The sequence below is a fragment of the Acinetobacter higginsii genome (assembly GCF_000369845.1).
GTDB lineage: Bacteria > Pseudomonadota > Gammaproteobacteria > Pseudomonadales > Moraxellaceae > Acinetobacter > Acinetobacter higginsii.
The window spans coordinates 452,785-568,127 of record NZ_KB850222.1 but is presented as its reverse complement, the minus strand read 5'-3'; the positions used below and the strand labels follow the sequence as shown (position 1 = coordinate 568,127).

Annotated in this window: 118 protein-coding genes and 2 tRNA genes (1 of these 120 running past the window's edge); 67 read left to right on the top strand and 53 right to left on the bottom strand. The window is 40.7% G+C overall.

Annotation, left to right across the window (positions count from 1 at the left end):
* Nucleotides 1-627, bottom strand: partial view of a DNA mismatch repair endonuclease MutL gene (gene mutL, locus F885_RS02860; protein WP_005322209.1) — the 5' portion only. 1,311 nt of this gene lie to the left of the window's left edge; 627 of the gene's 1,938 nt are visible here — the first part of the coding sequence; its start codon is at nucleotides 625-627; its stop codon lies beyond the left edge, outside the window.
* The gene (gene tsaE / locus F885_RS02865; RefSeq protein WP_005322207.1) at nucleotides 617-1,093 is read right to left on the bottom strand and encodes a tRNA (adenosine(37)-N6)-threonylcarbamoyltransferase complex ATPase subunit type 1 TsaE; all 477 of its coding nucleotides are present in this window, start codon (nucleotides 1,091-1,093) and stop codon (nucleotides 617-619) included. The genes mutL and tsaE overlap by 11 nt, the downstream gene beginning before the upstream one ends.
* Nucleotides 1,094-1,215: 122 nt before the next feature.
* On the opposite strand from tsaE, the gene imm48 reads away from it, so the two are divergent.
* The 4 genes from imm48 to F885_RS02885 all read left to right on the top strand — a co-directional run bounded on the left by imm48 (nucleotide 1,216) and on the right by F885_RS02885 (nucleotide 3,521).
* Nucleotides 1,216-1,608, top strand: coding sequence for an Imm48 family immunity protein (gene imm48, locus F885_RS02870; protein WP_005204691.1), 393 nt, complete (start codon nucleotides 1,216-1,218; stop codon nucleotides 1,606-1,608).
* 38 nt (nucleotides 1,609-1,646) lie between these two features.
* Nucleotides 1,647-2,561, top strand: coding sequence for a pseudouridine synthase (locus F885_RS02875; RefSeq protein ID WP_017402163.1), 915 nt, complete (start codon nucleotides 1,647-1,649; stop codon nucleotides 2,559-2,561).
* Between the two features lie 109 nt (nucleotides 2,562-2,670).
* On the top strand, nucleotides 2,671-2,979 hold the full coding sequence (locus tag F885_RS02880) for a type II toxin-antitoxin system RelB/DinJ family antitoxin (RefSeq protein WP_005322205.1): 309 nt from the start codon (nucleotides 2,671-2,673) through the stop codon (nucleotides 2,977-2,979).
* Nucleotides 2,980-3,077: 98 nt separating this feature from the next.
* Entirely contained in the window at nucleotides 3,078-3,521 is a 444-nt protein-coding gene (locus F885_RS02885; RefSeq protein ID WP_005204693.1) for a GNAT family N-acetyltransferase, read from the top strand.
* Here F885_RS02885 and F885_RS02890 read toward each other — a convergent pair whose 3' ends face one another.
* Nucleotides 3,522-4,235, bottom strand: coding sequence for a pseudouridine synthase (locus F885_RS02890; protein ID WP_005322203.1), 714 nt, complete (start codon nucleotides 4,233-4,235; stop codon nucleotides 3,522-3,524). It lies immediately after the preceding gene.
* A gap of 246 nt (nucleotides 4,236-4,481) precedes the next feature.
* Here F885_RS02890 and F885_RS02895 point away from each other — a divergent pair, with 246 nt between their 5' ends.
* Entirely contained in the window at nucleotides 4,482-4,994 is a 513-nt protein-coding gene (locus F885_RS02895) for a glycine zipper 2TM domain-containing protein (protein WP_004806031.1), read from the top strand.
* Nucleotides 4,995-5,130: 136 nt separating this feature from the next.
* Complete coding sequence (locus F885_RS02900) at nucleotides 5,131-6,132, top strand: LLM class flavin-dependent oxidoreductase (protein WP_171068236.1); 1,002 nt, start codon at nucleotides 5,131-5,133, stop codon at nucleotides 6,130-6,132.
* Between the two features lie 60 nt (nucleotides 6,133-6,192).
* Here F885_RS02900 and F885_RS02905 read toward each other — a convergent pair whose 3' ends face one another.
* A complete protein-coding gene (locus F885_RS02905; RefSeq protein ID WP_005322200.1) occupies nucleotides 6,193-8,271 on the bottom strand; it encodes a sensor domain-containing protein in 2,079 nt (692 codons plus the stop codon).
* 275 nt (nucleotides 8,272-8,546) lie between these two features.
* On the bottom strand, nucleotides 8,547-9,383 hold the full coding sequence (gene ppsR / locus F885_RS02910; RefSeq protein WP_004806023.1) for a posphoenolpyruvate synthetase regulatory kinase/phosphorylase PpsR: 837 nt from the start codon (nucleotides 9,381-9,383) through the stop codon (nucleotides 8,547-8,549).
* A gap of 158 nt (nucleotides 9,384-9,541) precedes the next feature.
* On the opposite strand from ppsR, the gene ppsA reads away from it, so the two are divergent.
* The 7 genes from ppsA to cyoE all read left to right on the top strand — a co-directional run bounded on the left by ppsA (nucleotide 9,542) and on the right by cyoE (nucleotide 17,943).
* Entirely contained in the window at nucleotides 9,542-11,920 is a 2,379-nt protein-coding gene (gene ppsA, locus F885_RS02915; protein ID WP_004806022.1) for a phosphoenolpyruvate synthase, read from the top strand.
* Between the two features lie 68 nt (nucleotides 11,921-11,988).
* Nucleotides 11,989-12,750: an RDD family protein gene (locus tag F885_RS02920; protein ID WP_005322199.1), complete on the top strand. Its 762-nt coding sequence runs from the start codon at nucleotides 11,989-11,991 to the stop codon at nucleotides 12,748-12,750.
* Nucleotides 12,751-13,049: 299 nt separating this feature from the next.
* Entirely contained in the window at nucleotides 13,050-14,105 is a 1,056-nt protein-coding gene (cyoA, locus tag F885_RS02925) for a ubiquinol oxidase subunit II (protein WP_004654397.1), read from the top strand.
* A 3-nt stretch (nucleotides 14,106-14,108) separates the two neighbouring features.
* A complete protein-coding gene (gene cyoB / locus F885_RS02930) occupies nucleotides 14,109-16,100 on the top strand; it encodes a cytochrome o ubiquinol oxidase subunit I (RefSeq protein WP_004806017.1) in 1,992 nt (663 codons plus the stop codon).
* Between the two features lie 4 nt (nucleotides 16,101-16,104).
* Nucleotides 16,105-16,725, top strand: a complete 621-nt coding sequence (gene cyoC / locus F885_RS02935) for a cytochrome o ubiquinol oxidase subunit III (RefSeq protein ID WP_004806016.1) — start codon at nucleotides 16,105-16,107, stop codon at nucleotides 16,723-16,725.
* Nucleotides 16,725-17,054 (top strand): cytochrome o ubiquinol oxidase subunit IV, encoded by a 330-nt coding sequence (locus F885_RS02940; RefSeq protein ID WP_004806013.1) that lies wholly within the window; start codon nucleotides 16,725-16,727, stop codon nucleotides 17,052-17,054. Before cyoC ends, F885_RS02940 begins: the two co-directional genes overlap by 1 nt.
* Before the next feature lie 10 nt (nucleotides 17,055-17,064).
* Nucleotides 17,065-17,943, top strand: coding sequence for a heme o synthase (gene cyoE / locus F885_RS02945; protein WP_005204706.1), 879 nt, complete (start codon nucleotides 17,065-17,067; stop codon nucleotides 17,941-17,943).
* A 158-nt stretch (nucleotides 17,944-18,101) separates the two neighbouring features.
* Here the strand turns inward: cyoE and F885_RS02950 are convergent, their stop codons facing one another.
* Complete coding sequence (locus tag F885_RS02950) at nucleotides 18,102-18,596, bottom strand: hypothetical protein (RefSeq protein WP_005204710.1); 495 nt, start codon at nucleotides 18,594-18,596, stop codon at nucleotides 18,102-18,104.
* A gap of 173 nt (nucleotides 18,597-18,769) precedes the next feature.
* On the opposite strand from F885_RS02950, the gene rpsF reads away from it, so the two are divergent.
* The 3 genes from rpsF to rplI are packed head-to-tail and all read left to right on the top strand — an operon-like array spanning nucleotide 18,770 to nucleotide 19,851.
* Nucleotides 18,770-19,153: a 30S ribosomal protein S6 gene (gene rpsF, locus F885_RS02955; protein WP_004806006.1), complete on the top strand. Its 384-nt coding sequence runs from the start codon at nucleotides 18,770-18,772 to the stop codon at nucleotides 19,151-19,153.
* 11 nt (nucleotides 19,154-19,164) lie between these two features.
* Nucleotides 19,165-19,392 (top strand): 30S ribosomal protein S18, encoded by a 228-nt coding sequence (gene rpsR / locus F885_RS02960; RefSeq protein ID WP_000090661.1) that lies wholly within the window; start codon nucleotides 19,165-19,167, stop codon nucleotides 19,390-19,392.
* A gap of 12 nt (nucleotides 19,393-19,404) precedes the next feature.
* Nucleotides 19,405-19,851 (top strand): 50S ribosomal protein L9, encoded by a 447-nt coding sequence (gene rplI, locus F885_RS02965; protein WP_004654410.1) that lies wholly within the window; start codon nucleotides 19,405-19,407, stop codon nucleotides 19,849-19,851.
* A 92-nt stretch (nucleotides 19,852-19,943) separates the two neighbouring features.
* On the opposite strand, the gene F885_RS02970 is transcribed toward rplI, so the two are convergent.
* Entirely contained in the window at nucleotides 19,944-20,498 is a 555-nt protein-coding gene (locus F885_RS02970; RefSeq protein WP_005322198.1) for an NAD(P)H-dependent oxidoreductase, read from the bottom strand.
* Nucleotides 20,499-20,630: 132 nt separating this feature from the next.
* Between F885_RS02970 and F885_RS02975 the strand changes: the two genes are divergently transcribed.
* From F885_RS02975 to F885_RS02990, 4 genes are all read left to right on the top strand, one after another.
* The gene (locus F885_RS02975) at nucleotides 20,631-20,966 is read left to right on the top strand and encodes a winged helix-turn-helix transcriptional regulator (protein WP_005322197.1); all 336 of its coding nucleotides are present in this window, start codon (nucleotides 20,631-20,633) and stop codon (nucleotides 20,964-20,966) included.
* 120 nt (nucleotides 20,967-21,086) lie between these two features.
* Nucleotides 21,087-22,532, top strand: coding sequence for a replicative DNA helicase (gene dnaB / locus F885_RS02980; RefSeq protein ID WP_004806002.1), 1,446 nt, complete (start codon nucleotides 21,087-21,089; stop codon nucleotides 22,530-22,532).
* A gap of 57 nt (nucleotides 22,533-22,589) precedes the next feature.
* Complete coding sequence (gene alr / locus F885_RS02985; protein WP_005322188.1) at nucleotides 22,590-23,663, top strand: alanine racemase; 1,074 nt, start codon at nucleotides 22,590-22,592, stop codon at nucleotides 23,661-23,663.
* 61 nt (nucleotides 23,664-23,724) lie between these two features.
* The gene (locus F885_RS02990; RefSeq protein WP_005322186.1) at nucleotides 23,725-24,195 is read left to right on the top strand and encodes a DoxX family protein; all 471 of its coding nucleotides are present in this window, start codon (nucleotides 23,725-23,727) and stop codon (nucleotides 24,193-24,195) included.
* A 49-nt stretch (nucleotides 24,196-24,244) separates the two neighbouring features.
* On the opposite strand, the gene F885_RS02995 is transcribed toward F885_RS02990, so the two are convergent.
* The 4 genes from F885_RS02995 to F885_RS03010 all read right to left on the bottom strand — a co-directional run bounded on the left by F885_RS02995 (nucleotide 24,245) and on the right by F885_RS03010 (nucleotide 27,997).
* On the bottom strand, nucleotides 24,245-24,979 hold the full coding sequence (locus F885_RS02995) for a proteasome-type protease (RefSeq protein WP_005189775.1): 735 nt from the start codon (nucleotides 24,977-24,979) through the stop codon (nucleotides 24,245-24,247).
* 16 nt (nucleotides 24,980-24,995) lie between these two features.
* Nucleotides 24,996-25,775, bottom strand: a complete 780-nt coding sequence (locus F885_RS03000) for a transglutaminase family protein (protein WP_005322184.1) — start codon at nucleotides 25,773-25,775, stop codon at nucleotides 24,996-24,998.
* Entirely contained in the window at nucleotides 25,772-26,374 is a 603-nt protein-coding gene (locus F885_RS03005) for an alpha-E domain-containing protein (RefSeq protein ID WP_005322179.1), read from the bottom strand. The genes F885_RS03000 and F885_RS03005 overlap by 4 nt, the downstream gene beginning before the upstream one ends.
* Before the next feature lie 72 nt (nucleotides 26,375-26,446).
* Nucleotides 26,447-27,997 carry a circularly permuted type 2 ATP-grasp protein gene (locus F885_RS03010; protein WP_005322168.1) on the bottom strand — a complete coding sequence of 517 codons (1,551 nt, stop codon included), beginning with the start codon at nucleotides 27,995-27,997 and terminating at the stop codon, nucleotides 26,447-26,449.
* A gap of 212 nt (nucleotides 27,998-28,209) precedes the next feature.
* On the opposite strand from F885_RS03010, the gene F885_RS21140 reads away from it, so the two are divergent.
* Entirely contained in the window at nucleotides 28,210-29,220 is a 1,011-nt protein-coding gene (locus F885_RS21140) for a helix-turn-helix transcriptional regulator (protein ID WP_026057503.1), read from the top strand.
* Between the two features lie 325 nt (nucleotides 29,221-29,545).
* On the opposite strand, the gene F885_RS03020 is transcribed toward F885_RS21140, so the two are convergent.
* The 6 genes from F885_RS03020 to F885_RS03045 all read right to left on the bottom strand — a co-directional run bounded on the left by F885_RS03020 (nucleotide 29,546) and on the right by F885_RS03045 (nucleotide 34,849).
* Nucleotides 29,546-29,866: a putative quinol monooxygenase gene (locus F885_RS03020; protein WP_005322166.1), complete on the bottom strand. Its 321-nt coding sequence runs from the start codon at nucleotides 29,864-29,866 to the stop codon at nucleotides 29,546-29,548.
* A gap of 76 nt (nucleotides 29,867-29,942) precedes the next feature.
* A complete protein-coding gene (locus F885_RS03025) occupies nucleotides 29,943-31,262 on the bottom strand; it encodes an adenylosuccinate synthase (RefSeq protein ID WP_004805984.1) in 1,320 nt (439 codons plus the stop codon).
* Nucleotides 31,263-31,319: 57 nt separating this feature from the next.
* A complete protein-coding gene (locus F885_RS03030) occupies nucleotides 31,320-32,486 on the bottom strand; it encodes an ATP phosphoribosyltransferase regulatory subunit (protein WP_005204730.1) in 1,167 nt (388 codons plus the stop codon).
* A 417-nt stretch (nucleotides 32,487-32,903) separates the two neighbouring features.
* Nucleotides 32,904-33,407, bottom strand: a complete 504-nt coding sequence (locus F885_RS03035; protein ID WP_004805979.1) for a GNAT family N-acetyltransferase — start codon at nucleotides 33,405-33,407, stop codon at nucleotides 32,904-32,906.
* A gap of 64 nt (nucleotides 33,408-33,471) precedes the next feature.
* Complete coding sequence (locus tag F885_RS03040; RefSeq protein ID WP_005322161.1) at nucleotides 33,472-33,786, bottom strand: hypothetical protein; 315 nt, start codon at nucleotides 33,784-33,786, stop codon at nucleotides 33,472-33,474.
* 37 nt (nucleotides 33,787-33,823) lie between these two features.
* Entirely contained in the window at nucleotides 33,824-34,849 is a 1,026-nt protein-coding gene (locus F885_RS03045) for a type I glyceraldehyde-3-phosphate dehydrogenase (RefSeq protein ID WP_004805974.1), read from the bottom strand.
* Between the two features lie 257 nt (nucleotides 34,850-35,106).
* On the opposite strand from F885_RS03045, the gene alaS reads away from it, so the two are divergent.
* The 3 genes from alaS (at nucleotide 35,107) to csrA (ending at nucleotide 39,645) form a co-directional block, all read left to right on the top strand.
* A complete protein-coding gene (gene alaS / locus F885_RS03050) occupies nucleotides 35,107-37,797 on the top strand; it encodes an alanine--tRNA ligase (RefSeq protein WP_171068224.1) in 2,691 nt (896 codons plus the stop codon).
* 66 nt (nucleotides 37,798-37,863) lie between these two features.
* Entirely contained in the window at nucleotides 37,864-39,144 is a 1,281-nt protein-coding gene (locus F885_RS03055; RefSeq protein ID WP_004805971.1) for an aspartate kinase, read from the top strand.
* A 237-nt stretch (nucleotides 39,145-39,381) separates the two neighbouring features.
* On the top strand, nucleotides 39,382-39,645 hold the full coding sequence (gene csrA / locus F885_RS03060; RefSeq protein ID WP_004805969.1) for a carbon storage regulator CsrA: 264 nt from the start codon (nucleotides 39,382-39,384) through the stop codon (nucleotides 39,643-39,645).
* A 57-nt stretch (nucleotides 39,646-39,702) separates the two neighbouring features.
* Here the strand turns inward: csrA and rnhB are convergent, their stop codons facing one another.
* Both rnhB and F885_RS03070 read right to left on the bottom strand, forming a co-directional pair.
* Nucleotides 39,703-40,269, bottom strand: a complete 567-nt coding sequence (gene rnhB / locus F885_RS03065) for a ribonuclease HII (protein WP_005204735.1) — start codon at nucleotides 40,267-40,269, stop codon at nucleotides 39,703-39,705.
* A 38-nt stretch (nucleotides 40,270-40,307) separates the two neighbouring features.
* Nucleotides 40,308-40,691: a hypothetical protein gene (locus tag F885_RS03070; protein WP_005322155.1), complete on the bottom strand. Its 384-nt coding sequence runs from the start codon at nucleotides 40,689-40,691 to the stop codon at nucleotides 40,308-40,310.
* A 224-nt stretch (nucleotides 40,692-40,915) separates the two neighbouring features.
* On the opposite strand from F885_RS03070, the gene F885_RS03075 reads away from it, so the two are divergent.
* Entirely contained in the window at nucleotides 40,916-41,470 is a 555-nt protein-coding gene (locus F885_RS03075; protein ID WP_005322154.1) for a cytochrome b, read from the top strand.
* A gap of 41 nt (nucleotides 41,471-41,511) precedes the next feature.
* Here F885_RS03075 and F885_RS03080 read toward each other — a convergent pair whose 3' ends face one another.
* The 4 genes from F885_RS03080 to F885_RS03095 form a co-directional block, all read right to left on the bottom strand.
* A complete protein-coding gene (locus F885_RS03080; RefSeq protein WP_005322150.1) occupies nucleotides 41,512-42,510 on the bottom strand; it encodes an adenosine deaminase in 999 nt (332 codons plus the stop codon).
* 115 nt (nucleotides 42,511-42,625) lie between these two features.
* Complete coding sequence (locus F885_RS03085; protein ID WP_004805960.1) at nucleotides 42,626-43,945, bottom strand: NCS2 family permease; 1,320 nt, start codon at nucleotides 43,943-43,945, stop codon at nucleotides 42,626-42,628.
* Between the two features lie 326 nt (nucleotides 43,946-44,271).
* A complete protein-coding gene (locus F885_RS03090) occupies nucleotides 44,272-44,457 on the bottom strand; it encodes a hypothetical protein (protein WP_005322149.1) in 186 nt (61 codons plus the stop codon).
* Between the two features lie 317 nt (nucleotides 44,458-44,774).
* Nucleotides 44,775-46,973, bottom strand: coding sequence for a TonB-dependent receptor (locus tag F885_RS03095; protein WP_005322148.1), 2,199 nt, complete (start codon nucleotides 46,971-46,973; stop codon nucleotides 44,775-44,777).
* A gap of 284 nt (nucleotides 46,974-47,257) precedes the next feature.
* Between F885_RS03095 and F885_RS03100 the strand changes: the two genes are divergently transcribed.
* Complete coding sequence (locus tag F885_RS03100) at nucleotides 47,258-49,330, top strand: TonB-dependent receptor plug domain-containing protein (RefSeq protein WP_005322147.1); 2,073 nt, start codon at nucleotides 47,258-47,260, stop codon at nucleotides 49,328-49,330.
* A gap of 158 nt (nucleotides 49,331-49,488) precedes the next feature.
* A complete protein-coding gene (locus tag F885_RS03105) occupies nucleotides 49,489-49,710 on the top strand; it encodes a DUF6500 family protein (RefSeq protein WP_005322146.1) in 222 nt (73 codons plus the stop codon).
* Here the strand turns inward: F885_RS03105 and F885_RS03110 are convergent.
* From F885_RS03110 to F885_RS03120, 3 genes are read right to left on the bottom strand one after another with little or no spacing between them, the layout of a single operon-like run.
* Nucleotides 49,707-51,176: a sulfite reductase subunit alpha gene (locus F885_RS03110; protein ID WP_005322143.1), complete on the bottom strand. Its 1,470-nt coding sequence runs from the start codon at nucleotides 51,174-51,176 to the stop codon at nucleotides 49,707-49,709. The two genes, F885_RS03105 and F885_RS03110, sit on opposite strands and share 4 nt — an antisense overlap.
* 9 nt (nucleotides 51,177-51,185) lie before the next feature.
* Nucleotides 51,186-51,776, bottom strand: a complete 591-nt coding sequence (locus tag F885_RS03115) for a PepSY-associated TM helix domain-containing protein (RefSeq protein ID WP_005322142.1) — start codon at nucleotides 51,774-51,776, stop codon at nucleotides 51,186-51,188.
* A gap of 33 nt (nucleotides 51,777-51,809) precedes the next feature.
* Nucleotides 51,810-53,381, bottom strand: a complete 1,572-nt coding sequence (locus tag F885_RS03120) for a DUF2271 domain-containing protein (protein WP_005322139.1) — start codon at nucleotides 53,379-53,381, stop codon at nucleotides 51,810-51,812.
* Nucleotides 53,382-53,696: 315 nt separating this feature from the next.
* Here F885_RS03120 and F885_RS03125 point away from each other — a divergent pair, with 315 nt between their 5' ends.
* The 3 genes from F885_RS03125 (at nucleotide 53,697) to F885_RS03135 (ending at nucleotide 56,429) form a co-directional block, all read left to right on the top strand.
* Nucleotides 53,697-54,584, top strand: a complete 888-nt coding sequence (locus F885_RS03125) for a DUF4198 domain-containing protein (protein ID WP_005322137.1) — start codon at nucleotides 53,697-53,699, stop codon at nucleotides 54,582-54,584.
* Between the two features lie 122 nt (nucleotides 54,585-54,706).
* Nucleotides 54,707-55,708 (top strand): AraC family transcriptional regulator, encoded by a 1,002-nt coding sequence (locus tag F885_RS03130; RefSeq protein ID WP_005322136.1) that lies wholly within the window; start codon nucleotides 54,707-54,709, stop codon nucleotides 55,706-55,708.
* Between the two features lie 97 nt (nucleotides 55,709-55,805).
* The gene (locus F885_RS03135; RefSeq protein WP_005322135.1) at nucleotides 55,806-56,429 is read left to right on the top strand and encodes a sterol desaturase family protein; all 624 of its coding nucleotides are present in this window, start codon (nucleotides 55,806-55,808) and stop codon (nucleotides 56,427-56,429) included.
* Between the two features lie 64 nt (nucleotides 56,430-56,493).
* On the opposite strand, the gene F885_RS03140 is transcribed toward F885_RS03135, so the two are convergent.
* Complete coding sequence (locus F885_RS03140; RefSeq protein ID WP_005322134.1) at nucleotides 56,494-56,826, bottom strand: DMT family transporter; 333 nt, start codon at nucleotides 56,824-56,826, stop codon at nucleotides 56,494-56,496.
* A 100-nt stretch (nucleotides 56,827-56,926) separates the two neighbouring features.
* Nucleotides 56,927-58,807, bottom strand: coding sequence for a tRNA uridine-5-carboxymethylaminomethyl(34) synthesis enzyme MnmG (mnmG, locus tag F885_RS03145; RefSeq protein WP_005322131.1), 1,881 nt, complete (start codon nucleotides 58,805-58,807; stop codon nucleotides 56,927-56,929).
* Nucleotides 58,808-59,059: 252 nt separating this feature from the next.
* Here mnmG and F885_RS03150 point away from each other — a divergent pair, with 252 nt between their 5' ends.
* The 9 genes from F885_RS03150 (at nucleotide 59,060) to F885_RS03190 (ending at nucleotide 68,459) form a co-directional block, all read left to right on the top strand.
* Nucleotides 59,060-59,452, top strand: a complete 393-nt coding sequence (locus F885_RS03150) for a hypothetical protein (protein WP_005322129.1) — start codon at nucleotides 59,060-59,062, stop codon at nucleotides 59,450-59,452.
* 176 nt (nucleotides 59,453-59,628) lie between these two features.
* On the top strand, nucleotides 59,629-60,534 hold the full coding sequence (gene prmA / locus F885_RS03155) for a 50S ribosomal protein L11 methyltransferase (RefSeq protein WP_005204784.1): 906 nt from the start codon (nucleotides 59,629-59,631) through the stop codon (nucleotides 60,532-60,534).
* 14 nt (nucleotides 60,535-60,548) lie between these two features.
* A complete protein-coding gene (locus F885_RS03160; protein ID WP_005204788.1) occupies nucleotides 60,549-61,409 on the top strand; it encodes a DUF3426 domain-containing protein in 861 nt (286 codons plus the stop codon).
* Between the two features lie 373 nt (nucleotides 61,410-61,782).
* Complete coding sequence (gene fis, locus F885_RS03165) at nucleotides 61,783-62,052, top strand: DNA-binding transcriptional regulator Fis (protein ID WP_001086304.1); 270 nt, start codon at nucleotides 61,783-61,785, stop codon at nucleotides 62,050-62,052.
* Between the two features lie 82 nt (nucleotides 62,053-62,134).
* On the top strand, nucleotides 62,135-63,709 hold the full coding sequence (purH, locus tag F885_RS03170) for a bifunctional phosphoribosylaminoimidazolecarboxamide formyltransferase/IMP cyclohydrolase (RefSeq protein WP_005322125.1): 1,575 nt from the start codon (nucleotides 62,135-62,137) through the stop codon (nucleotides 63,707-63,709).
* Between the two features lie 185 nt (nucleotides 63,710-63,894).
* On the top strand, nucleotides 63,895-65,181 hold the full coding sequence (gene purD / locus F885_RS03175; RefSeq protein ID WP_005204793.1) for a phosphoribosylamine--glycine ligase: 1,287 nt from the start codon (nucleotides 63,895-63,897) through the stop codon (nucleotides 65,179-65,181).
* Nucleotides 65,182-65,790: 609 nt separating this feature from the next.
* Nucleotides 65,791-66,666, top strand: coding sequence for a MetQ/NlpA family ABC transporter substrate-binding protein (locus F885_RS03180; protein ID WP_005322121.1), 876 nt, complete (start codon nucleotides 65,791-65,793; stop codon nucleotides 66,664-66,666).
* 72 nt (nucleotides 66,667-66,738) lie between these two features.
* Nucleotides 66,739-67,767 carry a methionine ABC transporter ATP-binding protein gene (locus F885_RS03185; protein WP_005322119.1) on the top strand — a complete coding sequence of 343 codons (1,029 nt, stop codon included), beginning with the start codon at nucleotides 66,739-66,741 and terminating at the stop codon, nucleotides 67,765-67,767.
* Nucleotides 67,764-68,459 (top strand): methionine ABC transporter permease, encoded by a 696-nt coding sequence (locus F885_RS03190; protein ID WP_005204797.1) that lies wholly within the window; start codon nucleotides 67,764-67,766, stop codon nucleotides 68,457-68,459. The genes F885_RS03185 and F885_RS03190 overlap by 4 nt, the downstream gene beginning before the upstream one ends.
* 53 nt (nucleotides 68,460-68,512) lie before the next feature.
* Here F885_RS03190 and F885_RS03195 read toward each other — a convergent pair whose 3' ends face one another.
* Both F885_RS03195 and F885_RS03200 read right to left on the bottom strand, forming a co-directional pair.
* The gene (locus F885_RS03195) at nucleotides 68,513-69,379 is read right to left on the bottom strand and encodes an arginase family protein (RefSeq protein ID WP_005322117.1); all 867 of its coding nucleotides are present in this window, start codon (nucleotides 69,377-69,379) and stop codon (nucleotides 68,513-68,515) included.
* A complete protein-coding gene (locus F885_RS03200; protein ID WP_005322115.1) occupies nucleotides 69,373-70,359 on the bottom strand; it encodes a hypothetical protein in 987 nt (328 codons plus the stop codon). The genes F885_RS03195 and F885_RS03200 overlap by 7 nt, the downstream gene beginning before the upstream one ends.
* 360 nt (nucleotides 70,360-70,719) lie before the next feature.
* Between F885_RS03200 and gloB the strand changes: the two genes are divergently transcribed.
* The 10 genes from gloB (at nucleotide 70,720) to F885_RS03250 (ending at nucleotide 82,368) form a co-directional block, all read left to right on the top strand.
* On the top strand, nucleotides 70,720-71,451 hold the full coding sequence (gloB, locus tag F885_RS03205) for a hydroxyacylglutathione hydrolase (RefSeq protein WP_005322112.1): 732 nt from the start codon (nucleotides 70,720-70,722) through the stop codon (nucleotides 71,449-71,451).
* 298 nt (nucleotides 71,452-71,749) lie between these two features.
* A complete protein-coding gene (locus F885_RS03210) occupies nucleotides 71,750-71,956 on the top strand; it encodes a hypothetical protein (protein ID WP_004771531.1) in 207 nt (68 codons plus the stop codon).
* A gap of 297 nt (nucleotides 71,957-72,253) precedes the next feature.
* The gene (ahcY, locus tag F885_RS03215; RefSeq protein ID WP_005189859.1) at nucleotides 72,254-73,636 is read left to right on the top strand and encodes an adenosylhomocysteinase; all 1,383 of its coding nucleotides are present in this window, start codon (nucleotides 72,254-72,256) and stop codon (nucleotides 73,634-73,636) included.
* A gap of 72 nt (nucleotides 73,637-73,708) precedes the next feature.
* Nucleotides 73,709-74,545 carry a methylenetetrahydrofolate reductase [NAD(P)H] gene (gene metF / locus F885_RS03220; protein WP_004805906.1) on the top strand — a complete coding sequence of 279 codons (837 nt, stop codon included), beginning with the start codon at nucleotides 73,709-73,711 and terminating at the stop codon, nucleotides 74,543-74,545.
* Between the two features lie 22 nt (nucleotides 74,546-74,567).
* Nucleotides 74,568-75,281, top strand: coding sequence for a 16S rRNA (uracil(1498)-N(3))-methyltransferase (locus F885_RS03225; protein ID WP_005322108.1), 714 nt, complete (start codon nucleotides 74,568-74,570; stop codon nucleotides 75,279-75,281).
* A 122-nt stretch (nucleotides 75,282-75,403) separates the two neighbouring features.
* Nucleotides 75,404-78,280, top strand: coding sequence for a bifunctional diguanylate cyclase/phosphodiesterase (locus tag F885_RS03230; RefSeq protein ID WP_005322106.1), 2,877 nt, complete (start codon nucleotides 75,404-75,406; stop codon nucleotides 78,278-78,280).
* 191 nt (nucleotides 78,281-78,471) lie between these two features.
* A complete protein-coding gene (locus tag F885_RS03235) occupies nucleotides 78,472-80,742 on the top strand; it encodes an NADP-dependent malic enzyme (protein ID WP_005204811.1) in 2,271 nt (756 codons plus the stop codon).
* Nucleotides 80,743-80,838: 96 nt separating this feature from the next.
* Nucleotides 80,839-82,065, top strand: a complete 1,227-nt coding sequence (locus F885_RS03240) for a multifunctional CCA addition/repair protein (RefSeq protein WP_005204813.1) — start codon at nucleotides 80,839-80,841, stop codon at nucleotides 82,063-82,065.
* A 142-nt stretch (nucleotides 82,066-82,207) separates the two neighbouring features.
* A tRNA-Asn gene (locus F885_RS03245) sits at nucleotides 82,208-82,283 on the top strand.
* 9 nt (nucleotides 82,284-82,292) lie between these two features.
* Nucleotides 82,293-82,368 (top strand) — tRNA-Asn (locus tag F885_RS03250).
* 112 nt (nucleotides 82,369-82,480) lie between these two features.
* On the opposite strand, the gene miaE is transcribed toward F885_RS03250, so the two are convergent.
* The 12 genes from miaE to F885_RS03310 all read right to left on the bottom strand — a co-directional run bounded on the left by miaE (nucleotide 82,481) and on the right by F885_RS03310 (nucleotide 92,397).
* Nucleotides 82,481-83,137 (bottom strand): MiaE family protein, encoded by a 657-nt coding sequence (gene miaE / locus F885_RS03255; RefSeq protein WP_005204817.1) that lies wholly within the window; start codon nucleotides 83,135-83,137, stop codon nucleotides 82,481-82,483.
* A 4-nt stretch (nucleotides 83,138-83,141) separates the two neighbouring features.
* A complete protein-coding gene (gene pdxJ, locus F885_RS03260; RefSeq protein WP_005204818.1) occupies nucleotides 83,142-83,870 on the bottom strand; it encodes a pyridoxine 5'-phosphate synthase in 729 nt (242 codons plus the stop codon).
* Nucleotides 83,871-83,924: 54 nt separating this feature from the next.
* The gene (recO, locus tag F885_RS03265) at nucleotides 83,925-84,632 is read right to left on the bottom strand and encodes a DNA repair protein RecO (protein WP_005204819.1); all 708 of its coding nucleotides are present in this window, start codon (nucleotides 84,630-84,632) and stop codon (nucleotides 83,925-83,927) included.
* 9 nt (nucleotides 84,633-84,641) lie between these two features.
* The gene (locus tag F885_RS03270; RefSeq protein ID WP_005322103.1) at nucleotides 84,642-84,839 is read right to left on the bottom strand and encodes an NF038104 family lipoprotein; all 198 of its coding nucleotides are present in this window, start codon (nucleotides 84,837-84,839) and stop codon (nucleotides 84,642-84,644) included.
* A gap of 26 nt (nucleotides 84,840-84,865) precedes the next feature.
* Nucleotides 84,866-85,891: a GTPase Era gene (gene era, locus F885_RS03275; RefSeq protein WP_005189893.1), complete on the bottom strand. Its 1,026-nt coding sequence runs from the start codon at nucleotides 85,889-85,891 to the stop codon at nucleotides 84,866-84,868.
* 4 nt (nucleotides 85,892-85,895) lie between these two features.
* A complete protein-coding gene (gene rnc, locus F885_RS03280) occupies nucleotides 85,896-86,591 on the bottom strand; it encodes a ribonuclease III (protein WP_004805889.1) in 696 nt (231 codons plus the stop codon).
* On the bottom strand, nucleotides 86,560-86,937 hold the full coding sequence (locus F885_RS03285; protein ID WP_004654518.1) for a DUF4845 domain-containing protein: 378 nt from the start codon (nucleotides 86,935-86,937) through the stop codon (nucleotides 86,560-86,562). Before F885_RS03285 ends, rnc begins: the two co-directional genes overlap by 32 nt.
* Nucleotides 86,938-86,961: 24 nt before the next feature.
* Complete coding sequence (gene lepB, locus F885_RS03290) at nucleotides 86,962-87,825, bottom strand: signal peptidase I (RefSeq protein ID WP_005322098.1); 864 nt, start codon at nucleotides 87,823-87,825, stop codon at nucleotides 86,962-86,964.
* 73 nt (nucleotides 87,826-87,898) lie between these two features.
* Nucleotides 87,899-89,716: a translation elongation factor 4 gene (gene lepA / locus F885_RS03295; RefSeq protein WP_005189899.1), complete on the bottom strand. Its 1,818-nt coding sequence runs from the start codon at nucleotides 89,714-89,716 to the stop codon at nucleotides 87,899-87,901.
* Nucleotides 89,717-89,879: 163 nt separating this feature from the next.
* A complete protein-coding gene (locus F885_RS03300; protein WP_005322095.1) occupies nucleotides 89,880-90,410 on the bottom strand; it encodes a GNAT family N-acetyltransferase in 531 nt (176 codons plus the stop codon).
* A 36-nt stretch (nucleotides 90,411-90,446) separates the two neighbouring features.
* Nucleotides 90,447-90,899: an acyl-CoA thioesterase gene (locus F885_RS03305; RefSeq protein WP_005204830.1), complete on the bottom strand. Its 453-nt coding sequence runs from the start codon at nucleotides 90,897-90,899 to the stop codon at nucleotides 90,447-90,449.
* A gap of 121 nt (nucleotides 90,900-91,020) precedes the next feature.
* A complete protein-coding gene (locus tag F885_RS03310) occupies nucleotides 91,021-92,397 on the bottom strand; it encodes a Do family serine endopeptidase (protein WP_004805748.1) in 1,377 nt (458 codons plus the stop codon).
* A 371-nt stretch (nucleotides 92,398-92,768) separates the two neighbouring features.
* Here F885_RS03310 and nadB point away from each other — a divergent pair, with 371 nt between their 5' ends.
* Nucleotides 92,769-94,406, top strand: coding sequence for an L-aspartate oxidase (nadB, locus tag F885_RS03315; RefSeq protein WP_171067759.1), 1,638 nt, complete (start codon nucleotides 92,769-92,771; stop codon nucleotides 94,404-94,406).
* A gap of 205 nt (nucleotides 94,407-94,611) precedes the next feature.
* Here the strand turns inward: nadB and tmk are convergent, their stop codons facing one another.
* The 3 genes from tmk to pabC are packed head-to-tail and all read right to left on the bottom strand — an operon-like array spanning nucleotide 94,612 to nucleotide 97,104.
* Entirely contained in the window at nucleotides 94,612-95,211 is a 600-nt protein-coding gene (tmk, locus tag F885_RS03320; protein WP_005322093.1) for a dTMP kinase, read from the bottom strand.
* Nucleotides 95,211-96,290, bottom strand: a complete 1,080-nt coding sequence (gene mltG / locus F885_RS03325; RefSeq protein WP_005322091.1) for an endolytic transglycosylase MltG — start codon at nucleotides 96,288-96,290, stop codon at nucleotides 95,211-95,213. Before mltG ends, tmk begins: the two co-directional genes overlap by 1 nt.
* Nucleotide 96,291: 1 nt before the next feature.
* A complete protein-coding gene (gene pabC, locus F885_RS03330) occupies nucleotides 96,292-97,104 on the bottom strand; it encodes an aminodeoxychorismate lyase (RefSeq protein WP_005322086.1) in 813 nt (270 codons plus the stop codon).
* A 251-nt stretch (nucleotides 97,105-97,355) separates the two neighbouring features.
* Here pabC and F885_RS03335 point away from each other — a divergent pair, with 251 nt between their 5' ends.
* From F885_RS03335 to F885_RS03360, 6 genes are all read left to right on the top strand, one after another.
* Nucleotides 97,356-98,363, top strand: a complete 1,008-nt coding sequence (locus F885_RS03335) for a sulfate ABC transporter substrate-binding protein (RefSeq protein ID WP_004805737.1) — start codon at nucleotides 97,356-97,358, stop codon at nucleotides 98,361-98,363.
* Between the two features lie 31 nt (nucleotides 98,364-98,394).
* Nucleotides 98,395-98,997: an RBBP9/YdeN family alpha/beta hydrolase gene (locus F885_RS03340; RefSeq protein ID WP_005322084.1), complete on the top strand. Its 603-nt coding sequence runs from the start codon at nucleotides 98,395-98,397 to the stop codon at nucleotides 98,995-98,997.
* Between the two features lie 77 nt (nucleotides 98,998-99,074).
* Complete coding sequence (gene cysT, locus F885_RS03345; protein WP_005322081.1) at nucleotides 99,075-99,908, top strand: sulfate ABC transporter permease subunit CysT; 834 nt, start codon at nucleotides 99,075-99,077, stop codon at nucleotides 99,906-99,908.
* Nucleotides 99,905-100,789 carry a sulfate ABC transporter permease subunit CysW gene (gene cysW, locus F885_RS03350; RefSeq protein WP_005322080.1) on the top strand — a complete coding sequence of 295 codons (885 nt, stop codon included), beginning with the start codon at nucleotides 99,905-99,907 and terminating at the stop codon, nucleotides 100,787-100,789. Before cysT ends, cysW begins: the two co-directional genes overlap by 4 nt.
* An 11-nt stretch (nucleotides 100,790-100,800) precedes the next feature.
* Entirely contained in the window at nucleotides 100,801-101,871 is a 1,071-nt protein-coding gene (locus F885_RS03355) for a sulfate/molybdate ABC transporter ATP-binding protein (protein WP_005322077.1), read from the top strand.
* Nucleotides 101,872-101,924: 53 nt separating this feature from the next.
* Nucleotides 101,925-102,848 carry a CysB family HTH-type transcriptional regulator gene (locus F885_RS03360; protein WP_005189937.1) on the top strand — a complete coding sequence of 308 codons (924 nt, stop codon included), beginning with the start codon at nucleotides 101,925-101,927 and terminating at the stop codon, nucleotides 102,846-102,848.
* A gap of 103 nt (nucleotides 102,849-102,951) precedes the next feature.
* On the opposite strand, the gene carO is transcribed toward F885_RS03360, so the two are convergent.
* Nucleotides 102,952-103,701, bottom strand: a complete 750-nt coding sequence (gene carO, locus F885_RS03365) for an ornithine uptake porin CarO (RefSeq protein WP_005204856.1) — start codon at nucleotides 103,699-103,701, stop codon at nucleotides 102,952-102,954.
* A 297-nt stretch (nucleotides 103,702-103,998) separates the two neighbouring features.
* Here carO and dapD point away from each other — a divergent pair, with 297 nt between their 5' ends.
* From dapD to F885_RS03405, 8 genes are all read left to right on the top strand, one after another.
* Nucleotides 103,999-104,820: a 2,3,4,5-tetrahydropyridine-2,6-dicarboxylate N-succinyltransferase gene (dapD, locus tag F885_RS03370; protein ID WP_004805724.1), complete on the top strand. Its 822-nt coding sequence runs from the start codon at nucleotides 103,999-104,001 to the stop codon at nucleotides 104,818-104,820.
* 119 nt (nucleotides 104,821-104,939) lie between these two features.
* The gene (gene queE / locus F885_RS03375; RefSeq protein WP_005322072.1) at nucleotides 104,940-105,650 is read left to right on the top strand and encodes a 7-carboxy-7-deazaguanine synthase QueE; all 711 of its coding nucleotides are present in this window, start codon (nucleotides 104,940-104,942) and stop codon (nucleotides 105,648-105,650) included.
* Nucleotides 105,651-105,727: 77 nt separating this feature from the next.
* On the top strand, nucleotides 105,728-106,396 hold the full coding sequence (queC, locus tag F885_RS03380) for a 7-cyano-7-deazaguanine synthase QueC (RefSeq protein WP_212749842.1): 669 nt from the start codon (nucleotides 105,728-105,730) through the stop codon (nucleotides 106,394-106,396).
* Nucleotides 106,397-106,427: 31 nt separating this feature from the next.
* The gene (locus tag F885_RS03385) at nucleotides 106,428-106,853 is read left to right on the top strand and encodes a hypothetical protein (RefSeq protein WP_005322066.1); all 426 of its coding nucleotides are present in this window, start codon (nucleotides 106,428-106,430) and stop codon (nucleotides 106,851-106,853) included.
* Nucleotides 106,854-106,947: 94 nt separating this feature from the next.
* A complete protein-coding gene (locus F885_RS03390) occupies nucleotides 106,948-107,634 on the top strand; it encodes a Dph6-related ATP pyrophosphatase (RefSeq protein ID WP_032859763.1) in 687 nt (228 codons plus the stop codon).
* 19 nt (nucleotides 107,635-107,653) lie between these two features.
* Nucleotides 107,654-108,115 carry a peroxiredoxin gene (locus tag F885_RS03395; RefSeq protein WP_005322062.1) on the top strand — a complete coding sequence of 154 codons (462 nt, stop codon included), beginning with the start codon at nucleotides 107,654-107,656 and terminating at the stop codon, nucleotides 108,113-108,115.
* A gap of 121 nt (nucleotides 108,116-108,236) precedes the next feature.
* Entirely contained in the window at nucleotides 108,237-108,806 is a 570-nt protein-coding gene (locus F885_RS03400) for a CAP domain-containing protein (RefSeq protein WP_005322060.1), read from the top strand.
* A gap of 11 nt (nucleotides 108,807-108,817) precedes the next feature.
* The gene (locus F885_RS03405) at nucleotides 108,818-109,180 is read left to right on the top strand and encodes a glyoxalase superfamily protein (protein WP_005322058.1); all 363 of its coding nucleotides are present in this window, start codon (nucleotides 108,818-108,820) and stop codon (nucleotides 109,178-109,180) included.
* A 13-nt stretch (nucleotides 109,181-109,193) separates the two neighbouring features.
* Here the strand turns inward: F885_RS03405 and F885_RS03410 are convergent, their stop codons facing one another.
* Nucleotides 109,194-109,766 carry a nicotinate-nicotinamide nucleotide adenylyltransferase gene (locus tag F885_RS03410; protein WP_171068234.1) on the bottom strand — a complete coding sequence of 191 codons (573 nt, stop codon included), beginning with the start codon at nucleotides 109,764-109,766 and terminating at the stop codon, nucleotides 109,194-109,196.
* Between the two features lie 107 nt (nucleotides 109,767-109,873).
* Between F885_RS03410 and F885_RS03415 the strand changes: the two genes are divergently transcribed.
* On the top strand, nucleotides 109,874-110,674 hold the full coding sequence (locus F885_RS03415) for an enoyl-CoA hydratase-related protein (protein WP_005322055.1): 801 nt from the start codon (nucleotides 109,874-109,876) through the stop codon (nucleotides 110,672-110,674).
* Between the two features lie 134 nt (nucleotides 110,675-110,808).
* Entirely contained in the window at nucleotides 110,809-111,954 is a 1,146-nt protein-coding gene (locus tag F885_RS03420) for a glycerate kinase (protein WP_005322053.1), read from the top strand.
* A 3-nt stretch (nucleotides 111,955-111,957) separates the two neighbouring features.
* Here the strand turns inward: F885_RS03420 and F885_RS03425 are convergent, their stop codons facing one another.
* Both F885_RS03425 and F885_RS21365 read right to left on the bottom strand, forming a co-directional pair.
* Nucleotides 111,958-112,272: a YqfO family protein gene (locus F885_RS03425; RefSeq protein ID WP_005322052.1), complete on the bottom strand. Its 315-nt coding sequence runs from the start codon at nucleotides 112,270-112,272 to the stop codon at nucleotides 111,958-111,960.
* A gap of 64 nt (nucleotides 112,273-112,336) precedes the next feature.
* A complete protein-coding gene (locus F885_RS21365; protein ID WP_251118196.1) occupies nucleotides 112,337-112,468 on the bottom strand; it encodes a KGW motif small protein in 132 nt (43 codons plus the stop codon).
* Between the two features lie 168 nt (nucleotides 112,469-112,636).
* Between F885_RS21365 and F885_RS03430 the strand changes: the two genes are divergently transcribed.
* Nucleotides 112,637-113,230, top strand: a complete 594-nt coding sequence (locus F885_RS03430; RefSeq protein ID WP_005322050.1) for a DUF3885 domain-containing protein — start codon at nucleotides 112,637-112,639, stop codon at nucleotides 113,228-113,230.
* Here F885_RS03430 and F885_RS03435 read toward each other — a convergent pair.
* The 4 genes from F885_RS03435 to F885_RS20365 all read right to left on the bottom strand — a co-directional run.
* Nucleotides 113,225-113,644 (bottom strand): NUDIX hydrolase, encoded by a 420-nt coding sequence (locus F885_RS03435; protein ID WP_005322049.1) that lies wholly within the window; start codon nucleotides 113,642-113,644, stop codon nucleotides 113,225-113,227. The genes F885_RS03430 and F885_RS03435 overlap by 6 nt on opposite strands.
* A 52-nt stretch (nucleotides 113,645-113,696) precedes the next feature.
* Nucleotides 113,697-114,257, bottom strand: coding sequence for an SMI1/KNR4 family protein (locus F885_RS21135; RefSeq protein WP_005322048.1), 561 nt, complete (start codon nucleotides 114,255-114,257; stop codon nucleotides 113,697-113,699).
* A gap of 133 nt (nucleotides 114,258-114,390) precedes the next feature.
* Nucleotides 114,391-114,906 (bottom strand): DUF4189 domain-containing protein, encoded by a 516-nt coding sequence (locus F885_RS03445; protein WP_005322046.1) that lies wholly within the window; start codon nucleotides 114,904-114,906, stop codon nucleotides 114,391-114,393.
* 38 nt (nucleotides 114,907-114,944) lie between these two features.
* Nucleotides 114,945-115,343, bottom strand: a 399-nt coding sequence (locus tag F885_RS20365) for a DUF4189 domain-containing protein (RefSeq protein WP_005322043.1), incomplete at its 5' end; no start/stop codon positions are given.

Here is a 115,343-nt window from a genome sequence, read left to right as displayed (position 1 = left end):
AGCGACAGGCAGGTTTAAACGAATATTATCGTTATGTTCTAGCACAAAACGAATATCGAAATGGGTTAAAGCCAGACGGCGAACAATTTCTTCAATATGATTAAATTCAGTGGTTGGTTTTTTTAAGAATTTACGGCGTGCAGGCACATTAAAAAATAAATCTTGTACGCGAATATGCGTGCCTTTTTGTGCAGCGACTGCCTGAATTTGTTGATGATCAAAAGCCGTACCATTCACTTCAACTTGATAGCCGACACCTTGCTCATCTTGACTACTGGTCAGAGTTAAGCGTGATACGGCTGCAATTGACGCTAAAGCCTCTCCACGAAATCCCAGACTCACAATTGCATGTAAGTCATCAGCAGTTTGAATTTTACTGGTGGCATGACGCATCACCGCTAAAGGTAAATCTTCTGCATGAATACCATTACCATTATCAATGATTTCAATTAACGTTGCCCCCCCCTGTGCAACTCGAATAATCAGTTCAGTTGCACCCGCATCAATTGAGTTTTCTAATAATTCTTTGACCACAGATGATGGACGTTCAATTACCTCACCCGCCGCAATCTGGTTGGCTAAGGCAGCATCAAGGGTATGAATACGACGAGTTGAATCATGCGCCATTCAATTGTTCCTGCAAAATTTGAGATAAAGCTTCAGACGCTGTGGTTAAAGTCACGAATCGAGTCAGTTCATCTTCCGATTTTTGAATATCAATCACAATATCTGGTTTTGGAATTTCATCACCACCTTTCGATGGCCATTCAAATAAAAATAAAGCATCGGGTGTTTCCAGATAATCACGGATGCCCATTAACTCAAGTTCATAAGGATCATTCAAACGATACAGGTCAAAATGGAAGATCTCTTTACCTTGAATGGTATAAGGTTCAACCAAGGTATAAGTCGGACTTTTGACCGAACCTTGATGCCCTAACTTTTGTAGAAAGTAACGGGTAAATGTGGTTTTTCCTGCGCCCAAATCACCAATTAAATAAATAATGCCAGCATGCACATGTTGTGATAGCACCTGTGCAAAACGTTGAGTGTCTTGTTCATGATTTAAAGTAAATTTCACTGAAGATGACATGGCAAATAAAACAAAATTGGGATGGCAGCTATGATAACATTGCCCTGCTTTAAAGCCTAATCCATAGAAAGAAGTTGATTCTTTTTAAAACAACTCCTAAATTATTTTCTGAGGAAACTGTTGTGGACGAACATCGGAAACTCATTTCGAAATTTACGCATCAGCTTTTTTTATCCATCGAAAAACCTTTTGAGACAACAACTGAGCTAGAACGGCAAATTCTTGCAAGTTTTAGTTTTGGTACAATTCATGCCCAATGTTTTTTAAACCAACTCCCGGCTTTAGAGATTCATAAACTTGCAATTTTTATTTTTACTGCAGAATTTAAATATGCACCTCAACAAGCACAAGATTTTGTAGAACATCTCATTGAAGTTGCAAGTGATAAAGAGCTTCATCCGACCACGCATGCAATCATTCATAGAGGAATTGATGGGCACAGGCAATTCATCAACTCGGATTATGTTAATCTAAGCAAAAACATCAACGAGATACTTAATCTCATTTGTTCTTAAAATGCCGGACCTTAATTTTAGTGGCATCATTTATCTCTATGAATCAATTCTCAAATAAAGATTTTACTCCTCCACTCATAAATGGTGTCAGTGCCAGTAAAGTCTTTTTACCTCACGATGTTTCTGCACTTACTATTTTTGATTATCTCTGCCAACACTTCCCACATATTCAGATCAGCGAATGGCAACAGCGTTTTGCCGATGAGCTGATTTATGCAGCAGATGGCAGCAAACTCACATTGGATAGCCCCTATACACCCAATACCCATATTTTTTATTATCGTTTCCTTGCGCATGAAGTGCATGTTCCGTTTCAGCATGAAATTCTATTTGAAAATGATGATCTGCTTGTCGTCGATAAACCACACTTTTTGACCATGACACCAACGGGGCAATATGTACAAGAAACCCTCTTGGTCAGACTGAAAAAACAAACAGGCTACGAAGATCTCACCCCCATCCATCGACTTGATCGAGAAACAGCCGGTGTGGTTTTATTCTGTAAAAAAGCCACCTCAAGAGGTGCGTATCAGCAGCTTTTTGCCGAACGAAAAGTGCAAAAAACCTATCATGCCATTGCAAAATATCGACCTGAACTGGATTTTCCGCAAATTTTGCAACTACATTTAGAAAAAGGTCAGCCTTTTTATACGATGCAAATTAATCCTGAAAAACCGAATAATACTGAGACTTTAATTGAACTGTTAATGCATGATCAGCAGCATGCCAAATATAAACTCAGTCCTAAAACAGGAAAACAGCACCAATTACGCGTGCATTTAAATTATCTGAATATTCCGATACTTAACGATTCTTTTTACCCTCATATTGAGCATAAAGCAGAGGATGATTTTAGTCAGCCATTGCAGCTACTTGCCAAAGAAATTTGGTTTATTGATCCGATTCTAAATCAAGAAATGCAGTTTAGCTCTAAGCTTGAACTCACATTGTAAATACACCGTAATGACAAAAATTCTATTTTTTCACTTCAAAAATATTGAAATTACATTGCAATGGTTTAAAATACATGACGATAACTAAAAATATTTGGTCTCATTCTTCATGCGAAAAACAGAAGTTTATCAGGTTCGCCTCGATTCACATGAAAAGAAGCAAGCTTTTGCCGTGTTTAAACAGTTGGGTATCTCCCCTGCTCAAGCCGTTCGCCTTTTCTTTAAACAAGTGGTACTCACCAAGTCGATTCCATTTGCAATTGAAAACCAGAACATCAACATGGAACAGTTATTAAAACTGCGTAAATCAAAAGCAGCCGCCAGTACTGAAAACCCATCTTCTGTCGAAATTGAAGATGATCATGAAGACCTGTTTGAAGAGTTAAACGCCCTTCTTGGTGAAAGTGACAAAACTTAACAATGTTGCATTTATAAACAAGTTTTTATTTTTTAAGCTGAATTTTTTTCGCTATTCTGACAGTCCTAATAAAATTATAAGTGTAAGGATGGGCAGGAATGATTGTTAAGCGAGCAACAAAGGAAGATCTTCATCAACTTGCTGTCTTGTTTGACGAATACCGTCAGTTCTACGGTGCATCATCAAATATTGATCAATCTTATCAATTTTTAAAACATCGCTTTGACAACAAAGACAGTGTCATTTTCATTCATGTTAAAGATGACGTATTTACAGGCTTTGTACTACTCTACCTTGCTTTTTCTTCTGTGGCTTGCGAAACCTACTATATTCTCGATGATGTCTATGTCACTCCCTCTTATCGAAAACAAGGTTCCGCTAAACAACTGATTGATACAGCGATCTTATTCGCACGGCATGAAAATGCACAACGTATCAGCCTAGAAACGCAAAAAAATAATTATCAATCTCACCGTCTATACGAACAAATGGGCTTTATTCAAGACAGTGAGTTCAAAACCTTTCATTGTTTTTTAAAGTAATCATTCATCTAAAGCAATATTCTGACTTAGCTGCTTCTGCGAAGGAGTTAAATAGGTCCATTCACCTTCCTCCAACTCAGGAAGTTCAAGTAAACCCACTTGATGTCGATGTAAGACCTCAACTTTATTTCCAACAGCTGCCAGCATACGTTTGACTTGATGGTAAACACCTTGGTGAATGGTCATTGAAATTTGATGTTCTGAGAATAATTGTACATCGGTGGCTGCATAGGTGCCTTTCTCATTACGCAGTTCGACACCTTGCTCTAAGCCATGTTGCTGTTCAGCTGTAACTGGATCTGCTGTGGTCACATGATAAACTTTGGGTACATGTTTACGTGGATGCGTCAATGCTTGTAGATATTGCCCATCATCGGTCAGCAATAATAGACCTGTTGTATCTTGGTCTAGACGCCCCACACATTGAATCCCACGATGCAGCAAAATTTCAGGAAAAAGACTAAATACACTTTTATGATGTGTCGCCTGATGCGAACATTCATAGCCTTGCGGTTTATTTAAAACAATATAGACGTGCTCTCGATATTGGTATTCTTCACCAAATACTTCAAAGACCAGTTGATCGGTATTGATATTCTGTTTCGGGTTATCACAGACTTGATTATCAATCTGAACAGAACCATTTTTAATTAACTGCTGACAATACTTACGTGAACCAAAGCCTTGTGATTGCAAAATTTTTTCCAGCAGCATAAATAAATCCTAAGCTAAACTACGGCCATTGTACTCGATTACAACGCTAGCTGTTGCTCGTTGCCTATTCATTCTTTATTTTTATAATTTATTCACAATCTCTTCATTTGTTATAGAACACCAACAAAACCCTCGTCAAACACTCTCAATCTAGATATTGCGCTCCATATTTTCAGCCACAACTCTTGTTACATTTGTCACAAGCAAAAAGAATATTGTCCAAAAGAATGGATAAGGAGTTTCACCATGAAATCGAATATGTGGTTATGTAGCGTTATCTTAGCAGCATCTTCAATGATGACCGTTGCACATGCAGATAATACCACTCGTGTTGCCGCAACCTCTGCCCTAGGAAGTGTAGTTGGTACCGCCTTGGGAAAACAACTTGGTGGTGACACTGGTGCAATGATTGGCTCTGCAATCGGTGGTGCTGGCGGTGCAGCTGCATCGAGTAATCGACGCGACCGTACTGAAGCTGCCATTGGTGGTGGTTTAGGTGGTGTGGGTGGTTATACCGTTGGCCGTAATATGGGCGGAAGCAATGGTGGTTATATTGGTGCGGCACTCGGTGCAGCTGGTGGTTCGGCATTAGGTCAAAAGGTTGGTCAAGACCGTGATGCGGATCGACGTTATGATGATCGTCGCTATGACCGCCGTTATGATAACCGTCGTTCTTACGATGACCGTCGCTATTACAATTCTCGTGAAAGCTACCGTCATGACAATGGCCGCCATCGTGGCTGGTACAAACACCGTTAATCAGATCAAAACGTTTTACCCCTTTAGCGCCCTCGGGCGCTTTTTTTGTTTGATCAAAACTATATATCGATCTAAAACGATATACAAAACCAAACTTATATCGTATTATTTCGATATATAGTTTTGAGACACCATGATGAAATCACTACAAGATATAAAATTCTCTATCCTAGAACTCGCTCCTGTTCGAGATGACAAGAGTATCGAGTTTTCTCTCCGTCATGCATTAGAACTCGCGCAACATGCGGAAAAATTAGGTTATGAGCGTTTTTGGTTGGCTGAACATCATAATATGGACGGGATTGCCAGTTCAGCAACAGCAGTTTTATTAGGATTTATTGCCGCAAATACGCAGCACATCCGTTTGGGTTCTGGCGGTATCATGCTGCCAAACCATGCACCATTGGTGGTTGCAGAGCAGTTTGGAACACTAGCCACACTCTATCCAGACCGTTTTGAACTCGGCTTGGGTCGTGCACCAGGCACAGATCAAATGACCATGCGCGCCTTACGTCGTGGCCGTCAGGAAACTGAAGATCAATTCCCTCAAGATGTGATAGAGATTCTGCAATATTTTAAAGCACCGCAACCGAATCAGAGAATTATCGCCACACCAGGTCAAAATACCCATGTGCCTGTTTGGTTACTCGGCTCAAGTTTATTTAGCGCACAATTGGCCGCAAAACTTGGACTGCCTTATTCTTTTGCGTCTCATTTTGCACCAAGAATGTTAGGTCAAGCTATTGAGATCTATCGTGATAACTTCCAAGCTTCGGAATACCTCGATAAACCTTATGTTTCAATGGGTGTCCCAACAGTCGTTGCTGCAACAGATGAGGAAGCTCAATATCTGGCGACCAGTTCATATCAACGTATTTTGAATCTGATCCGCGGTCATAGCTTAAAGCTTAAACCACCGATTGATTCAACTGAAGGTCTTGCATCTAGCGCTGAACAAGTGGCAATTCAGAATTTTTATGCCATGGCACAAATTGGTTCTCAAGAAACTGTTAAAGCTGGATTAAATAAAATTGCAGCGCAATATGATGTCGATGAATTCATCTTTACTTGTGATATCTACGATACGCAAAAACGCTTAGATAATTTTAGTTTATTGATGGATATTAAAAACAGCTAAATCTTTGGCTTAAGTCTACAAGGTTCATTTCCCAATCAGCCTTGTAGATTCACCATCCATTTAAATTCCAGCTTGGAGCATCTCTGTTGCTTGTTCTACATTCACAGCTCGGCTAAATAAATAGCCCTGTCCGATTGAGCATCCAGAAGATTTTAAGAGTTCTAATTGTTCGGTGTTCTCAATACCTTCTGCAACAATATCCAATGATAGTTTTGGTCCCAAAGCGATGATCGCCTGTACAATGGCTAAAATCGCCTCATCATCATTCATTTGACGAATAAAATCGCAGTCAATTTTTAAACAATCTACTGGGTAGTCCCGTAAACGGGTTAAAGAGGAATGTCCCGTACCGAAGTCATCCAATGATATTTTAACGCCTTGTTGTTTCAATAAATTTAATGCTCGAATCACATAGTCAGAACCACGATCATCCAAGATATGTTCAGTAATTTCTATTTCTACTAAATGATGTGGAATGTTGTAGGCGTTTAAACGGTGGAGTAAACGCTCAGCATAATTGTCTTTCAGAAACTCGACTGGTGCTGCATTGATTGAAACAGGAACAACATCCAATCCTTGTGCTATCCAGGCTGCAATATTTTTAAAAACTTTATTCTGCATTGCATCACTAATTTTTGTCGCCAGAATATAGTCTTGAAATGCTTGTTCAATATTACAAGGTGAATGGATATGCTGATCTTCCGTCTGCCAACGTAATAATGCCTCGAAACCAACCACCTTCGCATCTGCTAAACGCACTTTCGGCTGGTAAAATGGGACGATAAGATCATCACGAATAATATGGCGCGCATCATTTAATTGAATTGCAATGTTTTGAGCCGCAACTTGCATCTGCTGGTTAAACATACGAAAACCACCACGTCCCGTCGCTTTCAAATCATTGAGCGCAGTATCTGCGCATTTCATTAAATTAGCTGAGTCTTTTGCATCTCGTGGATAAATCGCACAACCGATACTCATACTGCCATTAATCAAATTGCCAGCATAAGTAATCGGGGCTTCTAACTGTCGACTCACATCCACAGCTATTTTTTCAAGCTCTACTTGTGTCTCAATTCCATTGACGACAATAGCAAACTCATCACCGCCTAAACGAGCGACAAAAGTGTTTTCAGGCAAAATGTTTTCTATTCGCTTAGACAGAACACGGAGTAGATGATCTCCAGCTGCATGGCCAAGCGTATCATTGACATGTTTAAAGTAATCTAAATCCAGCAACATCAAGCCGAGTAACTTCTTGCCTTTTTTATGTCGATGTAATGCACGCTTAAGTTGTAATTTGAAGAAACGACGGTTATATAACCCTGTTAAGTCGTCTAACTCACTCGAAAGCTGTAATTGGATTTCAGTTTGGCGTTGTGTGGTCACATCGCGAGACAGACACAAAACCTGCACGATCTGGCCCTTATCATTTAATATCGGCGTGAGTAAATTATCCCAATATTGTCTTTCAGCCCCTTCTCCACTCATCCCACGGAAACGCGCAGCCTTCCCTTTAAGTGCCGTTTTTAAGGCATAACTTGCCTTGGTTCTTATTTCCACAGGTAACAGCTCGGCCCACTTCATGCCAAAGCTATTTTGGCTTTGAGGAAGATTAAGTGCGATACATCCCGTTTTATTGACATGCAGTAAAGAGCCATCTGCTTCTAATAATTTTATGCAATCAATACTATTATCCAGCATGTTGGTTTGGGCATTAATACACTGAACTAAGTTTTGTTGATACTGCTTGGTTTCATGGATATCAACGCTATTGATAAACCAATGTGCTTTTTCTTCTGAATTCGCCGCTATAAATTTTGCTGACAATAAAAACCAGCGATATGCACCAGACTGATGTTTTAATCGGCATTCAATTTGAAATGGGGACTTATAGATAAATGCCTGCTGCCACTCACTTTGGAAGATTGCTCTATCCTCAGAATGGATTAAATCGACCCAGTCTTTTGCAAAATGTTCTAGGTCGTTAAAACCAATATACTCTTGGCTTAAACTATTAAAAAAATACGCATCTCCATACTCAGAGAGCAGCCAGACCAGACTCGGAATACGGTTAAAAATATTTTGTTGGGCCTCACTCAGTTGATGGTTAGAGTGAAAAGGAATAGCCAAGTTCACAGACTTCTGTTCCAAACAGAACTCTCTCTATCAAGATATTCAGTTGCAATAAAAGCCATAGACCACCAACAATAAAAAGTGAGATTTAAATCACAGTATTGTAGCAGAAATGCAATAAAATTATCACCAATTGCAGACTGATCAGTTAGATTTACTTTATTATTTAATATCAATTATTTACTTTAAATTCACGATATTTGTCAAACTTTCTTTAAGAAAATGATCTAAAAAATTACAGACTACCCCATCCAGATGACTGAGGTAGTCAGGCCTGATTAGCCAATACGACGTTTTAAACCCGTCATTTGTAAGACACGTGTTGAGATTTCCTCAATCGACATTTCCGTGACATTTAAATATTTAATCCCTTCAGAAATATAGATCCCTTCAATCGCACGTAATTCCATCTGACACTGGCTGAAACTTGAATAGCGGCTATTCGCTTTACGTTCGTTACGGATTGCCACCAAACGTTCAGCATCAATCATCAAACCAAATAGCTTGTTTTTATGTTCACGCAGTACTTTAGGCAAGCGATTGTCATCCAAATCTTCTTCAGTCAATGGATAGTTCGCCACACGAATACCGAATTGTAATGACAAATAAATTGAGGTCGGGGTTTTCCCTGAACGTGATACGCCAATTAAAATAATGTCAGCTTTGTCATAATGGCGTGTTCTTGCCCCATCATCATTGTCCAGTGCGAAATGTACGGCATCGATACGCGCTTTATAATATTCAGAATCAGTTACCGCATGAGTTTGTCCAACCAAAGTGGTCGGTGGCGTACCTAATTCTTGTTCTAATTTACTAATCAAGCCTTCAAAAACGTCTAAGTTGACCGCCTTAGCAGTATTGATAATTTCACGGACATGCGGATCAACCAAGGTATCAAAAACTAGCGGCAAAGAACCATCACGACTTTGACATGCATTGATCTCTACAGCGACATTCATAGCCGCCTCTTCAGTCGTAATATAAGGTATAATATGGATGTCAAAATCAACGTTTGGAAATTGCGCAAGTAGTGAATGTCCAAGGGTTTCTGCGGTAATTGCGGTACCATCTGAAATAAAAAAAACGCTCCGTTTAATTTCTTTACTTACGGGCATCAAAATTCTCCTTAAACATTTGTCTTAGTGCTCTATAATCTTTATAGTAAACTCATCTAACATGACTGTCGCTTAGTAAAACACTAAATCTAAGCACTTTTGTATAATTTCATACCAATGATGGTCATTCATACTGCAAAAAAAGTGGAGTAAATACTTTGGAAGCGCGCGTAATCGGTCTGGAAAAATTAGGAAAACACGATGTCGAACTCGTAGGTGGGAAAAACTCATCTTTGGGTGAAATGATCAGCCATTTATCCAATGCTGGTGTATCGGTACCTGGTGGCTTTGCAACTACTGCTGCTGCCTATCGTGAGTTCTTGGATCAAAGCGGCTTAAACGCTCGTATTCAGGCTGAACTTGTTCAGCTAAATGTAGAAGATGTAAATGCACTTGCTGAAACTGGTGCAAAAATCCGTAACTGGATTGTTGAAACTCCGCTTACTGCGACATTAGAACAAGAAATTCGTGAAGCTTTTGCTGCACTTTCAAACGGCAACCCAGACATTGCTGTTGCGGTACGTTCTTCTGCAACGGCTGAAGACTTACCTGATGCGTCTTTCGCAGGTCAACAAGAAACATTCCTCAACATTCGCGGTATTGATAATATTCTTATCGCGATTAAAGAAGTTTTTGCATCACTTTATAATGACCGTGCGATTGCTTACCGTGTACACCAAGGCTTTGAACATAGTGTTGTTGCCCTTTCTGCTGGTGTACAACGTATGGTTCGCTCTGAAACTGGTGCTGCGGGCGTTATGTTTACGCTTGATACAGAATCAGGTTTCCGTGATGTTGTGTTTATTACTGCATCTTACGGTTTAGGCGAAATGGTCGTTCAAGGTGCTGTAAACCCAGATGAATTCTATTTATCTAAACCACTTTTAAATGCAGGTAAACACTCTGTTTTACGTCGTAACCTCGGTTCTAAACACCAGAAAATGATTTATGGTGAAGAAGGTTCTGCGGGTAAATCAGTGGTTGTGGTTGACGTTGAAAAACCAGAACGCCAACAATTCGCATTAAATGATCACGAATTACACGAATTAGCAAAGCAAGCTTTAATCATCGAACAACACTACGGCTCGCCGATGGATATCGAATGGGCAAAAGATGGCGATGATGGTCAAATCTATATTGTTCAAGCACGTCCTGAAACAGTAAAAAGCCGTCAAAATGTCGGTACCATGGAACGGTATTTGTTAAAACAACGCGGTACTGTTATCTGTGAAGGTCGTTCAATCGGTCAACGCATTGGTTCAGGTAAAGTGCGTGTTGTAACGTCGATTAAAGAAATGGATAAGGTTCAGGACGGTGACGTACTTGTATCTGACATGACTGACCCAGATTGGGAACCAGTGATGAAGCGTGCTGCTGCAATCGTGACCAACCGTGGTGGTCGTACTTGTCACGCAGCAATTATTGCACGTGAATTAGGTGTTCCAGCAATCGTGGGTTGTGGTAATGCAACAGAAGTACTGACTGATGGTCAAGAAGTAACAGTTTCATGTGCTGAAGGTGATACTGGCTTCATCTATGAAGGTGCATTAGATTTCGAAGTACAACGTAATTCGATTAATTCAATGCCTTCATTACCATTCAAAATCATGATGAACGTTGGTAACCCTGACCGTGCTTTTGACTTCGCTCAAATCCCGAATGAAGGTATTGGTCTTGCACGTCTTGAGTTCATCATTAACCGTATGATCGGTGTGCATCCTAAAGCATTGTTAAACATTGACAGCTTGCCACGCGAAACACGTGCTGCCGTTATGGCGCGTACTTCTGGCTACTCTTCTCCAATCGAATTTTATGTCGAGAAGTTAGTTGAAGGTATTTCAACACTTGCTGCTGCATTTGCAGAAAAGCCAGTGATTGTTCGTATGTCTGATTTTAAATCGAATGAATATGCAAACTTGATCGGCGGTAAGCTATACGAGCCAGAAGAAGAAAACCCAATGTTGGGCTTCCGTGGTGCGAGTCGTTATGTATCTGATAACTTCCGTGACTGTTTTGAACTTGAATGTCGTGCCTTGAAAAAAGCACGTGATGAAATGGGTTTAACCAATATCCAAATCATGATCCCATTCGTGCGTACAGTTTCTGAAGCGAAACGTGTGATCGAACTTCTTGCTCAGAATGGTTTAAAACGTGGTGAGAATGGCCTCAAAGTCATCATGATGTGTGAATTACCAACCAATGCCCTATTGGCTGAGCAATTCCTTGAGCACTTCGATGGTTTCTCTATCGGTTCAAACGACTTAACACAATTAACACTCGGTCTTGACCGTGACTCTGGTATCGTATCTCACTTATTCGATGAGCGTGATCCAGCAGTTAAAGCGCTCCTTTCTATGGCAATTCATGCTTGCCGCAAAGCAGGAAAATACGTTGGTATTTGTGGTCAAGGTCCTTCGGATCACCCTGACCTTGCGAAGTGGCTCATGGAACAAGGTATTGAATCTGTGTCACTTAACCCTGACTCAGTACTTGATACTTGGTTCTTCCTTGCTGAAGAACAAATCAAGAAAGCCTAGTCTTTTTTAGAAAAAGACCCTCTTTCGCAGGGTCTTTTTTCATCTTTCGTAATTGAGATTTTTAAATTATGCAAATTTACTTGGCTCGTAATAATCAACAAGCAGGACCTTACAGTTTAGAACAAGTAAACCAAATGCTTGCCAGTCAACAAGTTTTATTGACCGATTTAGCTTGGCATGAAGGTATGGCTGAATGGAAAACACTTGGTGAACTGACACAAGGTAAACTTGTCTACGAACCTGTAGGTTACTCTCCTTTTAGTGCTCAAATTAAAACTGAAACGAACGAACCAACTTACAAAATCAAAGTCGAACAAAAAGCACCTGAACTCGCACCTTTCCATTCACGTGCGCTAGCGAAAGTTTTTGATCTCATCCTTTGGCTACCGATGGCTTCTATCCCATCTTTCTTTTTTAATGAAAGCCAATACCAAGAGTTGTTTGAAATTCAAAAACAGATGCAAGCCACCCAAATTGCATCTGATAAAGCAGTAGAATTACAGCATCAATTGATGCAGCTAATTCCAAATGAAGCATGGATAATGATCTTTGCTTACCTCATTATCATGCTCATGATTCAGGCGTTCTTTATTGCAAAATCAGGCCAGAGTATTGGTAAAAAAATCACCAAGATTAAAATTGTGGATGTCGAAACATCAGAAAAAGTCAGCACAATTCGGGCCTTTTGGTTGAGAAGCGTGTTCTTTATCATTCTCAATTTGATCCTTGTCCCAATCATTACCGTGATTGATTATGCTTTATTCGCATTTACCAAAAATCGTCAAACTTTGCACGATAAAATGGCAAAAACTAAGGTCATTAAGCAGTAATCACAAATCGATAAACAAAAGAGGATTTATTCCTCTTTTTTTATGTATTAAGCTGATATCTATATAAAAAACACAGATGCAAATAACAATCCCTACAAAATAAATCGGGTTTTAAAACAAGTATTTCACACGACTTTATGAGTAGCTTAGTTTTTCAATATAAGGCATAATGCCCAACAACGTTGCGGTGTCGCGTGATTGCTAAGCATTTTTTAACCAATCCTTATCAATCACGCGACACTTTAATCGCTATCCCATAATTTTAATTAGGGAATGGGACTCTTCACCGAGGTTGTAAAATGAGACAAACGATTTTAGCTGTATTGTCTTTATCAACGATGGCTGCGCTCTTGACTGGGTGTGGCGGTGATATGGTACTTCTAAACAATAAAGGTCCAGTTGGTCAAGGTCAAAGTAACCTGATGATGACTGCGATCTATTTAATGCTATTGGTGGTGATTCCATCAATCATTATGGCATTATGGTTTGGTTGGAAATATCGCGCATCGAATAAAGATGCAGACTATAAACCTACTTGGGCACACTCAACGACAATTGAGATCGTTGTATGGGGTGTACCTGTCATTATTATTGGTATTTTAGCTTGGTTAACTTGGTGGGGTTCCCACAAGTACGACCCTTACCGTCCGTTAGAATCAGATAAAGCACCATTGACTATTCAAGCTGTCGCTGAACAGTTCAAGTGGATTTTTATCTATCCTGAGCAAAACATTGCAACGGTAAACGAAGTACGCTTCCCAGAACAAACACCAGTAAGCTTTAAGATCACTTCTAACTTCACGATGAACTCGTTCTTCATCCCACAGTTAGGCGGTCAGATTTACGCAATGGCTGGTATGCAAACTCACCTTCACCTATTAGCCGACGAACCAGGTATCTTCCGTGGTTTCTCAGCAAACTATTCAGGTTACGGTTTCTCACAAATGCGCTTTAAAGCGCATAGCGTGACTGAGCCAGAATTTGCACAATGGGTAGAAGCAGTTAAAGCTGGTAATGGTACAAGTATTAACCCTGAAGCAATTCAAAAAGGCACACTTGACCAAGCTGAGTTAGCAACGCTTAAAGATGGCGATCGTTCTAAGCATCAGATCGAGCATTTAGTGAATCGTGCTAAAGCTGCTGGTGATGAAGAAGCACTTGCAAAAGCTGAAGCGATGAAACCGTTCCCGACTAAGCCACACCCAGTGACTTATTACTCATCAGTTGAGCCAAAATTGTTTGAAACAATCATCAACCACTACATGAGTAACTATCACGGTGCTGACCATTCTGCTGGACATGATGCAACAGCAGAAACTCATGCTGCAGCAGAACACGCTGCTCAAGGGGAATAAGACATGGATATGATTTTTGGTAAATTGGGGTGGGATTCTATCCCGACTGAACCCCTTGTACTTGTCACCATGGTCTTTATGGCACTTGGTGCAATTGCTGTATTAGGTGGTATTACCTATTTCAAGAAATGGGGATATTTGTGGAACGAATGGTTTATCACTGTAGACCATAAAAAGATTGGTATCATGTATATCATCGTATCTGTAGTCATGCTGTTGCGTGGCTTCGCCGATGCAATCATGATGCGTCTACAACTTTTCCTCGCGAAAGGCGGCGGCGAAGGTTACTTACATCCTGACCACTACGACCAGATCTTCACCGCACACGGTGTAATCATGATCTTCTTCGTAGCAATGGGTCTCGTTGTTGGTATGATGAACATCTCTGTACCTTTACAGATTGGTGCTCGTGACGTTGCCTTCCCATTATTGAACTCTTTAAGCTTCTGGTTATTCGCTGGTGCTGCTGGTTTAATGATGCTTTCACTTGTATTAGGTGAATTTGCTGCGACTGGTTGGATGGCTTACCCTCCTCTATCTGGCATTCAATATTCTCCTGGTGTTGGTGTTGACTACTATATCTGGGCACTTCAAGTTTCTGGTCTAGGTACGCTTTTATCTGGTGTTAACTTCTTTGTTACCATCATCAAAATGCGTGCACCTGGCATGAAATTAATGGACATGCCTATTTTCACGTGGACTTCACTTTGTACGGCTGTATTAATCATTGCATCATTCCCTGTATTAACAGGTACGCTTGCAATGCTGACGCTTGACCGTTACTTCGGCTTCCATTTCTTCACAAATGAGCTTGGCGGTAGCCCAATGCTTTATGTGAACTTGATTTGGACATGGGGTCACCCTGAAGTATATATCTTAGTATTACCAGCATTTGGTTTATACTCAGAAATCGTTGCAACCTTCTCTCGTAAAGCGTTGTTCGGTTATAAGTCTATGGTGTATGCGACGATTGCGATTACTGTACTTGCGTTCGTTGTATGGCTTCACCACTTCTTCACCATGGGTGCTGGTGCGAACGTTAACGCGTTCTTCGGTATCATGACCATGGTTATTGCGATTCCTACAGGTGTGAAAATCTTCTCTTGGTTATTCACAATGTATAAAGGTCGCATCACCTATACTACTCCTATGTTATGGACGCTTGGCTTCCTTGTAACATTCGGTATCGGTGGTTTAACTGGTGTACTTATGGCTGTTCCACCTGCGGACTTCCTTGTACACAACTCATTATTCTTGATCGCTCACTTCCATAACGTAATTATCGGTGGTGTGGTGTTTGGTATGTTTGCCGGCATCATCTTCTACTGGCCGAAAATGTTTGGTTGGAAGCTCAACGAAGCATGGGGTAAAGCTGCGTTCTGGTTCTGGTTCATTGGTTTCTATTTTGCATTCATGCCACTTTATATCCTTGGTTTCATGGGTATGACGCGTCGTTTGAATACATATGACAACCCTGAGTGGGATCCATACTTAGCAATTGCATTGTTTGGTGCTGTTCTTATCGCGATCGGTATTGCATGTTTCTTAATGCAAATCATCGTTGGTTTCTTACAACGTAAGGACAACATGGACCATACAGGCGATCCATGGGATAGCCGTACCCTTGAATGGGCAACGTCATCTCCTGCTCCGTTCTATAACTTTGCGCATGAACCAGATGCTAGCGGTGTAGACCGTTTCTGGACTGACAAAGAAAATGGTGTAGCATACGCACGTAACACTAAATATGAAGACATCCACATGCCGACTGATCGTGCTGCTGGTTTTGTCATTGCAATGTTCATTACAATTCTTGGCTTTGCACTCATCTGGCATATTTGGTGGCTCGCTGTTGTTTCATTCGTTTCAGCTATTGTTAGCTTGATCGTAAGCTCATTCACGAAGAATGTTGATTACTACGTTCCTGCTGCTGAAGTTGAGCGTATTGAAAACGAACGCTATGCTTTACTTGAAAAACACTTGAAGAAGGACTAAGGAAATGGCTGAAGTACTTCATCACGACAACCACGGCCACGATGGTCATCATGAACATGATGATACTGACTTAACGGTCTTTGGTTTCTGGACATACTTGATGAGTGACTTGATTCTTTTCGGATCACTCTTCATTGCGTTCGCTGTATTAAGCAGTCATATCCCGCCAGGAACCCCAAGTGCATATGACCTATTCCATGATTCATTAGGCTTCGTGTTAACTGAAACATTTGCCTTATTGATTTCATCGGTAACATTTGGTTTTGCTGTACTTGCATCTTATAAAAAGAATGTAAATCAAGTGATCACTTGGTTGTTTGTTACATTCCTTTTTGGTGCATCGTTCATTGGTATGGAAATCTATGAGTTCCATCACCTTGTACACGAAGGCCATGGTCCAACTCACAGTGCATTCTTATCTGCATTCTTTACTTTGGTTGGTACACACGGTATCCACGTAACTTCTGGTTTAGTGTGGATGCTGGTATTAATCTACCAAATTAAAAAGAATGGTTTGACTTTACCGAATACACGTCGTCTTGCTTGCTTAAGCTTGTTCTGGCACTTCCTTGACATCGTTTGGATCTGTGTATTCAGCGTCGTTTACTTACTGGGAGTTCTCTAATGAGTAGTCATGACCATAATGCGGCAGGTGCGTCACACGGTAACTTTAAACAATACACGATTGGATTTATCCTTTCTGTCATCCTTACCATCATCCCTTTCGGGATGGTGATGGCTGGCGGTTTTAGTCGTGGCATTTTAGTTACAGTAATTGCAATCACTGCTGTTGCTCAGGTACTTGTACAACTTGTGTATTTCTTGCACATGAATACATCATCTGACCAACGTTGGAACCTTATTGCATTTATCTACACAATCTTATGTATCGCTGTACTTTTAGTCGGCTCTGTGTGGATTATGAATTACCTACACTACAACATGATGATCTAAACTGATCGTCATGTGGAAAAAGTACTTATTCCTGACTAAACCAGGAATTCTCTTCGGTAATTTTATTACCACCTTGGGCGGCTTCTTCTTAGCCGCCCAAGGCTCTATAGACTGCCTCTTATTATTACTTACTCTTCTCGGAACAACATTAGTGGTTGCTTCTGGTTGTGTAGTTAATAACGTAATTGATCAAGACATCGATCAGAAAATGCAACGCACCATGAACCGTGCACTTGTGACCAAAACCATTTCCCCTACTGTTGCCATGTGCTATGCGCTGGTTTTAGGTGTGATTGGCTTTAGCATGCTCTGGTTTTATGTTAATGCTTATGCTTTTTTATTCGCTGTCATTGGTTTTGTCGTCTATGTCGGTTTTTATAGTTTGTGGAGCAAACGCACCACAATCCATCAAACCGTGATCGGTAGTATTTCTGGAGCGAGTCCACCTGTTATTGGTTATGTGGCTGTAAGTCATCAGTTCGATATAGCGGCCCTATTGATCTTTGTTGCATATGCTTTATGGCAAATGCCGCATTCATGGGCGATCGCAATTTATCGTTTTGACGACTATAAAAATGCAGGCGTTCCTATTTTACCTGTAGCCCGTTCAATCCTTAGAACAAAAATCGAATCACTGATTTATGTGGTTTTATTTACTCTAGCGATGAATGCATTATATGTATATGGATACACCAATATCGTGTTCTTGGTCATCTGTAATATACTTTGCATTTACTGGTTCTACATTGCTATTTTAGGATTCAAGGCCGAAGATGATCAGCTTTGGGCCAAACGCTTTTTCCTTTTCTCAGTAATCCTCATTACTGTTATCAGTTTAAGCTTCAGCTTCACCTTTAAAAGCCCTGCACCATTCTTTCCTATTTTTTAAAAAGATAGAGAATGCTCTATCTTTTTATGCTCTCCCAATTTTTATCATTTCGTGCAATAAAAACATTTCGTTCTTTATTGCCTAAATGAAACAAGCCTAGACTAAATTCCAAACCAGTCGTTACATACAACCTTTAAAGATTAACCTGCAACACGACTCTAGCCAAAAAACTCACTGTCTGGCTCAAAACGTCTAAAAAATTGATTAATATTATGGGGATATTTTTGATCTAATTTTTGCCATACCTCTTGAGGTAACGGAATGAACTCCAAGGTATCGGACCCATCGGAAGCCACACAAAAACGGATTTCATAATCAGGCTGCAAAATTTGATTGAGTGCTTTTAAGGTGGTATCTCGATCTGCACCCTCACCTTGATAAGGAATAATCAAAGTTTGATTCTGATAATAAACAGTAATGGTAAATCCTTGCAGGTTATCCGCATTTTGTATCTCAGCCCGCAAACTCCCCGTTTGTAAAATATTTTCGCAATACTCAATAATCGCCTCGTCCTCTTCACGCCAATCGACAATCATCAAGATTTGGTAAATGTTACCTTGGTATTGCTCAAAAGCATCTAAATATGCCTCCTCAGTATTCAACTGCAAAATCGACTCAAGTAGGGCGACTGTCTTTATAAATTGTGGTTCCATTTTTATTGCCTATTTTTATTTAAAAAATATATCACAAAGACTATGGCAAATTTGCTTTATAGCGTCAATTTGCATATAATCCCCGCTTCGCAATTTGCGACATAACTTTTTAGTTATGACTCCTTGCTTCTAATTTTTTAATTAGGGGCTGCTTAAACCGTAAGGAGCTGACAATGCGTCACTACGAAATCGTACTATTGGTACATCCAGACCAAAGCGATCAAGTTGTAGGTATGGTTGAACGCTATATCTCTCAGATCAAAGAAGCTGAAGGTCAAATTCACCGTTTAGAAGATTGGGGCCGCCGCCAATTGGCTTACCCGATTAACAAAATTCACAAAGCACACTACATTCTTATGAATGTTGAATGTGGTCAAACGACTCTTGATGAGTTAGAAGAATTGTTCCGTTATAACGATGCAATTATTCGTAACATCATTATCCGTCGTGAAAACGCAATTACTGAAGAATCTTTGCTTGCTAAAAGTGCTGAAGAAAAACGTGCGCGTAAAGCTCAACGTGAAGAAGCACAACAAGCAGTTCCAGAAGCTGAATAAGGAGAACATCAATGGCACGTTTTTACCGTCGTCGCAAGTTCTGCCGCTTTACAGCTGAGAATGTTGCGTACATCGACTACAAAGATATCGACACATTAAAACAGTACATCACTGAAAACGGCAAGATTGTTCCTAGCCGTATTACAGGTACTAAAGCTCGTTATCAACGTCAATTAGCGTTAGCTATTAAACAAGCTCGCTATTTGTCTTTGATTCCGTACACTGACAACCATAAGTAAGTGAGGTGAGCTGTGGACGTTATCTTATTACAACGCATTAAAAACCTTGGTAAATTAGGCGACAAAGTATCAGTTAAAGCTGGTTACGGTCGTAACTTCTTGATCCCTCAAGGTAAAGCTGTAGCTGCAACAGAAGCAAACACTGCTGCTTTTGAAGCTCGTCGTGCTGAACTTGAGAAGCAAGAAGCTGAAGTATTAGCTGCTGCGAATGCACGTGCTGAACAATTGAACGAAGTTAACATCGTAATCACTGCGAAAGCTGGTGACGAAGGTAAACTATTCGGTTCTATCGGTACTCGTGACATCGCTGATGCTTTAACTAATGCTGGTCTTGTTGTAGACCGTGCAGAAGTTCGTTTACCAAACGGTGCGCTTCGTCACACTGGTGAATTCAACATCGCAATCCAATTGCACCATGATGTTGTTGCTGAAGTTCTCGTTACTATCGTATCTGAGTAATTTCTGCAAAGAAAAAGAGCATGTTTTACATGCTCTTTTTTTATGTCTATTGTTTTTGTTTTCTTAAATACTCCTATTCATTGAAAATGCAGTTAGCGCATCTCTAATAAATATTTCACATAATTCACTGCACTCTGATTGATTTCATTCCCCGTAGGTTGAGCCTCTCCTTGTTCTGGATTGGTATCCATTCCATAAAAAGCATACATTGGTTGGTAATCTGCCTTTACATAACGGGCTGTCAATTCAAATGGTAAACACAATTCTTTTAAACTAAATTGATATCGTCCATCAGTTGAATAGTCTTTCTCTTTGATCCCCGCCGAGACCGCAAGCGTAATTTTCTTGTCTCTTAATTGATTTCCTGCTGAACCATAGGCCCAACCATAAGTCAGCACATCATCTAACCATTGCTTTAATAACGGTGGGCAGTTAAACCAATAGATCGGGAATTGAAAGACCAGATTTTGATGTGCTTCTACCAAAGCTTGTTCTCTTGTGACATCAATAACACCATCTGGGTAGTGCTGATAAAGTTGATGAATCGTGAATTCATCTGGATATTGACTCAATTCCTCAATCCACTGTTTATTAATAACAGCATTATCAATATCTGGGTGAGCAACAATCACGAGTGTTTTCTTCATTTCAAAGCATCCCATCGGACATCTGTGTCTTTCTGCAATCAATATGAAATAGATTATAGAAGTATGCTAGAAAAAATATAAGTACGGTCATTATGGTTATATACTAGACTAAAAGTTAGTGTCGGAAAAATTATGGAAACTTGTGCCCCACCCCAGATTGACTTAGAGCAAACAGATTTTGGATATACGCTTTCCCTAATCAATGGCAAATACAAAATGATTATCATGTATTGGCTTTATCAGCATAAATCCATCATGCGATTCAATGAGTTAAAACGCTCCATCGGTAATGTTTCTTTTAAAACCTTAAGTCTGACTTTAAAAGAAATGGAACGAGACCAATTAATTATTCGTAAGGAATATCCACAAATTCCACCCAAAGTCGAATACAGTTTATCTGAACGTGGGCTGTCCTTAATTCCATTATTAGACATGATGTGCCAATGGGGTGCATCCAATCGGCTCTAACTGCTAAACCACACTTTTTCGCCACTTACACAATTTTCACTGAATTAAATTGTGCCGATGCGCTCCATTTGGATTAAGATAGTCACTCGGTATCGTTTCATCTTTTTATTAGGTCTTGTTATGTCACAGGCGAATGCCAATTTTACAAAAAATTCTCCAAACACAGAGAGTAAAGTGAGTGACTCAGGTCAGCTAAAAGAATTCCGTACCCCACCGCACAATCTTGCAATTGAGCAAGCGGTATTGGCAGCGTTAATGACGGTTGCTGAATCATTTGAACAAGTCAGCGACTTGCTTAAAGAAAATGATTTTTATGCGACACGTCACAAATATATTTATCGTGCCATTGAAAAACTGGCACAGGAAAACTCACCGTATGACGCTGTTTTGGTCAATGACTGGTTGCTCAAACAAAACCTGTTAGATGCAATTGGTGGTGAAGAATATCTGATGCAATTGATGGCAGATTCACCTTCAAGCTTCTACAATCTTGAAATTTATGCAAATAAAATCAAGGAGTTCTCAACTCTGCGTAACATGATCAAGATCAGCAGTGATATTTTACAAAATGCCTATGACACCAAAGGTCGTCCAGTCAGCGAAATTCTTGATTTAGCAGAAACCAGTATTTTCTCTTTGGCAGAACAGCACAACAACAATAAAAAAGATTCTGGGCCAAAATCAATCAGCTCTGTGACTGCTGACGTTATCACCAAATTAGATGAACTGTCTAAACTAGATGGCAACATTACTGGTTTAACCACAGGCTTCTTAGAGCTTGATAATAAAACATCAGGGATGCAGGCGGGAGATTTGATTATTGTTGCAGCACGTCCATCGATGGGTAAAACCACGTTCGCCATGAACTTGGTTGAAAGTGTACTGCAATACAACCGCCTACCGGCTCTCGTATTCTCGATGGAGATGCCAGCCGACTCGATTGCCATGCGTTTGATTTCAGCAATGGGTAAAGTCCATCAGGGTCATCTACGTTCAGGTAATCTCGATGCAGACGAATGGACCAAAGTCACTGGGACCATTCTTCAGCTACAAGAAATGCATCTCTATATCGATGACTCATCTGCCCTGCCGCCAACCGAACTACGTGCACGTGCGCGCCGTGTGGCTAAAATGCATGACGGTAAAATCGGCTGTATCATGGTCGATTACTTACAGTTGATGAAAGTCCCTGGTATGGGCGATAACCGTGTCGGCGAGATCTCGGAAATTTCACGAAGCTTAAAAGCTTTGGCCAAAGAAATGCAATGCCCTGTAATTGCACTGTCTCAGCTTAACCGTAGTTTGGAGAACCGACCAAACAAACGCCCAGTAATGTCAGACTTACGTGAATCGGGTGCGATCGAGCAGGATGCCGACTTGATCATGTTTATTTACCGTGATGAAGTCTATAACAAAGAATCTAAAGAAGCTGGTACTGCTGAAATCATTATCGGTAAGCAACGTAACGGTCCAATTGGTAGCGTACGTCTCGCATTTGAAGGTCAATATACGCGTTTTAGTAATCTCTCACCTGAGTTCTATGCTCAGTATGAAGATGACGAATAACATTCAAACTATTTCTATTTTATATACAATCCAAGTCGACCCAAAGGAGAACTCAGGGTGCGCCAAGCAACAGTTTATATTGACAGTGAAGCGCTGCAATATAATTTAAACCGTGTTAAACAACTTGCTCCACATTCAAAAATCGTCAGTATGGTCAAAGCCAATGCTTATGGACATGGAGTCAAAAACTGTTTAACCGCCCTAGAGGCCACGGACGCTTTTGGTGTCGCCTGTTTAGAAGAAGCACTGGAGATCAGGCAACTTGGATACACTCAGCCGATTACATTGATTGAAGGTGTATTTTCTGAAGATGAAATGACGCAAGTCATCGAGCAGAAACTTGAATGCATCGTACATCACAAACAACAAGTAGAATGGTTGATTCAACATAAAGCTGCTTATAATGCGTTGAGTTTAAAGGTTTGGGTTAAACTAAATAGCGGCATGAACCGTTTAGGTTTCAAAGTCGATGAAATCATTAACGTGATTCAACGTTTAAAAACTGAAGGTTTTACCTGTGTACTTGCCATGCATTTTGCCAATGCTGACGTAGACCACCCCTTAAATGAGCAACAAAAGCAACAATTCTTACAGGTAAAACAAGCCTGTGAACCGATCTTGGTATCTTGCTGTAATTCTGCTGCGATTTATAAATACCCTGAACTGCATTTTGATTTTGTTCGTCCGGGCATCATGCTTTACGGCGCATCACCCTTCGCGGATCGCAATGTACATGAACTCGATCTAAAGCCAGTAATGACTTTTAGTGCCGAAATTATTGCCCTCAATCAGATTCAACAAGGTGAGTTTGTCGGTTATGGCTCGACCTACTCAGCGTCATGTACGTCACAAATTGCCATTGTTTCGATTGGCTATGGTGACGGCTATCCACGCGCGTATATCGAGCAAAACTTTGTTGCCATTGATCAGCAACTTGTTCCTGTAGTCGGCCGTGTCAGCATGGATATGATCGCCATTGATATCAGCAATGTTAAAGCAGAAATTGGCACAAAAGTTGAGCTTTGGGGCCAATCTCGCCTAGTTGATGATGTTGCAGCAGCAAACGGAACTATCGGCTACGAGCTACTTTGCCGCCTCACCCAACGCCCAATACGTCAATTAGATAACTAAACATTACTTGATCAATTTTTGTGTTTTATCTCTAATAAGGTTTTAACCATTCAGATCCAGAATGCTCAAACTGATTTATGATAATCCGCTGTATAAAATGCCGATCCAGCAATTCGTGCTCTTTTTGATCCGAATTTCGATCGGCATTTTTTTCTTCACCACAGGCTTCAATAAACTTTTCGTTGAAAAAAATAAACTAATTATGCTGGAAACAATCATCGATGCAGGCATTCCATTTCCAGCAATCATGAGTAGCTTTGTGTCAGTCACTGAAATGCTTGCAGGTTTATTTCTGATTTTGGGCTTATTTACTCAGATCAGCAGTATTTTCTTGTTTATGATCTGCCTGACAGCACTATACACGGTTGGGATTCATACGATTCCAAGCGGCTTAGATCCGATAAGCTGGCTCAGTTGGTTCTTCTACATCCATGACCTATTGTATATGTTCATTCTTGCGATATTGATTACATCTCGGCCAAGCATACTGTCGCTAGATCGTATTCTAAGCAAAAATATAACAACATCTTAGGATGATTCTCCCTCAAAAGGATCTATGCTTTTGAGGGAGTTTACGGAAGTTATAAACCATAGTCCGCCGTTGGCTTGGGTAACTCTTGTAAACCACGGCGCAAGGTCTCAGACCACTGTCGACTTATCTGAGTAAAATAAGGATCATCCTCACCAATCCGCTTACCTTCTGGAATTTTAAAGCTGTCTTTATGGTAAACCAGCGCATCTAAAGGCAAGCCCACTGAAACATTCGAGCGCAAAGTCGAATCAAAAGAAATGAGTGAACAGCGCAGTGCATCATCCAAAGGCATATCGTAGTGTAAAGCACGATCTAAAATAGGTTTGCCGTATTTGCTTTCACCAATTTGGAAATACGGCGTATCGGTCGTTGCACAAATAAAGTTCCCTTGTGGGTAAACATTATAAAGCTGCATCTCTTCGCCTTGAATTTGCCCACCGACCAATATGCTACACGAATAATTCATCTGTTCTTGGGTGTCACTGGTAATATCTTCAAGCACTTTGCGTAGAGTTTTTCCAACCAATTCAGCCACTTCAAACATGGTATTGGCACTATACAAATTCGGCTCTTGATGCAAAGCCAGAGCATTCTGCAAATGCCCAATCACGGCTTGAGTCGTCGCCAAATTACCTGCTGTTTGCAAAGCAATAAAACGTTCACCTTCAACACCAAAGGTATGCAACTTACGAAATACAGAAATATGATCGACCCCTGCATTGGTTCGGGTATCACTAATCAATACCAAACCTTGCTCTAATCTTAATGCGCAACAATAGGTCATCTTTCTCTCTTTACATTCAACACGCTAAAACCTGCACCACAGACATCATACTTTCTACCCCGCCTTGCTCACGAATACCACGAACAGGCGCCACATCTAAATAATCACGTCCAACTGCAACGTATATATGGTTTTGGGGTGTAAATATCTGGTTACTTACATCGAAACAATACCACTCATTATCCACAAAAACTTCTGCCCATGCATGACTGGCGAGGTGTGGCTGATTTTCATCGTAGATATAGCCCGAAACGTAACGTGCAGGTAATTGTAACGCACGACACATGGCAATTAATATATGTGCGTGGTCTTGGCACACTCCTTGACCCGCATAAAAGGCATCAATAGCTGAGGTCGTAACCGAGGTGCTTTCAGGTTGATATGGCACTTGTTGTAAGATTTTTCCTGATAAAACAATCAAATGGTGGCGGTCTTTTACAGTAACAATCGAATGCGCAAAATCCGTCATGGTCAGGTCACAGCAGGTCATTGCCGTGCGTTGTAAAAACAGTAATGCTGAAACATCTGTCTCAAAATAACCCAACTCAGTCGCATGCAAATCCACTACACCCTGTGCCATGATGGTCAAATAACGATAATCATGGCGTTGCGTTGCTGTAATCCATAGGTTATTAAATGTATCACGTTGACACGAGTACTGTCCTGGCACACTAATATGCCAATTCTCTACACTCTGATGCCGTGAACTTTGTGGCATCATTTTGATGGATTGGACACTGTTCCGCGCAATCTCAGTATATTGATAATGCGTTTGGTGATTCACCATGAGTTTCATGAGGATACCTCAAATTGATTTTCCAATTTATAGGTAAATGCATAAAACTGATTTAAATATGGCTGTTCTTTTAATGTCTCCCAACACGGTTGTAAGTCTTGCCATCCCAAATGATATAACCGCTCAATGGTTGGATCAATCGCATCAAAAACAGCATGGGTATTGTGTTGAAATCTGAAATAGGTATCAATTTGCTCAATACATTGCCCAATATGAAAAAATAGAAAAATATCTTCTTGTTCAGCTTTCAGAATGTCGCAACAGCTTTGCACCACATCTTGAATGGCCAATCCATCTGCTGCCACATTTTTGATCAGATAATTGAGTTCGGCATACGCCTGTGCGGTTAATAATCCCCTCAACTCCTGAATATTATCCCGCGCAATCTCAAGCTGACTCAATAAAGAATAAGGCTGCTGACGATCTAACATAAATTGATTCAAGTTTTCGGCATCATCAATATGTAAACAAAGTGCCTGTGCAAATTCTGATGCCTGAAAATTATCAACAAAAGGTAAATGACCCGCCACATGACCAATACGGAATAAATAACGTCCTAACCAATAAATATGTTGAGCGCTTGAGCTAAGTAAAAGCATAAATCTCCTCCCTTTTCTTAATATTCAGTCACACAGCCCGCGTTGTTATCATCTTCGGGCTGTGGATATGGTTCAGGAACGTAATGTTTCAACCACCCATGTATCTTTAATTCCACCACCTTGAGAAGAGTTCACCACGAGAGAGCCTGCTTGCATGGCAACACGTGTTAAGCCACCCGGCACAATTTCAGTGCGATAAGGTGAGCTGAGTACAAAAGGTCTTAAATCAATATGTCGTTCAGCAACGCCTTCTGCTGTCATTGTTGGGGCGACTGAAAGAGCTAAAGTTGGTTGTGCAATGTATAAATGTGGCGTCTCAATCAGTTTCTGTCTGAAACAATCAATCTGTTGTTGATCTGCTTGAGGACCAATCAACATGCCGTAACCACCTGAACCTTGTGCTTCTTTCACCACTAATTTTTCTAAATTACAGAGCACATAATCCAGCTGTTCCGCCTCTCGACATTGATAAGTTGGCACATTATTCAAAATAGGTACTTCACCTAAATAGAACTGAATCATCTGATCGACATATGGATAAATCGACTTGTCATCTGCCACCCCTGTTCCCGGTGCATTGGCAATCACAACATTATGCTGTAGATAGGCAGACATCAGTCCGGGTACACCCAAAGTGCTGTCAGGTCTAAAACTGAGTGGATCTAAGAATTCATCATCAACACGGCGATAGATGACGTCTACCTGCTGCCGACCACGAATAGTTTTGACGAAAACCTTATCATCTTCTACATAGAGATCTCGGCTGGTCACCAACGGTACATCCATTTCACGCGCTAGAAATGAATGTTCATAATAAGCACTGTTAAAACGCCCAGGTGTTAGCACCACAATTAATGGTTGATCGACATAAGCATTTTCTTCGAGAATTGCTCTTAACAGGCTTGGATATTGCTCAATCCCCTGTAAATTATTACTACTACACAGATCTGGCATCAATTTCTGGCTAATTTTGCGACTTTCCAACATATAAGACACACCTGATGGTGTGCGTAGGTTATCTTCCAACACAAAGAAATCACCTTGCCCGTCACGGATGATATCGATACCACTAATTTGTGAATAAACCTTGCCTTTCAACTGGTGCTTTAGCATATGCGGCTGGAACGCTTCGTGCGCAATCACCTGTTCTGCAGGAATCAAACCTTCTTTTAAAATATGCTGTCCATGATAAATATCATCTAGAAATAAATTTAATGCTTTGACTCGTTGTGCGCAGCCCGTCGCGATCTTTTCCCATTGCTTCTTTTCAATCACACGCGGTATCAAATCATAAGGAATGGTACGCTCAGCACCCTCCTGATCACCATAAACATTAAAAGTAATGCCTTGATATAAGAAATGCTGTTTTGCTTGTGCTTCTAGTGTTTTTAAATCATCAAGACTACGAATACTCAACCATTGCTCAATTTTTTTGGATGCTTCACCGTTAAAACTTTTGTCATCTAACATTTCATTAAAAAATTGCGATTTAAGTTGCTCAAATAAATTGGTGGTCACATTGAGCTGTGAAATAAATGTAGAGGTATCAACGGACGCCGCTGGATTGGGCTCTGGTGCGTAATAATCTGTGCTGATATGTAGGTTGTGTTCTTGTTCTGACATAGAAACCTCGTCCCATCATTTATTTATATCTAAAGGAAGCAATTTCAATGCCACTTATATAAAATGATCAATTTTCAACCAGACTTAGAATATTTAAGCAAAACTAGGGTCATTTCAGTCGTAAATACGTAATCTAGATAGGATGGACTTGATAATTAAGTATAGTTTTTTTATTGTGTCTGCTTTAGACCATTGAATTACGTATTTCGCTTATGTCATCCATACAAGAAAAAGAAACATCCAATAGCCTTTATCGCCAATGGCAAATTTTATCCCGCCTTTCTACTGGGAAATGGATGGGCACACGCGAATTACAAGAAATATTAGAACGCGAAGGCATTGATATCAGTCTGCGTACCATTCAGCGTGATTTAAATCAAATTGCTCAGCGTTTCCCAATCGAGAGCAATAAAACCGTACCACAAGGTTGGCGTTGGCGTTCAGATGCACCAATTCAAAGCTTGCCCCACATGACCAGCTCGCAAGCGGTTACGTTTATGATGGTCGAAGAGCATTTACGTCACTTGCTTCCACCAAGTTTATTAGAAGAAATGACACCTTGGTTTGATTTGGCCAAACGTAGCCTATCGACACAAAATAATGTTCGACAATGGATCAACCGTGTTCGTATTGTACCGGCGACACAACCCTTGATTCCGCCTGTTGTCGACAAACATGCACAACAAGCGATTTATGAAGGTTTATTACAAGACAAACAGATCGAATGTATTTATCGCGCCCGTACCCATCAAGGCGAAGATAAGACCTATATCCTCAATCCGCTGGCTTTGGTTCAAAAAGGTGCAGTGATTTATTTAATCTGTACCCGAAATGATAAAACTGAAGTACAAACCTTCGCCTTGCACCGCTTTAAAGCAGCAACGGTATTGGAAAGTCGCGCCTTACATCCTGTGAACTTTGAAATTGATAATTATATTGAATCAGGTGCATTGGGTTTCCGTGTTGACTACAGCAAGCCAACCGAACAAATTCATTTAAAACTGACCATGACCGAGAGTACAGCCAAGAGTTTCTACGAAAGCCAGCTGAGTAAGGATCAAATCATCCAACATCTAGAAGAAAACATTGTCGAAGTCTCTGCAACTGTTCCATTTACCTCACAACTGGTGTGGTGGCTCAGAAGTTTTGGTAAGAAAATGCTGAATATTGAACCCGCTGCCGTTTATAACGCAGTGAAAGAGATTGAAGAGCAAGCCCAATAAAAAAGAGAACCTTTCGGTTCTCTTCGATTTTTTATAAATTTTATTATCAAACACTCAGTATTATTTTTATTGTTTAAATGTTCAAACCAACCTCTCTCCCCGCCTTGATCAAAATTGGTTTGTACCTTTTTAAGCGCTTAGATTTAAATTAACATCGGCACGCTAATTCATAGCCATTGTAGCGGATTCTCTTTTTGGTCATGGTTAAACCCTCTTTGTTTGAACGTAGAATCACTATAACGAGGATTTTTTAGACTGTGAAATAACAAAGATTGGAATCAAAATCTAATTTTTTGCTATCGCTGATCTTTGCGTCAAAATCAACTTATTCATCTTCTTTTTTATCAGATAATAAAACTTCGAAGCGATGCAAATGGGTAAAATGCCCAGCCTGTATTTGATATTGATCAATCTGAGGCACTAATTTCCGGAAATGCTCCGACTGTACATGTAAATCTAGTGCTTCACGATCAACCCATTCTTCGATAAAAACAAAATGCCCTTTTTGTTTATGGTCATGATAAAGATCATAAGCAATGCATCCTGCCTCGGCTTTAGTTTTCTCTACCAACTCTTGATAAAGCGCTAACACCTCATCAATTTTGTCTGGCTGGATATAGTCTTCAGCAATCAGTTTTAAGGTCATTTACCTCGCTCTCCCTAAATATTTCCCATAAAAAAAGCTCTCAAATTCATGAGAGCTTTTTTGTCATCAATTCAGCTTATGCTGAAAATGGATGACGCAATACGATTGTTTCTGCACGGTCAGGACCTGTTGAAACGATATCAATTGGGCAACCAATTAAAGTTTCAATACGACGTACATAGGCCAATGCATTTGCAGGAAGTTGATCAATTTGAGTCAAACCAACAGTAGACTCGCTCCAACCCGGCATGGTTTCATAGATCGGTTTCAAGCTTTCAAATGAAATCGCATCAGAAGAACCTGCACAGCCAGAATCTACATCTTCATAACCGACACAGATTTTTACTTCTTCTAAACCATCTAATACATCAAGCTTAGTTAGGCAAATACCAGATAATGAGTTCACGTCAACCGAACGACGTAAAATCTCAGCATCGAACCAACCACAACGACGTTGACGGCCAGTAGACGCACCAAACTCATGACCAACTGTACCCAAGTGACGACCAATCGCATCACCTGTATCTGTTGCTGCATCATAATGCAACTCAGTTGGGAACGGACCTGCACCTACACGTGTTGTATATGCTTTGGTAATACCCAATACATAGTCTAAATGCAATGGACCCATACCTGAACCAGAGCTTACGCCACCAGCAGTAGTATTCGAGCTTGTTACAAATGGATAAGTACCATGATCGATGTCAAGCAATGAACCTTGCGCACCTTCGAACATGATTGCCTTACCTTCTTTGCGGTAATTATGTAATACAGTCGTTACATCAATCACTAATGGAGCAAGAACTTCGCGCCATGCATCACAAAGTGCAAGTACGTCTTCAAACTTAACTTCTTCAACGCCATAGAATTGAGAAAGTTGGAAGTTATGAAGCTCAAGCATTTCCTTGAGTTTTTCTTCAAGTAAAGCACCGCCACGAATCAAATCTGCTACGCGTACAGCACGACGTGCAACTTTGTCTTCGTAAGCTGGGCCAATACCGCGACCAGTTGTACCAATTTTTGCGTTACCACGTTTTTTCTCACGTGCTTGGTCAAGCGCGATGTGGTTTGGCAAAATAAGTGGACAGTTTGGAGAAATACGTAAACGCTCTTTAACAGGTACGCCTTCTTGTTCCAAAATCGCCATTTCTTTAATCAAGGCTTCAGGAGAAAGAACAACACCATTCCCGATTAAGCACAATACGTTTTCACGTAAAATACCTGATGGAATGAGGTGTAATACAGTCTTCTTACCACCTACCACAAGCGTATGGCCTGCGTTGTGTCCGCCTTGATAGCGAACTACCGCAGCCGCTTGATCTGTGAGCAGGTCGACGATTTTACCTTTTCCTTCGTCGCCCCATTGGGTACCAAGTACCACAACATTTTTGCCCATAATAGCCTCATTACATCATGCTGTTAAAATTGGAAACCAAGTCTTAAAACTTGGCAATTAAATTTTTTCAATCACCCACTGCCCGTTTTGAGACACCAACTGATGGGTCGCATAAGGCACTGAGCTTAAATCATCATTACCCAACAACTGCACCACACGTGAACCTTTGCCACGTACATCTGCAATTGCATTTAATAAATCTTGATCATGGCCTTTAGGTGCAACCACAGTTTCAATTTCTACAAACTGAGTCGCGCCTAAAGCATATAAGTCACAACTAAATCCAGTTGCTGGACGCGCACGCCCAAAATGCTCACCAATACCATCATAACGACCACCTTGAGCCAGTGGTGCGGCACGATTCGGTGCATAAATGGCATACATCAAACCTGTATGATAGTGATAGCTGCGTAACTCAACCACATCTATCCCAATGTTCAGATTCGACCAACGTGACTGAATTTGAGCTAATGTAGATTTCAATGCAGCTAATGCATTTTTGAAATCCGCATCATTTAAAATATCTTGGCTTAAATGCGTTTCTAGTGCATCAAGGTCGCTTGCATAACGCCCTAAAGCATAAAAGTCCGCACCCATCGCTAAATCTTGCGTGAATTCTTCTAACTCTGGGAAAGCTTTACGCTGATATAAGTCAGAAAGTTCACTTTCGGTATTTTTATTTAAGCCAGCGCGTTTAACCAGACTACGGAATAAACCAACATGACCTAAATCTAAATGAGCGCCCTCTAAAGTATGAGTATGCTCAATTAACGCCAACATAACGTTGATCATTTCAACATCTGCTTCGATGCTGTCATGACCATACAACTCTGCACCTAACTGCAAAGGTGCACGGGTTGCATTGAAATTCTGTGGTTTGGTATGCAAGACTGAACCTGCATAGCAATAACGTGCTACACCTTCAATTGGTCGAACATGAGCATCTATACGCGCAACTTGCGGCGTCATATCCGCACGCACACCGAGTAAACGGCCAGATAGTTGATCAATAACTTTGAAGGTAACTAAATCTAAATCTTGATTAGATTCTGAAAGTAGCGAGAGCGATTCGATGTATTCAATAAATGGCGTATACACCAATTGATAACCTCGAACTGCGAGGAAATCTAACGCTTCTCGACGCAAGGTTTCAACCACTTGCGCTTGTTCTGGCAATACATCTGCTACCCCGTCAGGGAGCAACCATGTCTCTGAAATGGCCATGTTCCAAACCTAAAATCTGTTCAATGTGGAAGCATCCACACAAAAAGCAACCACATAAAAAAATCGGGTGAATGCCCGATTCAGCGTAGTGTAGCACGAAGATTTATGTGATGCACCTTCGAATTTGAATAAATCTTTCGGGTTTAACGATCAAGAAACATCATTAAGTAAGAAAAATTAACGATTAGATTCAATAGATTGAAACTAATCACCAATAGTAGAAGTCCATGTCCTTGTCCCTAAGAACTGCCCAATATCTGAACTATCACCCTGTTTCCAATTGATCAAGTTTAATTTTTTTATAGCATTGATTGATTGGGAGTTACATGCCAGCCTGCGTTTCCGAAATTCCGAGCCGTTTAAGCAGCGACTACCCAAAATAAATGAAACGCCTTAAGGTCTTGTTCTTAGTTTATATTAAAAAATCACACATTCCATTTTTTGACTTCTTTCACCTGAACTCAGGGCTAAAGATTCCCATTCAGGTATAAACACAAAATCGTGCCTAGAATATAAATAGACTGCTCGCTCATTTTTTGGAGATACGCTTAATACAATTCTAGAGTGACCTTTAGAAACGGCTAAATTCTTAATCGCAGAAACCAGCAGATCAGCTATACCACTGCCACGAAATACAGGATTAACCCACATCGCGATCACATTAAATTCATGTACAACGTTTTGAGTTGCACCAATAATCCCAATTGCCCGATCCCCTTTAATTGCTAAAACATATTGAAATTTAGTCTTTTGTGAAGCACGGTCACGCCATTCTGATTCACTATATTTCTCTGTAGTCGCATAATTAGCAGCGAAAACATCTGGACTATCAAGCAGCGACTCGAAACGAACGGTTTTAAGGATTTTCCAATCCTCCTCGGTGGTGAGACGAACCACCAATTCATCCAAGTCTGGACTCATTCAATACCTCGAACTTATCGCGAATCTGAATTTTTATAAAAGATTCTCAAAAATTAGCTTCTATTTATTCAGTTCCTTTGCCGCCTTTTACTACGATTTCTAGCAAATTCACCATTTCAACATTTTGCTTTTCTAAAGCGGCAATATTTGCCACGGTTCGATCCAAAACCTCTTGTTGCACATGCATCTTCTTGGCCAGATCTTGCATGATTTCCAAACTCTTTTTTAGATGCAGCTCTAAATGCACAACTTTTTCTTCAAGTTGTTGTACCTGAATATCTGAGTTTGGTACTTCTACGCTTTTAAACTGCAGCCAGAATAAAAAAGCCACCGCCGCCAATAAAACAGCAATAAATCCCCAAATCAACATCAATGTCATTCACTACTCCAAATTAATTTTTATATTATTTAAATCATTAATCACAAAAAGTTTCACACAAATCCAGCAAGCGATTTGCATATCCCCATTCATTATCATACCACGCAAAAACTTTTGCTTGATGCCCCACCACCATGGTTTGGGTTAAATCCACAATCAGAGAATAAGGCGAATGATTAAAATCACTTGAAACCAGATCTTCATCTGTCACTTGCATAATCTGTGCATAATCATATTGCGCCGCTTTGCTCAAAACTTCATTGATTTTATGCACAGTAATCGGTGAATGCGAAACAAAAGTGAGGTCAATGGCAGCCACATTAATGGTCGGTACACGAATGGAATAGCCATTAATCCGATCTTCCATTTTCGGCATGACTTGTTTCAATGCACCCAAGGCACTTGATGTGGTTGGAATAATATTTTGCCCAGACGCTCGTGCACGACGTAAATCCCGATGCGCATGATCCAAAACCGATTGATCTGCTGTGACCGCATGAATTTCTGTCATTAATGCGGTATCAATACCAAAGGCATCATCAATAATTTTGACCAACGGCACTAAGGCCTGTGTGGTACATGAGACACTGGAAATGATTTGATCTGTGGCCTTTACGTCATTGTGATTGACACCATAGACAATTGCAGCGTCCACAGAATCAAAAGGCGCAGCGCCAATAATCACACGCTTCGCGCCTGCCTCAACATGACGAGTTGCATCAGCACGTGAACGGAATAAACCGGTACATTCAAGCACCACATCAATATCTAAGTCGGCCCAAGGCAATAATTCTGGCTGAGCCTGCTTAAAGACTTGTAGTTTTAACTGACGTTGATTGGACTGGATATTCAAAAAAATATGTTGATTTTCAATTTGAATTTCAACTTGACCTGCAAAACGACCATGGGTGGTATCGTATTTGAACAAATGCACCAAGGTCTGCACATCTGCGATGTCATTAATGGCAACAATATCAAACTGAAATTGCTTAGGACTCTCAAACCACGCACGTAATACATTCCGACCAATTCGACCAAATCCATTGATAGCGATACGTTGCATGTAGGGTCCTTATTCATCAAAACATCATCTTTTCTATGCTATATGGTAAAACATCAAGCGCATTGTTGAATATAGATTTTTAGCTTAAACACAGTTTTATATGATATTGCTTGTAAAATCGTTGGTGAGGCAGGTATTTTCCGTTATAATTTAGCACTTTTAAAATCTATGCCACGCACTGGGTTCGATTGTAGAACGTTAGACACAACGTACCTTGTTGCATATAGCCAAATTCAAAATTATGGAGTGTCTTGGTTGTGAGTACTCGCTTTATGACATCAGCTGAAATCCGTGAAGCATTTTTGCGTTATTTCGAATCGCAAGGGCATACACGTGTCGCTTCGAGTTCTCTCGTTCCCGCCAACGACCCAACTTTGCTGTTTACCAATGCTGGTATGAACCAGTTTAAAGATTGTTTCTTAGGTTTAGAAAAGCGCGACTATGTTCGTGCTGTTTCATCTCAAAAATGTGTCCGTGCCGGTGGAAAACACAATGACCTCGATAACGTCGGTTATACAGCGCGTCACCACACTTTCTTTGAAATGTTAGGCAACTTCTCTTTCGGTGATTATTTCAAACAAAATGCATTGAAATTTGCTTGGGAATTTTTGACCAGCGAACAGTGGTTAGGCTTACCGAAAGATCGTTTATATGTCACGGTTTATCATACCGATGATGAAGCATTTGATATCTGGAACAAAGAAATCGGGATCGATGCTGAACGTATTATCCGTATTGGCGATAACAAAGGCGGTCAATACGCATCAGATAACTTCTGGGCAATGGGTGACACAGGTCCTTGTGGTCCTTGTTCTGAAATTTTCTATGACCATGGTGACCATATCTGGGGTGGCTTACCAGGCACACCAGAAGAAGACGGTGATCGTTTCATCGAAATTTGGAACAACGTTTTCATGCAGTTCAACCGCACCGCGGATGGTGTGATGCACCCTCTTCCAGCACCTTCTGTTGATACAGGTATGGGCTTGGAGCGTATTTCGGCTGTACTGCAACATGTCAATTCAAACTATGAAATTGACCTGTTCCAACACTTATTAAAAGCTGCTGCTGAAATCATTGGTTTAGATACCACTGCAATTGAGGCTGAAGCAAAAGCACAAAATAAACCCGTTGAATATCCAGCATCATTAAAAGTGATTGCTGACCATGCACGTTCATGCTCATTCTTAATTGCTGACGGTGTTAACCCTTCAAATGAAGGTCGTGGTTATGTGTTGCGTCGTATCATTCGTCGTGCAGTTCGTCATGGTAACAAATTAGGTGCGACGGGTTCATTCTTCTATAAGATGTTGCAACCTCTGATTGAGGTGATGGGTGATGCCTATCCAGAACTTGCAGCACAGCAAGCACGCATCGAAGCGCAACTGCTTAAAGAAGAAGAGCAATTCGCAAAAACACTTGAGCAAGGCTTGAAGTTGTTAGAAGGTGAATTAGCACAACTGAAAGGCAATGTAATTCCAGGTGAAACCGTATTTAAACTATACGATACTTACGGCTTCCCAACAGATTTAACAGCTGATATCGCACGTGAACGTGACCTGACCATTGACGAAGCTGGCTTCGAAGTGGAAATGGCTGCACAACGCCAACGCGCACGTGATGCAGGTAAGTTTGCAGTTGACTACAACAGCATTGTCAAAGTTGAAGGCGAAACTCAATTTGATGGTTATGAAGCGACTCAAGGCCAAGGTCAAATCGTTGCGATCTATAAAGATGGCGTTCAGGTTGATGAAATCAACGAGGGTGACGAAGCGCTTATCGTATTGAACCAAACCCCTTTCTATGCAGAAAGCGGTGGTCAAATCGGTGACACAGGTATCTTCAAAAACGATACAGGTATTTTCGAAGTTCAAGATACTAAAAAGTCTGGTGGTGCTTTTGTCCATCAAGGTATCGTGACCATGGGTAGCCTCAAAGCCACTCAAAATGTTGAAGCTACCGTTAAAGCAGACATTCGTGCAGCAACAGCGCGTAATCACTCAGCGACTCACCTTCTACATGCGGCTTTACGTCAGATTCTTGGTGAGCATGTACAACAAAAAGGTTCTTTGGTTGCCAGCGATATTTTACGTTTTGACTTTGCCAATGACCAACCTGTTTCATTTGAACAATTGCAACAGATTGAACGTTTAGTCAATGCCGAAGTCATTGCGAACAGCCCTGTAACAACTGAATTACTTGATATTGAATCAGCAAAAGCCAAAGGCGCAATGATGCTATTTGGTGAGAAGTATGGCGAGGAAGTTCGCGTACTGTCTATGGGTTCTATTATTGAAGAGAAAAACTTCTCTATCGAACTTTGTGGTGGTATTCACGTTAAGCGCACAGGTGATATTGGTTTATTTAAAATCACTTCTGAAGGTGGTGTAGCTGCGGGTGTTCGTCGTATTGAAGCCGTGACTGGCACTAAAGCGCTTGAAGTGGTTCAAAAAGCAGAAACAGATATCCAAATCATTAACGGTTTGTTGAAAGCGCAAAAAGACCAAACTGTAGAGAAAGTTGAAGCAATTGTTGAAACTGCTTCTAGCCTACAAAAGCAAATCGAGCAATTGAATCAAAAATTAGCCAGCTTCCAAGCGGCTGAACTTTTAGATCAAGTGAAAGAAATTGCGGGTCGTCAAACGCTTATCACATCGGTAAAAGGTTTAGATGCCAAATCATTACGCAATCTTCATGACAGCGTAAAATCAAAATTAGAAGATGCAGTCATTATTTTAGCTGGTGTTGAAGGTGATAAAGTGAGTTTAATCGCTTCCGTCGCTAAACAATACGCTGCAACTCTAAAAGCAGGTGACATCATCAAACACTTGGCTCAAGAGCTGGGTGGTAAAGGTGGTGGTAAACCTGACTTAGCACAAGGTGGCGCGCCACTTAACGAGAAGTTTGATCAAGTCATCGCAGCATTACCTGCTTGGCTTGCGCAATAATAAAGACTTCACTTTTGTGTAACTGACCCTGATGCCTCTCAGGGTCATGGCTTATATGGAACAACTATGGCTTTAATCGTTCAAAAATATGGCGGTACCTCTATGGGTACTCCTGAGCGCATTTTAAATGTTGCTCATCGTGTCAAGCGTTGGCATGATCATGGTCACAAGGTGGTCGTGGTTGTATCAGCAATGAGTGGTGAAACTAACCGCTTACTTGCGCTTGCCAAAGCCATTACTAGCACCCCTGACCCACGCGAATTAGATCAAATGGTGTCAACGGGTGAACAAGTAACGATTTCCATGTTAGCTATGGCACTTAATTCAATTGGTGTAGAAGCTAAATCATATACAGGTCGTCAAGTTGGTATCAAAACTGACAGCGCGTTTACCAAAGCACGTATTGAATCCATTGATACTGATGTAATGACCGCTGATCTAGATGCTGGTCGTGTCATCGTCGTTGCTGGTTTCCAAGGTTATGATGCCAATGGCAATATCACAACTTTAGGTCGCGGTGGTTCAGATACTTCAGGCGTTGCACTTGCAGCAGCACTAAAAGCAGATGAATGCCAGATTTATACCGATGTTGACGGTGTTTATACCACTGACCCTCGTGTAGCGCCTAAAGCGAAGAAAGTTGACCGTATTTCTTTTGAAGAAATGCTAGAAATGGCATCTTTAGGCTCGAAAGTTTTACAAATTCGCTCTGTTGAATTCGCAGGCAAATATCAGGTGCCATTACGTGTATTATCAAGCTTTGATAACGATAATGATGGCGCATTTGATGAAGATTTCAAACAAAACGTAGGTACACTAATTACGACTGAGGCGGAAGACGATATGGAACAACCAATCATCGCAGGTATTGCATTTAACCGTGACGAAGCAAAACTCACTATTTTAGGTGTTCCTGACGAACCAGGTATCGCATCTAAAATCTTATCACCGATCAGCAATGCCAACATCGAAGTGGATATGATTATCCAGAATGTTGAAGAAGACGGTACAACAGATTTTACTTTTACCGTGAATCGTAACGACTTGGCGAAAGCAAAAGCAATTTTAGAACAAACTGCAAACAGCATCGAAGGTTGTGAAGTTGTGACGCGTGATGACATCGTAAAAGTGTCAATCGTAGGTGTTGGTATGCGTTCTCACGCAGGTGTAGCGAGCAAAATGTTTACTGCATTAGCTGAAGAAAGCATTAATATTCTCATGATTTCTACATCAGAAATCAAAGTTTCTGTGATCATCGAAGAAAACTATTTAGAATTGGCAGTTCGTTGTTTACATACAGCTTTTGGCCTAGATCGTGAACACGGCGAAAGCAGTGCACGTGCTTAATTAATAGCTGCTTAAACATATTTACTCGCAAGTAAATAAGAAAAAAAACAGAGCCACTATAGTTTTTCTTATAGTGGCTCTGTTATATTAGCCTTGAGGTTTTTAAAAAGACTCTCACAGAACTTACGAAAAAAAATGTTTTTTACATATTTCTGTTAGAGTTTTCTGTATATTAGGCTGTGCTTTCAAACAATGAATTCCCTGTCGCAAGTTTAAGCGTTTAGCAAGGAGATAAACATGCTGATTCTGACCCGTCGTGTCGGAGAAACATTAATGATTGGGGATCAAGTCAGTGTTACTGTGCTTGGCGTAAAAGGCAATCAGGTGCGTATTGGTGTAAATGCTCCAAAAGAAGTTTCTGTGCATCGTGAGGAAATTTACCAACGTATCCAACATGAACGTGCCATGCATGAGCATCTGCAACATCTTGATCAAGATTATCAACATTCTTATGAAGAAGAGAATAATGATTTTTCTCAACATAATAACTTCAATCGTTAATATGCCGCATTCTTCTCGAATGATTAAAGCGACTAAAATTAGTCGCTTTAATTGTTTTTACAGCCCTAAAACTTTCTTGACAGGCGCATAACTACGGCGGTGTTGATCAATGACACCATGAGCCGCAATCGCTTCAAAATGTGCTTTAGTTGGATATCCTTTGTGTTTAGCAAAACCATAGTCAGGATATTGCTGATCTAACTCATGCATCTGACGGTCACGGGTCACTTTCGCTAGAATACTTGCCGCACTAATTTCTGCATGGCTAGCATCCCCCCCCACAATCGCCTCACACGGAATCGTAATTCCTTTTGGAATCTGGTTACCATCCACAATTACTTTTGCAGGAGAAGCCGCTAATCCCTCTACTGCACGACGCATTGCAAGAAAAGTGGCTTGCAAAATATTCAATTCATCAATTTCAGCATGGCTTGCTTCAGCAATTGACCAAGCTAAAGCTTTTTCTTGAATCTCCAAGAACAGCTTTTCCCGTTTTTTTTCGGTTAACTTTTTAGAATCATTTAAACCCTCAATCGGATTATTCGGATCTAAAATGACTGCGGCAGCAACAACAGAACCCACTAATGGTCCTCGCCCAGCCTCATCTACACCAGCAACTCTCATATAAAATCTCTAAAGGCCGATGACTCAGCCTTATCTTATTAACCCGCTTTCTTGAAAGTTTCAGCCACACATGCATTTACAGTTTGAGAAACCACTTGAGTCACAATCGTCGCGCGTGCTGTTGGATCAATAGCTGCGGTAGCCAATTCTACTGCTGTTACGCTATTTGGTGCTTTTTCACTGACACAGCCACAAACTTCAGTTTGAATATTTTCACGTTGTTCTGCGGTCATTACACGTGTCGCTGTTTTCCACGCTGGTAGCGTATTAATTTCATTAATACATTTCGCATTTACAGCAACTTTCAATGCAGCCATGCCTAACTGTTGTGAAGTTGTACCCACTGAGTTATTTCCATCTGGAGTAACACAGCCTGTTAAAGCTAAAACGACAGGGGCAACAATAAGTACCAACTTTTTCATGATTTCTAACCTGTATCTAATTTTTGGCAGGCGTATTGTGCCTAAATGACACGCGTTATGATATGACTCAGCGCCATATTTACATAATATAACAATCATACGGCATTTATAAGCACTACACCGTTCTACTCATAAAACGCTCTGTTACATTTACACTGTAGGAGAATGAAAAAGCGCTATCTATTATTAAAAATAATTACCTATAACAAAGCCAGGATGTTGCAATGTCAACCTCAGCACAATATTACACGCGTACGGCACAAGTTATTCATTGGCTCATGGCTGCGATCTTCATTGCTGCCTGGTTGATTGGTTTCTATAGTGGCAACTTTCTCAGCTATGAGGTTGATGGAAGCTTCAAGGGAACTGTGATTACCCTACATAAAAATATAGCCACCACTATTATTTTCTTAGTGGTTATCCGTATTTTTTGGCGCTATACCCACCCTGCACCAGAATTACCAGACACCATGTCACCAACAATGAAAATGTTGGCGCATGTTGGACATTTATTCCTTTATCTAATGCTATTAGCGCTGCCAATTACTGGCTGCTTATTTAGTTGGAGTGCTGGACACCCTGCACCAGTTTTATATTTATTCGAAATTCCACGCTTGGTACAAGACAATCCAGAATTACTGGCAATTGTTAAACCGCTACATATTTATCTTTCATGGTTCGCTGGCCTACTCGTTGCTGGACATGCTTTGGCTGCAATTAAACATCACCTGATTGATAAAGATAATGTCTTGCTCAGCATGTTGCGCCAACCCAAATAATTTTAAGACATAAAAAAACCGCTTTACGCGGTTTTTTTTATTTAGATCTTCTTCACTTCGGCAATCCACTTTTGCTTTTCTTCATCAGAAATGAATGAAGCTTCAAAAGAATTAATTGCCAGTTGCTTTAATTCATCATTGCTTAAATCCAACGCTTGCTGAATCGCTACAAAGTTATCATTCATATAACCACCGAAATATGAAGGATCGTCTGAGTTCACAGTAACATGTACACCCTGCTGCAATAAACGGCGGATGTTGTGCTCACCCATGTCTTTTACAACACAAAGCTTTAAGTTACTTAAAGGACAAACTGTTAAAGGCATTTTCTCAGCGATTAAACGTGCCATTAAGCGTTCATCTTCTTCAGAGCGTACACCATGATCAATACGGTTTACTTTTAACAAGTCTAAAGCTTCCCAGATATACTCTGGTGGACCTTCTTCACCTGCATGTGCCACGATCAAAAAACCTGCTTCACGGGCTTTAGCAAATACACGCTCAAATTTCGCTGGTGGATGTCCAACTTCACTTGAGTCTAAACCGATCGCAATAATGTCATCTTTGAATGGCAATGCTTGTTCAAGCGTTTCAAATGCTTTTTCTTCGCTTAAATGACGCAAGAAACACATGATCAACTGAGAACTAATTCCTAGTTTTGCTTGTGCATCTACACAGGCACGTTTTAAACCAGCCAACACGGTTGCAAACTCAACCCCACGCTCAGTATGCGTTTGTGGGTCAAAGAACATTTCGGTATGTACCACACGGTCTTCAGCACATTTTTCAAAATATGCCCAAGCAAGGTCATAAAAATCTTGTTCATGCACCAGCACGTTCGCGCCTGCATAATAGATATCAAGGAATGATTGAAGATTATGGAAGTTATAGGCTTGCTTGACTTCTTCCACAGATTGATAAGGAATCTGAATCTGATTACGCTGTGCAATTGCAAACATCAGTTCTGGTTCAAAAGTCCCTTCAATATGCACATGCAATTCGGCTTTGGGTAAAGCACGAATCAGCTCGATTTGATTCATAATAACTCCACGTCTAAAGAAAAAAGGGTGTTATCGAAATAACGCCCTTTTAGGCTCTCTTCACAATGAGCTGCAAACACATACAACTCAAGAAGAAAATGATAAAAGAATTTGCTTAGCCGCCAAATGCAACAAACTTGAATACCCACAGTGCTGCAATAATCCAGACCATATAAGGAACTGTTTTTGCCTTACCTGTCAGCAACTTAACCAACGCATAGCTGATAAAGCCCATCGCGATACCATCTGCAATTGAGTAGGTAAATGGCATAAACACAATGGTTAAAAAGGCAGGAACAGCTTCAGTGATATCATCCCAATCGATATGCGTGATCCCTTGGATCATCAACACACCAATAAACAATAATGCAGGTGCAGTTGCAAAGCCTGGAACAGATTGGGCCAATGGGGCCAAGAACAAGCAACCAATAAACAAGAATGCAACAACGACTGCAGTTAGACCCGTACGCCCACCTGCTGCAACACCCGAAGCAGATTCAATATATGGTGTTGTTGAAGAAGTCCCCAAAGCAGCGCCTGCAACAATTGCAGTTGAGTCAGCAAATAAAGCCTTCTTTAAACGTGGCAATTTACCATCTTGCAACAAACCTGCACGATGCGATACACCCACCAAGGTTCCAGTACTGTCAAATAAATCGACAATAAAGAAAACGAAAATCACCCCGACCATACTGGCAGTAAATAGACCCTCAAAGTCCATTTGCATGAATGTCGGTGCTAGAGAAGGAACTTGACCAACAACGCCCTTAAACTCATTTAAGCCCATTGCGGTTGCAATGGCAGTCACCACCAAAATACTGAGGATGATCGCACCACGTACTTTAAACTGATGTAAAACCACAATCATCAAGAAGCCAAATAAGGCCAATAAGACTGTTGGTTGTTTGATATCGCCCAGACCCACTAAAGTCGCTGGATTATCAACAATAATGCCTGCATTTTTAAGCGCAATGAGGGCAAGGAATAAACCAATACCACCGCCAATTGCAAACTTCAGTGACATCGGAATCGCATTGACAATCGCTTCACGGATTTTAAAGAAGCTGATTGCAAGGAAAACCAAACCTGAGACAAAAACTGCAGCAAGTGCAGTTTGCCAAGGCACGCCCATGCCTAAACAGACGGAATAGGTAAAATAAGCATTTAAACCCATACCAGGTGCAAGTGCGATTGGGTAGTTCGCAATAATCCCCATGACCAAACACCCAATTGCCGCCGCCAAACAGGTCGCAACAAACACAGCACCGTGATCCATGCCAGTTTCTGAAAGAATGAGTGGGTTTACAATGATGATGTAACACATCGTCAAGAATGTAGTTACACCTGCTAGAACTTCTGTTCTAAAGTTGGTTTTGTTCTCGCTCAATTTAAATAAGCGTTCTAGCAAACCAGCCGAAGCATTAGGCGTTGTCATAACATAGCACCTGTTGAAATCTAAGATCGTAGAATGTGAAATCTATACGTTTGTGTTTGCAATCTTTTTTGAATGTACACAAAAAGGTATACAAGGCTCAAAGCAATCTATATGCCAGTTTTGCACTTGCTACGCAGAGGATATGTATAGATTCGATTCCGATATCAAAACGTAAAAAGCCGCATCTCAAAATGCAGCTTTTTATTTAATGGTAAATATTTTAACAGATTCTACTCAAAACTTGAGTATCACAATACAAAAAAAGCGCATTTCATGCCCAATCTCGGATCATTGAGCTAACAATGCTCTCATATTCCCCACCAAAACTAATGCGTACGCTGATATGAGGATAAATGCGTATGGGGGTTATGTTGTATTGTATTCAAGCTACTTTCAGCATCTTGAACAATTTTCAGCAGTTCTTGGCGTTTCTTGGTTTGGGCATCGACATAAGCAACATAACCCAAAATGAACACCAAAAAGCTCAAGGCGATCGCAATTTTAATCTTCATTATTATTATCTCTATTATAAAGTTTTCTTTAATGCTAACAAAAAAGAAGGGAAACGAGAACAAAAACGCATATTAAAATCACAAATGATAACCACATCACAATTATATAGTTATTTTCATAATTTTTTTGCTTAATTTTCACTCAATCAAATATTAGAATATTCCAGTTTTTTTAGCAATGACATTTTATATAATTCAATAAGATAGATATAAACTATATCTTTATAACAGAAAAAACTGTTCATTTTCAGCAGCTAAAAACAAGAAAGCACTTTTGTCTAGACAAAAGTGCTTAAAGTCACATTAACGTGTTTAGATTAGAACTGGTAGTTCAAACGCACCAAGAAGTTGCGTGGTGTACCTGGCATTGACTCTGAACGCCAATATTCTTTATTGGTCACATTATTGACAGCGAATGTAATGTTCCAAGGATCTGCACTATAGCCAATCGCAGCATCTAGTCGAGTAAACCCAGCAAAGTCAGTTGGTTCTCTATCTAGGTTTCCGTTTGGATAAATTTTGGCATCACCGACATAAGTTGCCCCCACTTCACCATAAATCTTATCTGTTGGTAGATAACGAACAAAGAGATTACCAGTATGGTGAGGCGTATTATTTAACTCTTTTCCAACATTTTGTGGCTTGGGATCTTTAGAAACCTCCGTGTCCATATAGCTATAACCACCACGTACAAACAGATTATCTAAAGCACGTCCAATAAAGCTAAATTCAATCCCCTTGGACTGGTGCTGCGCACCAACAGCCCACTTTTCTGGCGCATCTGGGTTTGGCTGGTAACGGATATTGTTCTTACGGATGTCAAATACAGAAAGCTGGGTATTTAAACGATCATTCAGCCAATCACTTTTTATACCAACTTCGTATTGTTCATTGTATTGTGGTTTAGCATCAAATGTATCTACATCTGTATTTGCTGAAACAACACTTACTCCCACTCGCCCACCAAATGGCGCGAAGCTTTTACTATAAGAGGCATAAAAGCTCTGACTTTCTACAGGTTGCCAAATAAAACCTATATTTGGGCTAAAGCTCTCACCATCAATACGACGATGATAGTCCAGAGACTCACGTGATTTTAAACGGTTGGTGGTTTCAGATTGATAATAGTCATAACGACCACCCAACATGACTTTAAAATAATCATTAAAACTAATGAGGTCTTGGATGAATACACCATAACCTTCACCTTGGTTATAGTTATGTGTATTTAATATTAAGTTACCCGAACCTCTAGAACTGCTGCGCTCACCAGTTAACGGATTTACATAGCCATAGATAGCACCACCATCTTTCTTATTGGCTAAAAGCGGCTCACGTTGTTCATAAGTCCAGTCTGCACCAACCAATAAATTATGTTTAATACTGCCTGTATCAAACTCACCACGGATATCAAAAGTATTGCTAGTGGTTTTATTATCGGTTTTCTGCCAATAATAAATTTGTGAGATATCACCGACATGGCCTTTACATGTTCCAGCATTAGTTACCGTTGTACTTTCTGTCGCACATAATCCACCCGCATAAAAGTGATCAAAGTTTTGCTCTGCTTGACGATAACTTAGTGCCCAATGAAAATTCCAATTTGGTGCAAACTCGTAATTCAGGTCAGAACGCGCAACTTGTAAAACATCATTTACATAGTCTCCATCTTGGGCAAAACCTGTTTTAATCGAGGTTCCCTTCGGAAGTGCTGTATAAGATGGTCCACGATCCGGCACACGATGTAATTTATCGTAGGTATATTGCATGGTCCAAGTTAAACCCTCATCATTTTTATAAGTAAAACTTGGTGAAAGCATTTCGATTTTATTTTCAATGCCTGAACGGAAACTATCTGACTCTCCATATTCTCCAGTTAAACGTACAGCAACGTTATCTGTGAGCACTTGATTGAAATCTACTGTTGTTCCATAGTTATCATATGAACCACCGTAGATACCCACCGAGCTTTTTGAATCAAAATTGGCGAATTTACTCACCATATTGATCACTCCACCACCCGAACTACGACCATATAGAACCGACGCAGGGCCTTTTAAGATTTCAATACGTTCGATATTTGCTGTGCTACGGCGAACCTGACCGCTTTCACGAATACCATCACGATAAATATCGCCTGTATCTGCATTAAATCCTCTTAAGTTAATCCCGTCACCGCGCATGTCATAACTGGTTGATACACCTGGTGTCCCCTGTAGCATGACACTCAGATCATTGGCGCCATAAATTTTATATTTTTGCACATCAATGGTATCGATGGTCTGTGGAATATCTTTTTTCTTAAGACCATTTCGGGTCACACTTGCCTGATCATAATCGATATAACTTTTGATCGGATCAAGCTCGCTCATTGCTTCGATCTTAATGGTTGGCATCACTGCTGTTGGTGTTGGAGCCTCATTGGCAAAAGCATACTGTGCTTGCAACAGCATCATGGTTAACAAGCTAAATTTGAAAATAGGCTTGTGATGCATATTTAAGGGTAAAGAACGCATAAAATTTCTCAAAAAACTCAGACAAAAATTAAAAAAATATTAAAAATTAAAAAACGCTACAATTTTAATAAAAATAATTCTCATTTTCATCATTTTTTGCATTAATTTTTAACCCAATAGGCCATTTGTTATGCATTTAAAATTTATGCTTCATTTTCATCCTCAAAGACAATCTCGAAAATAATTTTTAAATCTTTGAGTTCTTAGGAATAAATTCCATTTTTCTACACAATTATACATTAGGCTACACAGAAAATAATTTGATCATTTTTTTGGGGTCTAGAATGAAATATGCTGTTTATTGTGGAAAACTCAGTGTGCTTAGCTCAGCATTGCTCAGTATAAGTGCTTCAATATGTGCTGCCGAACCAGTTACCGAGAGTTCTGCATCCGCAGCATCTGAGTCAAGTCCTCAAGTTTTGCCTACCCTTTCATTCAAAGCTTCAGCCGAACCCCAAAAAGCCAAAGATGATGATATTAGCGCCGTCCCTAAAACCATCATTACTCAAGAAGAAATGCTGCAATATGGCGACCAGTCTGTAATGGATGCTTTACGACGCGCTGCTGGTTTTCAAATCCCTGCTTTTGGTCAAGGGCCACGCGGTGGCGGTGGTGCTTCAGGCATGCGTTTCCGTGGTGGCGGTGCACCCACATTTTTGGTCAATGGCGAGCCTGTGCAAGGTGGCCCGCGTGGTGGTATGTCGGTTATTGATACCATTAGCCCTGAAATGATTGAACGTATTGAAGTGGTCAAACAACCGAGTGTTGCTCAAGCTTCAGTTGCATCCTCAGCGGTGATCAATATTATTTTAAAAGAACCTCTGGATACCCGTTTAAATGGCTCAGTGAAACTTGGCTATGGCTTACGTGATAGTGGTGAACAACAATCTGAACGCAAGCAAATCAACATTCAAGCAGATGGCCGTGAAAACCAGTGGTCATATAGTGTTTCAGCCAATCAAATGTGGATGGATAATACTTCGATCAGCAAAACTGAAACCGCAACAGGAACACGCGAACAGCTTCGTACCACCAACCGCACCATGCAAATGTTTTCACCACGTTTGCAATACGATCTGGATGATCAACAGAAGTTGATTGCAGAATTGTTCTATCGCAATATTAAAATGGATGGCTATTCATCCAATCAGACTCAAGATGACAAGAACGATAGTATTCGCTTAAATACGCGTTATGAACGTAAAGACAAAGACCTGAGTGATAAAATCCGCTTATCTGTTGAACGTCAGACCGAAACACAACTCACCCGCTCGCCACAAAATACAATTTATACTGATGAAACGGTAAATGAGTACGGGCTTGCCTATGATGGGGTTCGTAAATTAGATAAAGACCGTCAAATTAAATTTGGTTTTGATACTCGCAGTAATGAACTCGATAGCAATGTCAGCAAAAGTCTGGATGAGCAACGTTATGCTGTTTATGGTGAGGGTAGCTGGCGTTTTACAGACCGCCAAACAGTGACTTTAGGTGCGCGTCAGGAATGGCTGAATCGTTCAGGCTTGGTTGATTATCAAGATCAACATTTAAGTCCAGTTTTGGCTTATCGTTTTGACCTCACTGAGCAATGGTCAATTCAAACTAACTTGAGCCAAGCTTTTAAGAGTCCTAATACCGATCGGCTGATTCCGAATGTGACTGTCTCTACAGATAGTGATGCAGGTAGCTTGAATAATCCTGATCGTGGCGGTAATCCAAATCTAAAACCAGAAAAAATTCGTGCAGCTGAATCCACCCTCGCCTATGATTCAGCGAGTGGTGGTGTGAGTGTCACGGCGTATCATCGTGAAATTAAAGATTACATCGAGAAAGTCATCGCACTTGAAGGCACACGTTATGTGGAACGCCCACAAAACCAAGATCAAGCGACCACCTATGGTGTTGAGTTGTCTGGACGCTATGCACTCAAACAAACTGAAGCTGGGCATTCATTTATGCTCAATGGGCAGCTATCAACAGTTCGCGCTAAAATTGAAGATGGGCAACACCGTGAACGCTTAGCCAGTGATGTTGCGCCTTATAATACCAGTGCGGGCTTATCCTATAGCTATAAGCCTTGGCAACTCTCGACCAGTGTAAACGTCAGTTACACGCCTGAATTTACCCGTGCCTTAGATGGTCAACCCTATGATCGCACCACCAATGAACGTTTTAGTTTAGATTTGAGCGCAACCAAACGCTTTAGTCATGGCTGGGCAGCGAGTCTTAACCTGAATAACGTCTTGAGTACCCATTATAAGGAACGCCTCACCAACCAAACAGATGGCAGCTTATATCAGGCGAGAACCAATGAAAGCATTCCATCATTACAGTTCAGTCTTGAGAAAAAATTCTAATTTTCTTGCGCTTTAAAATGATTGAAGTACCGAAAGTCAGCTTAGCTCAAGCTGACTTTTTTAATTTCAAAACAAATATTAAAACTAAATGATGACAATCACTTAGGTTGAGGATGCTATGATCTGCAGCTAACTCTGATTAACCACTTAAAAACAAGATGAAAACCGAATTAAAAGCGAAGATCGTTCATATCTGCGATGAAAAAATGGCCAAGAAAGGCAACAATGTCGGACTTTCATTTTATGCTTTCTTTGCCAATAAAAATGATGATCCTGAACTTCTCATGGAGGCTGCTGAATGGTGGATTATGGAGCATCGACTAGATCATTTTGAAAAAGCCAGCAAGATTAAAGCACTGGTTCTAGCTGAATCCGATTAATACACATCGCGTTGATAACGCTGTTGTTGTTTAAGCTGCTCCAGCAAATCAAGACCTAAAATCTCTTTTAAGGCATGATCAACGCCACCCGCCATACCCTTAAGGCTACCACAGACATAAATTGCTGCGCCCTGTGCAACCCAAGTCTGTAATCGAGTGGATTGTGCTTTTAAACAATCTTGTACATAGATTTTTTCGGCTTGATCACGGGAAAATGCATAGTCAACTTGATCAAGAAAACCATGCTGTTGCCAATAATGAATTTCAGTCTGATAAAGATGATCAAATTGCTGCTGTCTTTCACCAAAAATCAGCCAGTTTTGTTTATAGCCCCAATGCTCTCTCTGACGTAGATGTGCCAGAAAACCCGCAATCCCCGTACCATTGCCAATTAAAATCAAAGGCCGTGCATCATGCGGCAAATGAAAACTTGGATTATGACGAATATGAGCTTGTAAGATTTGGTCTTGCTGCAAGCCCTGTGTCAGCCAACCTGAACCCAAGCCTAAACCTGTTGCCGTGCGTTGCTGTCTGACCACCAATTCAATAAAGCCATTTTCAGCCAAGCTGGCAATCGAATACTCACGCTTAGGTAAGCGCTCAAATTGTGTTAACCATTGCTGAAAAGACTGCTCTGCTTTGCTCGGTAATTTTCTTAAATTCAGCGTACTTAATTGAGCGATTAACTTAGCATTGACTACCTGTTGCTGTGATTGCAAAAATGCCTTGATATCATCCAAATTGTTTTCGCATTGGATCTCTAAAATATCACCTGATGACCAAACCAAGTCCTCATCACCAATCAATTGAACTTTATAAATAGGCTCACCAATACTGCCTTTATTTAAACACTGCCGATGCGCAAACTTTAATTGCAGCATATGTTCTGAATGAGTTAAATCATTGAACTGCATTGAAGTCAGCTGCTCTAATCCATTTAACCATTGTTCTAAATCACGGCTATTCATTTGATCTACTAAAACCGTATTAAATAAAGCCTGCGCCTGTTGTTGAACTAACCATTGTTCCAGTCGCTGCCCAAACTGACAGAAGTGAGCATAGCGCCGATCTCCCAATGCCAAGATTGCAAAAGATAGATGGGATAAATCTAGACCTTGAGTAAAAGCTTTATTGATAAAGGATTGTGCACTATCCGGCGCATCCCCTTCACCATAGGTACTGACCACCCATAGAATCCGTTGTTGCTCGCTTAAATCATGGAGACTTAGATCTTGAATATTTCTGACCGTAATCTGATCATCAACTAAACGTAATTGCTCAGCGGTGTGTCTGGCCCAAATTTCGGCATGTCCAGACTGACTGGCATAGACCACCAAATAAGCAGGATGCGATTGCAGCAGTGATTTTGAATTTCTTTGCAGCCAATATAGCCACACAATCACAAAAAGATGCAGACTCAATAATATTGCCAATATAGCAATAACGATCAGCACAGCCTGAGTCATGATGTCACCTTAAATGGCAAACCAAATGAGTAAAATAATTACCGCTAAACTGCCTGCTGTGAGCAGCAAATGCGTAATTAAACGGGTTTTAATGGTTAAAAATAAAATATAGCCCGCCAAGGACAATAAAATGATGATGATCGCACTAATATCAATGAGCCAATGCCATGTTGCACCGACATTTTTACCGCGATGTAAATCATTGAGCAATGAAACAGTGCTTGCTGGTTTTTGGGTAATTTCAACTTGACCTTCATCCATCAACACCCAGAGATCTGTTGAACCCGCAGGACTCTCTAAACGAATCATCGCCTCCCCATCCATGACTTCACTGCTTTTATAACGCCCAATCAACGGCTGCTTGTCTCGAACAAAATCTAGAATCGCCGGAGTTGGATTCTCTTGTTTTTGGATGGCACTGACAAAAGCAGCGGGTAAAGTGAGTTTTACAATTTGTTCATCGTTGGATGATTTAAACCAATCGGGATTATTCAGTAATAGTCCTGTTGCAGCAAAAAAAATCAGTACGATGAAAGCAAAAGCAGATAACCAACCATGCACATAACGTGCATGGCGGTAAAAATCACGGCGTTGATACAAGAGATAAGCCTCGTAAATAAGTAGGGCTTTTAATTAAGCACCACGTTGGAAGTTTAGTTTCAGCGTACCAATTTCTGCCTGTGCAGGAAGTGTTTTTGTTACCGCTTTTGGCCCGACTTCCAATTCAAAACTTTGGTATGAATGATCACCATGCTCACGAGAGGTTTCAATATGGATTAAATATTTACCTGCATCAACAGCTTTACCAGCTTCATCTTTACCATCCCAAGCTAAACGGTACTGTCCTGGTTGGCGTGATGGCTTAGCCACCGCATCCAAGTTTGGCATTTGACGACCATAACGGCGCCACCAGACATAGTTTGAATTGATCCATTTCTCATCTTTACCCCAAACCGCAAGGGTACGCACTAATTTTTTATCGCTATCCGTCACCCATACTGAAACATAAGGCGCGCGATAATTATCAACAGCGAGCTTAGGAATATTCACTTCAACTTGTGCCTGATAACCTTTAGGCCAAGCCGTTGCAGCACCATTAGCTGCCACATGTCGCATGATCGCAGGTTGATTGGCATCTAAAAGTGTAGACCAACCTGAGCTTTGATAACGATTGCCATCAGTCGCCACCAATTGCGCTTCAAAACCAACCAATTGTTCAATCAGCTTCATGCCTTCCTGAGGCGACATTGCGGTTAAAGCCGTTGCCAAAGCATCCGTATCTGCAGCGCACTGTCCTACGACGACACATTGCTCTACGGTTTGAATTGGCATCCCTGTTTGGGGATTAAGCAAATGCGACTGGCCTGCCAATGAACGATAACCTTGTCCACTAAAAGCAACAGCTTGGTCTTTAATATTTAAAACTTGTGTTGGTGCTGTATTATCAAAGCGTTCATTTGGATTCTGAATACCAATTTTCCAGCCCGCTTGTTGCGGTGATTGACCCCACACCCGCATATCACCACCAATATCGATCAAAATCCCCTGTAAATGTGGGACAGCTTGTTTAGCTGCAATCAAGGCACGATCAATGACATACCCTTTGGCATAGGCATCAGGTGCGATTTTAATGGCTGAATCGAGTTTAATCTGTTTGGTTTTCGGATTTAGCTCAATACTTTGAGTTTTTAATTGGCTTAATAAAGCTTCTTGCGTTTGATCATCCAGATTGTGTACCTGATGACTTTGTTCCCATAACTGCATCAACTGGCCTAAACGTGCATCAAAACCACCACAGGTGGCACTACGCCATTGTTCACAAGCAGCAATTACCTCATACAGTTCAGAGGAAGCTTCGACCTGTTGTTCACGATTGAGTTGACTGATTTCACTGTCATCACGCCATACAGATAAAATCTTATCCAAACGTGCCACTTCATTCTGAATGGCCTGTAATGCCTTTTCTGCATCTTTTTGATGTGCAGTGGTCACAACCACATCCAAAGACGTTCCTAAAATATGATCTTGATGAAAGCTATAACTTGGTATTTGAATAGGTGCTTGTAATGTCTGAGCATCTTTTACAGTAGTTTCATTGGCCTGAACTATCGTGACTGGAGACATAAATACAGCAATGGCTGCCATCAACGGAGATAAACGAAATATGAGTTGAACGGGGCGAAAAATTTGTTGCGTTGATGACATCGTTAAGCTTCCATTTTCTAAGATTTAACTCGGCCAACCTACTGACTTTATGCATAGTCAATCGCTCGGCCTCTCACATGAATTACAGCCAAAAGAACATGAAAATGAAATGATTTTATTCTGAACAAAATCAAAAACATTTGATTCATTTGCGACACGCATTTGGGAGATAAAAAGCTTCTTAATCTTTGTCTGCCCAATGGCATAAAAACGATTAAAAATTTATCGAAATAATATTGCAACTGATACTCGTTATCAAGTAGATTGTAGCAAATCTTTTGCATTTTTGTTTATTTCTCTTTTAAGGAATTCTTCATGCGTCATCTACTCACTGTTGCTCTATTTTCTGCGCTACCAACTCTGAGCTTTGCTCATACAGCAAGCCCTTTTTTATTGCCAGAAGTGTTCGACAGTAAGGCCGATAGCGTTAGCTTCCAAAGTGGAATTACCGTTGAAAAATTCTTTGTAGCAAGTCGTAACTTTAAAACTGATTATCAGGTGACAACACCAGAAGGAAAAACCGAAACCATTAAAGCAGCAGCAGAATTAAAAAAATTCAATATCGCTGAAGTCAATTTAACCACGGATGGCACCTATCGTCTTCGTACTGAAAATGCGATAGGCAACCCAACCAAATATGCATTGATTGATGGTCGTTGGTTACGTGTTCGCCCTCAACGCCCTGCTAATGCAAACCCGATGCAGCCACAAGGTAATAATGCAGAGCAAAAAGCGCCTCAAGCACCAGCCAATCAACCGCCACGTTTTATTGCTGAAGACCAAATTCCTGCCAACGCAAAAACAGCACAAACTAGCAATACCTATATTGCTGAAAGTTTTATCACTAAAGGCAAACCAAGTGCTGTGCCTGCTGTGAGCAACAAAGGTTTCGAGTTTAAGTTCCTCACTCATCCAAATGAGTTGTTTGCTGGTGAATCTTTTAAAGCACAAGTGCTCATGGATGGTAAGCCTGTTCCAAATCTGGAAGTGGATGTGTTTAAAGGCGCTAGCAGTTATCAACCCAATGCCAAACGCGAACAACCGCATGTAAAAACCAACACCAAAGGTGAGGTTGAAGTGAAATTTAGTGAAGCTGGTATTTACCTGATTACCACCGCTTATCCTGAAGCGAATACTGACAACACCAAACCACCCATCGCGCAATCTTATACTTACAGCGTGACCGTTGAAGTGACTGAATAAACCTTTTGACTAAGGTACTTATCAGCGTATAAGTACCTTTCCCCTTTTGATTGAGTTGCAATCCATTTCTATCTAAAAAATAACAGCGTATATTGTTTTAAAACTCGTATTTGCCCTGTTTTATGACTTCAAAAAAAACCAGTGATGCAGGCATCTTTTTATGGATGGTTTATCAAACCATGCAAAAGATGAATTTAGATGCCGCTGCCATATTTGCGCGTGTTCATTTACCCGATCAGCCACCTGATAAGTTTGTCCGTCGAGACAACGCCACACAGCAACGCTTTTGGCAAGCCGCAGAACAAATTAGTCATGATCCCGATATTGGTTTACATGTTGGGCACAATGTTCCACCCTTTCGCGGGCAAGTGATTGAATATCTTTTTCTCAGTAGTGCAACATTTGGTGAAGGCCTCAAACGAACCATTCGATATCAGGCCTTACTCACTGATGCCATGTCATTTAACTTAGAAATGATAAATGAACATAGAGTGATGATTTCAGGGCTCAATCATCCTGTTCGACACTATTTGGAATGTGCGATTGGTATTTTGCTTAATTTCTTTCAATACATCAGTGACGGGACTTTTACGCCGACTGAAATTGGCCTGCCATATCTAGACGGAGCGGATCAAGAGGAATACCAGAAAATCTGGGGCTGTCCTGTCAAACTCGGGCAAGATAATGGCTATATTTGCTTTGATTCAGCACAATTAACGACGCCCTCTGCTGCTCATGAACCTGAACTGTTAAAAGTACATGAACATCATGCTGCATCACAAATTGAGCTATTAAACAAACACCAGCTTATAAACGAAATCGAAAAAATCTTGGCCAGTGGTTTATTAGAGTCTGGTGAATTTGACCAGAACATTATTGCCGAGCATTTAGGACGTAGCGCTCGGAGCTTAAGAGCGGATTTACAACTGTTAAATACCAGCTACGAAAAAGTCATTGCCCATTACCGTGAACGTCTTGCTCGTCGCTTACTTTCTCAAACCGAAGAAAGTATCGACCAGATTGTTTATCTGACTGGTTTTTCTGAACCTTCAGCATTTTCCAGAGCATTTAAACGCTGGACTGGAGAGACACCTACTGCATATCGACAACGTAAACAGACTTAAATTGATTGGATAGGCAGCTTAAAACTGTCAGATCAGTCAAAACTTTTTGCCCTTCTCTTTTTAAAATCCGATCTATGTTAAACGAGGTAATCCAAGCATGATCGGTTTTCCAGTAGGCGTTTTTGTTGCAAATGGTATGGAGTGGTATTTCCACAAAGTCTGGTTACACGAATTTCCAAGCAAAAATAGAAACAGTCCGTTCTTTACCCATATTGCGCATCACAAACGTGCTCGCTTAAATGGCTTTCATGATGAAGGCTATGCGGAGTCGATGTTTAAAAATTCTGAGATGTACAATGAAAAATCGGCACTCATCGGCCTAGCAGCTGCATCCACCATTTTTCTACCGGTTGCACCGTTCTTTACCGCGGGCTTGTACTATGGCATTTGGAATTATTGGAAAGTACATGCCAAATCACACCTAGATCCAGAGTTCGCTAAAAAACGGATTCCTTGGCATTATGATCATCACATGACCAGCAATCAAAATGCCAATTGGTGTGTGACGAAGCCATGGTTTGATTACATTATGGGAACGCGAGTCATGACCAATGTATCGGTCACGGAAACCAATCCATTGGCAATCAACATGCCGAAATGGCTGGAAAAAAGAGTGAATCTCGTAGCACGCCGCCTCTTACCAAAAGCCTATGCCCAAATTGATGCCAATACACAATTTGATCAGCAGAATTTACGCCAAGGGATTGAGGTCGCGTTATAAATACGTTGAAGTAGAAGATTAATTCAAACCGAGTTATGCATGACTCGGTTTTATTGTGACAAAGTTAATGCGAGCTGGTTTTAGACAGTAAATTGAGAATCAATACCCCACTCATAATCAAGACAAGCCCAATGATTCCCCAAATATCCAGTTTTTGGTCAAATACAAACCAAGCCACAGTCGTAATCAAAACAATCCCAACGCCAGACCAAATCGCATAAGCGACGCCTACAGGAATCGTTTTTAAGGTTAGAGACAAGCAATAGAATGCAATCAGATAACCCACTACAACCACGATGGAAGCAACTGGTTTGGTAAAACCTTCACTACTTTTTAAGGCAGAGGTTGCAATCACTTCCGCAGTAATCGCAATGAATAAAATTATCCAATTGTTCATTTACTCACCCCCTTCAATTAAACAGAATTTGCTTAGCAGAAAAAAACACCCTTTGTAGAAGGGTGTTTTTAACATTTACGACAATAGACGAAGCAGGCAATTAAGCCGATTTCTTCGCCATATTGTTTTTACGGATCGTAATCATCAGTAACTGTACCGCAGCTGGTGTTACCCCTGGGATACGACTTGCTTGTGCTAATGTTTCAGGGCGAACCGTGTTTAACTTTAATGTGATCTCACGTGACAAACCTGAAATACCCTCATATTCAAAATCAGCAGGGATTCGGGTTTCTTCAAGACGTTTTAATTGTGCAACATCTTCATGCTGACGATTAATATAGCCTTCGTATTTCACCGCGATTTCAATCTGCTCACCCACATGCTCAGACACTTCTGAACCTGTTAATTCAGCAATTTGGCTAAAATTGATATTTGGACGTTTCAGTAAATCGATCGCACTACATTCTTTACTGAGATCTGCACCTGTCATTTCAACGAACTTTTTACCCATTGGGTTATTTGGTGCAGCCCACAAATGTTGTAAACGAGAAGTTTCACGCTCAACCGCTTCCATTTTTTCGCTATATGCAGCCCAACGCTCATCGTCAACTAAACCAAGTTCACGACCAATTGAGGTTAAACGCTGATCGGCATTGTCTTCACGTAACATCAAACGGTATTCCGCACGTGAAGTAAACATACGATACGGTTCTTTAGTACCCAAAGTGATTAGATCGTCGACTAAAACACCCATATAAGCTTGATCACGTTTTGGCGTCCATTCTTCCTGTTCCCAGGCACGGCGTGCTGCATTTAAGCCTGCAAGTAAGCCTTGCGCACCCGCCTCTTCATAACCCGTGGTACCATTAATCTGGCCAGCAAAGTACAAGTTTTGAATCGCTTTGGTTTCAAGTGTGAATTTCAACGCTTGTGGATTGAAATAGTCATATTCAATCGCATAGCCCGGACGCAAGATATGCGCATTTTCCATACCACGAATTGAACGAACCAAATTGAACTGTACGTCAAATGGCAATGAAGTCGAAATACCGTTTGGATACAGTTCATGAGTATCTAAGCCTTCAGGCTCCAAGAACACTTGATGTGAATCTTTATCGGCAAAACGGTGAATTTTATCTTCAATTGATGGGCAATAACGTGGACCAACACCTTCAATCACACCGGTGTACATTGGTGAACGGTCTAAACCACCACGGATAATTTCGTGGGTTTTTTCACTGGTATGCGTGATATAACAATTGACTTGTTCAGGGTGCATAGATGCATCACCCATAAACGACATCACTGGCGATGGGAAATCACCAGGTTGTGGCGTCATGACAGAGAAATCAACACTACGTGCATCAATACGAGGCGGGGTACCCGTCTTTAAACGCCCAACGGGTAATTTAAGTTCACGTAACCGATGCGCTAAAGCAATTGATGGTGGATCACCTGCACGACCACCACTTGAATTTTGTAGACCGACGTGGATCACCCCACCCAAGAAAGTCCCTGTCGTCAATACCACCGTCTTGGTATCAAAACGGATACCCATTTGGGTCACAACACCTTTAACAGTATCGCCTTCAACAATTAAGTCGTCTGCAGCTTGCTGGAAAATATCCAAGTTCGCTTGATTTTCTAAAGTATCGCGAATCGCTGCTTTATAACGTACACGGTCCGCTTGCGCACGTGTTGCACGCACAGCTGCACCTTTACGAGAATTTAGAATACGGAATTGAATACCACCTTTATCCGCTGCGAGTGCCATTGCACCACCGAGTGCATCGATCTCGCGGACAAGATGTGATTTACCAATACCACCAATCGCTGGGTTACAGCTCATCTGCCCCAAAGTTTCAATGTTATGCGTTAACAATAATGTTTGTCTTCCCATACGTGCCGCAGCAAGTGCTGCTTCCGTACCAGCGTGACCGCCGCCAATTACGATAACGTCGTAAACTTTAGGATAGTGCATAGTGGTAAATGTGTATTCAAAAAATGACAGAGCATTATACAGGAGTTTTGCATTAAATTGCCAAAAACAGTCAAGATTGTTGAGGATTGCAAGCCCCTGTTCTGACTACAGAACATACAAAAAGAAACCTTATGTTGCATTTTCCTCTTAGACTGCACACAGCGATTCATCACTATTAACTTGAACACCACTGTTTTATCTGCCCAGTTTCTTATCCTAAAAAGTGTATAAAAAATACTTTAGGACAATGATATGAACACAAAGCTTTTATTTTCATCTCTAATTTGTAGTCTATGTTTTAGCGTAGCTGCGCATGCAGATACCAAAGCAAGCCAAGACCAACAGGCCAAGAAATATCAACAGGTCTGTAAAGGCAAAAAACAAGGTGATCCAGTTTCATTTGCATTTAAAGGCGTTGTTTTCAATGGTTCATGTGAGCCTAATGAAGCTGGTAAGTTAGCATTCCAACCACCAACACCTGCATCTAATGCTACCGTTGAGACTCAAAGTCGTCTTTCAGAAACGCAATCGGCACCTCGCCCAGTCAATAGTGCACCAGCAGACAATAGTACTGCACCTATGGAAGCACCCGCTATCGCTCCTGCACCACCAGTAGCACCTGATGTCGAACAGACTGCACCTTAATGCATAAATGATATAAAAGAAGGCCTAATTTGGCCTTCTTTTATATAAAAACAATATAATAGATTGCATTAGGACAAAATATTTCATCTTAAAATTGTAATCTGTCTACTTTATAATCCCTTTAACAAGCACGAATCCATTACAATAAGCACAAATACATTTATTTAGGTTTTCCTGTGAACTGGCTACAAATTCATATTACTGTTGATCAAAACCAAGTCGAACTGACCGAAACATTACTCCTGTCATTAGGCGCGGTGAGCGTAACTTTAGATGATGCTGAAGACCAAGCCTTACTTGAACCATTGCCAGGTGAAACACCACTTTGGAATAAAGTCATCGTCACAGGGATTTATCAACAAGAAGAAGATGACCCAATTGATGTCGATACTTTAGAAGCCTTCTTAAAAGCACAACTTCCAGATGTACCAATGCGCCATGAATACTTGGAAAACCAAGTGTGGGAACGTGCATGGATGGATTATTATGAACCGATTCAAATTGGTGAAAAATACTGGATCGTACCAGAATGGTTAGAACCACCTGAAGCTGATGCAACCAATATTAAGCTAGATCCAGGTCTTGCTTTCGGTACTGGAAACCATGCAAGTACCTTCTTATGCTTACAATGGCTAGGTAAAACTGATGTTAAAGACAAAGTTGTGATCGACTATGGTTGTGGCTCAGGCATCTTAGGTGTTGCGGCTTTATTACTCGGCGCTAAAAAAGTTTATGCGACTGATATTGATCCACAAGCGGTACTTGCGACCAAACAAAATGCAGAATTAAATGGTGTACTGGATCGTCTTTCTGTAGGATTACCCGAAGAGTTTGATCAAGAATTTAAACCACAACAAGCAGATGTCCTTGTCGCCAATATTTTAGCGGCACCATTAATGGCACTTGCGCCTGAATTCTCAACTTTAATAAAAAATGAGGGCGAGTTCGCACTTGCAGGTGTAATCGAAGAGCAAGTTGCTGATGTTTCTAGTGTTTACTCACAGTTTTTTGATATATTAGAGATCGAAAAGCGTGAAGAAAACTGGTGTCGCATTTCAGGAAAACGTAAAACAACAATTTGAGAACATTGTTACTTATGAGTGAAAAACAAACCCGCTGCCCTAAATGTTCAACTGTGTACAAAGTGACCCTTTCACAACTCAGTGTTGCACAGGGTATGGTTTGTTGTCCGAAATGTGTCATTAACTTTAATGCATTAACCAACTTATTAGAAACAGATAGTGAAGCGATTCCCACACCTGTCAATCGCTCACTTTTTTCTTCAATTCAACCTGACAGCTCGTTTGCAGAAAAACAAATGCAGATTTTGAGCATCTTTGATCAGAAAATTGAAAACTCAAATATTGATTTATTGACCTATCTCAACAACCTCAATTATTTCAATACCGAGCCTGTTACTGCCTTACCTAATTTAAATCTGTCTGAAGATACTTTACAAATTGACCATGAGAATAATGATAAACAACATGGTTGGCTGTATTACACGCTTTGGGGGCTCGGTAATATTGCTTTAATTTTAGTATTTGCTTTTCAGATTTTATGGTTCAACCCAAAACTGATGCATGAAAGCCCAGCCTTGAATCAGATGTTTAATTATGCTTGCGGCATTTTTTCGTGCAAAACCAGTGATGAACAATATAAATATCTTAGTTTTGAAAAAGTAAAAATTAAGCGTGGAGAAAAAGATGCTACTGTTTTTTCAGGTGTGCTTCTAAATCATAATGAGAACAGCGTGGCACTGCCTCCTATTAAAGTCGTGCTCAAACAAAACGACGAAGCCGTTTTTAACGTAATGCTCAAACCACAAGATTATTTAGTTGACAGTTTAAAAACGATTCAACGCATTCCAACCAACAGCCCTTTTCGCTTCGAATTTACCCTTCCAAAAAGTAAAAATAGCTTCAATGACTATAGTTTAGAATTTGTACAGCCCTAAAAGCTCAAAAAAGTGACAAAAAAACAAAAAAAAGTGCAGTTAATTTGCTCACTTTTTCGCTGACAGTGGTATGATACGCGCCACGAATGCTTGACCTACTTACTCCTCGTAATTTATAGACAATAAAATCGTTAAACGAACTGTGCTTTTACCCAATAAGCGCATTGTTGGTTTTTTTGTTTTTAAAAGTAGGCGGTAACAAATATTTAACTATTGTTACGCTTATTTTTTACACAGCTCGAGGATTTGTGGCAAGCTAATAGTCCTTTTGTTTTAGAGTCACTGTTTTAGGATCTAAAACGGGGCTCAGTAATTTAGACCACATTTATATCACTTTACCCAAGTGATATTTTGATATTTCGGATTAACACGCATGAATAGCAAATCTCCTATTTTTACGGCTCAATCTGATGTCGCTCTTCGCATCCATGTAGATCGCGCAGTTCGTCATTATTTTGCACAATTGCAAGGTGAGCAACCATCTCAAGTTTATGACATGGTTTTAGCAGAAATGGAGAAACCTCTTTTATCTGTGGTCTTAGAATATACTCGCGGTAATCAAACACGTGCCGCTGAGATTTTAGGCCTTAACCGCGGAACTTTACGCAAAAAGTTAAAAGCTCACGGTTTAATGAGTGAATAATTGATAAAATGCTCACGTTCTCGTGGGCATTTTTTTTGCCTTTTATTTTTAATCTGTAGACTTCAAACTGTTGACTAAAATCATGACTATCAAACGTGCTTTAATCTCTGTATCTGATAAAACCGGAATCGTTGAATTCGCTCAAAATCTTGTAGCTCTAGGGGTAGAAATTTTATCTACGGGCGGTACATATAAGTTGCTTAAAGACAACAATATCGCCGTAGTAGAAGTTTCTGAACATACAGGTTTTCCTGAAATGATGGATGGTCGTGTAAAAACACTTCATCCTAAAATTCATGGAGGCATCTTAGCGCGTCGTGGTCTGGACGAAGCAGTGATGCAAGAACACAACATCGATCCGATTGATCTAGTGATTGTAAACCTGTATCCATTTGCAGCCACAGTAGCAAAACCAAACTGTTCACTTGCAGATGCAATCGAGAATATCGACATCGGTGGTCCAACGATGGTTCGTGCTGCTGCAAAGAACCATGCTTCAGTAGGCATTATCGTGAATGCAGCTGACTACGACACAGTCGTTGCTGAATTAAAAGCCAATGGTGCGCTTTCTTACGAAACTCGTTTCGACTTAGCGGTAAAAGCATTTGAGCACACTGCACAATACGATGGCATGATCGCATCTTATTTAGGCGCGCGCGTTGGCAAAACTGAAGGCGAAGCGGATCTGTTCCCGCGTACCTTCAATACGCAACTGAATAAAGCACAAGATTTACGTTATGGTGAAAATCCACACCAAAACGCGGCATTCTATGTAGAAGCCAATGCCAAAGAAGCATCTGTTTCTACTGCGAAACAATTACAAGGCAAAGAACTCTCTTATAACAATATTGCAGATACCGATGCAGCGCTTGAATGTGTGAAATCATTTGCGAAGCCTGCTTGTGTCATCGTTAAACATGCAAACCCTTGTGGCGTTGCAGTTTCATTGGATGGTATCAAAGCAGCTTATGATCTTGCTTATGCAACTGATCCTGAATCAGCATTTGGTGGCATCATTGCATTCAACCGTGAATTGGACACTGCGACTGCACAAGCGATTGTAGATCGTCAATTCGTTGAAGTGATTATTGCACCAAGCATTGCGGATGGCGTACTTGAAATCACAGGTGCGAAAAAGAATGTACGTGTGTTGGTGTGTGGTGAGCTCCCAGCAATTGACGCTCGTGCAGCACAACTTGACTATAAGCGTGTGAATGGCGGCTTATTGGTTCAAGACCAAGATCTAGGTATGATCACTAAAGATGATCTTAAAGTTGTGACCAAACGTGCGCCAACTGAACAAGAAATTGATGATTTGATCTTTGCTTGGAAAGTAGCGAAATATGTGAAATCAAATGCAATTGTTTATGCAAAAAATCGTCAAACGATTGGTGTAGGTGCTGGTCAAATGAGCCGCGTCAACTCAGCACGTATTGCAGCGATTAAAGCGAAGCATGCTGGTCTAGTGGTTGAAGGTGCGGTAATGGCATCTGATGCATTCTTCCCTTTCCGTGATGGTATTGATAATGCAGCTAAGGCTGGTATTAAATGTATTATCCAACCAGGTGGTTCAATGCGCGACGAAGAAACCATTGCAGCAGCGGATGAAGCGGGTATCGCGATGGTGTTCACAGGCATGCGTCACTTCCGTCACTAAATGATTTGAGTCTCAAACGCAATCCCCCTAAATCCCCCTTTATAAAAAGGGGGACTTACTTTTTTACTTAAATTAAAAAGTATGCTCCCCTCTTTATCAAAGAGAGGTCTGGGGGAGATTCAGAGGGACTTTTTTATTCTGAACAGGTATATTCTTAGATACTGAAAAAGGGAAATAACTTAATAATGAATATTTTAGTTTTGGGTAGCGGTGGCCGTGAACATGCACTTGCATGGAAAATCGCACAAGATGCAAAAGTCACTCAAGTGTTCGTTGCACCGGGTAATGCAGGCACGGCAACAGAAGACAAATGTACAAACGTAGAGCTTAATATTCTAGACAATCCAGCAATCATCGCATTTGCAAAAGCAAATGATATTGCATTGGTGATTGTTGGTCCTGAAGCACCATTAGTCAATGGTGTGGTAGATGCAGCACGTGAAGCAGGTTTAAAAATCTGGGGCCCAACCCAGTACGCTGCACAGCTTGAAGGCTCTAAAGCATTTGCCAAACATTTCTTAAAACGCCACAACATTCCTACCGCTTTTTATGACGTTTTCACTGAAGTGGATGCGGCAAAAGCATACGTTGAAAAAAATGGCGCACCTATTGTAATTAAAGCGGACGGTCTAGCTGCAGGTAAAGGCGTAATCGTGGCAATGACCAACGAAGAAGCTTTTGCTGCGATTGACGATATGCTTGCGGGTAACAAGTTTGGTGATGCAGGTTCACGTGTTGTTATCGAACAGTTCCTTGCTGGTGAAGAAGCAAGCTTCATTTGTATGATCGATGGCAACAACATTTTGCCAATGGCCACTTCACAAGATCACAAACGTATTTTTGAAGGTGATGAAGGCCCAAATACGGGTGGTATGGGTGCTTACTCTCCCGCTCCTGTGGTAACGGCAGAAGTGTTTGAACGTGTCATGAACGAAGTAATGCGCCCTACTGTTGACGGTATGGCTGCAGATGGTCATGTTTATACTGGCTTCTTATATGCTGGCTTGATGATTGATGAACAAGGTCAACCGCGTGTGATCGAGTTCAACTGCCGCTTCGGCGATCCTGAAACTCAACCAATTATGATGCGTTTAAAATCATCTTTGGTTGATTTAGTGGAAGCAGGTATTGCAGGTAATTTACCAAGCGAAGCTGAATGGGATGAACGTAAATCGATTGGTATCGTGCTGGCCGCTGGCGGTTATCCTGAAACGGTTCGCAAAGGCGATGTGATTTCAGGTCTTGGTCAATCTCCAGAAGACACCAAGATTTTCCATGCAGGTACGGCAATGAGCACAGATGGTCATGTCATTACTGCTGGTGGTCGCGTACTTTGTGTGACTGCACTGGGTGATACTGTGCTAGAAGCGCAAATCAATGCCTTAGAAGTTTGTGGTCAAGTCACATTTACGGGGATGCAATACCGTAGTGACATCGGTTACCGTGCCATTGCACGAGAAAAAGCTGAATAAGCTTTGTTGAGCAAAAAAGCCTTCTTCGGAAGGCTTTTTTATTCCATAAACCGCATAAATATGAATTCTATATTCATTATTTAAATATAAAATTCAGAAAAATATATATTTATTATTCAATTGATTCCTCTCTCTATATTTTTGGAAAAATTCATAAAACTATCATTTATTTATATTTACTTAGACCATAATTATCTTCTAGCAAGTAGGTTATTAAGCTTCAAAGTACAAGCTGTTCCACTATAACCGCCCATAAATTGTTGCTATGATTGCCGAAATTTTAGATGTTGTTTTTATGTTAACTGTATATTCTTTTTCATTATTTTTAAATGTCTAGAATATTGAACCTAACAAAACAAATTGCAGCTAAATCCAAATTTGATTTGAAAATGAGATGAACAGTTGGTTCCTATCTGTATATACTGAATCGGAACATGAATATTCATCTACTTTTCGGATGTTGTAGATCTATCACACTTGTTCAAACTTTAAGAATAATTCAGGGATTGTTTTGAGTGCGATGTCAATTTACAACATACAAACCTATTGCAATCATTAATGCTAGAGAAATGATGATTTTCTCGACATTTTTCCGATTAGGATTTATACATGAAAAAGCTGATTAGTCTTTTTTTAAGTGTATCTGTGTTATTACTTGCGGCATGCAGTAAACAACCAGATACCGCATCTACCGAACAAAAAGGTGATGCTGCTGCATTACAAACCGTTGTAATCGCTTCTACAGGTTCAGACGCTGATATTTGGCGTTATATCGCAACATTACCAGAAACTAAAGCCGCTGGACTTAAACTCGAAATCAAGAACTTCACAGACTACGTTGCAATGAACACTGCAGCCGCAAATAAAGAAGTTGATTTGAATGCATTCCAATCTTACGCTTACCTTGTCGCATTCAATGCTGCAAATAAAGACAAGATTGCTCCTGTTTCGACTACTTACTTAGAACCAATGGGTATCTACTCAAGCAAAGTAAAGAAAGTTGAAGAGTTTGCTGAAGGCGCAACCATTGCGATTCCAAATGATGGTGCCAATGAATCACGTGCTTTATTACTTTTACAAAGTGCTGGCTTGATCAAATTAAAAGCTGACTTCGACCCTGTAAAAGGCACACCTGCTGACATTATCGAAAACAGCAAAAAAATCGTGATCAAACCAATTCAAATGGCAACAGCTGTACGTGTTAAAGATGAAGTTGATGCGATTCTATTGGGTAATACACTTGCAATGGAGGGCGGTTTAAACGTTCTTAAAGATGCAATCTACTATGAACCAGTTGATCAAAGCACCAAATTAAATGTCAATGTATTGGCAACTGCTGAATCACGTAAGGATGATGCAGTACTCCAAAAAGTTGGCGCGCTTTATCATACTGAAGCAGTGAAGCAATATGTTCAAGAACACTTTGCTGGTACGAAAGTTGACGTGAACAAACCAACAAGCTACCTCACAGAAGCAAATTCGTAATATAATGCTCTCAAATAAAACAGGCAAAGTTATTTTGCCTGTTTTTTCTTTTCTGCCATAGTACTGACGAACATGATCCAATTTAAAAACATTTCGAAACACTATCAGTTGAAAGGTCAAACGATCAATGCACTGGACCAGATCAATTTAGAGATCCCGGACGGTAGTATCTTTGGCATTATCGGCTATAGTGGTGCAGGTAAAAGTACGCTGATCCGTTTGATTAATTTGCTTGAACGCCCGACGCAGGGGCAAGTCATTATCAATCAAAAAGACTTTACTGCTATGGACGCGCGAACACTTCGTCAAGAACGTGCAAATATTGGCATGATCTTTCAGCACTTCAATCTCCTTCAGACTAAAACCGTGTCTGAAAATATTGAAATGCCACTTAAATTACTTGGGCATAGCAAAGCTGAACGTGAAAAACGTCTGGCTGAACTACTTGAGTTTATCGATCTTAAACATAAAAAAGATGCCTACCCTGATGAGCTTTCAGGGGGGCAAAAACAACGTGTTGGTATCGCACGTGCGCTGGCAAATCATCCCAAGATTTTACTCTGCGATGAAGCAACTTCTGCCCTTGATCCACAGACCACAAAATCTGTTTTAGCACTATTAAAAAAGATTAATAAAGAACAGAACATTACTATTGTGATGGTCACCCATGAAATGGATGTCATCGAATCAGTATGTGATTATGTAGCGGTCATGGAGTCAGGTCATGTGATTGAAACTGGCCCGACGCTGGATATTTTCAGTCAGCCACAGCATCCAACCACCAAGACTTTTATTCAAACGGTATTGCAACAGCAGTTACCTGTAAATATTTTAAGTAATCTTGAACATCAACATCATAATAGTATCTATAGCTTGCAGTTTCTCGGCACTTCAGCACAGGAAACCGTGATTCAGGCTGCGATTAAACAGTTTGATGTCAGCTTAAATATTCTGTTTGCTAACATGACCGAGATTAATGGTACCGTGATCGGACAAATGTTTATCCAGCTTTTGGGTGATCCGTCGATCATACAGGAAACCGTAAAATTCCTTGAGCTTCAAGGCGTGAAAGTCGAACAATCTGGAGTGGTAAGCCAATGAGAGATTTAATTGTACAATGGCTGACACAAGTCACTGCTCCATTTTGGCACAGTTCCCTTTCGATCGACCAGTTTGTGACAGCACTGCAAGAAACCTTTCAAATGGTGTTCTTTTCTCTGCTGTTTGGTTGCATTTGGGGATTGATTCAAGGTATTACGCTAGTCGTTACCCGCTCAGGCGGTATCTTGCAAAATCGTGCGATTTATTATTTCCTGAACCCGATTGTGAATGCACTGCGTTCCCTTCCCTTCATTATTCTGCTGATTGCCGTTATTCCACTGACTAAAATGCTGGTTGGCACTTCAATTGGAACATGGGCAGCGATTGTGCCTTTGACTATTTATGTGGGCCCATACTTAGGTCGTTTAATTGAAACTTCGTTACTTGAAGTGAATGAAGGCATTGTCGAATCCGCTCAGGCAATGGGTGCTTCGCCTTGGCAAATTATCTTTAAATTTATTATCCCTGAAGCACGTAGCTCTCTGATTCTGAATTTAACTACGGGTACGATCTCGCTCATCGGTGCAACTGCAATGGCAGGTGCTGTTGGTGCTGGTGGTATTGGTGACTTGGCAATTTCTTATGGTTACCAACGTTTCGACACCAGTGTGGTGATTTTAACGGTCATCGTGTTATTACTGTTGGTTCAGATGGTACAAATGCTCGGTGATTGGTTAGCAAAACTGCGATAGAAAAAATAGAAAAAACGCTCAGCTGAGCGTTTTTTTATGTCTTGTATTTTTACTTAAGGAAAATAGATTTCATTCGCCGCTTTAAAAGTATTGACATGCAATGGCACTAAATCATCCAATGCTTGATATCCTCCAGCCAAAACGAACAGTATTGGAATCTTCATTTTCTTGGCCATCTCAAAGACAATTCTGTCACGTTCAAATAATAACTCAGTGCTAAACCATTTAGAGCCGTATTTATCATGTTGATGGCAGTCCATGCCTGCTTGATAAATAATTAAATCTGTATCCCAACGCGAAGCATATTGGAATGCCTCAAAGATCGCTTCACGATATAAATCGAAATTACCTTGTTTGGGGTGAATATAACGGGTCAAACTGCGCTCACTAGCCTTACAGCCAAAACGAATGCCAAAAATTCCAAAATTAATCAGATTGGTCATACGATTGGTGAAAATAGCTGTGCCATCTCCACCATGTTGATCACAATCCAAAACAAAGATTCGTTTTTCAGGATATTGCTTAGCAACCAGCGCTAAGCCATTAAAGGTACAATAGGCTGCACCAGATTCATAACTGGCATGATGAAAACCTTGAGCAATATTTGCAGCAATCCCTTCTTGCAAAGCAATTTCAGCTCCAACCAACTGTCCAGCCTGAACCGATAAAATCGCATCTCTCAGTTGTTCATTCCACGGCTTAAATCCTTGTATGGTGGCAAATGCTGACTGTCCCGATAAAAAAGCTTCCACATACTGTGGATTGTGCAATTTCTTTAACAGCTCAACATCAATACTGCCTGGATCGATCAGTTCAACCATCCGTTGGGCACGTAACACATCAGCGACAGCGGTGAGTTTTTCCATACTATTGGTATGCGTTTGCGCATAATAGCGTGGTGAATAACAGGCTTTTAGCATGGATGTCCTACGTAAATCTGATCACGCGCAATTTCCATCAGCTGACTCAATTCGGTTGTATCAGGTCTAAATAATCCATTATCGACCTGTTGTTTAAAGTGATATCCAAATGCCCGAGCACGATTTTTTGGCGAAACTGCCAAGGTTGTTAAACGTAAAAACCAAAAACCATTCATTTCAGTGATTGGAATCACATAGCCCTTATATTGTTTATTTTTATGTTTTTCGAGCTGCTCGATTTCATAATGTGTTGAAAACAAACTTCCCGCAGGTAAACAAACACCATTCATCATCAAGGGAACTAAGCTGATGCAAGAGTGGTTATCCCCCATATTTAACTTTTCCATCATGATAGGTTGATCATGCTCATCCACAAAAATATTGATTTCACCTTGTCTTAATAAACGGTGGTGTGCAATACGCAAGAAGAATTTCTCTGCCATCGGGCAAGAGCCTACTTTAGGTTTTTCCTCTAAAGCTCGACATTCAATCATTTCAAGGTTTTTGGCATCTTGCGGTAGGATAATATCGCTAAGTAGCTGACAAATCAGCTGGCTCTCTTCGAGCTCAGCATATTGATGTATGGTTCTTAACTTGGCTTGAAACTCAACTTCCAGCTGTAAGCTCTGTGCAAAACTTTCTTGTGGGTTTATACGCTGCAAGCATTGTTGGACATTTAAATTGGTATCCAAATTACGCCATGTTTCTAACTCTAAACCATAAGATGAGCTTTGATTAAGAATATTACGCAAAGCTTTGGTCTCGTATTCTTCAAAAATACGCAAATCCTGAAACCCGATTGGATCCCGAACTTGAGAAACAAACTCTGCAATAACACGCGTCGCCTGCGTATAACCGCAACCCCGACGTTCAGTCTGATGACTAAAATGCTCATTCAGCATTTCTGTAAGTTTGGCAGAGAGCGGATATAAATACTTTTTAAAGATAACGACCACTTCATGATCGATCAGCTCAGACATAACGCCCCCTCTTGTTCTTCAGATTTATCACTTTTCACTCATCGTAAAAGATCTTTATTTCTCTTTTTAAATTTAATCATTGAAATTATTTAGCTTTACTTCAATATTTTTATACGACTAAAGATAAATCATTAACTTATAAAACTTTTATCTCATCTTTATTGAAAATATAACAGTTGTCAACGATTAAGATATCTATTGAAAGTGGCTGTCAAAATCTGCCCGATAAAGTCATTATTCAGCGCTATAAATCAGTAGGAATTTTGCACTGAACTGCATTTGCACTTACACTACAAATAGGCACTCATATAAGTACCCAAACCGCAATAACCTCACGAAACAAAGCTTTAGGATTCGGCTATGCATTATAAGATTCATGCAATTGATGTAAAAAATGCCTTAAAAAACTATATTTGGTTATTGGAAGATACTCATACACAAGAAGTTGTGGCGATCGACCCAACTGAAGCGGGTTTAGTAATTGATTTTTGCCAACAGCATCAGCTTCAACTGAAGCAAATTTGGTTGACGCATTGGCATAAAGATCATACAGGTGGAGTTGAAGGCTTACTCGCCGATCAAAATATTATGGTCTACGGTCCACGCGATGAATTGAGTAAGATTTCGTTCATTTCCAACCCTTTGCAAAATGACGATCACTTTCATTTTAATGACCTCAAAGTTGAAATTATTGCGACGCCCGGTCATACCCTTGGCCATATTACTTATTTTATTGAAAAAATTGAGACGCTGTTTAGCGGTGACACCTTATTTGCAATGGGCTGTGGTCGTCTATTTGAAGGGACAGCGGAGCAAATGTATCACTCATTGAATCGGTTGGCTGCGTTACCTATTCAGACCAAAGTATACTGCACCCATGAATACACACTTGCCAATGCTGAATTCGCTTTAACTGTTGAACCAAATAATGTCGCGCTGCAAGAGCGCATGCAACAAGTCAAAGCGCTAAGAGAAGCAGATCAAATTACCCTTCCAAGTACGATCGAATTAGAGCTTGAAACCAATCCCTTCCTGCGGACTGAAAGTGCAGAAGAGTTTGCCCGAATTCGTAGTCTGAAAGATCAATTTTGATTAAATCCTATCGCTTCGACTGATTCATTTTCTACTTTCACAGCAAAGTAGAAAATGAAATTATTTTTTACATTTGCTTCAAGAATATTTTCCCTAAAACTTGATTTCCACCACATTTATAAAAAATATTTTTTATAGTAAATTCAACAAACTAACAAAAACACAGATAAGATTCTATCTATAAAAATTACGCTAAATTTACATTACTTACATGTGGAAAAATAAATCTATGCAATCCCCCTTTAAAAAAATTTAACTGACCCTTATTAATAAATACATGTTCACAAGGAGATCTGTCATGAAAAACAGAGTTGTTAAAGCAAAAAACGTATTGGCTTTCCGTATTTGGTTAGAAAAATTAGGATATTCGGTTAAAAATCTGACAGATAACCGCGGTTTCACATTTAGCTTCAAAAAAGAATATGGTTTAGTCACAGGCGATTTATCTGGTAATGCTTTAGCAATGCAACTGGGTGAAGAGTTTGAAGATCATTTAAAAGCCTAATGGCAAATTTCCCTAGATATCAGGGTTTCAAAGGGATTTGGAATCCTTGATTGATGCTCATAAAAATAATTAAGACGTATCTCTCATTTAATCCTTCATTTTCTAACCATTTCAAACAAAATTTCATTGGAACAAACGCAATTTCCAAGTATCATTATGCCCAGTCGAGGGATGCTGCGACAATTGATCGGCACTAAAGATCAATTTGCCAGGCTCGACGATCGGTTAGACACTCGTTTTAACCAACAACGGCATCCGCGAACAGAATGATCCATACTATTTTTCTAGGAGATCCTGATGAACGCGGTGAATGCTTCATTTACAGATTATAAAGTTGCTGATATTTCCCTTGCTGACTATGGCCGTAAAGAGATCAAACTTGCTGAAGCAGAAATGCCAGCTTTGATCGGTTTACGTAAACGTTATTCAGCAGCTAAACCACTTGCTGGCGCAAAAATCTTGGGTTGTATCCACATGACAATCCAAACCGCTGTTTTAATCGAAACTTTGGTTGAACTCGGTGCAGAGGTGCGTTGGACTTCTTGCAATATCTTCTCTACTCAAGACCATGCTGCAGCTGCAATTGCTGCAAGCGGTGTTCCTGTATTCGCGTGGAAAGGCGAAACTGAAGAAGAATATGTGTGGTGCTTAGAACAGCAAATTAATGTCAACGGTCAGCCTTGGGATGCCAACATGATCTTGGACGATGGCGGTGACTTAACTGCTCTTGTTCATGACAAATACCCTGCGCTTTTAGAACGTATCCACGGTATTACTGAAGAAACAACAACAGGTGTACAACGTCTGTTGGAAATGTGGAAAGACGGTTCGCTTAAAGTACCAGCGATCAACGTGAACGATTCGATCACTAAATCGAAGAATGACAACAAATACGGTTGCCGCCATTCATTAAATGATGCCATCAAACGTGCAACTGACATGTTACTTTCTGGCCGTCGTGCACTAGTCATTGGTTATGGCGATGTTGGTAAAGGTTCTGCGCAATCTTTACGTCAAGAAGGCATGATCGTTCGTGTAACTGAAGTTGATCCAATCTGTGCAATGCAAGCATGTATGGATGGATACGAAGTTGTATCTCCATATAAAAATGGCGTACAAACTGGCAAAAAAGAAGATATTAACCAAGACTTATTAGGCAATACTGATCTTGTTGTCACGACAACTGGTAACTACCATGTATGTGATTCTGCAATGTTAGATAGCTTAAAAGCGGGTGCTGTAGTGTGTAACATCGGTCACTTTGATACAGAGATCGACACTGCATACTTACGTGGTTACAAGTGGGTTGAAGTGAAGCCACAAGTACACCAAGTGTATCGTTCAGAAGACGAAAACAACTACCTTATCCTTCTTTCTGAAGGTCGTTTAGTGAATCTTGGTAATGCAACAGGCCACCCATCACGTGTGATGGACGGTTCTTTCGCTAACCAAGTGTTAGGTCAAATGCATTTATTTGCTGAAAAATTTGCTGACTTACCTGCTGAGCAAAAACAAGCAGCGATTCGCGTAGAAGTTCTTCCTAAAAAATTAGATGAAGAAGTGGCTGCTGCAATGGTCCTTGGCTTTGGTGGTGTGTTAACACAATTAACGCAAGTACAAGCAGATTACCTTGGCGTTCCTGTAGAAGGTCCGTTCAAATCTGACGCTTATAAATACTAAGAAAATCAGGGCAGACGTTTTACGGACTGCCCTTTTTTCTAAAATTCCAAGCGATTTTAAAAAGGATTTGAAATGACAAAACGTGTTCCTATTTCTTTTGAATTTTTCCCACCAAAAACTGATGCGGGCGCGGAAAAATTAAAAACTGTTCATCAAGAATTACAACAATTAAATCCAGAGTTTTTCTCGATTACCTATGGTGCGGGTGGCTCTACACGTGAACGTACTTTAGCTGCGATTAGTGACTTTAACGGCAAAGGTACACCAGTTGCGCCTCACCTCTCTTGTATTGGTGATGACAAAGCACGTATTGCTGAGCTCTTAGATTTATATAAATCTCAAGGCATTGATCGTATTGTCGCTTTACGTGGCGATTTACCTTCAGGTCAGGTTGGTCTGGGTGAACTGCCTTATGCGCAGGACTTAGTCCGCTTTATTCGCGAGCATTCAGGCGATCATTTCCACATTGAAGTGGCAGCCTATCCTGAAATGCATCCACAAGCTGATACCTTTGATGGTGATATTCAACGTTTTGTTGAAAAAGTAAATGCAGGCGCGAATGCAGGCATTACCCAATTTTTCTTCAATCCAGATGCCTATTTCTATTTTATTGAACGTATTACCAAAGCTGGCGTGAATATTCCAGTTGCACCAGGTATCATGCCGATTACCAATGCAAGCAACCTGATCCGCTTTGCTGACGGAACAGGTGCAGAAATTCCACGTTGGATCCGCAAACAACTCGCAGCTTATGGCGATGACAGTGCAAGTATCAAAGCATTCGGTCACGAAGTGATTGTGAAACTTTGTGAACGTCTGATCGCAGGTGGCGCACCAACACTGCATTTTTATTCAATGAACCAAACTGAACCGACTCGACAACTGGTTGTCGATCTTGGTTTAAACTAATTTGTACGAGCACAACCCAAGCATGAATCGTTTTTATATCGAAACCGAATTAAATACTGACAACACCGTTGAATTAACCGAATCGGTATTTCATCACTGGGTACGTGTGCTACGTGCAAAAGAACAAGAACAAGCCATCTTTTTCAATGGAAAAGGTGGCGAATATATCGTAACACTGACTCAAATCAATAAGAAAAATGCCTTGGTTTCTGTTGATCAATTTGATCCAGCCGATCGTACAGCACCTTTCAAAGTTGTTTTAGGTCAAGTGATGAGTAAAGGTGATCGCATGGATTATGCGATTCAAAAAGCCACTGAACTTGGTGTTACGACCATTCAACTCCTGACCAGTGAACGCTGTGAAATGCGTTTAAAATACGATCGTGACCAGAAAAAAATAGAGCATTGGCAATCTGTGGCAATCGCCGCCTGTGAGCAATGTGGCATGAATCGAGTTCCTCAAGTTTTGCCACCCATCAGCTTAACTGAGTGGCTAAACTCAGAGTTACCGTCATCACGCTTTGTGCTGGCTCCAAACAAAGACCAAACGAATGTCTTACTTAACAGCCTACCGGACATTGCCCTACTAATAGGTCCAGAAGGTGGCCTGAGTGAAGCAGAAATTAATACTGCCAATCAACATCAATTTAAAAACTGGTGTATCGGAGACCGTGTTCTAAGAACTGAAACAGCCCCAGTAGTTGCTTTATCTATTTTAAATTATCACTTTGCATAGATGTAATGCCGTGACATTGCTTTCTGCTATGTTTAGCGTTAATTTAAAATAAAACGTTGCTGTGTTTACAAAAAAACAAAGACTGTGAATATAGATAAAAAATGAAAAGGATTATTCTTTGTATGTTAGGGGCTCAGGAAAAAAATTTGCCACAGTTTATCTATACAGATCAAATCGATTATCCAAATCATGTACGCTTATTTGTATTAAGTGTCTTCTGCATTTGTCTGTTAGATTACGCCCTATTTGGTATTTTTTATTCATTTGAATCAAATATTTTCACCACTTGGATGAGCATTACCCTCATCCTTTTATTTAGCTTTACCGGTATCTGTCATTTTTTACTCAAACGCTACTCTTCAGTTCGTTACACCAAGCAAACCAACATCATTTTTCAAGTGATCTGTTTTTTTACGGGTTTACTGATTGGAGTCAATACGATTGTCATAAATCACTACTTGGCTGTCGATATTCCTCATTTGATTGGGTCACATATTTTGACCTTAACTGCGTTACTACTCACCGCATCTCATATCATTGCACTGACCTTTTTAACCCAACATATTCGCTATTTCTTCTTATTTTTTATTCCAAGTATTGCACCTTTAATCGCATCTCAAATTTTACATCGAGATCATGATCACACCCTGTTCTACCTTGCATATTACTCTTCATTTTTCGCAACCGTACTCTGTGCTCAAGTCACCTATAAAATTCATAAACGCTTGGCCTTGGTTTTAGATAAAAATAAACAACTGATTGATGTCGCCGAGCAGCATAACCAATGGACTGAAGAATTGTGTCAGCAATTACAGCGTGAAGTGAATAAATCCAAAGATATTGAAGCGCAACTGCAATTCAATAATCACCTCTTGGAACAAAAAGTGCGTGAGCGTACATTTGACTTGACGCAAATGAATGAAAGCTTAGAAGAACATCGTCAGAACTTAAGTTTTGCCCATGAAACCGCAGGCATTCGCCCTTGGGACTGGAATCTTGAAAGCCATACCGTTGGAGTCACCAATGCGCATAGTCAGGCAGTCACGCGCAATTCTGAAAACCATTACACCCTCCTGCATAAAATCATTCATCCAGATGATATCGAGCGGGTAAAAAACACCTTATATAATCATTTATGTGGCCAAACCAAGCGTTATGAAGAAACCTTCAGAATTAAACGCCACAATGGTGAGTGGACCTGGATTCATGATGTTGGTCAGGTGATTTTAAGGGATCCAAAAGATGACACCCCTTTGCGAATGGTGGGTATTCATCGTGATATTAATCAGGAAAAGAAAGATCAGGAACGTTTAAAGCTTGCTGCCAGTGTATTTGAGCAGGCCTCAGAAGGTATTTTCATTTTAGATGAAAACTTTAACTATGTTGAAGTGAATCCTAAATATGAACAGCTCACAGGCCTTGATAAACAAGCAATCGTGAGTAAACAGTTATTTGAAATTACCAAACAAAATAAACAACATCATCATAATTTTCATTTATCAATTCTTGATACACTGCGTGAAGAACAGGAATATGAGGGTGAATTTCAAGAAACTTATATTTCTGAAAAATCTTGTTTTTTGTGGATTCATATCAATGCGGTGAAAGATGAACAAGAACGAGTCATCAACTATATCGGTATTGTTTCAGATCAGACAGAACGTAAGCATCAAGAGCAACGTTTATCCTATCTGACCAATTACGATACGCTCACCGATCTCCCTAACCGTTTTTATTATCAACAGCAGTTACATCAATATTTGGTCAATGAAGCGTCGATTCAGCATCTGGCTGTTATCCGTTTAAATATCGACCGATTCCGTGCCTTGAATGAAATCATTAGCAATCAAGCGGGTAATGAACTCCTCAAACAGGTGGCACAACGCTTACGTATTAGTAATATTGATGCTCTACTGGTCGCTCATTTAAGTGCAGATGACTTTGCGATTATTTATGAAATTTCACCACTACATCCACCGATTCACCAATTGTGTAACAACATCGTTGAAGCCTTTAGTAAACCTTTTTATCTGGCAGATCAAGAATACTTCGTCAGTATCTCGATCGGTGTCGCCATTTATCCAGAACATGGCCGCCAAGTCGATAATTTAAATACCCATGCAGAACAGGCATTGACCGAAGCCAAGCGCTTAGGTGGCAACACCATTCGCTACTACTCCAATGAAAGAGCGAATTTTGTAGCCAAATATACTGATCTAGAACTTGATCTCAGAAAAGCCATTCAGAATAACGAGCTGGTTGTATACTATCAGCCAAAAATTAATGCACATAATCACCAAATTAATGGTTTTGAAGCCCTAATCCGTTGGAAGCATCCAACGAAAGGTCTAATCATGCCAAGCATTTTCATTCCTTTAGCGGAAAGTACCAGCCTGATTTCTGATATTGGACAGCTCGTGTTACACGAAGCGGCTAAGCAACTGCAAACATGGCAAAAGCTTGGTTTTAACAATATCAATATCGCAGTCAATATTGTGGCACAGCAAATTTTACGCGGCCAACTGCTACATGATATTGATGCTGTGCTAAATACATATGAGATCTCAGGAAAAAATCTCGAACTCGAAATTACTGAATCAGCCTTTATTGAAAACACCGACAGTGTCAAAACCGTGTTGTATGCCATTAAAGAACGTCAGATTTCAATCGCACTGGATGATTTCGGTACAGGCTACTCTTCTCTTGCTTACCTCACCGAATATCCAATTGACATTTTAAAAATTGATCGTGCTTTTATCTCGAAAATTGGTAATGCCAAACAAGATGCGATCGTTAATGCCATGATTGCCATGGGCAAAACCATTGGCCTAAAAGTTGTGGCAGAAGGTGTTGAAACAGAACAGCAATATGAGTATTTGAAACGACAAAATTGCGACATATTACAGGGTTACTTATTTTCACAACCGCTTACTGCCGCCCATGCGACAGAATATCTGCAAAAACAAAAGCAGCAGTCAACTGCAAGATATTCCATTTAAACGTGAATTTTAACCTTTTTTACTCTTTATTTTTCACGGAATAGCAACTGTCAATACGTATGCAGTTCAGTGAAAATAAGCTTTTTTGACTGTGCGAAAGCATGAACTAGTGCTATATTCTTGTGCACTTATCTTAATATCGTAATTAGACAGCTATATGTCTGATTATTATCGGAACAAACGAGACTCAGATGGACGATCAATCTTTAAAACAAGCCGCTTTGTATTACCATGAATTTCCAACCCCAGGAAAAATCAGTGTGACACCTAGCAAGCAGCTCGTTAACCAACGAGATTTAGCGCTTGCCTACTCACCTGGTGTTGCTGCGCCATGTTTGGAAATCGAACGTGACCCTTCTGCCGCTGCCAAATATACAGCGCGTGGTAATCTGGTTGCCGTCGTGAGTAATGGTACAGCCGTGCTTGGTTTAGGAAATATTGGTCCGCTCGCGTCTAAACCTGTAATGGAAGGTAAAGGCGTTCTATTCAAAAAGTTCGCTGGTGTTGATGTCTTTGATATCGAGATTGATGAAAATGATCCAGACAAGATCGTAGATATCGTTGCTGCATTAGAGCCGACTTTTGGTGGTATCAACTTAGAAGATATCAAGGCGCCAGAATGTTTCTACATCGAGAAGAAACTTCGCGAACGCATGAAAATTCCTGTATTCCATGATGACCAACATGGGACCAGTATTATTGTCGGTTCAGCATTGCTGAATGCTTTGCAACTGGTAAATAAAAAAATTGACGAAATTAAAATCGTTGCATCAGGTGCCGGTGCAGCAGCACTTTCGTGCTTAGACTTGCTTTGCGCTTTAGGCGTGAATAAAGCCAATATCGTTGTTGCCGATTCTCGCGGTCTGCTCACTACATCACGTGAAGGTTTAGATGAATCGAAAAAGCGTTATGTACAAGACATTCAAGCAACACAATTACATGAAGTAATGGCTGGTGCAGACATGTTCTTGGGTCTTTCAGCAGCAGGTATCTTAACCAAAGAAATGGTTAAGGAAATGGCTGAAAATCCAATTATTTTTGCACTTGCAAACCCAGATCCTGAAATTCTACCTGAACATGCGCACGAAGTACGTCCAGATGCAATCATGGCAACGGGTCGTTCAGACTATCCTAACCAAGTGAACAACGCACTTTGCTTCCCTTATATCTTCCGTGGTGCACTCGATGTTGGTGCAACCACCATTAATGAAGAAATGAAGATTGCCTGTGTACATGCAATTGCACGCATGGCACATGTTGAAGCGGATGCTGCAACTTATGGTGAAAAATCTGCGTCATTTGGCCGCGACTATTTGATCCCTCGTCCACTCGATCAACGCTTGATTTTGGAAATCGCACCAGCTGTTGCCAAAGCAGCAATGGACTCTGGCGTTGCGACACGTCCAATTGAAGATTTCTCTGCATACCGTCAACGTCTTTCTGAGTTTGTGTATAACTCAGCATTCTTGATGAAACCAATCTTCTCTCAAGCGAAGACTGATCCGAAGCGTATTGCGTATGCTGAAGGTGAAGATCAACGTGTATTACGTGCTGTTCAAATTGTTGTTGATGAAGGCTTAGCGAAACCAATTCTAATTGGTCGTACTGCTGTGATTGAAGACAATATTCGAAAATTAGGTTTACGCTTACAGCATGGCGTGAACATTGAGATCGTCGATCAGGAAAAGAATCCTTCGTATGATGATTTCTGGAAAGAATACCATCAAATCATGCAACGCAAAGGCGTAACAGTTGAATATGCGCAACGTGAAGCACGTCGCCGCTCAACACTCATCGCAGCAATGTTGGTTAAATTTGGCAAAGCCGATGGTATGTTATGTGGTACCTACTCAAGCTATGACATTCATTTAGATTTCGTGAAAAACGTCATTGGGTTAAAAGAAGGTCGCAGCACGTTCTTTACGCTGAATGCATTGATGCTTGAAGATCGCAATTTATTTATTGCAGATACTTATGTAAATACCAATCCAACTGCGACTCAACTTGCTGAAATGACGATTTTAGCGGCCGAAGAAGTTCGTCGTTTTGGTATTACGCCACGCGTAGCGCTGCTTTCTCATTCAAGCTTCGGTAGTGACCAAACCGATGCAAGCGCTCAAAAAATGCGTGAAGTCTATCGCCTACTTTCAGAGCAAGCACCTGAGCTAGAAGTTGAAGGGGAAATGCATGGTGATGCGGCGTTGGATGAAAATATTCGTCATTTTGCATTCCCGAACTCACGCTTCAAAGGTTCAGCAAACTTGTTGATTATGCCTAACTTAGATTCAGCCAATATTTCATTCAACTTGTTAAAAGCAACTTCAGGTAATAATGTGACCATTGGTCCTATTTTATTAGGTGCTGCAAAACCTGTTCATATTCTGACACCTACAGCAACGACGCGTCGTTTGGTGAATATGACTGCATTAACGGTTGCCGAAATTCAGCAAAGTCAAAACTAAGTTCACTTAAGCCCTGCTTTTCTTGAAAAGCTTCGCTTAACCCTTGAGAAAACCTCTATTCTGTAGCATGATTGTGTGAAGAATAGAGGTTTTTTCATGCAAGTTTATTTAGTAGGCGGTGCTGTTCGAGATCATTTACTCGGCCATCCCTATCACGAAAAAGATTATGTGGTGGTTGGAGCAACGCCCGAGCAATTACTCGCCGAAGGCTATCAACCCGTGGGAAAAGATTTCCCGGTATTTCTACATCCAATAACAAAAGAAGAATATGCACTTGCACGTACTGAACGTAAATCTGGTGTGGGTTATCACGGTTTTCAATTTTTTACCGATACCACGGTTAAGTTAGAAGAAGATCTGATCCGCCGTGATTTAACCATTAATGCAATGGCAATGGATGATGCAGGTACCATCTATGACCCCTATGGTGGGCAGGATGATTTAGATCAAAAAATTCTACGCCATGTTTCAGATGCATTTACCGAAGATCCTCTGCGCGTACTTCGTGTAGCGCGTTTTGCTGCTCGTTATGCAAATTATGGCTTTAAAATCGCAGACGAAACCCTAGAATTAATGCAGGAAATTGCCAAATCTGGTGAGCTTGATGCATTAACGCCTGAACGTGTCTGGAAAGAAACTTCACGTGCATTGCTGGAAGATCATGCTGATGTCTACTTTCAAACACTCAAAGCGTGTGATGCCTTGAAAATCTTGTTTCCAGAGATTGATGCGTTATTTGGTGTACCACAGCGTCCTGAATACCATCCTGAGATTGATTGTGGTATTCACACCCTCATGGCGCTTAAACAAGCCTGTTTAGCAAAATATGCGCTTGATGTGCGTTTTGCTGTGCTTGTGCATGATCTTGGCAAGGCACTCACCCCTGTGGACGAACTACCACGCCATATCATGCATGAAGAACGTGGTCTTCAGCCTGTAACGGATCTGTGTGATCGTTTAAGAGTACCCACCCATTTAAAAAGCTTAGCTTTAATTGTGTGTAAAGAACATTTGAAGTGCCATCAAGTCAAGAATCTGAAACCAGGCACTTTATGGCGTCTTTTACAACGCTTAGATGTATTGCGTCGACCTGAAAAAGTGGAAGCTTTTGTTCAGGCCTGTGAGTGTGATGCCAAAGGTCGTTTAGGCTTAGAGCAACGCCCGTACCCACAAGCGCAATACATGTTAGATGCGATGCAAATTGTCAGAAATATTCGTGCGCAAGATTTACCTGAACATGTCACTGGTCCAGAAATTGGTGAAATGCTGATTCAGTATCGCATTGAAGCACTAGCTAAGTTTAAAGAGTTGCACAATAACTGATTAATTTTTAAGTAAATTAAGTCTTTTTTGTACAGATTCGCTTATCTATACGCCAAAAAGATTATTAATCAAGCAAACGATTAATTTTATTTACTATTGTTGTTGACGCATCTGCTTTTCATGCCTAAAATGCGCATCAGATTCTCCAATAGCTCAGTCGGTAGAGCGACGGACTGTTAATCCGCAGGTCCCTGGTTCGAGCCCAGGTTGGAGAGCCAATCTACTAATCTCCCATAGCTCAGTCGGTAGAGCGACGGACTGTTAATCCGCAGGTCCCTGGTTCGAGCCCAGGTGGGAGAGCCAAGATTCTAAAAAGCCCTGATCAATGATCAGGGCTTTTTTTATTCCGTAATTAATAAAATACCCAATAAAAAAGACCCGTGATGAACACAGGCCCTTTCGCTTCTACTTTAAACTAAGCAGCAACTTCTGCTGGCACGCCACTATGAAAGCGGAACGTATCATCTGGACTTAAAATCAGATTTTTTTCCACTTCACGAATATGCTCGATGCGTTGCTGGATCGTCTCTTCTGGATCTTTAAGTTTCGCCGTTTTTGCAACATCCAAAGCTAAAGCCAGATAGTCCTCAAAATGACGAGATTCAGACTTAAGCAAGTAGCGGTAGTAACGCCCCAGCTCATCGTCCACAATCGGTGCTAGCGCATAGAAACGCTCACACGAGCGTGCTTCGACAAATGCACCAATAATCATCACATCAATTAGAGCCTCAGGCTCATAAGTACGAATTTCTTTACGTAATCCGCCTGCATAACGCCCTGCACTCAAACCCTTCCATTCTTGGCCACGTTTGTTCATGAATTCCAAAACCTGCTCATAATGCAGCATTTCTTCACGCACCAATTGTGCCAATTTCACTTGCAGGTCCGTAAAGAAACTATAGCGGAACATCAAGTTCATTGCTGTACTCGCTGCTTTTTTCTCACAGTTAGCATGGTCTTGCATTAAGATGTCCAGATTATTAATGGCTTCATCCAACCACGCCTGAGGAGTCGTACAACCCAAAAATGCGATGACAGGTTGCATTAACTCATCATAATTTACACTACTCATCAACTTATCTCGCAGCAGCCTGAATCGCTGCTTTCATATCTATTACTGCTTGAGCCAAACCAACGAATACGCTATCGGCAATAATTGAATGCCCGATGTTTAATTCATGAATTTGTGGAATTGCTGCAATCGCGGCAACGTTATCCAGATTCAAACCATGCCCTGCATTCACAACCAAACCTTTTGCCGCTGCATATTCAGCACCTTTAATAATACGAGCTAATTCAGCTTGTTGCTGCTCATCTGTCTCAGCATCAGCATAAGCACCCGTATGGATTTCAATGGTCGGCGCACCACATGCCACTGCGGCATCAATCTGTGCCAAATCTGCATCGATAAATAAAGAAACATCACTGCCAATGGCTTTGAGTGCTTGGGTTGCTGCTTTGACTTTTTCAAAATGACCAACCACATCCAAGCCACCTTCGGTTGTCACTTCTTGACGACGCTCAGGTACAAAGCACACATGTTGCGGCTGAATCTCTTTGGCAAATGCAACCATTTCATCTGTTACGGCCAATTCAAGATTCATACGTGTTTTTAACAATGGACGCATACGACGTACATCATCATCCTGTATATGGCGGCGATCTTCACGCAAATGCAAAGTAATGCCCTCAGCACCTGCCTGTTCACAGACCAGAGCCGCCTGAACTGGATCAGGGTAAGTTGTACCACGTGCCTGTCTTAACGTCGCAACATGATCAATGTTTACACCCAAGATTGCAGCCATAAAAATATCCTATCGGTTTAGCCCTGAATCATTATTTTCAATACATCAGGAATATCAATTTTGTGTACTTTGAATCCAAAGTTGCCGACTCTTCAGCGGCCGATCGCCCAGCAAAGAGCTAATCATTTGACGGTATAGTTTACCCAATAATTGCAATTGTTCGTGAGAAAAATCCTGCCCATCTTCGTAACTTTGCATGGATGTAATCAATGCACCATCAAGTGTTGAACGCGAAGCTTGTGAAACTGGTAAAAAGCCATCATTGAGTTGAAATTGATAATGCTGAGTGACCTGAATGTCTTTTTGGCTCGCATCTACTGAAAAATCAATGGCATAACCAAGTTCAGGCAATAATACATGCTCAAATTGACGTAAAATTTGTCGAAGAAACAAAGCCGCTTGCTCATGTGTAGCCAATTGCTGTAACAGTGCGAGAATCAACTGATATTGTTCGAAGGTTTGTGGCATCATCTCTTCTAAAGGACACAGTCGCAATAGAATTTCATTTAAATAAAAACCGGCAAAAAATGCATCACCATGAAAAAACACAGGTTGATTCAGGATTTCTAATTTTGTGAAATTTTTAAGTTCTGACTTACCTGAAGCTTGCAAACGAATAGGTTGGTATTGTGGCGGTGGGACCTGTCTTAAAATCCCATCCACCCGACCATATTCTTGTGTAAATAAATGCACAATATGGCTTTTTTCACGATATTTACGATGATGAATCAAATAGCCATGCAGGACTTCATTACGCATCATAGAACGATACTAGTCCTTCTTTTTCTCATCCTTTTCTTCATCATCGCCATCAGGAATGACTGCACCTACAACCGCAGCCGTCCCTTTAACAACACCTTTAGTGGTCTTATAGGCAACTTTCACAGGTACAGTTACAAGCTTATGAATACAGCCCTGCAACATGACTACACATGTCACGATTGCGAGTACACGGATTGTTATTTTCATACCTGTTTCCATTGTCAACAAGACAGTTAAATATCGCTATAACCTAAGCTTTTTAGTGCACGTTCATCATCAGACCAACCACCTTTGACTTTCACCCAAAGTGTCAACATGATTTTTTGTTCAAACATCTTTTCCATGTCTGCACGTGCATCCATACCGATACTTTTCAGCTTCGCGCCTTTGTCGCCAATTACAATGGCTTTTTGACCTTGACGTTCCACAAAGATGGTCGCATCAATATAGGTACAAGGTGGCTTTAAACGGCCTGTTTTTTCGTTTACAGCCGCTTCTTCAGTTTTGAATGATTCAATCTGAACCGTTAAATCGTACGGAAGCTCTTCACCCAACTGACGCATAATTTTCTCACGAATGATTTCACTCGCAAGGAAACGTTCAGAACGATCGGTAATCTGATCTAATGAATATAAAGGTGGTTGATACGGCAGATATTTTTCAATCGTGTCACGTAAATGATCTAGGTTCGCACCACGCAACGCTGATACTGGAACAATCTCAGCAAAGTTCATTAACTTAGCGCGCTCTCGAATCAGCGGCAAAGCTTCATTTTTATTTTCGAAGGTATCTAGCTTATTGATCACAAGGATCACAGGCATATCTGCATTTTTAAGCTTTTCCAAAACCAATTCATCGTTTTGAGTCCACTTTTGTGCATCAACCACAAATAAAACCAAGTTCACATCGCGCAATGCTGAGTGAGCAGCACGGTTCATCATCTTATTGATGGCACGTACTTCTTTTTTATGCATCCCAGGAGTATCTACGAATACCGCCTGTGATTTCTCACGTGAATCAATCCCCACGATCTTATGACGTGTGGTTTGTGGCTTACGTGAGGTAATGGATAGCTTCTGACCCAAGATATGGTTCATCAAAGTTGACTTGCCCACGTTTGGACGGCCAACGATCGCAACAAAACCGCTTTTGAAATCTGAAGGAATTGTGCTTCCTTGAGAACTAAAAAATTGATCAACTACATTATTGCCATCTTGCTGTTCAGTTGCTTCTGGCTTATTTTCTTCTGAATGAGACATCAGGTTATTGCTCCAATAATTTTAAAATCTCTGCCGCTGCCGTTTGTTCGGCAAAACGACGACTTGAGCCCTCGCCTATAATTTTTGGCAATCCCGCTACATCACATTCCACTTTGAAATGTTGATTCGGGGCATCACCCTGAATATCTACAACCTCGTAAACTGGGAGAGGTTTTTTACGTGCTTGTAAATACTCTTGCAAACGTGATTTAGGGTCTTTCAGTTGATCTGTCGGTTCGATATGATCAAGATATGGTTCATACCATTTTAACACAATGCGCTCTAGCAAGTTGAGATCATTACTGTCTAAATAAATAGCACCAATAATGGCTTCAACCGTATCAGCCAAAATCGATTCACGATGATGTCCACCCGATTTTAACTCGCCTGTGCTTAAAATTAATGACCGACTCAATTGTAAGTCATTTGCAATTTTCCCCAATGCTTCCTGTCGAACCAAAGTCGCACGCATACGTGTTAAGCGACCTTCATTTTCTAGGGGATAGGCATTGTACAAATAATTTGCAACGATCATCCCTAATAATGCATCGCCTAGAAATTCTAGGCGTTCATAATTATGTTTATGGCTGACTGAGCGATGGGTCAAAGCCAGTTTTAACAAGTCAAACTGTTTAAACTGGTGACCTATTCGCCCTTGCAGCCGTGTATCATTGAGCTTGTTTTGCAGATTTTTGGTCAAAAGTCTTCTCAAAGGTCATCACTAAACTGATATTCAGCATGAAAGGCTTACGTATTTCATACTTCTTCATCACCACAAGATCATCTTTATAAGTCACTTGCGCAATATCTTTAAAATGTAGATCGCGAATCCCGTTCATATCAAAACGTTGATCCATCTGAGATGCAAACTTACTCGGTGTAATATTTGCAGGACTATCTTTTAATAGCCCCTCAATTTGAGTATTAATCAGTTTGTCATCCCAGTATGCTGGCCAAATCGCAATTGCTGCTTTCACAGCAACTGCAAATAAGACCACCCCAAATAAAATTGCAATATACGAAGTCCCTTGTTGAGATTTACGCATCTGTCTATTTCCTATATATTTTTATTAGTCAATCTTACCATTTCGGTTGAAACTTGGAAGATTAAAACCAGGTTCTTTATGCATCCATACATAAAAAGCACGACCTGTTAGGTTCGCTTCAGGTACAAAGCCCCAAAAACGACTATCTGCACTTTGATCGCGGTTATCACCCATTGCGAAGTATTGTCCCTTTGGCACTGTTACTTCCCAATCTTGACCGTTACTTTGGATAAATACATCATTCTCTTTTGCGACAAATGGCACCAAAGCCTCAGCACCTCTCAATTGCGCAAACTGGAATTGCTCAACAAGCGGATTGCGTCCTTCCAAGTAGCGGATTAAATGCTGATGTTCACCTAAAGTTTCTTTGAAATAAAGCGCTGTAGGCGTATCTTGCTGATCTTTCTCACGCGAGTATTGAGTCTCTACCTTTGCAACTTGCTGGCCATTAATCATTAATTGACCATTTCTAAATTGAACATGGTCACCTGGTACACCAACGACACGTTTAATATAGCTAATGGTTGGTTGTGGCGGATAACGGAATACAATCACTTCACCCCGTTTTGGCTCACCGACATCAATGATTTTAGTATTTACGATTGGTAAACGTACACCATAATCAAACTTATTCACCAAGATAAAATCACCTGTTTCCAAGGTCGGAACCATAGAATCTGATGGAATATTAAATGGTTCATATAAGAAAGAACGTAGCACCAGCACAACAGCCAACACAGGCCAAAAGTCATATGCCCAAGTAATGACAAAGTTCTCTTGATTACGCCCACGTGTTGCACGCTGTTTCAATACCAACTTATCCAGTAACCACACCAAAAAGAAAATCAGTGTTGCTGGTACCAGAATCAAGTTAAAATCAAAATCCACAAACCCTCTCTTGCAGTTTCACTGCCCGTCATTCGACTGGGTAAAGCGGCATGCTTCCCCAGCCTGATCTTTTTTATCGATCAACTTTCAATACAGCTAAGAACGCTTCTTGTGGAATCTCAACACTTCCCACTTGCTTCATACGTTTCTTACCTTCTTTTTGTTTCGAAAGAAGTTTCTTCTTACGCGAAACGTCACCACCATAACATTTTGCCAATACGTTTTTACGCATCGCTTTTACAGTAGAACGTGCAATGATTTGCGCGCCAATCGCAGCTTGAATCGCAACATCATACATTTGGCGCGGAATCAGATCTTTCATCTTCTCAACCAATGCAATACCACGATGACGTGCATCTTGACGGTGACAGATCATTGCCAAGGCATCAACCTTTTCGCTATTAATTAGAACATCAACCTTAACCAGCGCTGAACTCTCGAAACGAACGAAGTTATAATCCAGTGAAGCAAAACCACGCGAACATGATTTTAATTTATCAAAGAAATCCATGACCACTTCAGCCATTGGAATTTCAAACGTGATTGATACTTGGTTACCCAAGAATTTCATATCTTTTTGAATACCACGACGTTCGATACATAAAGTCATGACATTGCCTAAATACTCTTGCGGTACAAGGATATGACATTCAGCAATCGGTTCACGTAAATCTTCAACTGTTGAGCCATCTGGCATTTTTGAAGGGCTGTCGATATAAATGATATCGCCTTTCTTGGTTAATGCTTCGTAAATAACAGTCGGTGCAGAACTGATCAAATCAAGATCATACTCACGCTCTAAACGCTCTTGCACGATTTCCATGTGCAGCATACCTAAGAAGCCACAACGGAAACCAAAGCCTAACGCATCCGAACTCTCAGGCTCAAAGAATAAAGCAGAGTCATTGATCTGTAGTTTTTGCAGCGCTTCACGGAATGGTTCAAAGTCACTTGAATCAATCGGGAACAGACCTGCATAGACCTGTGGTTTAACCTTTTTAAAACCTGGTAAAGTCGCAACATCAGGTGTGTTAGAAAGCGTAATGGTATCACCGACTGGCGCACCAAAAATGTCTTTAATCCCTGCAATAACGAAACCAACTTCACCTGCTTCGAGGATGTCAGTTTCGGTATGCTTTGGATTGAACACACCAACTGAAGTCACAGGATGTGTTTGGCCGGTTGATTTCACCAACATCTTGTCGCCCTTGCGGATACGACCTTGTTTAATACGAACAAGCGATACCACACCAAGATAGTTATCGAACCATGAGTCGATAATCAATGCTTGTAACGGTGCATCACGATCACCTTCTGGCGCAGGAATCACATCGACCAAACGCTCTAGAACACCTTCAACACCTAAACCAGTTTTTGCTGAACAGGTTGGTGCATCTGTCGCTTCAATCCCGATAATTTCTTCAATCTCGTGAATGACACGCTCAGGCTCTGCTTGAGGTAAATCAATCTTGTTCAAGATTGGTAAAACTTCTAAGCCCTGCTCAATCGCGGTATAACAGTTTGCAACTGACTGCGCTTCTACACCTTGAGCAGCATCAACCACCAACAATGCGCCTTCACATGCGGCCAAAGAACGTGATACTTCATAAGAGAAGTCAACGTGTCCTGGAGTATCAATGAAGTTCAATTGATATTCTTGACCATTTGGGTGCGTGTAATACAAGGTGACTGACGCGGCTTTGATGGTAATCCCACGTTCACGCTCAAGCTCCATAGAGTCTAATACTTGAGCTTGCATCTCGCGATCTTGCAAACCACCGCACATTTGAATGAAACGGTCAGCCAAAGTCGACTTACCATGGTCAATATGAGCAATGATCGAGAAATTGCGTATATTTTTGATATCTACGGATTTTTTAGCTTGCGCCATGGGTTACCTTAACAAAATAGAACGCCCTATACTTTCAAAAAGTAGTGAGCCAAATGGTTTAATAAAATTGCCCGCGATTATAACAGAAGCTCGGTATGAAGACGAAAGAAATTTATGCCTAGACGTTTTATACGGTATAGCATTAGGCCCAAATAGCTCAATATCAAAATAACGACAATCGGAATTGTAAGAAAGTTCGCCCCATTTCGACCACAGGTTGAATTTGATGAAATTCTAATTTCTGTAACAGTCGTTGTGATTTAAGGTTTTGCTGCATGACTTGTGCATCTACATGGCGAATTTTTCGATCAAACAACAACTCGGTTCGAATCAAATTTAACATCGCTGTAATCGCCTCAAGCATATAACCATTTCCCCAATAGTTCGGATGTAAGTCATAACCAATAATCGCACGATGATCACCCTCCTCCTCAACAATACGATTAACACCACAACCACCTATCATTTCGCCAGTCTTTAATCGTATTGCATAACGAAAGCCCGATGCTGAACAATAACGATGATGCATTCGATGAATCAGCGCTTCCGCCTGTTCAATCTCAGAGAAAGCATCTAAATCATAAAATTCGAGTACTTGAGCATTTGAAAACATATCGAGAACGAATGCAGTATCATCTAAATGTAGGCTATTTAAAATCAAACGTTCTGTTGCTAAAGTCTTCAATGGTTGCATCAAATACTCTCTCATCTGGTCGAAACTTAATGCTTTCTATTCAAAATAGGTCACACTAAAGTCCATTGGATTTAAACTGGTTGCAATTGGCTGATAAGCTTGGGTAAAACTCGGCGACATTCGCTTTGGACGACCTGTCTCAATTTCAATACATGCCCATTTGGTATTACCAACAAATAAGATGCTCTGATCTTTAGGACGATAGAAGGCGTACTGACGGAACGAGTAAAGTGCATTAATATCATCTAGCCATGTCCGCAAGATGACTTCTTCACCTTCCAGTGCAGCCTTACGGTATTGAACATGATGTTCAACCGCGACCATAGCGTGTTTCAGTTCTAAATATTGTGCCAAACCTAAACCCAATGCTTCGATGTGCGCTGAAGCAACGTCTTGCATCCACTGGATGTACATCACATTGTTCACATGACCCAATACATCGATATGCTTGGGCTGGACTTGTATTTTTAAATCAAAAATCGTACTCATAATTTTGTATAGTTCATCAAACAATGTGCCGCTAGCTACACTAGTCTAAACACGAAAGTATTTCAAAATAAAAACCACCCTAATCTAGAGTGGTTTTAGCAACATAACCTTCATGCCATCATTAAGGTAAACGTAATCCAAGGATTGCACGTTGACCTTGGCGAATAATCGTTACACGCGCAACACTATTTTTTGGTAAGGCAGAAACAGTTTTTGCAAACTGTTGGCTATTGGTAATCGCTGTACCATTCACCTGTACTATCACATCACCCGCAACCAGATTTGATAACGACGCAGTACCACCACGCTTCACATCTTGTATCAAGATACCACCACGCACATCTAAACGCGCTTGCTCAGCTGCCGTTAGATCACGGATACTCATGCCTAAACCACTGGTTGGGTTATTTTTCTCAGCATCAGCAGCAGTGTCATCTGGTGCAGTGCCCAATGTTGCAGAAATTGTACGTGTTTTATCATCACGTAGAATTTCCAGTTGAACAGTTTGGTTCGGCGCAATACGATTGAGTGAATAAAGCAAATCGCTAGTACGCGAGATTGGTGCACCATTGGCTTTCAAAATCACATCACCTGATTTCAAGCCTGCTTTTTCAGCTGGGGACTTTGGCGCAACCTGAGTAATCAACGAGCCTTCTGGTTTCGGTAGTTTATAGGCTTCTGCCAAGTTACGATCAATATCCTGCATCATAATACCAAGATAAGAACGGGTAACTTTACCAGTCGTTTTCAATTGTTGTACGACATCCATTGCCACATCAATTGGGATCGAGAATGATAGGCCCATATAACCACCCGTACCACTAAAGATACGTGAGTTGACTCCCACTACTTCACCACGTTGGTTAAACAATGGACCACCTGAGTTACCTGGGTTTAAAGCCGCATCAGTTTGAATAAATGGAACCGAAGTTTCTCCACTCATATTTCTTGATTTTGCACTGACGATCCCTGCCGAAGCGGAATAATCAAAACCAAATGGTGAACCAATTGCGAGTACAGGTTCACCTACTCGGAGTTGGTCTACATTACCAATTCTTAATTCTGGAAAATTATTGCCATTCACTTTAAGCAATGCAATATCGGTACGCTCATCACTTCCTACAAGTGTCGCATCCAATTCACGACGATCATTTAAGGTAATACTGATACGTGAAGCATCTGCAATTACATGACGGTTCGTGAGTAAGTAGCCATCTTTCCCGATAAAGAAGGCACTACCATATGCCGTTTTTTCTTGAGGTCCCTGCTGTTGAGGGATAATCACTTGATTACCAAAAAAACGACGTAGAATTTCTGGGACTTGTTGCTGTAATAACTCTTCCTGAGTCATTTTCTTAACAACATTGACACTCACGACCGCAGGACTGACCTGCTCAACGAGATTTGAAAAATCTACTGGCGATGCAGCATTGACTTGAGATGCTGCTATCGTAAATACCGCAGCATACATTCCTTGTTGTAAATAGCGACTTTTCATGAAGCAAGAACCTACATACTGATAATTAAAATGAAATTTAGGTCTATATTTCTAGCACACACCCATCATTCTTTTCGTAAAAATATGTTTATATTTTCAATGCATACAACGATCTAGAATGATGAAATGTGAATAAACTATGGAGAAACACACCATAATTTACCCGATAGAAATGGTTTTATCTTGGAGAGCTTAACGATAGATTAAAACAATGTACTGAAACGTAATCATTTTCTCATTCATATAGATCAGGCAAAAAATAATCGACAATAAATCGCATTCGCTAAAAATTCACTCAATTCTAGGCAGATTAGCCCTTGCCTTTTTGATAAAAAAGCGGTGTCATTAGCGAACGTTTAAAACTGAAGCAGATTGACATGCCTGATTTAAAAACAATTCACCATTTTGATGTGATTATTGTGGGCAGTGGCGGTGCAGGTTTAAGTCTTGCACTCTCTTTACCAAGTCATTACAACATTGCAATTTTAGCTAAGGCGGCGCTGACGGAAGCCAGTACCTTCTATGCGCAAGGCGGTGTTGCTGCAGTATTAGACGAAACAGATTCTATTCAACAACATATTAATGACACTATGATTGCAGGTGGTCATCTTTGTGAATTAGATGCCGTCAAACACACCGTCGAAGGTGGTAAACCTTCCGTTGATTTCCTGCTCAAGCAAGGCGTGCAATTTACGCTAGATGATGATGAACAATTGCACCTCACCCGTGAAGGTGGCCATTCACAACGTCGTATCATTCACTCTGCCGATGCAACCGGCAAAGCCATTTCAACCACCTTGGTTGAACGTGCTAAAGAACGAAATAACATTACGATTTTTGAAAATTATATTGCAATTGATCTGATTACCCTACACAAGCTTGGGCATCTAAATCAAACCAATCGTTCAATTGGTCTTTATGCTTTAGATGAAGCTAATGAACAGGTGCATACTTTCCTCGCGCCATTTACTGCACTGGCTTGTGGCGGTGCAATGAAAGCTTATCTCTACACATCAAACCCTGATATTGCCACAGGTGATGGTATTGCCATGGCTTATCGTGCAGGTTGTCGCGTGGCGAATATGGAATTTAACCAATTCCATCCAACCTGTTTATATCATCCGAAAGCGCGTTCGTTCTTGATCACCGAAGCGATGCGTGGTGAAGGTGCTTATTTACGCTTACCAGATGGCGAACGTTTTATGCTGCGTTTTGATGAACGTGCTGAACTTGCTCCACGTGACATTGTGGCACGTACCATCGACCACGAAATCAAACGTTTAGGTATTCGTCATGTCTGGTTAGACATCACCCATAAATCACCCGAATTTATTACTGAACACTTCCCGACACTCTATGCGCGCTTACTTGAACTCGGCATTGATATCACTAAAGATATGATCCCTGTTGTTCCAGCAGCACATTACACCTGCGGCGGTGTGGTGGTAGATGAACATAGCCAAACTGATTTAGACGGTTTATATGCCATTGGTGAGACCTCTTATACAGGTCTACACGGCGCTAATCGTATGGCGAGTAACTCACTACTTGAATGTTTCGTTTATGGCATGAGTGCAGCAGAAGATATCGAACAGAAATTTGATGCTGAGTTTCAATTCCCTGATGTTCCAACATGGGATGAAACGCAAGTTACAGATGCAGATGAAGATGTCGTGATCCTACAAAACTGGGATGAGCTTCGTTCTACCATGTGGAACTATGTGGGTATTGTCCGTACCACCAAACGCTTACAACGTGCCTTGCACCGTATTGAAATGTTGAAACGTGAAATCACTGAGTATTATCAGGATTATCGTGTCAGTAAGAATCTAATTGAATTGCGTAATCTAGTTCTAGTTTCGGAAATGATTGTACGTTGTGCAATGGAACGTAAGGAATCACGTGGTTTACATTACACGCTAGATTATCCTGAACTTTCAAATGAGATTCGTAAAACAGTATTAACACCACCTAATTTTAAAGTGGAACAGCCGTTGGTGAATGAGTGATACTTTCAAAGAAGACTCTTAGTTAATATTTACTATCGCGGTAGGCGACAGGGATGTCGCCCGTTGAGCTGCGGTATCAAGGATGTACCGTCAGCTCAACAAAGGATTTTTGTTACTTTTCATCCCTGAAAAGTAAGGCATAAGAAATAAAACCAAAGCATCACACAAACTTTTTAGATGATGCAGATTGAGTATATAGCTGCTTTTATTTCAAATATTGCAGCGCCTCTTCAAACACAACATCTGCATTCTGTGTTGCATCCAAACGCTTCATCCTTTCAGGTTCTGCTTGCCATAAGGTCTCATAACCTGCACGCACCTTAGCAAAGAAACTTAATTTCTCCTGCTCAAAACGGTCCAATGCCCCACGCTCTCGCGCACGGGTCATGCCCAATTCAATCGGTGCATCTAACCAAAAGGTAATATTCGGCATTTTCGCCACAAAAGTTTGATTTAACAGTTGCAACTTTTGCTGGCTTAAACCACGTCCAGAACACTGATAAGCAAAGCTGGCATCAGTAAAACGATCACTCAATACAATCTTCCCTGCCTCTAAGGCGGGTAAAATCACTTGCTGTAAATGCTGTGCACGCGCTGCATAAATTAATAACAGCTCGGTATCATGACTCATTTGCTCTTCATGATTCACCGCCAATAATAAGGAGCGAATCTGTTCCGCCAATGGTGTTCCACCTGGTTCACGGGTCAACACCACTTCTTTACCTTGCTGTTCAAAGTACTGATGAATTTTACGAATCAGCGTAGTTTTTCCTACACCTTCCGTCCCTTCAAAACTAATAAACATTATTCGCCCTGCTTTTTCTTTGAACGTAGCACAGTTAAATATTCTTGCACTGCACGATTATGGTCTTCTAAAGACGCGGTAAATTTATGCCCACCATTGCCCGTGGCAACGAAGTAAATATTTTTGGCATCATCAGGATGCATCGCTGCTTCAATTGCTTTCTTACTTGGCAAAGCAATTGGCGTTGGTGGCAAACCATTAATGGTATAGGTGTTATAAGCCGTTGGCGTACGCAGGTCATTACGGGTGATATTACCTTTATAGTTATCGCCCATACCATAAATCACCGTTGGATCTGTTTGTAAGCGCATACCCATTTTCAAACGACGGACAAATACACCTGAAACTTGTTCTAACTCGCTATCAAGGCTAGTTTCTTTCTCAATAATCGAAGCCATGATCAACGCTTCATACTTATCTTTATACGGTAAGTTCGGTGCTTTCTTGGCCCAAGCCTCATCCAGCGATTTCATTTGACGGCGATACAAATCGGTTAAGATTTTTTTATCGGTCTCGCCTTTGGCAAAGAAGTAAGTATCAGGCGCAAATAGGCCTTCTGGATGCGTATATGAGATATTTAATTGTTTTAATAATTCACTGTGCGGAAGATCAAGCAAAGTATTGGTGACATTTGGGTCTTTTCTTAAACTCTGAATCAATTGTGAAAAAGTGGTTCCTTCAATCACTAAAATACGGTTCATCTGTGCATTATCTGCATCAGACAACATATCCATCACCTGACGAATACTCATGCCTTCTGTAATTTCATAAACGCCCGCTTTCATGGTGTCATGAATCATAAACTTCTGATACAGCTTTAAAACTATTGGAAAATTCACCTTATTTTCTTTGGCTAAACGATCAATAAAGCGTGAATAGGTATCACCAGAAGAAATCACCAAAAGCTGTTTTTTACTGTCTACAGGGTAATTTTTAAATAAACTCGACCATACAATGCCAAAGATCGCCAATACAAAAATAACAATGGCGATCAAAAAGGCTTTAAAAAAAGAAAATCTAGATTTCGGTTTCGCTTTGGGCTTTTTCTTACTTTTGCTGGAATTTGGCGGCTTTGGCATATTAATCAATCTGGCTAAGTTTTAAAGTTTCAAATAAATCAAGATAGGGTTGCTGCGCTAAGGCCTGATCATTAAATCGAACAACCGCTTTCATTGGATGTAACGCATTGCAAAAAAATAAACTTTGGATATGGCCAATCTCATTCATATCGATACACCGCTGCTCACATTCAATCTGATATTGCTGCATTCTCGACAAGATTTTGGCTCTCATCACACCGTGGACGCCATTATAACGAAGTTCAGGCGTAATCCATCGATCATTTATACGAATAAAACAATTACTGCTCACCCCTTCAACAATATAACCTTGTACATCACTAACAAGGGCTTCTAACCAACCACGCTGATCAGCTTCTTGCTTGAGTAAGACCTGTTCTAATCTGTTCAGCGTTTTTAAACCCACCAAATGAGGCATATTCAAACCCAACGCATGATTTAACATGCCACTTTCAATCCACTCAGGCTGAAAAGCCTGTGTCACTCTTGGGTAATACCAAACATATACATCAGCCGCATGTAATGGCAGACTATAGCCACGATCGCCTTCACCACGGCTAATCACGACTTTTAATGTGCCATTGAGCTTTGAATATTGCTGCTGTAATTGTACAAGTGACTTTTCTACATAAGATAAATCTGCATCCAGCTGCAAGGACTGACATGCCAATTTTAAACGTGCAAAGTGTAGTTCTTTTAGTTCAAAAATTCCGTGAAAAATACGTGCTGTGGTAAAGCAGCCATCACCATAATGAAAAGCCCGGTCTAATAAAGGGATGGAATCAATTAATTGTCCATTTTTATAACACTGCATAATCTAGATACCTTTCCACTTTATAAGTCAGCACCACCAAAACCAATAAGCTATTGATTTTAAATAAGTATAACAATTAAAACCTAAAATTAAAAATCGCTTATATATCAACAATTCAGCAAAGCTTATCTGTTTTATCTATTTCTATTTTTTTCATAACAAATTCGATTTTAATTATTTTTTTTGCAAAAAAACTGGCGTTATGCTGCGTACATATTCCAAACAGTGATTTAGATTTTAAGGGGTTTTCCATGCGTTTTTCTCAAGTTAAAGTCGGCGTAATTGCCGCATTACTCTCAGTTTCTTCATTCGCGGCACAAGAATTCTTAAACGTTTCTTATGACCCAACGCGTGAACTGTATACAGATTTCAATAAACAATTCGGTACGTTCTGGAAACAACGTACAGGTCAGGACATCGATTTTAAGCAATCACACGGCGGTTCAGGTAAACAAGCCCGTGCCGTGATTGATGGCTTAAATGCAGATGTAGTCACACTTGCACTTGCAGCAGATATCGATGAAATTGCAGAAAATGCAAAACTCCTTCCAGCAGACTGGCAAAAGAAATTACCGAACAACTCTACGCCATATACTTCAACAATTGTATTCCTAGTTCGTAAAGGCAACCCAAAACAAATCAAAGATTGGGGTGATCTCGTTAAGCCAGGTGTAGAAATCATTACACCAAACCCAAAAACATCGGGTGGTGCACGTTGGAACTACTTAGGTGCTTGGGCTTGGGCGAAACACCAGAAAGGCGGTAATGATGCCAAAGCTCAAGAATTTGTTCGTCAAATTTATAAACAAACTAAAGTACTTGATTCAGGTGCACGTGGTGCAACTACAACATTTGCTGAACGCGGTATCGGTGATGTATTGCTGGCTTGGGAAAATGAAGCTTATCTTGCAGTACGTGAGCAACCAGGCAAATTCGAAATCGTCACACCTTCTCTTTCGATTCTTGCAGAGCCACCAGTGGCTGTAGTTGAAAAGAATGCTGAGAAAAAAGGCAATCTACAAATCGCTCGTGGTTACTTGAACTACCTGTATTCACCAGCAGGTCAAGAAATTGCTGCACGTAACTTTTACCGTCCACGTAATGCCGCGGTGTTAAAGAAATACAGCAACGTGTTTAAACCACTTAAATTGGTGACAATTGACCAAGAGTTTGGTGGCTGGACCAAAGTACAAAAAACTCACTTTGATAACGGCGGTATCTTTGACCAAATCGTCAAGATCAACAGCACAACGAAATAATTTACTCAACGGGTAAATAGGGAGAGCGGACATGATTCATACCGTAATTGTTCCAGGTGTAGGTGGTAGCGAAGCGCAGCATTGGCAATCTTGGTTACAACAGCAACTCGCGTCTAGCTCTCGCGTTCAACAGCAACATTGGGATCGTCCTGTCTTAAGCGAATGGGTTGCTCAATTTGTTAAAACTGTTTCAGCCGCTCCAGCGCCTGTTCAAATTGTGGCACATAGCTTTGGCTGCTTAACTAGTGTTGCTGCGCTGGCTGAACATCCAGAACTCCGAGCAAAAGTTAAAAATCTGATTTTGGTTGCACCTGCGAACCCTGCACGATTTGGTGAAGCAGGTTTTGCGCGTCATAGCTTGACTGACTATAAACAGTATTTTCAGCAGCTGAAAATCGAAGTACCAACCACATTATTGATTAGTGAAAATGACCCTTGGTTAGGTTATGTCGATGCACTGCAACTCGCGCAAGCATGGAAATTAACACCAATCAATTTAGGTCAAGTTGGTCATATCAATGTTGCTTCTGGATTTGGTCCTTTCCCTGAGATCCTGAATTACCTGCTACCTGAAAAAAAGATGCAGCCTATCGTCCGAATGAGTCAGGCAAATTTTAATTTGAAATTTGCCTAACCCCAGCTTTCCGTAATTCTAGTATTCGCATTATTTATTTGCTTGTTTTAGCAAACATTTCTCTTTGAGGAAATATCATGTCGCAGCGTTCCCGAGTGCTGCCTGGGTTTGGTCTCTCATTAGGCTTCACCCTCGCTTACGTGTCTTTGATTGTGCTTATTCCTTTATCTGCTGTCTTTATCAAATCTTTAGGGATTGGGTGGGATGGCTTATGGGAAATCTTAACCTCAGAACGAATTTTAAAATCCTTACAGCTTAGCTTTAGTGCCGCACTAATTGCCGCTTTAGTTAACGTTATTTTTGGTTTGTTATTGGCTTGGTGTCTAGTCCGCTATACCTTCCCAGGCAAACGCATTGTCGATGCTTTGGTGGACTTGCCGTTTGCCCTACCGACTGCTGTTGCAGGTATTGCTTTAACCTCTTTATATGCCCCAACAGGCTGGATTGGACAATACCTTTCACCACTCGGGATTGAAGTGGCTTATACCCCGATTGGGATCACACTTGCTTTAATCTTTATTGGTCTTCCCTTCGTAGTTCGTACCGTACAACCTGTACTCAGCGATATTGAAACTGAATTGGAAGAAGCCGCTTCAGCATTAGGAGCGAATCGTTGGCAAACCATTACCAAAATCATTTTGCCGATTTTGTTTCCAGCCTTACTAACAGGTTTTGCCTTAGCTTTTGCACGCGGTGTTGGCGAATATGGCTCTGTTATCTTCATTGCAGGCAACCAACCTTATAAAACAGAAATTGCACCGTTGATGATCATCTCTCGCTTAGAGGAATACGATTACGCAGGTGCAACCACCATCGCTGTGGTTATGCTCGTCCTCTCTTTCGGCATCTTATTTTTAATTAACTTGGTGCAAGCATGGGCTAGCCGTCGCACAGGGAGAGTTGCACAATGAGCTTAAATACCAATAGCAACGCTTTAGCAATCAAATTACAAACCAGAGATGCAACCCGAGAACCAACTTGGGTTCGCTATACCTTGATTGGTGTTGCACTGATCTTTTTCCTGAGCTGCTTAATCCTACCGCTGATTTTGGTTTTTGTTGAAGCATTTAAACAAGGTTTGACTGTTTATATCAATGCTTTAACCGATTCAGATACTTTGTCAGCCGTCAAACTGACCTTACTCACTGCCGGGATTGCAGTACCCATTAATGTGGTGTTTGGTGTTGCAGCAGCATGGGCGGTTGCAAAGTTCCAGTTCCGAGGCAAAGCCATCTTAACCACCATTATTGATATGCCTTTCTCGGTATCGCCAGTCATTGCAGGTTTAATGTTGGTTCTGATTTTTGGTACACAAGGCTGGATGGGCAGTTGGTTAATGGATCATGACATCAAAATCTTGTATGCCGTTCCTGCGATCGTACTCGCCACCATTTTCATTACTGTTCCATTCGTTGCTCGTGAGTTAATTCCGTTAATGGAAGCACAAGGGACTGAAGAAGAAGAAGCAGCGATTGTACTCGGTGCTTCAGGTTGGCAAACTTTCTGGAGAGTGACTTTACCGAATATCAAATGGGGTCTGATTTACGGCGTGATTCTGTGTAATGCCCGTGCAATGGGTGAGTTCGGTGCGGTATCCGTGGTTTCAGGTCATATTCGCGGCCAAACCAATACCTTACCGTTACACGTCGAGATTCTTTATAACGAATATACCTTTAGTGCTGCATTTGCTGTGTCTTCATTACTGGCATTTTTAGCGATCATCACTTTGATTTTGAAAACATGGCTAGAAATACGTCAAGAGCAAGCAAATAAACATCAGCCGAATCACTAAGGAATAAACACATGAGTATTCAAGTTAAAAATATTGAAAAACACTTTGGTGCATTCCATGCGCTGAAAAATATCTCTTTGGACTTTCCTGAAGGTGAATTGGTTGCCCTACTTGGTCCTTCAGGCTGCGGAAAAACAACATTATTACGCATCATTGCAGGCTTAGAATCTGCAGATGGTGGTCAGGTTTTGCTTGAAGGTGAAGATGCAACAGACATTCATGTTCGTGAGCGTCAGGTTGGTTTTGTTTTCCAACATTATGCCCTGTTCCGCCACATGACTGTTTTTGACAATATTGCCTTTGGTTTACGCGTTCGCCCACGTGCAACACGTCCTTCAGAAGCTGAAATTAAGAAACGCGTAACGCGCTTATTGGATTTGGTACAACTCGGCTTCTTGGCAGATCGCTATCCAGCTCAGCTTTCTGGTGGTCAGCGTCAACGTATTGCATTGGCACGTGCACTCGCAGTTGAACCGCGTGTTCTACTCTTAGATGAACCATTTGGTGCACTTGATGCTAAAGTTCGTAAAGAATTACGCCGTTGGTTACGTACCTTACATGATGAGCTGCATATTACTTCGATCTTCGTGACTCACGATCAAGAAGAAGCTTTAGAAGTGGCTGACCAGATCATCGTGATGAACAAAGGTGACGTTGAACAGATTGGTTCACCACGTGAAGTGTATGAAAAACCTGCTACCCCATTTGTTTTTGATTTCCTTGGTCAAGCAAATCGTTTTGAAGGTGAGCATACTGGCGGTATTATCCGTATCGGCGATGACCGTATTCAGCTACCGACTCTATTAGATGCGCCACAAGGGAAAGTAATTGCATTTGCACGACCAAATGAATTACATATTCATACCCAACCTCAAGCCAATACCCTTGAGGCAACGTTCTTACGTGAAGTGTGGATTGCAGGTAGAGTTGTGGCGGAATTACAAGATCGTAGTGGACGTACTATCGAAATTTTATTAAGTGTAGAAGAAGCGAACTTACATCAATTCAAACCAAATCAAACCGTTTGGATCAGTGCAGCTCAACTTCATTTATTCGCAGATCAAACAACGCAAGTTGCTTAAAATAATATTGATGGGGTAAAACACGCCCCATCCTCTTATGAGGAAAAACTTTTATGAACTTCCAACAACTCAGAATTATTCGAGAAACTGTTCGCCAAAACTTTAATTTAACTGAAGCATCTGCGGCACTTTATACCTCCCAATCTGGTGTCAGTAAACACATTAAAGATTTAGAAGATGAATTAGGTGTACAACTTTTTGTACGTAAAGGTAAACGCTTATTAGGCCTCACCGAACCAGGACAATCCTTATTAAGCATTGTAGAGCGCATGTTGGTCGATGCTGACAATATTAAACGTCTAGCCGATGATTTTAATAAAGTGGATGAAGGCACACTGACCATTGCAACCACGCATACTCAGGCACGTTATGTGCTGCCACCGATTGTGAATCAGTTTAAAAAATTATTTCCAAAAGTCCATTTGGTTTTACAACAGGCCAGCCCAGTTGAAATTGCAGAAATGCTGCTACAAGGTGAAGCAGATATTGGTATTGCAACCGAATCATTAACAACAGAAGATAATTTGGCCAGCGTACCTTATTATGAATGGCACCATAGCATAATCACCCCAAAAGACCACCCTCTAGCGAAACTAGATAAAATCAGCTTGGACGTCTTAGCCGAATATCCGTTGATTACCTATCATGGCGGTTTTACAGGCCGTTCTAAAATTGACAAAGCCTTTGAAGATGCACAATTGCATGCCGACATTGTAATGTCAGCCCTCGATGCCGATGTCATCAAAACCTATGTCGAACTGAATATGGGGGTCGGGATTGTCAACGATGTCGCTTATGATGCGGAGCGTGATTATCGTTTACAACAAATTAAAACAGATATATTTGGTGTTAATACCACTTGGATTGCGGTACGAAAAGGGCATCTGCTCCGTGGCTATGGTTATGAATTTATTTCGCTCTGCTCACCAGAAACAGATATTAAAGCACTGAAAAAAGTAGCTTATCCAGAAGAATAAATTATCCAAAAAAACAAAAGGCTCATATGAGCCTTTTGTTTTGCTTATTAAAGCGCATAAAAAAACGAGCATTGAGCTCGTTTTTTTATGCTGAATGCATGGATTAGAACTTGAAGCTCACACCCACTTTTGCAACTGGCATCCACTCATATTTACTTTTGTTTTCAATATTGCGTTCTTCTTTCGCAATTTCATCATTCAAGCTAGCACCGCTACCATTAGTAGCTGTACCACCATTTACGTTTTGTAAAGTTGCTGTTGGATTACCAGTATAGTAAGCACCAACCTCACCAAACACACCAATGTTTTTATACACTTGCGGCGCAATACCAACACCTACATATGGTGCGATATCGTCTTTATAACGCATTTTACCTGCAATATGAACGTCAGAAGTTGCATTAAAATCAGTGTTGTTTACACTGAAGTTGCGACCTTGACCTACACGGCGATCAAGTGCGTAATCATTATCTAAGTAACCTACACCAGTAGCTACGTATAATGAGTTTGCAAACATATTTGCACTTGTACCCCAAGGACGAATCTCAGCATTTAAATAAGCTGTTTTATTGTCCATATCTAGGTCATATTTAGAGCCATTTACTTTAAGATCATCAGACCAAGAAATGTCACCACCATTATAACCAAGGCTTAAGCTCACGTATGGATTGACTCGATATGAAATTGCACCACCGTAGCCTGTAGTACCTACCTCAGCACGAACTGAAACCGGATCTAAGTATGAAGGGAACGCATAAACTGATTCCTTCACCACTTGTTCATCTGCTGCAAATGCAGTACCTGCAATCGCTGTTAATGCACCTGCTGCTAACATAACACGCAAAGCTTTCATTGAAGTCTCCTCAAAAAAACGCTTTTATTTAAATAAATGTATAATTGTTGCTTGTGGAATAAGCATAAAAGAATGATCGCTAACTTTTTATACAGAAACTGATTACTTTTTGTTATTTTTTGATACAAATTCGAATGAATTATGTATTTCTAAATTATAGATAAAAAACAATGGTCTCCATTTTTATGACATTTTTATTGCTTAAATTTAAAACAATATATTGTAACTACTTTTTTCAAAGATTCTTGCTGCAAATTAGTGTAAAATCTTCAAAATTTTTTTGGAAGAACGAAGATCATGTCTCAGCTTTCTACAATCATTGAGCAAGCATTTGAAGACCGTGCCAACTATAGCGCAACGGACTGCCCAACAGAAATCCGTCAAGCTGTAGAAGAAGCATTGACTGCTTTAGACAACGGTACACTTCGTGTAGCGGAAAAAATCGATGGTGAGTGGGTTGTTCACCAATGGTTAAAAAAAGCAGTTTTACTTTCATTCAAACTCAATGACAACAAGCCAATTGAAGCTTGTGATCTTCGTTTCTATGACAAAGTAGATACTAAATATGCAGGTTGGACTGAAGAACAGTTCAAAGCTGCGGGTGTACGTGTTGTACCACCTGCTGTAGCTCGTCGTGGTAGTTTCCAAGCGAAAAATGTGATTTTGATGCCTTCATATGTCAACATCGGTGCTTATGTAGACGAAGGTACGATGGTTGATACATGGGCTACTGTAGGTTCATGTGCGCAAATCGGTAAAAATGTTCACTTATCTGGTGGCGTTGGTATCGGTGGTGTTTTAGAGCCATTACAAGCAAACCCAACTATTATTGAAGACAACTGCTTCATCGGTGCACGTTCTGAAATCGTTGAAGGTGTGATTGTTGAAGAAGGTTCTGTCATCTCAATGGGCGTTTTCATTGGTCAATCAACCAAGATCTTCGATCGTGAGACTGGTGAAGTTCATTATGGCCGCGTACCAGCAGGTTCTGTGGTTGTTGCGGGTAGCCTTCCATCTAAATGCGGTACTTACAGCCTTTACGCTGCGATCATCGTGAAAAAAGTTGATGCGAAAACACGTGCAAAAACTAGCCTAAACGATTTATTGCGTGCAGACTAATTTATAATATTTATTGCGGAACTTGGTCGTTCCCCGTCTCTACGATCAGTCATGGTCGTAGAGATTTTGTTTTTTATGTACATGCTGCTTGTGTAGCAACTGTTTTGTGGTAACTGTTTATGGCTTCCTTACGTTCTTCTGCAATTCCTGTCTCAGATCCTGCGGCGGGTTTACGCATCACAGAGATTTTTTACTCTTTGCAAGGCGAAGCGAATACCTTTGGTCTACCGACCGTTTTTATTCGTTTAACAGGTTGCCCTTTACGTTGTAGTTATTGCGATACGACCTACTCTTTTGAAGGTGGCGAACGTTTATCGCTTGAACAGATTATCGAAACTGCAAGCCAACATAAAACACCCTATATTTGCGTCACAGGAGGCGAGCCACTTGCTCAGCCGAATTGCCTGATTTTATTACAGCGCCTATGTGACCTCGGTTTTGAAGTATCTCTAGAAACCAGTGGTGCCTTAGATGTGTCTAAAGTTGATCCACGTGTTTCCAAAGTACTGGATTTAAAAACACCGACCTCTAAAGAAGATCATCGGAACCTATACAGCAATCTTGACTATTTAACGCCACATGATCAGATTAAATTTGTGATCTGTAATCGTGCGGACTATGAGTGGTCGAAACAACAACTTGAACAATTCCAGTTGCAAGATAAAGTGAGTACAGTATGGTTCTCGCCTGCTTTTGCAGTTGAAAAAGGTGCTGTTGCCCTGCCTGCCTTGGCGCGTGACTTAGCCCAATGGATTTTAGAAGACCATCTCCCTATTCGTTTCCAATTACAGTTGCATAAGCTGTTATGGAATGATGAATCTGGTCGTTAAAATACTCACCATATCCGTTCTGCAAAATAGATCGGCTTTTCTCAAATTTATTTTTAGGTTGAATCATGGAAAATAATATGCGTTCTCGTGCCATCGTATTATTGTCTGGCGGCTTAGACTCAACAACGTGTCTTGCTTGGGCACAGGCAAATTATGAATGTATCGCCCTAAGCTTTATGTATGGTCAACGTTCGACGACTGAACTTGATGCAGCAAAAGCACTTGCACAACGTGCAGGCGTAGAACACCGCGTCATTAATATTGATTTGGGCAATTTAGGCGGCTCTGCGCTTACAGATCATAACATTGAAGTCCCAGAACAATTACAAGAAGGCATTCCTGTAACTTATGTTCCAGCACGTAACACTATTTTCTTATCTTATGCACTTGCTGCAGCCGAGGTTTTTGACGCTGCTGCCATCGTTATTGGGATCAATGCTGTTGATTATTCAGGATATCCTGACTGTCGCCCTGAATTTATTGATGCTTTTGCCAATTTGGCTTGTCTGGCGACAAAAGCTGGCGTGGAAGGAAAACCCCTTAAAATTGAAACACCTTTGTTACATTTATCCAAAGCGAATATTATACGCTTAGGCATCGAACATGGCGTAGACTATAGTCAAACGGTATCCTGCTATCAGGCAGATGCTCAAGGACGTGCATGTGGCAAATGCGACAGCTGTCGTTTACGTCAACAAGGTTTTATCGAAGCAGGTATTGCGGATCCAACGCGTTACGCTGAATAACCGATATAGGGTAAAAAATTAGGTACATTATATGAAGTTTTCTAAATCAAATCTTATTCTTTCTACAATAATGTCAGCTGCAGCATTATTTGCAACGGCAACTCACGCAGCTGATAATCCATTACAAACTGCGTATAAAAGTACCAATGTAAAAGCAGCGTTGGTCAATGTATGTAAAGACCAAACTGCGAAAGGCGGCAAATTAACAGCAGCAGAAGTAACTAAATTCTGTGGTTGTCAAATTGACGCGCAAGGTAAAGTAACTGAAGCACAAAAATGGGAAATCCAAAGCGCAATCAATGCGAAGAAAAGCCCAAGTACTTTAGGTTTTGTACAACAGCAAAATAAAGATTTACAAGCTTGCTTAGGCGCGCCGCTTGTAAGCAAGTTAGAAAAGCTCACTGAAGAAGCAATGAAAGCTGCTCAGCAACAGCAGCAACAAGCGCCGAAAAAATAAGCTTGTCTTGCTCAGAACAAAGCCTGCATTTATGCAGGCTTTTTTTATCGAGTTTGTTAAAATCTCATTTATTTTTAATCAATTGAATAAGATCATGCAGGATCAATGGAAAAGCAATGCCGAACGACGAAAATCAATCGTCTCTTTTAGTGGTGGCAAAGACAGTTCTCTCGCCCTATATCACGCCATGCAAACAGGCACAGTGATCGGGTTAATTATGATGTTAGAAGAACAAGGGCAACGCTCCCGTTCACATGCAATGCCACTCGAAATTATCCGTGCACAAGCAGAGGCCATTGGTTTGCCAGTGTATATGGCATCTTCCAGTTGGGCTGATTATGAAAGTAAATTTATTGCCCTACTCGATCAAGCCAAACAACACGGTGCCGAAGTACTGGTAACCGGTGATTTGGATATGCCTCAACATGGCTGTTGGCATGATCGTGTTACCCAACAAGTAGGGTTGAAATTAGGGATGCCACTGTGGTTACGTCCACATAAAGAAGTAGTAGAAGAATTTATCAATCTTGGTTTTCGCAGTGTTCTCGTAACAGTTAATCTTAAACTCGGCATGAAAGTCGAAGATTTAGGCAAAATGCTCACGCTGGAATACATCCAAGAATTAGAAAATCGTGGCATTGATCCATGTGGTGAAGGTGGAGAATTCCACACCACCGTGATTGATGGGCCAATTTTTAACAAAGCTATTCCTGTACGCCAAGGCGATATTGTTTATCATGAGGAATATGCTTTTTTGCCACTTGAGCTTGAACAACATTAATTTTATCGAAGGATGAACAATGTCTGAGAATATTCAATTACCGAATCACACCTTCCCAACCACACAGGGTGAGGTGAATCTTGCAGAGCTGAGTAGTGAATGGCTGGTGCTTTATTTCTACCCTAAAGATTCAACCCCAGGTTGCACCACTCAAGCCGTTGGCTTTTCTTGCTTAAAAGACCAGTTTGATGCGTTAAACTGTCAAATTATTGGCATCTCACGCGACTCGGTTAAAGCGCATCAGAACTTCACTGAGAAACAAGCGCTCACGATTGATTTAATCAGTGATAAAGAAGAAGTGTTGTGCAAACATTTCGATGTAATCAAAGAAAAGAATATGTATGGCAAACAAGTGATGGGCATCGAACGCTCAACGTTTATTTTCCATAACCAGAAATTGGTCAAAAGCTATCGTAAGGTCAAGGCTGCTGGACATGCAGAACAAGTGCTTGAAGACTTAAAAGCGTTACAATCAGCATAATCATGTTAAGTAACAAAAAAGCGAGTTAAAGGCTCGCTTTTTTTATTCAAGCAAATTGCCCTCAGCTTTGCGATTGACGTATGATAAATAGATTAAAAGAATTAAATTAAAGACCTTTAAAATGACTCAGCCCAATGCTTTTTTACCCCTATCCTTGTTATTTTTTCTAGCGGCATGTAACTCCAATGCACCGACGACTTCTCAAGATTCTGCCCCCTTAGTCGCACAAATTCAAAAACCACCGATTGAAATACGCTGCCAAGATATACAGAATCCTGCGTATCAACAGGTCATTCTGAATGCAATTAATGAAATTCGGCAACATCCACGTCAATGTGGCGGACAGCATTTTCCCGCAGTTGCACCACTTAGATGGAACAATCAGTTATATCAAAGTGCTTTGGTTCATGCCGAGGATATGGCGCAGTACAGTGTGCTTGGACATGTCAGTAGCACAGGGCAAGATTTTAGAACCCGTCTAAAACAAACACAATTTAAAGGTCGAGGCGGCGGTGAAAACGTAGCACGTGGACAAAAAAATTTAAATGATGTGATGGCTACATGGCTTGCCAGCCCTGTGCATTGTCATAATTTAATGCATCCAAAATTTACAGATTATGCGCTAGCCTGTACAGTCGACGCATCAACCAAGCAAAAGAGTTATTGGACTCAACAGTTTGGTGTTCGCTAAGAGGAAGAACCATGCAATCTGGATTAATTACCCCGATTTTTCGTATTTTTGATATTGAACTTGCTCAAGCATTTTATCTTGAGTATTTGGGCTTCCAATTGGACTGGCAACATACTTTTGGGGATAACTTCCCTATTTATCTACAGATTTCCAAAGGCGATTGCATTATCCACTTATCAGAACATTTTGGTGATGCTAGCCCGCATAGCGCCATTCGTATTTATTGGGAAAACCTCAGTTTGCTTCATGCAGAATTAGATGCAAAAGATTATAAATTTGCCAAACCTCAAATTGAGAAGACCGATTGGGAAACATTAGAGCTGAGTATCACTGATCCATTTTCAAATCGAATTATCTTTTGGGAAGATGCTTAATCTTCCCTCAGCATTAAGATTCATCAATATTAGAACGGTCATTGTGCTTAAACTTTTGCTGTAATTGTGGATACATCGCTGATTTTTGAAATTCACTCAGAAACTGGATTGTCCCCTCAGGAAAAAATTCAGTTTGAATCTCGCCACGATAATAGGCCTCACGCATTGGCGTTGCTGAAATTGAATCTTTCAAACTGTCTAATTCAACCATCTGCCACTCGGGGAATAAACGTAAATAATACGAAGATTCATCCTTGAAATGACCAATTAAGCCCACTTTCGCATTGGATTGAATGACCGCATTGACCAAATCTTTAACTTGTTTAACCCATTTTTCATCGTTATACACATCGACAACATGCACAAAATGAATCCGTTTTTGATCTTGTGCAGAAAAATTCGACAAAATCATCTGTTCACGTTCAGTGGCTAAAAAGGGATTTTTGATATTCCGTTCAGATTGAGCCGAGCCCAAAGCCAAGATCACGTTCTGACTTTGCTGTAACGCAATTTCAATGGTTTGCATATGCGCCAAATGAAAAGGCTGAAAACGTCCAATAAAAACAAGATAGTCAAATGTGTACATAGGCGTAATTTCACTTTTTGTGAACTCATCAGTTGTGTCATTCAGATAAATATGCGACATAATGAGGGCACTTAAAAATCAATCTGGATTAAAGCAAGGATAGTACGATGACACTTAGCTGTATTCAACAACCTCATCAACATTTGCAAGCAAATTTAGAAGATGGCGTACTCACCTTAGCCATTAACCGTTCAGAAGCAAAAAATGCACTCTATGGCGAACTTTATCTTTGGATCGCAAAAGCTTTGGATGAAGCAGATGCGGATAAAGACGTTCGTGTGGTGATCTTCCGTGGTGCAGAACAAGACTTTACTGCGGGTAATGACATGAAAGACTTTATGGGCTTTATCCAAAAGCCACATGAAGGTAAAGCTGGCGATCAACCTCCATTTGTATTGTTAAAAGCTGCTGCACGTTTGTCTAAGCCATTGATCATTGCGGTCAAAGGTGTAGCAATTGGTATTGGTGTAACGCTGCTATTACATGCTGACCTCGTTTTCGCAGATAACACTGCCCTGTTCCAAATTCCATTTGTCAGCCTTGGCCTGTCTCCTGAAGGTGCTGCAAGTCGTTTATTAGTCAAACAAGCGGGCTATCAAAAAGCTGCTGAATTGCTATTTACTGCGAAGAAGTTTGATGCAGCAACTGCGGTGAAAGCCAATCTGGTGAACGACGTGGTTGAAGATGTCTATGCCACTGCGCAACAAACAGCTCAACATTTAGCTGCATTGCCATTGGCTTCGATCAAACAAAGTAAGGCACTAATGAAGCAAGACTTGGCTGAAATCATTCAGTGTGTTGATGATGAAGCTGAAATCTTTATGCAGCGCGTACGCTCACCTGAAATGATGGAAGCCGTACAAGCCTTTATGCAAAAACGTAAGCCTGATTTTTCTCAGTTTAATTAATGCGATAGTCGTTGATTAAACTCAGCCACTTCGTTGCTCAACTTAGTGGCTTTTTTATTTTTGTCATTTGTCTAGATATTCAACATCGGACAGTCTAAGCTCAAGCTAGATTAAAATTAAATTGCAAAGAATTTATGAAAGTTGTGATTGCCCCAGATTCATTTAAGGACAGCCTATCTGCACACGGTATTGCTCAGGCGATTGCTTTAGCTTGGCAACAAGTCTTTCCTGATGCAGAAATCATTCAATGCCCAATGGCGGATGGTGGTGAAGGCTCTATCGAGGCCGTCTTAGAGGTTTGTTCAGGGCAATGGCATGAGCAAAGGGTTCAAGGCCCACTTGGTGAAGCTGTACTGGCAAAATGGGGCTGGTTAGATGCTAAAAAGATCGCCATCATTGAAATGGCACAAGCCAGTGGTATCCAGTTGGTGCAACCTGCTGATCGTGATGCATGTCATAGCAGTACTTTTGGTACAGGTGAACTAATCCTCGCTGCTTTGGATGCGGGTGCAAAGGAAATTGTACTGACTGTCGGCGGCAGCGCAACCAACGATGCAGGTGTAGGTTTACTCAATGCATTAGGTGCAAAATTTCTAGATGCAGATCATCAGATCTTACCTGCTGGTGGTCTTGCCCTGCAAAACTTAGCTGAAATCAATTTAGATCAGTTTGATCCACGGATTCAACAAACCCAATTCCGATTAGCTGCCGATGTGACCAATCCTTTATGTGGGCCTAATGGCGCTTCTCGTATTTTTGGACCACAAAAAGGTGCTTCACCTCATCAAGTGTTGGAGTTAGATCAAGCTCTCTCCTGTTTTGCAGACGTTACTGCTCAATTGCTTGGCGTTGATCAACGTAATGAGGCTGGTGCAGGAGCCGCTGGTGGACTTGGTTTTGCTGCTAAAACATTCTTAAAGGCTGAGTTTCGATCTGGAGTTGAAGTCATTGCAGAACTGAATCAACTTGCTGCCAAAATCCAAGGCGCTGATTGGGTGATTACAGGTGAGGGAAAGTTTGATGAGCAGACTTTAAATGGCAAAACACCGTTTGGCGTTGCCAAAATTGCACAAGCCGCCAATATCCCTGTGATTGTGATAGCAGGAACGCTTGGGCAAAACTATCAAGCTTTATATGAACATGGCATTACGGCTGCCTTTTCTTTAACCTCAGGCCCAACTAGCTTAGAAGAAGCTTGTACTAATGCAGCAGAACTGGTGAGTGCGCGAACAACGGATATTGCTCGATTGATTCAAAGCAATATTATTAGAAAAGAATAAAGCTTATTGAATCTCTAAAATCTGGATAAACTCAAAAGCAGGTTCTTCATAGGGATGACTTGCTTTTAGAGCTTTTGCCACAGCACTGGCCTTTTCTTTTGTGACAATAGTTTCAACTCGCCATTCTTCGAGCTGCTCTAATTCATCCAACTGCCCTAAAAAAGGATTTGCACCTTTTACAGGCTTAAATTGCCCAGTGCCTTTGACTTGCCAAGCACAATGCTCATAATTGCCAATACCACCTGCTCCTGCTTTGAAAATGGCAGATTTTGTAGATTCAAGGTGAGACTCTGGCACGTAATAAATCAATTTTAGCATTATCGAAATGACTCAAATCATGGATAATCAATTCATGAATCATAACGCTAAAAAAGTCTAAAAATCAAAGTGAAATATTCATCATCAGATAGCTCACGCTTATCAGTACAATTTGAATAACGACGGTCAAGCCAAACCAAAACCAGCCTTGATCTTTTGTATGCAATGTTCTTAAATAATTTTCGTGTTTCATTATCCGATTTCTCATATTTTGTTCATTTTCAAAATATAAGAAGCAAGAATTGAACCAACTCTGAAAAGCAATTTTTTTATAAATGATTCAAACAAACGATCCTAAGCTCTAGATTTATCTTTCTATCTAATTAAAATAAAATAAATTTCTATAGAATTTTTATAAATTGATATGGCTCATTCTTTTCAAACTCGATGGGATTTTTTTTATCCCGACAAACTTCCAATTTCTCATTATTTAGTCCAAAATTTTCCACAATTTTGGTTCAGAATCCACAGCCTTCCCGAGTCAAAAAGATATGCTAACAACCCTGAAGAATATGAGTTATTGCTAAATCGGCAAAACAAAATCATTACAGATTGCCTCGGTATCGGTACTTCTATTTTTATTGTTTCAGGTCATTACTTCACAGCGAGCAGGAACAATAAAGCTTATGACCCTATTTTTAGGCTTAATTACCAATTCCATTTAGAGCAGGAAATTAACTTAACTCAAGCCAATCCTGAATATTATGAAGGAGAGGATGAAGATCATTTCTTTAGACCTTGTACAGTAGAAGTAACTTGGCAAACGAATCAACACAATGACTTGTTGAAAAAAATCGCTGATGATGAGTTAAGGGCTTTTATGATTTCCTTTGAGCAAAATATAATTGTTGCACCTTATGATGGCGGCATTGATTTTATTATCTTTGATAAAGCGAAAAGAAATGATTTAAGAAACAAATATCAAGACTGGCTTTCACCAAGAGCAGATGGATTATGACGACGTTAAGCTATTCCTTAAAAAGCTTAACGCTTCTCTAAAGGTTTCATGCCAATGATCATCTGGTTGTTGATCTAAACAATACCAAAAGAATCTAAAGTCTAAACCACCGCCATCCTGACAATGATGTTGCCACGTTTCAGCCAACTCACCCTTCACCTCACATAAATAAAAATACCAGTTTTGCAGATTGAATTTAAGTATGAGATTACCCAGAAACTTGGGATTAGGCTGAGCACTCAATCCCGACTCTTCAAACAACTCACGAATTGCAGCCTGTTCATATTGCTCACCCTGTTCAATTGTGCCCTTAACCAATTGGGTCCCAGCAAGTGGATGATGAAAAGCCAATATATCTATACCTTGGTTTTTATGTCTTAAAACTACAGGGACAACTTTTCCATAGCACTGCACTTTTAGTCACTCAAAGTTATATAAATAAAACTTTTATTTTCAAACCAATGATTTAGTCTAATAATTTTCCCGTAATATATTGTTTATCCTGTTCAAAGTTGACCAATTTATCTCCAAACCGTGCTTGTTTAGTCTCATATTCTACTAACCATTTTAAATATTCTAAAAGTGTAGATCCAGTACGACTAAATTCAGATTCTGGTTGTCCATCATCCCATAACCAAACATAATCATTTTTTAAAGCAGTCGCTAGATATGCAAACTGATTGCCTTCATTTTCATTTGTTAATGGGAAGAGTTTATTTTCAACTGCACTAATCCACCCATTAGGTTTATTTATTTCATCTTCACCATCTAAAACTTTTTGATAGTCTGTATAAGCCTCTTTATTCCATGAATATCTGAACATAGATACAGAGCCCCACAACAAACCGCCTGAGCATCTTCCCATTTGTGATAAAAACTCTCGGAACTGCCCATGAATCTCTAGATTATAAATTTCAGCAATTTGATCAATTTCTTGCTCTGTATAGCCTTGAATATGTTCTGGATAAAAAGGCAAATGCGTATCTTCATGTCGACAGCTTATCAACTCAGAAACAAAATCAACCATATAGAAAAATCTCTAATTCTTTAATTATGTTGATCATTATATAAAAGAATCATCTAGCATGCGTTTTTCAATTAATGAGTTCAAATACACTTTTATATTGCTGATTTCCAGATACTCTATTTACAAAAGCCTTTTACTGAATCTGCTCTGGAAGGCTACAGCCTGAATAATAAACCCAACATTGATTTCCAGTTGCAATACAGCGTTTCATAGCTCGGCTTTTTGCTTCTTCTAAAGTCGGTGAACCAGATGAAAAAGTCGCTGAAGTACTAGCTGCGACAGCAGCACATTGATTATGATACGTCAGTTGTAATTTGCAATCCCCACCGTTTCTATTCTTGCACTCGTCAAGTGCACTATTCTCTGCTATTCGCTTACTGCTCATATTCGAAACAATACCAAAAATACCTTTGCCATCATCAGCAATCGCCCCCCAACGATCTGCCCATTTGGGCGCAGCATGAGCATATCCTACGACACCATAAGATGAACTTGATGAACCACCACTTGCATTCCCACCATTACATGGCCCTGCCTGTGCTGCACCATCGCAAGCATAAACGCCAGGAGCAATCGGAACCTGTGCTACAGAGAATGGAGTTAAGCCAGCAAAAACCAATCCAATCAATAAACCATAATTTGCTTTCATCCCTTATCTCTCTTTATTCAAAATGATTTATTTTTAAACTATTGGATCTGCTCTGGAAGGCTACAGCCAGAATAGTAGACACGACAGTTACTCCGCTCCTTCTCGCATCCATTCATACTGTTCTGAACCGCTAATTCTCTAGTTGCCGCACGGGCCCATGTTGTACCTCCTTGCCCTGCAGCAATTGCGGCGCACTGGTTGTGGTAGGCAAATACGAGGTTGCATGCTCTCCCTCCTCTCTTCTTGCATGCCTCCACCGCCCCTCGCTCAGCATCACTCCGACTGATCTTGTTCTCGACAATCCCAGCAATGCCAGCACCATCATCAGCAACCGCCCCCCATCGATCTGCCCATTTGGGCGCAGCATGAGCATATCCTACGACACCATAAGATGAACTTGATGAACCACCACTTGCATTCCCACCATTACATGGCCC

Coding starts and splice junctions, on each gene's coding strand:
- rpsR (WP_000090661.1), top strand. CDS start 19,165: ATGGCACGTTTTTACCGTCGTCGCAAGTTCTGCCGCTTTACAGCTGAG.
- csrA (WP_004805969.1), top strand. CDS start 39,382: ATGCTGATTCTGACCCGTCGTGTCGGAGAAACATTAATGATTGGGGAT.
- F885_RS03335 (WP_004805737.1), top strand. CDS start 97,356: ATGCGTTTTTCTCAAGTTAAAGTCGGCGTAATTGCCGCATTACTCTCA.
- dnaB (WP_004806002.1), top strand. CDS start 21,087: ATGTCACAGGCGAATGCCAATTTTACAAAAAATTCTCCAAACACAGAG.
- F885_RS03010 (WP_005322168.1), bottom strand. CDS start 27,997: ATGTCAGAACAAGAACACAACCTACATATCAGCACAGATTATTACGCA.
- F885_RS03020 (WP_005322166.1), bottom strand. CDS start 29,866: ATGACCTTAAAACTGATTGCTGAAGACTATATCCAGCCAGACAAAATT.
- F885_RS03285 (WP_004654518.1), bottom strand. CDS start 86,937: ATGCGTAAATCTCAACAAGGGACTTCGTATATTGCAATTTTATTTGGG.
- F885_RS03105 (WP_005322146.1), top strand. CDS start 49,489: ATGAAAACCGAATTAAAAGCGAAGATCGTTCATATCTGCGATGAAAAA.
- F885_RS03210 (WP_004771531.1), top strand. CDS start 71,750: ATGAAAAACAGAGTTGTTAAAGCAAAAAACGTATTGGCTTTCCGTATT.
- F885_RS03405 (WP_005322058.1), top strand. CDS start 108,818: ATGCAATCTGGATTAATTACCCCGATTTTTCGTATTTTTGATATTGAA.
- F885_RS03120 (WP_005322139.1), bottom strand. CDS start 53,381: ATGTCATCAACGCAACAAATTTTTCGCCCCGTTCAACTCATATTTCGT.
- F885_RS03030 (WP_005204730.1), bottom strand. CDS start 32,486: ATGGCCATTTCAGAGACATGGTTGCTCCCTGACGGGGTAGCAGATGTA.
- F885_RS02990 (WP_005322186.1), top strand. CDS start 23,725: ATGCTCAAACTGATTTATGATAATCCGCTGTATAAAATGCCGATCCAG.
- gloB (WP_005322112.1), top strand. CDS start 70,720: ATGCATTATAAGATTCATGCAATTGATGTAAAAAATGCCTTAAAAAAC.
- tmk (WP_005322093.1), bottom strand. CDS start 95,211: ATGTTTATTAGTTTTGAAGGGACGGAAGGTGTAGGAAAAACTACGCTG.
- F885_RS02950 (WP_005204710.1), bottom strand. CDS start 18,596: ATGGAACCACAATTTATAAAGACAGTCGCCCTACTTGAGTCGATTTTG.
- miaE (WP_005204817.1), bottom strand. CDS start 83,137: ATGAGTAGTGTAAATTATGATGAGTTAATGCAACCTGTCATCGCATTT.
- tsaE (WP_005322207.1), bottom strand. CDS start 1,093: ATGTCATCTTCAGTGAAATTTACTTTAAATCATGAACAAGACACTCAA.
- F885_RS03180 (WP_005322121.1), top strand. CDS start 65,791: ATGAAAAAGCTGATTAGTCTTTTTTTAAGTGTATCTGTGTTATTACTT.
- F885_RS03225 (WP_005322108.1), top strand. CDS start 74,568: ATGAATCGTTTTTATATCGAAACCGAATTAAATACTGACAACACCGTT.
- F885_RS02995 (WP_005189775.1), bottom strand. CDS start 24,979: ATGACCTATTGTTGCGCATTAAGATTAGAGCAAGGTTTGGTATTGATT.
- F885_RS02875 (WP_017402163.1), top strand. CDS start 1,647: ATGAATCAATTCTCAAATAAAGATTTTACTCCTCCACTCATAAATGGT.
- F885_RS03270 (WP_005322103.1), bottom strand. CDS start 84,839: ATGAAAATAACAATCCGTGTACTCGCAATCGTGACATGTGTAGTCATG.
- F885_RS03070 (WP_005322155.1), bottom strand. CDS start 40,691: ATGAAAAAGTTGGTACTTATTGTTGCCCCTGTCGTTTTAGCTTTAACA.
- F885_RS03080 (WP_005322150.1), bottom strand. CDS start 42,510: ATGAATCAAATCGAGCTGATTCGTGCTTTACCCAAAGCCGAATTGCAT.
- carO (WP_005204856.1), bottom strand. CDS start 103,701: ATGAAAGCTTTGCGTGTTATGTTAGCAGCAGGTGCATTAACAGCGATT.
- purH (WP_005322125.1), top strand. CDS start 62,135: ATGACTATCAAACGTGCTTTAATCTCTGTATCTGATAAAACCGGAATC.
- F885_RS03235 (WP_005204811.1), top strand. CDS start 78,472: ATGGACGATCAATCTTTAAAACAAGCCGCTTTGTATTACCATGAATTT.
- F885_RS03395 (WP_005322062.1), top strand. CDS start 107,654: ATGTCTGAGAATATTCAATTACCGAATCACACCTTCCCAACCACACAG.
- F885_RS03075 (WP_005322154.1), top strand. CDS start 40,916: ATGTCAACCTCAGCACAATATTACACGCGTACGGCACAAGTTATTCAT.
- recO (WP_005204819.1), bottom strand. CDS start 84,632: ATGATGCGTAATGAAGTCCTGCATGGCTATTTGATTCATCATCGTAAA.
- F885_RS02920 (WP_005322199.1), top strand. CDS start 11,989: ATGCAAATTTACTTGGCTCGTAATAATCAACAAGCAGGACCTTACAGT.
- F885_RS03045 (WP_004805974.1), bottom strand. CDS start 34,849: ATGCAACGTATCGCTATCAATGGATTTGGTCGAATTGGTCGGAATGTA.
- era (WP_005189893.1), bottom strand. CDS start 85,891: ATGTCTCATTCAGAAGAAAATAAGCCAGAAGCAACTGAACAGCAAGAT.
- F885_RS03005 (WP_005322179.1), bottom strand. CDS start 26,374: ATGCTTTTACTTAGCTCAAGCGCTCAACATATTTATTGGTTAGGACGT.
- ppsR (WP_004806023.1), bottom strand. CDS start 9,383: ATGCCCGTAAGTAAAGAAATTAAACGGAGCGTTTTTTTTATTTCAGAT.
- F885_RS03355 (WP_005322077.1), top strand. CDS start 100,801: ATGAGTATTCAAGTTAAAAATATTGAAAAACACTTTGGTGCATTCCAT.
- pdxJ (WP_005204818.1), bottom strand. CDS start 83,870: ATGGCTGCAATCTTGGGTGTAAACATTGATCATGTTGCGACGTTAAGA.
- F885_RS03190 (WP_005204797.1), top strand. CDS start 67,764: ATGAGAGATTTAATTGTACAATGGCTGACACAAGTCACTGCTCCATTT.
- F885_RS03090 (WP_005322149.1), bottom strand. CDS start 44,457: ATGAAGATTAAAATTGCGATCGCCTTGAGCTTTTTGGTGTTCATTTTG.
- F885_RS02885 (WP_005204693.1), top strand. CDS start 3,078: ATGATTGTTAAGCGAGCAACAAAGGAAGATCTTCATCAACTTGCTGTC.
- F885_RS03185 (WP_005322119.1), top strand. CDS start 66,739: ATGATCCAATTTAAAAACATTTCGAAACACTATCAGTTGAAAGGTCAA.
- F885_RS03230 (WP_005322106.1), top strand. CDS start 75,404: ATGTTAGGGGCTCAGGAAAAAAATTTGCCACAGTTTATCTATACAGAT.
- F885_RS03410 (WP_171068234.1), bottom strand. CDS start 109,766: ATGTACACATTTGACTATCTTGTTTTTATTGGACGTTTTCAGCCTTTT.
- F885_RS03035 (WP_004805979.1), bottom strand. CDS start 33,407: ATGAGTCCAGACTTGGATGAATTGGTGGTTCGTCTCACCACCGAGGAG.
- cyoE (WP_005204706.1), top strand. CDS start 17,065: ATGTGGAAAAAGTACTTATTCCTGACTAAACCAGGAATTCTCTTCGGT.
- ahcY (WP_005189859.1), top strand. CDS start 72,254: ATGAACGCGGTGAATGCTTCATTTACAGATTATAAAGTTGCTGATATT.
- F885_RS02895 (WP_004806031.1), top strand. CDS start 4,482: ATGAAATCGAATATGTGGTTATGTAGCGTTATCTTAGCAGCATCTTCA.
- lepA (WP_005189899.1), bottom strand. CDS start 89,716: ATGGCGCAAGCTAAAAAATCCGTAGATATCAAAAATATACGCAATTTC.
- F885_RS03340 (WP_005322084.1), top strand. CDS start 98,395: ATGATTCATACCGTAATTGTTCCAGGTGTAGGTGGTAGCGAAGCGCAG.
- F885_RS03085 (WP_004805960.1), bottom strand. CDS start 43,945: ATGACAACGCCTAATGCTTCGGCTGGTTTGCTAGAACGCTTATTTAAA.
- F885_RS03310 (WP_004805748.1), bottom strand. CDS start 92,397: ATGAAAAGTCGCTATTTACAACAAGGAATGTATGCTGCGGTATTTACG.
- F885_RS03130 (WP_005322136.1), top strand. CDS start 54,707: ATGACTTCAAAAAAAACCAGTGATGCAGGCATCTTTTTATGGATGGTT.
- cysT (WP_005322081.1), top strand. CDS start 99,075: ATGTCGCAGCGTTCCCGAGTGCTGCCTGGGTTTGGTCTCTCATTAGGC.
- F885_RS03195 (WP_005322117.1), bottom strand. CDS start 69,379: ATGCTAAAAGCCTGTTATTCACCACGCTATTATGCGCAAACGCATACC.
- F885_RS03420 (WP_005322053.1), top strand. CDS start 110,809: ATGAAAGTTGTGATTGCCCCAGATTCATTTAAGGACAGCCTATCTGCA.
- F885_RS03430 (WP_005322050.1), top strand. CDS start 112,637: ATGGCTCATTCTTTTCAAACTCGATGGGATTTTTTTTATCCCGACAAA.
- cyoB (WP_004806017.1), top strand. CDS start 14,109: ATGGATATGATTTTTGGTAAATTGGGGTGGGATTCTATCCCGACTGAA.
- F885_RS02940 (WP_004806013.1), top strand. CDS start 16,725: ATGAGTAGTCATGACCATAATGCGGCAGGTGCGTCACACGGTAACTTT.
- F885_RS02880 (WP_005322205.1), top strand. CDS start 2,671: ATGCGAAAAACAGAAGTTTATCAGGTTCGCCTCGATTCACATGAAAAG.
- fis (WP_001086304.1), top strand. CDS start 61,783: ATGAATAGCAAATCTCCTATTTTTACGGCTCAATCTGATGTCGCTCTT.
- cysW (WP_005322080.1), top strand. CDS start 99,905: ATGAGCTTAAATACCAATAGCAACGCTTTAGCAATCAAATTACAAACC.
- cyoC (WP_004806016.1), top strand. CDS start 16,105: ATGGCTGAAGTACTTCATCACGACAACCACGGCCACGATGGTCATCAT.
- F885_RS02890 (WP_005322203.1), bottom strand. CDS start 4,235: ATGCTGCTGGAAAAAATTTTGCAATCACAAGGCTTTGGTTCACGTAAG.
- F885_RS03000 (WP_005322184.1), bottom strand. CDS start 25,775: ATGAAACTCATGGTGAATCACCAAACGCATTATCAATATACTGAGATT.
- rpsF (WP_004806006.1), top strand. CDS start 18,770: ATGCGTCACTACGAAATCGTACTATTGGTACATCCAGACCAAAGCGAT.
- F885_RS03135 (WP_005322135.1), top strand. CDS start 55,806: ATGATCGGTTTTCCAGTAGGCGTTTTTGTTGCAAATGGTATGGAGTGG.
- F885_RS03200 (WP_005322115.1), bottom strand. CDS start 70,359: ATGTCTGAGCTGATCGATCATGAAGTGGTCGTTATCTTTAAAAAGTAT.
- cyoA (WP_004654397.1), top strand. CDS start 13,050: ATGAGACAAACGATTTTAGCTGTATTGTCTTTATCAACGATGGCTGCG.
- F885_RS03305 (WP_005204830.1), bottom strand. CDS start 90,899: ATGAGTACGATTTTTGATTTAAAAATACAAGTCCAGCCCAAGCATATC.
- F885_RS03240 (WP_005204813.1), top strand. CDS start 80,839: ATGCAAGTTTATTTAGTAGGCGGTGCTGTTCGAGATCATTTACTCGGC.
- F885_RS03385 (WP_005322066.1), top strand. CDS start 106,428: ATGAAGTTTTCTAAATCAAATCTTATTCTTTCTACAATAATGTCAGCT.
- rnhB (WP_005204735.1), bottom strand. CDS start 40,269: ATGAGAGTTGCTGGTGTAGATGAGGCTGGGCGAGGACCATTAGTGGGT.
- purD (WP_005204793.1), top strand. CDS start 63,895: ATGAATATTTTAGTTTTGGGTAGCGGTGGCCGTGAACATGCACTTGCA.
- F885_RS02970 (WP_005322198.1), bottom strand. CDS start 20,498: ATGAAGAAAACACTCGTGATTGTTGCTCACCCAGATATTGATAATGCT.
- F885_RS03400 (WP_005322060.1), top strand. CDS start 108,237: ATGACTCAGCCCAATGCTTTTTTACCCCTATCCTTGTTATTTTTTCTA.
- F885_RS03095 (WP_005322148.1), bottom strand. CDS start 46,973: ATGCGTTCTTTACCCTTAAATATGCATCACAAGCCTATTTTCAAATTT.
- F885_RS03100 (WP_005322147.1), top strand. CDS start 47,258: ATGAAATATGCTGTTTATTGTGGAAAACTCAGTGTGCTTAGCTCAGCA.
- F885_RS03360 (WP_005189937.1), top strand. CDS start 101,925: ATGAACTTCCAACAACTCAGAATTATTCGAGAAACTGTTCGCCAAAAC.
- F885_RS03160 (WP_005204788.1), top strand. CDS start 60,549: ATGAGTGAAAAACAAACCCGCTGCCCTAAATGTTCAACTGTGTACAAA.
- F885_RS02900 (WP_171068236.1), top strand. CDS start 5,131: ATGAAATCACTACAAGATATAAAATTCTCTATCCTAGAACTCGCTCCT.
- F885_RS21140 (WP_026057503.1), top strand. CDS start 28,210: ATGTCATCCATACAAGAAAAAGAAACATCCAATAGCCTTTATCGCCAA.
- metF (WP_004805906.1), top strand. CDS start 73,709: ATGACAAAACGTGTTCCTATTTCTTTTGAATTTTTCCCACCAAAAACT.
- F885_RS03140 (WP_005322134.1), bottom strand. CDS start 56,826: ATGAACAATTGGATAATTTTATTCATTGCGATTACTGCGGAAGTGATT.
- F885_RS03425 (WP_005322052.1), bottom strand. CDS start 112,272: ATGCTAAAATTGATTTATTACGTGCCAGAGTCTCACCTTGAATCTACA.
- mltG (WP_005322091.1), bottom strand. CDS start 96,290: ATGCCAAAGCCGCCAAATTCCAGCAAAAGTAAGAAAAAGCCCAAAGCG.
- F885_RS03125 (WP_005322137.1), top strand. CDS start 53,697: ATGCGTCATCTACTCACTGTTGCTCTATTTTCTGCGCTACCAACTCTG.
- mnmG (WP_005322131.1), bottom strand. CDS start 58,807: ATGCACTATCCTAAAGTTTACGACGTTATCGTAATTGGCGGCGGTCAC.
- F885_RS03300 (WP_005322095.1), bottom strand. CDS start 90,410: ATGCAACCATTGAAGACTTTAGCAACAGAACGTTTGATTTTAAATAGC.
- F885_RS21135 (WP_005322048.1), bottom strand. CDS start 114,257: ATGGTTGATTTTGTTTCTGAGTTGATAAGCTGTCGACATGAAGATACG.
- F885_RS03025 (WP_004805984.1), bottom strand. CDS start 31,262: ATGGGCAAAAATGTTGTGGTACTTGGTACCCAATGGGGCGACGAAGGA.
- queE (WP_005322072.1), top strand. CDS start 104,940: ATGGCTTCCTTACGTTCTTCTGCAATTCCTGTCTCAGATCCTGCGGCG.
- F885_RS03415 (WP_005322055.1), top strand. CDS start 109,874: ATGACACTTAGCTGTATTCAACAACCTCATCAACATTTGCAAGCAAAT.
- F885_RS03390 (WP_032859763.1), top strand. CDS start 106,948: ATGCAGGATCAATGGAAAAGCAATGCCGAACGACGAAAATCAATCGTC.
- F885_RS03150 (WP_005322129.1), top strand. CDS start 59,060: ATGAACACAAAGCTTTTATTTTCATCTCTAATTTGTAGTCTATGTTTT.
- F885_RS02975 (WP_005322197.1), top strand. CDS start 20,631: ATGGAAACTTGTGCCCCACCCCAGATTGACTTAGAGCAAACAGATTTT.
- F885_RS03110 (WP_005322143.1), bottom strand. CDS start 51,176: ATGACTCAGGCTGTGCTGATCGTTATTGCTATATTGGCAATATTATTG.
- F885_RS03055 (WP_004805971.1), top strand. CDS start 37,864: ATGGCTTTAATCGTTCAAAAATATGGCGGTACCTCTATGGGTACTCCT.
- pabC (WP_005322086.1), bottom strand. CDS start 97,104: ATGCAGTGTTATAAAAATGGACAATTAATTGATTCCATCCCTTTATTA.
- queC (WP_212749842.1), top strand. CDS start 105,728: ATGCGTTCTCGTGCCATCGTATTATTGTCTGGCGGCTTAGACTCAACA.
- F885_RS03040 (WP_005322161.1), bottom strand. CDS start 33,786: ATGACATTGATGTTGATTTGGGGATTTATTGCTGTTTTATTGGCGGCG.
- F885_RS03445 (WP_005322046.1), bottom strand. CDS start 114,906: ATGAAAGCAAATTATGGTTTATTGATTGGATTGGTTTTTGCTGGCTTA.
- dapD (WP_004805724.1), top strand. CDS start 103,999: ATGTCTCAGCTTTCTACAATCATTGAGCAAGCATTTGAAGACCGTGCC.